This is a genomic window from Apibacter adventoris (assembly GCF_002964965.1).
In the GTDB taxonomy this organism is placed as follows: Bacteria; Bacteroidota; Bacteroidia; order Flavobacteriales; family Weeksellaceae; genus Apibacter; species Apibacter adventoris.
Genome location: NZ_PSZN01000002.1, coordinates 1 through 115343, shown reverse-complemented (window position 1 = coordinate 115343; position 115343 = coordinate 1). Strand labels below are relative to the sequence as shown.

Below are 115343 nucleotides of genomic sequence, written 5' to 3'. Positions count from 1 at the left end.
AAACTTTAAAAAAAACTAATCTTTTAGATCTTAAAGAAGGAGATCGTATTAACTTAGAAAGGTGCGTTAAGGTATCAGACCGTTTAGATGGACATATTGTGCAAGGACATGTGGATCAAACGGGAATGCTTAAATCTATAGAAAATCAAAACGGTAGTTTTTTATTGACCTTCACATATGAAGGAGATCATATTACAGTAGAAAAAGGTTCAATTAGTGTAAATGGCATTAGCTTGACTGTAGTAGAAAGCATAGCCAATCAATTTTCAGTCGCTATAATTCCTTACACATGGGAAAATACAAACTTAATTGATTTAAAATTAGGAGGGAAAGTTAATTTGGAATTTGATATTATAGGGAAATACATTCAAAAATTGTATTTATCTGAACGACAATAATTTAGCTATTCATTATATTCTTTTTGCAATTTTAATTGCTTTATTTGAATTAATTTTTCCCTATCAGCAGCATTATAATTGATGCTTCCTTTGCTAAGAAGTAATCTTCTTTGCTCTATTAATTCTTCTCTTTTACTTAAGTTCCTAGATGATGGCTTTGATTCTTTAGATGAAGATATTTCAGCATCATTTATTGTAGATGGTATTTCAGATTCTGTTTTCGTAGATTCTACATTAATAAAATCCGTAGCTATTTCATTATCCTTTTTTTCTGAATTTATCATAAAATTAGGATTAATATTTGGATTTTTTTCTATTGTTTTTACTGTTGCTTTTTGTTGTATTGTTGAATTATTATTTAGATTTGATTTTTCTTTAAATATAGTAGGATTATCATTAGCAACTACTTCGGAGGTTTTTGATAGCATATTAGTTTTTTGATTTGTATTTTGAACTAGATCTGCATTTTTATAAGTAGAAAATTGAGCTTGAGAGTTTGTAATTTCAGCAGAAGAAAGCTCTAAGGGTTTACCTATGTAAAAATCCAATATTTTTTGTCTGAATAAAAATGAATATTTTGCTTGAAGCATATTAGATAAAGCATCGAAATAATTATTTCGGCTAATATTTAGATCATAAACATTTATCTTGCCTGCAGCAAAACTTTTTTGTGCAAAATTATAAGATATTTGAGTAGATTTTACAGATTCTTTGGCTGCTAAATAAGTTTGATAAGAAGAACTAACATCAAAATACGCTGTTTGTATAGTTTGTTTTAAAGTAAGTTTTTGTTGGTCCAGATCATTTTCCTGAATAAGCTGTTGAACTTTAGCTTCTTCTATTTTTAATTTGTTTATCCCTTTATTAAATATTGGGATAGAAACTCCTACAGTAAAAGTATGGGAATAATTATCATACCATTGATCTGTTAAGGCACGGTCTTTTTTATCAAAAATATCGGAATAGGAAGTATTTAATTTATAATTACCTGTAATTTGAGGATACAAAGCAGTTTTAGCAATATCTATATCTTTTTTTGCAGCATCAATTCCGATTTCAGAAGATTTTATTTCAGGTTGGTGTGTATAGGCATATTCAATGATCTCATTTACATTAATCAAAGGCATTGTTATATCTTCAGGAACTATTACATTTTCTATTTCAAAACCTTCATAATCTTTCTGTAAAAGCAGAGCTAAATTTAACTTAGACCTATCAACGGTTATAAGTGAGGTTTCATACTTTTGTTTTGCATTGGCAAAATTTGCTTTAGATTCATACAGCGTACTCAAAGGTATACTTCCGGCATTATATAATTTTTGATTACGGTCTAGTTGTTGTTGATTGTTGTCTAAAGAATTTTTATCTACAATCAGTAATTCTTTATTAAGTAATACGGTAAGATAATATTCCATTAATTGTAAAGAAATATCGTTTTTAATTTTTTCTGTAAGTAACTTATTCTGTTCATATAAGAGATTATTTTTCTCTTCAGTTCTTTTTAATTGACCTTGATTATACAGTATTATTTCAGATGATATACCTAAAGAATTGTTATATATGGTTCTGTATTGATAATCATTTTTTTTATTGATGGAACGATTTAAAATTAACGAATTGTCTATTCCTCCGATAACATTAGGTAATTTATTTTTTTTTGCTATTTTATATTCAGTTTCTTGTACTTTTTCTTTTAATTCATAAGCAATAACCTGCAAATTGTTTTCTTTAGCATAAGAAAGACAATCATTAAAAGACCATATTTTTTGTGCGGATATAGTGCTCCATAAAAATAAAACAACAATACTGGTATAAACTTTCATATTTTAAAATGTATTACCTAAGTTATAAGTAACTCAATATTATAATTTGTTACAAATATGTATATATAATTGTTATTAAGATATGAGGGTGTTTTCACTAAAAATATTTTAAACCAAATAAATAAGGTAATAAAGAAAGATTACAAAATATTAATAAATAGTTTATAAATTATATAAAAAACAATATTTAACAAATCCGGTAAAAATTTTTACCGGATTTGTTAGGCATAAATTAATTCTTATGATTCTATTTCATCTTTATTTTCTTTTCTAAAAACTAAACCTGTTTCAGGAAAATAATCAGCAACAATATTCTCATTTTCATTAACTTTTCCACCTAATATTTCTTTAGATAATTGGTTTAATATTTCGTGTTGAATCAATCTTTTTAAAGGTCTTGCTCCAAAAGAAGGGTCGTAACCTTTTCCCATAACATAATCTTTAGCTTCATCGGACATACTCATATGAATGCCTTTTTTTGATAGTATTTTGTTAAGAGAGTCCAATTGTATGTCAATAATACTTCTTATTTCGCTCTTATTTAGAGGTTTAAATACGATGGTTTCATCAATACGGTTTAAGAATTCAGGACGCAAAGTTTTTCTTAACAATTCCATTACCTGTTCTTTGGTCAATTCTAAAATCTCTTTATAATTATCTCCATTTAGTTTTTCGAAATTTTCCTGAATGAGATTAGAGCCCATATTAGAGGTCATTACAATAATGGTATTTTTAAAGTTTACGGTACGTCCTTTATTATCGGTTAACCTACCATCATCTAAAACTTGTAAAAGAATATTAAATACATCAGGGTGTGCTTTCTCTATTTCATCCAATAAAATTACAGAATATGGTCTTCTACGTACGGCTTCTGTTAACTGTCCTCCTTCATCATATCCTACATAGCCCGGAGGAGCCCCTACCAATCTGCTTACAGAGTGTTTTTCCTGATATTCACTCATATCTATACGGGTCATAGAGTTTTCATCATCAAATAAAAATTCTGCTAATGCTTTAGCTAATTCGGTTTTACCTACTCCGGTAGTACCTAAGAATAAGAAAGATCCAATAGGTTTTCTTTCATCATTTAATCCGGCTCTATTTCTACGAATTGCATCGGCTACTGCTTCAATTGCTTCTTCCTGTCCTACAACTCTTTTGTGAAGAACAGATTCCAAATTTAATAACTTTTCTCTTTCACTTTGTACGAGTTTAGTTACAGGAATTCCCGTCCATTTTGCAACTACATCAGCAATATCTTCCGAATCAACATCTTCTTTAATTAATCTTGGACGATCTTCAGATAAATCAGCTTCAGCTTTAGCTAACATTTCTTCCTGTTCTTTTATTTTTCCGTAGCGTAGTTCCGCTACCTTACCATAATCTCCGGCCCTTTCAGCTCTTTCAGCTTCCAGTTTGAATTCTTCAATATTTTTACGTATTTCCTGAACCTTTTCTGCTCTTTCTTTTTCTGCTTTCCAAGATGCACTTAATTCATCTCTTTTTTCATTGAGCTGAGCTAGTTCTTCTTTTACATTTTGTAAACGTTTTTCATTGGCTTGTTTGATAGATTCATTTGAAGTAGGACTTTCAGCTTCTCTTTTAACAGCTTCTAATTCTATTTCCAATTGCATTTTTTTACGATCCAAAGCATCCAGTTCTTCAGGTTTTGAGTTCATTTCCATTCTAAGTTTAGCAGAAGCTTCATCCATTAAATCTATGGCTTTATCTGGTAAAAAACGATCTGAAATATAACGATTAGATAATTCTACTGCTGCAATTACTGCTTCATCTTTAATGCGAACTTTGTGATGTGCTTCATATTTTTCTTTAATACCTCTTAATATAGCAATAGCATCTTCTACATCAGGTTCTTCTACCATTACTTTTTGGAAACGCCTTTCTAATGCTTTATCTTTTTCAAAATACTTTTGATATTCATTTAATGTAGTAGCACCTATAGACCTAAGTTCTCCTCGAGCTAATGCAGGTTTTAGTATGTTCGCGGCATCCATAGCTCCGTCGCCACCACCTGCACCTACTAATGTGTGTATTTCATCAATAAATAAGATAATTTCTCCATTAGAAGCAGTGACTTCTTTTACCACAGCTTTTAAACGTTCTTCAAATTCTCCTTTATATTTAGCACCTGCAATTAGTGCTCCCATATCTAAAGAAAATATGGTTTTATTTTTTAAGTTTTCAGGAACATCCCCATTAATAATTCTGTGAGCAATACCTTCTGCAATAGCTGTTTTACCTACTCCGGGTTCTCCAATTAGTATAGGATTATTTTTGGTTCTTCGCGAGAGTATTTGTAATACCCTTCGTATTTCTTCATCACGACCAATAACCGGATCCAATTTTCCTTCTTGAGCTAGTTCGTTCAGGTTTTTTGCATATTTATTTAAAGAGTTGTAAGTGTCTTCTGCCGATTGAGAAGTTACCCTTTCTCCTTTTCTTATTTCTTCGATAGCTTTCATTACCCCGTTTTTGGTAACTCCTTGATTTTTTAGTAATTGTGAGGTGCTATCATTTACAGAAAGAATTCCTAAAAAAATATGTTCCAGACTCACAAACTCATCTTTCATCTTATTTGCTTCCAATTGAGCCTCATTTAAAACTTTGTTTGCATTTTGTGAAAGGTATAACTGCCCTCCTGATACTTTCGGCAAAGAAGAAAGTATAGTTTGTAGTTCAGAGTTAATGTATGCTAAATTTGAATTTTGTTTTTTTAATATAAAGGTAATAACGCTTGCTTCACTTTCTAATAAAGATTTAAGTAAGTGAGCTGGCTCTATTGCCTGGTTCTCTAATCCTTGAGCAGTCACTTGTGCTTGCTGTAAGGCTTCTTGTGATTTGATGGTTAATTTATTAAAATCCATAATTTTTTATAATCTCTTGCTTTTTGTATTATCAAAATGTAAACCAAAGTTGTTATAGAAAATAAATAAATGTTTAAAAATCAAAAGTTTAGATAATAAAAACAAGTGATAAAAATACCCGAAATTGACAAATTGTCTTAAATATGATTTAAAAATAGTCAAACATAGACTTTTTGTCACTACATTGATTGATAAGTTAGGAGTTATAGGAGGGAAAGTTAAAATCCGGCTTATGTAATTAATTACATAAGCCGGATTTTAATATTAGTTTGAATATGCTATTTTTTTGTTGTAGTTATTTTAGCATTACCCATTGCGGGAATTATAAGTTCTATTTTCTCGGCAGATTTTGTTTTTGGGTTAATCCATAATGTAGCTTTATCAGAAGCATTTTCTGCATTGATTATCTCTACTTTTGTACAATTTGTGTTATTGATTTTTTCAGTTGCTGTTACAGTAAGTATTACTGTCTTAGCTTTTTCGGTTAGTATATCTGGTATTTGAAAAGTTAGAGTATATCCTTTTTCTAAAGGCAAACCGGAAATAATCAGGTCATATCCTGCACCATCCGAAATATAAGCTCCACTCATAGGGATTTCCATACTTTTCCCCTGTATTTCTAAAGATACTTTATTTTTTGAAAATTGAACAGGAATATTCATTCCCATTTGAGTAATTGTTCTTTTTATTGGGGTCCAGTTCGATGTATATAGAGTCTCATCAGTAGATTCTCCCATCATACCTTTCGAATCTTCTTTAATCCTCCATCCGTTTTCTGAATGAGAAATTGTTCTTTTCATCTCCATAGGAATGGTTTGTCCCTGTACTTCAATCACAGTTGTATAATTAGTTATATCGTCTTTTAGTGGATTGTTTATCCCAGGTAATTGAGATGATAAAGTTGTTTTTATGGGAGCTTCATACGTTACTTTAGAAATATCGACTTTTAATTCGTTTAACCTTTTTGCAACATCTTCAGGCATATCTATCTGGTATTTTCCTCCTAATATTTCAGCTAGGAATTTTTCGGTTTCTGCATACATAGCCATTTGGTTGACTGGTTTTGCAAATCCATGTCCTTCATCATCTGCAAGTAGATAATTTACTTTTTTACCTTTATCTCTAAGAGCTATTACAATCTGGTTAGATTCTGCTTTTTTTACTCTCGGGTCATTTGCTCCCTGAATTATAAGTAAAGGTTTTTTTATTTTGTCTACACTAAATAAAGGACTGGCTTCTTTTATTCGTTTTTTTCCTTCTTTCGTGTTGGGATCTCCAGTCATTCCATATAAAAAAGCTCTGGCAGCTTCCCAATAGGCGGGAACAGATTCTAATAAAGTAAAGATATTGCTTGGTCCTACAATATCTACTCCACAAGCATAAACGTCTGGGGTGAAGGCTAATCCGGCTAGAGTAGCGTAACCACCATAACTTCCTCCCATAATTGCAATTTTATTTTTATCTGCTATTCCCTGTTCTATAAGATATCTTACTCCCCAGGTTATGTCGTCTTGCATGAGTTTTCCCCATTGAAGATCTCCAGCGTTCATGAATTTTTTTCCATATCCTCCGCTGGCTCTGAAATTAGGTTGTAAAACAGCATATCCTCTGTTGGCTAAAAATTGTACACTTGAATTATATCCCCAATGAACACGAGGTCCTTTAGGTCCTCCATGTACAAAAATAACGACCGGAAGATTCTTTGCTACTTTGCCAGTAGGGACAGTAAGATATGCAGGAATTTCCAATCCGTCACTACTTTTATAAATAACGGGTTTCATTTCTGCCAGATGTTGTTCAACTTTTTTTAGCTCCGGCCTTGGGGTATACTGTAAAATTAAATTTTTAGTTTTAGTATCATAAAAGTAAGATTCGGCAGCATATTTATCACCACCCACAGCTATTAAAAATTGAGAATAATCTGATGTGCTGCTCTGAAAATCAATTTCCCTTCCGGGGAATTTACTTACCAGAAATTTATAGTTTTGTTCCCAGACTTTATCTTTCCAGTAATATTCTGTTTTATCTAAAATATAAGATGTTGAGATTAGTTTATGAGTGTTTCTATCTAAACGGATGCCGTCAATATCTACTTTTCCTTTTGGATCGCTTTCAATTTTGGTGGTTTTCTTAGTTTGTGGGTCCATTAAAAATAAGGTCATCAAATCTAAATCTCCTTTATTGGAGATTAGGTAAAACTGTGAATTGTTTTCATTCCATCCGGCAGCATAAGCCTTTTCCGTTACTAAGGTTTCATAAATAGGGGTTAATTTATTATTTTCATCTTTTCGTAAAATAGTGGTGGACCCATTTTCATCTGTACGATAGAGTAATCGTAGTTTTTCATCCCAGTCAAAATCATAATTGGTAATTCGATCATTGTTTTCGTATATTTTTTTTAATTCACCGGAAGATATTTTTAAACTATATAAATCGTGCCATGCTTTATCTCTGTCGTTTAATCCAATCATTAATAAATCAGGATTTTTTTTGCTTGCCATAAATATTTTGGCATTGACTTCATTTTGTGGGGTAAGATTTTTGGATTCGGGGACTTTTGCTTGGGTGGTTGTTGCTGTTGGAGCTACAGCAAAAACATTAATGTTTTCATCACCGTCTTTATCTTTTACATATAGAATATATTTTGAGTCATAAGTCCAAAAATATCCATACAAAGGACGTTTGCTGTCGGTTAACGGTCTGGCTTTTTCAAAAGGTTCATCAAATTTCTTTATCCAGATGTTCATAATTCCTTCATATTCTTTGGTGAAAGATATCCATTTACCATCCGGGCTAAGTTGTCCGTTGGAAATCTCAGGGTTTCCGAAAAATAATTTTCTGTCTAATAAAGGAGTTTCTTGAGCCTTTATAAGAGGGTAACTGATTAATAGTATTAATAATAATATTCTTTTCATGCAATTTATTTAATTTATTATTATAGGTCTTCGGTTTTTATATTATGTAACATGTAGTAATTAAAAAACATGAATTTTTATATAGGGTTGTAAATTATTTCAATTCATCCTGCTTAAATTACAATTGAGTAAGATATTTTTTATAAAGTGATTATTAACATAGACTTTTGAAGTGAAATTAAATATACATGAAAATTTTACTTTATATAATAGGAATTTTAACAGGATATTTTATGTCAGCACAAACTATTTCAGGTATTGTTACAGATGGAAAAGGAAACCCTGTTTCCGGAGCAAATGTATATATTAAAAATACTTTGTTAGGGGCTACCACATCTAATAAAGGAGAGTTTTCTTTTAATGTTGAAAAAGAAAAAATACCTTTTTATTTATTAGTTGAAAGTAAGGGAAATGGGATGGAAAGTGTGAGAGTTGAAAATATTAATGAATATATAAAAATAATTGTAATAAAAGGAGGAAAAGAAAAGAAGATTGAAGAAGTCATAGTTACGGGTTCTTTATTTAAATCTGGAGATTTGTCAAATGCTACGGCTTTTTCTTCTTCAGATATTTACACCAATCCGAATGCTTTGGGTGATATTATACGGGCAATGGAAAATGTTCCAGGGGTGCAATTTGTACCGGGAGACGGACGTCTTTATATACGCGGAGGAACCTCTGAAGAATCTAAGATATTCATTGATGGCTTATTAGTTCTTTCTCCTTATACAGCTACAAGGCCAAATAATGCGGTAAGAGGAAGGTTTTCTCCGGATCTTTTTCAAGGTATTAATTTAAGTACCGGAGGTTTTTCTTCAGAGTATGGACAGGCTATGTCGGGAGCTTTAATGTTAGATTCTAAAAAACAGAATCAATATGAAGATAAATCTGATATAAGTTTCACAACAGTAGGAGCATGGGGTGGATTTACAAAAAAGAGAGAGTCAGATGTTTTTCATATTACAGGGAACTATACTAACCTTACCTTATATAATGCGCTCTTTCCTGATAGAAATGACTGGAATCGTCCCTATCAACAAATTAGTTCAGAGATTTATTATCAGAGGCTAATAAAGAATGGAGTTTGGAAGTTTTTTGGAAGTTATGCAAACTATAATTTTTCTTTAAATGAAAAAACTCCAGATTATGCTAAAATAAGAAGGGATTTTTCTGTAGAAGATATTTATACATATATCACATTAAATTATGATTTAGGAAATCGTTACAAGTTATATGCTGGAGTTAATTTTGGATATTCGGCTCAACGAATTGAAGGAGCTTTAATACCTTGGGATGTTATGAAACAGGAAGAAAATTTGTCTCATTCTAAAATATTAATTAAAAAGAAGATGGGGGGGAGTTTTGAATTTAAGGTTGGAGGAGAATTACTTTATAAAACATACAATCAGAATTATAAAACCGAAAAATCAGTATTCCATCCCTATTTTACACATGTCCTTAGTACAGGTTTCTCGGAATTTAATTGGGCGATCACACATAAATTAGGAACAAACATGGGTTTGCGAATAGATAATTCTTCTTTATTAAAAGAAAGTGCTTGGTCTCCTCGTTTTTCATTGAATTATAATCCTAATAAAAAGAACCAGATTTCAGCTTTTTTAGGGACTTATTTTCAATCTCCGGATAATGATATGTTGAAATATAATAGAAATCTGGATTTTTCTTATGCAGATAATTATATACTAAGTTATACTTATACAGCTTACAACTTATTTTTTAAAGCAGAAACCTATTATAAAAAATATCACGACTTAGTAACCTACTCTGTTAATTCTTTGAATAATAGATTTTATGAGAGTATATCCAATTCCGGATTCGGGGATGCTAAAGGGATTGATCTTTTTTTGAAATCTGGATTTACGAATTTTAAATATTGGATTTCCTATTCTTATATTGACACGGAACGTAAGTTTCTCAATTATCCTATAAAAACACAACCATCTTTTATAGCTAAACATACCGCTTCTTTTATAGGGAAATATTGGATTCAGTCTTGTAAAACACAGGTGGCTATAAGTACTAATTATTCATCCGGTCGACCTTATAACAACCCCAATAGTCCCGGATTTAATCAAAATAAAATCCGGGACTATTGGAATACCAGTTTAGGTATAGCTTATCTTCCTAAAGAAAATATAGTGGTATATGCCAATTTGAGTAACCTGTTAGGTATAAAACAGGTTTTGGGGTATGAGTATTCATCTCAGTCTGATGATCAGGGAGTGTATACTAAACAAAAAATTCTACCCAGTGCAGACCGGGTGTTTTTTCTCGGAGTATTTATAACTATAAGTAAAAACAAAAAATTAAATCAATTAGATAAATTATAAAAAAATCAGAATTATGAAAAAAATAGTGGTAATAGTTAGTCTTTGTCTTAGTGTAATCTTAGCAGCACAGACGAAAGAAATGTATCAGAAAGAAATGGAGAAAATAGTAGTTTCTTTAGATTCTGCAACGTCATTAGAACAAATAACGGATTTAAATAACCAGTTAGTAAGGGTGAACAGACTATTTCCTGATCAATGGCAGCCATTATATTATGAAGCTTATATTGATTTATGTAGTTTCTTTATAAAACCGGATTTAGGAATTGCTGTTTTGAATGATGCCGAAGATAGAATAAGAGAAGCATTGACCATAGAAGGGGCAGATAAATCAGAACTATGGGCTTTGCAGGGATATATTATGATGATGAAAATTAGTACAGATCCTATGAATTTAGGGGTTTCTTTAACAGGGAGTGTTTATAATATATTGGAAAAATCCATAAAGGAAAATCCTGAAAACCCACGCCCCAGATTGGTATTGATTAATTTCAGTATGGGTAAAAAAATGTTTTTTATAGAAGATGTTTCTGCTGAATGTGAGCAATTGCCCAGAATAGAAAATCTTATGAAATCTGAACACAAAACTCCTCTTACTCCAAAATGGGAGCGATTACTTTTTGAGCGGGTTGCAAATAAATGTTTAAAATAGATCTGTCGTATATAAATACAAATAATAGAATAACATTTTATTCATAAAAAGTACAATTTAAATTTACCTTTACTATATTTTATAAAAAGTACAAATTATCAAAAAAATAAGTAAAATGAAGAATATTCCCAAGTTTATATTAGTTATTTTATTAATTACAGGACTAATTTTATTCATCAATTACCGATTAGAAGCAAAAATTGAATTTAAAGATCTTCTAACTATTATATTTTTCACAATGGCTTATGCGTGTGCAAATTATTTGGGGATAACACTAGTTATCTCTATAATTAAGAAAATATTTAGAAAAGAAGGGCAAGAAAAATTAGGATTAATAACTGGGCTTATATCTTCAGTTTTAGTATCTTTTCTTGCTACTTTTTTAGTTAATCTTTTAATTGTAAGTGTTGAAGGGAAAACAATTGAGGAAACCTGGAATGGTATCAGATTTGTTTTTTATTATTTAATACCGATTTTAATATCCGTAATTATTACATTAATTAATTATATTTCATGGTTTTATGAGAAAATATATCATGATAAAAATCAAAAGCAAGAATTAGTAATACAAAAAATATCATCTCAATATGAAGGTTTACAAAAACAGTTAAGTTCTCATTTTCTCTTTAACAGTTTAAATGTATTAGATTCTTTAATTGATGAAAATAGATACGCAGCACATGAATTTACCCAAGAATTATCTAGTATATATCGTTATGTATTGGAACAACAAACAAATGACTTTGTTACTGTCAATGAAGAATTGAAATTTGTAAAAAGTTATATAAATCTTATGAATAAAAGGTTTGAGGGGATGGTTGAGTTTTCAGTTTCTGATGATATAAATAAAGAAGGTCAAGTATTTCCCTTAAGTATTCAACTTTTAATAGAAAATGCTTTTAAACATAATAGGTTAAGTGAAAGTAATCCTTTGAAGATAGAAATTATACAAATTGGGGATGTACTCAGTGTGAAAAATAATCTTTCTCCCAAAAAGAATATACAATCTACTAGTAAAAAAGGTTTGGTTAACATACAGGCAAGATATCAGAAATTAGGGTTGTCTATGGAAATTGAAAAAACGGAAAAGGAATTTACAGTATATCTGCCTATAATAAATAAAAACTATGTAACAATGGAATATACTGTAAAACAAAGGGAAGTTGCAGAAAAGAGGGTTGGAGAACTTAAAAAATTCTATAAAACGTTGATGTCCAATATTATGGCAATATTAATTTGTACATCTATAAATTTAATTACAGCTTGGGACCATATATTTACGGCCAATGGAATTAATTTATATTTTTTTTGGGCTATCTGGGTGATTGTTCCTTGCGGAATAGTAGTTTTAGGAAAAGCCATAACTCTGTTTTGTCTCCCAGATTCTAAATATGATTGGGAAGAAAGGAAAATTAAAGAAATATTAGAAAAAAAGAGATTTAATTCATAAATATTATAATAATTTCCACAATTTAATGAAAACAATTATTATAGAAGATGAAAAACCAGCAGCAAGAAGACTGGAACGAATGCTTATCGCTCAGGGACTTGAAGTAGAAACCATTTTATATTCTGTAGAATCTTCCATAAAATGGTTTAAGTCTAATTCTTGTCCAGCCTTATTATTTTCTGATATACAATTGGGAGATGGTTTGTCTTTTGAGATTTTTGAATCTGTAAATTTATTTGATAGTTTTATTATTTTTACTACAGCCTTTGATCAATATACTCTAAAAGCCTTTAAGCTAAATAGCATAGATTATTTGTTAAAACCTATACAAACAGAGGAATTAAGAGCTGCAATACATAAGTTTTCCCAGATTAATTATAAGAAAGAAGATTTCTATCCGGAATTATTAAAAAATATGTTTGCTAAAAATTTTATATATAAAGAACGTTTTTTAATAAAAGCAGGAAATTTGTTGAAACCAGTGTATGCAAAAGATATATCTTGTTTTTTTAGTGAGAATAAAATAACGTATTTACAAATTTCAGACAGAGGTTACCCTTTAGATATTACATTGGACGAATTGGAAGAAGAATTGAATCCTAAAAATTTCTTTAGAATAAGCCGACAGTGTATAATTCATATTTCTTATATTAAAGATATATTGCCTTATTCCAATTCTCGATTACAAATAAATGTAGAAGATAAAAAAGAATCATTTATTGTGAGCAGGGAAAGGGTTTCCGTATTTAAAAGCTGGTTAGGGGAATAGGTTAATACAGACGAATACTTGCACGAATAAGAGCAAGAGTCTTAACCTTTTCCAGTGGTATATCCTGAGGCTCATACTGAGGATTTTCACAGGTCAATTTAATAGAATCTTTTCCTAATTCTGATTTTTGCAAATAACGAATGGTGAGAAAACTGTTATTTTCATCAATAACTATTTCTATTAGATACATTTCTCCCCAAAACATATTATCTTTAGAAACAATTTTAAAAGCAATAATATCTCCACTTTTAAAAAGAGGATACATTGAATCATTTCTTACATAAATAGCTCCATCGCAATTTGAAAGATTAGGAATTTTTATATAATTTGTGATAACATTTTTTGAATTGAATATAGCGTCCTTAAGGCCAAGTCCTGTATCTAGATTATATAATGGAATGTTATGTAAATTTTCATTTGAAGAATCACGATTATATATAGGTTCGTTAACCTTTTGTTTTTTTATATCAAAATAAGAATTTTTATAATTTAACATGGGACCATTCCCTGTTAATAACCATTCAATATTTATTTCAGGACATTTTTTGTGTATCAATTGAGGTTTATAAGTATTTCGAGATTTCCAGTTTGAAAGAGTTTGAGATGAGATTCCTAAAAAGCGAGCTAACTCAACATCTTTTTTAAAACCTAAATAAATCATGAGCTTATTGAAAATTTCCCTTTTATCCATATAAATACACACGAATTAAGTTCTTGAAAAGCAAATTCTGTTATTAAATTTATTTAAACAAATATAATAAAATTGTTTTGTTGTTACAACAATAAAACAGTTTTAAACTAGAGATGAAATATGGTGTGTTATATATAAGTAGCAGAATTTGAAAATATTACATAGATTTAATTAAAACATATACTTGCCTGAATATGGGCAATAGAAATAATTTCATTAGAATTTAGTTCAGTTGTTTTATTAAAAGTATTTTTAGTTTGAAAAACAAAAACTTGTCTTTCTGGAATAAATTTTTCTAAAATTCTAATTTCAAACAATTTGTGTACTTTGTTGTTTATTATTTTTTCAGTTTCAATTAAGTACATTTTACCTGAAAGAGTTTCTTTTAGGGTAATATTTTTAAAAATAATAATATCACCTGCTTTAACAGTCGGGAACATTGAATTATCTAAAACGTAACAAGCTGCATCAAAATCTGAAATACCCGGAATTCTTACAAATTTTAAAATCTTTGTCCATTGGGTTTTATTATTACATAAATCATGAAGACTGATACCGGAATCCAAATTATAAATAGGAATTTCAGTCTTATCCAAAGCATAAGAAGTAGAAGGCTCAGAAGCAATTATATTATCAACTAAATATTTAGGATAAACCTTGCATATATTTCCAGTTCCCGTAAGTAGCCAATCAGGATTAATATCTTTACATTTACTATATATCAGTACAGGATCATACGTATTCCTAGCCTTCCAATTAGATAAAGTTTGCGGAGAAATTCCTAAGAAATTAGCAAATTCTTTGTTTTTCCGAAATCCATAATGTTTTTTAATATCATTTAAAATACTGATTTTATCCATGTATAGTATAAAAATAAACATTTCGTGTAAAATTATTTGCACAAGTAAACAAAATGTTTATATATTTGTTGAATGTTAAACAAATATATTAAAAATAATATAATATTGTTATGACAACCGAACAAATTAAAAAAAAATTACAGGTTGGAGATTATATATTAGCATCTAAAATGCTTAAAACCACTCCTGAAAATGTAAGAACTCGTTTTAATAGGAATAAACCAGATGTTTTAGATGCTTTAAGTATAATTATAATTAATAGGGAAAATTTAATAAAAGAATATAGATTTAGGAAAATATCTTCAGTAAAAGATGAATAAAATAATTATCAAATGTATGGCTAAAAAGAGATAATTGTATATTTAGTTTGAATTTTTAATGTTTGAACACAAAAAGAAGAGGTGCGTTAAGCATCTCTTCTTATCTTCATATAGAAGAACAATCAAATTTAACTTAAAAATAATAGATAAAACCTTAATTATGAGTAATAAAAAAAATTCTTAAAATGATCAAAGATTAAAAGTCTAGAAACAATCTTTACAGCAAAGGAATAATTTTGGTAGGTTTTTTGAAATGCACATATATTAGCAAATTTTTCTTAAAAAATTATTTTTATAAATATGTCAGATTGAAATGAAATACATAATATCAGCCATAATACTATTTACTATCGGGTTTTTTATGAATGCACAAGAGTTTTTTTTTGAAAACAAAAAAATTCCTTTAAATACACGTTTTGATACTCTAATAACAATAGGAGATAAAGTTAAGACAGAAATTCCTGTAACAGTAATAAATGGAAAACAAAAAGGTCCCGTTTTAGGTATTATTACATGGAATCATGGGTATGATTATTCTCAAATTATAGCCATACAAAAATTAATACAAAAAGCGAATCCTCATGAGATAAAAGGAACCTTACTTATAGTTAACATCCCGAATGTTCCTTCTTTAATGAGCCGAGTTAGTTATGTTGATCTGATGAAAAGTAAAAATCTGAATAAAAGTTCTTCCAAGAATGAAAAAGAAACAGAACAAATAAGAGAATTTATAACAAAAAAAATTATAAATCGATGTAATTATTTGGTACATATGTGCACAGGCGATGCTTATGATGATATAATACCATATGCCGGGTTTTATAATTATTATTCAGATGTTCAATTATCAGAAATAACTAAGGCAATGGCTCAAAACATGGGATTTAATTATGTAGTAGCTTTGGGAAATAATGAAAAATTTGTTAATGATTCTAAATATACCTCAAGAAAAGGTAAATATCAACATATCCCAACAGTATTTATAGAATGTGGCAGTATGAGGCAGGAAGAGGGAAAAGAGGTATATGATCTTAACAAAGCTCTAAACAATTTAATGATATATTTGCAAATGCAACAAGGCGTAAAGTCTAATATTCCATCAATACTTATAGAAGAAAAAGAAAATATAATTAGTAATTCTGATGGAATTTTTTATTCAGATGTAAAAGCAGGAGATCATGTAAAAAAAGGACAAAAAATAGGATATATTACTGATTTTTTTGGAAATAAGCTAGAAGAAATAAAAGCGGTTGTTTCAGGAGTTGTACTATATAAAATAGGCACTCTGCCAGTAAAAAAAGGAGATCAGTTGTTTGATATAGGAATCATTTATATGTAATGAATATAATGATTATATATCAGACTGTTATATAATTTAAAATTTTATAGTCCTGTGATTCCCATTTGTTTCATTAAAAAGGTAGCATTCATATTTTGTGCAATTCCTTCTCTGATTTTATAGGTAAAAGTTAATCGATTTTCAGTTATATCTGCTTCAAAACAATAATTTTTCACATTTTCAGGATATTCATTCTCCAAAGAACCCAATACAAGATCATGAGTAGCAATAATTCCATTTCCTTGTAAAGAGATCAGCTGTTTCATGAGAGCTAGAGATCCCTTTTGTTTATCTTCCGAATTAGTTCCTTTTAAAATTTCATCTAAGATAATGAATAAACGTTCTCCAGATTGCAATCGGTCTATAATCATTTTTAATCTTTTTAATTCAGAGAAAAAATATGACTCATTATCTGCCAAAGAATCTGTAGTTCGTAAATTAGTAACCAGATTCCCGGGATAGAATTCTAAAGAGGAAGCACAAACCGGAGCACCCATGCAGGCTAATACATGATTGATACCGATTGTTCTCAGATACGTACTTTTTCCAGCCATATTAGCTCCTGTTATAACTAGAAAATAAGAATCTTTATCAATAGAAACATTGTTTTTTACACAAGTATTTTCCGGAATAAGTGGGTGACCCAAATTTTTTCCTGTAAAACTAAAATGTTCTGTAATAATTGTGGGATAAATATATTCGGGATGATTGTAGGCAAACATAGAAAGAGAACAAAGAGCATCCATATGCGCGATAGATTCCATCCATTTAGGTATTTCATTTTGATATTTTTCCAACCATTTTTCCACTTTTATAGCATAGTTTACATTCCAGAACAAAACCGGATTAAAAAATAATATTACAGGATAAGAGAGACCCATATTTAAATTAGAGCAATACCTTTCTAATTTTTTAATAGCTAAAGATGCTTTTATTTGAGAATGTGTAAGATCTTGATTGGCTGTAAGTAAAGTTGAATGGAATTTTTCATCTTCTATGATTTGTAAAAGTTGAGAATAAGTGGTAAGAATATCTGTTTTCTTATCAAAAATATCCAGAATAGAATTTATAGGTTTGATAGAGAAAGAGCTTATGGTAAATGTAACCAGCCATAAAGGAATAAAATAAATGGCAGAGATAAGTCCAGATAGAAATAATATTAATAATACAATATAACTTAATGGAACTATATAGGTAAGAATTGCCCAAAATTTATTTTTATATAATAAGTTTTTATGAGAATATATTTCAGTTAATTTGGATGAATTATGGATTTCTTTTTGTGTAATTTTTCCCATAATTCTAAAATGTGTAATATATTTTAATTTTTTTGCCAGTTCCTGAATAGCCTTTTGATAACCTAATATAACCTCCCGATCTTTTTGCGGGAATAAAATACATCGGGCTAAATAATCTTTACCTGAAGAAGTTACCGTACGGTTTATAGATTGGAAGAAAGAACGATCTCCAAATAAATCTAAATCAAAACTATAACTATGTTCAGCCTGTATTTTTTCAGGGGCTCCATCAAAGGCTGAAAAATCATAATTTAGTCCTTTTAATTCATCTTCTGAAATCTCAATTAATGTTAAACTATATTTTTTTTTTAAAATTAGTTTTCCATAATAATTTAAAAGTAAAATAAATATAAAAAAGAAAAAAAGGGCTATAGCAATTGTTAATAAAGTATTGTTCCATGTTAAATAACATATTACGATACCTAAGGTAAGTGTAAGTAAACGGAGAGTTGCAATGATAAAAATTTGCTTTTTTAAAGGAATAAGTTTAGCTTTTTCTTCATCTATTGAATTTAAATAAAATTGTTTTATGTTAGCACCATTCATAGATCAAAGGTAAATAAAATAAAAATGATTTCTATTATATCATAAATAAAAGAGAAGTATCCAAAATAAGCATCTTTTATAGATAGAAAGTAAAGAAAATCACTTTATCTCATAATTCTGCTCCCAAGTTTATATTAAAAAATTATATATTAACTATATTTCAATTTTTGTGATTAAAACCAAATAGGATTAGGATAGGTTTGTTTTTTATCAGAATTTTTAAAGTACATATTCTGGTAAAATATAATTAAATTATATACACTGATGGAAAATTAAAGAATATGGGATGTCAACAAATATATCAACTATAAACATAATCATATATTTGAAATAAAAAAACACAAAAAAGGCATAATTACTATTATGCCTTTTCATATTATATTGCCAGATTTATTACTTCAGACATTTGAGTTACATAATGTATGTTTAGTCCTTTTATATAATCGGGCTTTATTTTTTCAATATCTTTTTTATTTTCTTCACAAAGAATAACATCTGTAATTCCGGCTCTTTTTGCTGCTAATATTTTTTCTTTAATCCCTCCTACAGGAAGAACTTTTCCACGTAGAGTAATTTCACCTGTCATCGCCCACTTGGATTTTACTTTTTTTCCAGTGAAAGAAGAAACTAAAGAAGTAAGCATCGCAATACCTGCAGAAGGGCCATCTTTAGGAGTAGCACCTTCGGGAACATGAATATGTATATTGCTTTCTTCAATTATTTTTGGGTCAATAGAAAATTTTTTGTAATTAGCTTTAATATATTCCAATGCAATAGTTGCAGATTCTTTCATCACGTTACCTAAATTCCCTGTCATAGATAATTTTCCGGATCCTTTAGAAAGAATGCTTTCAATAAATAATATATCACCACCTACTTGTGTCCAAGCTAAACCGGTAACTACACCAGGAACTTTATTATTTTCAGATTCTTCAGGCATCATAGGGGGGCCTAATATTTCTTCAATTTTAGCCCGATTTACTTTTTTGTTATATTTTTGTTCTCTACTTATGGATAATGCAGTATTACGAATGATTTTAGCTATTTTTCTTTCTAAATTTCTTACACCGGATTCTCGAGTGTAGGCTTGTACTATAAATTCTATTTCTTTTTTGCCAATAGAAACATCTTTTTTATTTAGACCATGTTCTAATATCTGTTTAGGAAGAAGATACTTTGTGGCAATTTCTACTTTTTCTTCGATTGTGTAGCCTGAAATATCTATAATTTCCATTCTATCTAATAATGCTGGTTGAATTGTAGATAAATTATTAGCAGTAGCTATGAATAATACTTTTGATAAATCATAGTCTACATCTAAAAAATTATCATGAAAAGCGCTATTTTGTTCAGGGTCAAGCACTTCTAGCAATGCGGAAGAAGGATCTCCATGACCGCTATTACTAACTTTATCAATCTCATCTAAAACAATAACGGGATTTGAAGTTCCTGCTTTTTTAATAGATTGTATAATTCTACCAGGCATGGCACCTATATATGTTTTTCTGTGTCCCCGAATTTCTGATTCATCATGCAAACCTCCTAAAGCCATCCTAATATATTTTCTACCTAACGCAGATGCTATAGATTTACCTAAAGATGTTTTTCCTACGCCCGGAGGGCCATAAAGACAAATTATAGGAGATTTCATATCTCCTTTAAGTCTAAGTACAGCCAAATACTCCAAAATACGTTCTTTTACATCTTCTAACCCAAAATGATCTTTATTTAAAATCTTTTCTGCATGATTAATATCGAAATTATCCTTACTGTACTTTTCCCATGGAAGATCTAGCATTAACTCTAAATAATTCCTTTGTACTCCATAATCCGGACTTTGGGAATTCATTCTAGCTAATCGATTTAATTCTTTTTCGAAATGTTCTTTTACAGATTTTGACCATTTTTTTTTAGCACATTTTGCTCTCATTTCTTCCAACTCAGCTTCATAAGAAACCCCTCCAAGTTCTTCTTGTATGGTTTTCATTTGCTGTTGTAAAAAATATTCTCTTTGTTGTTTATTAAGGTCAGTATTAACTTTATCTTGAATAGAATTTTTAAGAGTAATTTTTTGAAGTTCTAAATTTAAATGTTTTAAAGTCTGGGAAGCTCTTTCAATTAAATTTTGAATTTCTAATAAATGTTGTTTTTCATTGAGAGGAATATCCAGATTAGAGGCTACAAAATTAACCAACAAAGTATTGCCTTCAATATTCTTTAATGCAAAAGAAGCTTCAGAAGGTATGGCTGGATTTTCATGAATGGTTTTAATTGCTGTTTCCCTAAGACTTTCTAAAAGAGCATCAAAATGTTCTTTATCTTTGGGTGCTGTTTTATTCTTATCGTCCAGTAGGGTAACTTCCGCTTTAAGGTAAGGAGTGTCTTCTATAATACTATTAAGAGCAAATTTTCGGATTCCCTGTATAATAACCATAGAACTTCCGTCTGGCATTTTAAGTAATTTTAATATTTTACCTATAGTACCTACACTATGAAGATCTTCAAATTTAGGCTCATCCGTTTTATTGTCTTTTTGGGTAATTACGGCTATAATTTTATCAGACTTTTGCGCTTCTTGTAACAATTTTATAGATTTATCCCTTCCCGCAGTAACAGGTACAATAACTCCTGGAAATAGTACAACATTTCTTACAGGAAGTAAAGGAAGTACAGATGGAAATGATTCATTCATCATTTTATCTTCCTCGTCTTGACTCATTAAAGGAATAAATTCACTATCGTTTTGAATAACCTGATCTAATGACAAAGTGTCAAATTTCATTTCTTTTCTTTTAATTAATATGACAAAAATTAATAGATTAATAAGTACAATAATAAAATTTACCTATTAATAAATTTATTATATAGCTGATTATGTGTGTATTAATGTATATTGTCTAATTATTTGTGGTAGTAGAAAGTCAATTAATATGCCAAATAAATAAACGGGGTAAGGGAGAATTAGATTTTTATTAAAGTTAAAATTTCCATATATCCATCTAAATAAGAAACTTTAACAAAATATTTTCCAGTAGGTAGTTTACTGACATTTATTTCCGGATTGTTGTTGTTATCTGTTATTTCTTTAGAAAGAACAGAACTTCCTACCATAGACAAAATAGAAATATTTTTTAATTTACTTGAAGAGTAATTTTTTATATATACAAAATCTTTCGCAGGATTTGGATATAATTTTGATTTTGTTATAGTTTTTTGATCCAACCAGTCTATACCCTTATTATTAGGAAGCTCACTATTAGCTACAATAAGGTTTAAACAAAATAATATAAGTATAGAAGATAGAGTTTTTTTCATATACTACTAACGAAATATATTGCAAATGTAAGAAAAAATGTTATAAAATAGAAAAATATTTTTTTTAAAAATTAGGGGATTTTAATAGAAATCTCATTTAATTACTAAAAAAAATATGCTTTAATTTTTAAAATTTATAAAAAGCATAAAGATAAGATTTAAATGATAAATAATGTGAAGGTAAAAAATAATATTATTTGATAATATGGTAGTTATTAGAAAAATAATATTAAAAAATTAATTCATCAAACTTCAATAATTAGTTAGCTACAGCTAAAGTAAAAATACTTACTTGTGAAGTTTTAATTTTTAAAAGTTCTTCTGTGCAATATATTAACGTTGAACCGGTTGTAAAAACATCATCCACTAATAAAAAATGCGATTTTTTAGAATTTGTTCTTTGAAACGTATTTTTCATTCTTTCCAAACGTTCATATTTACCAGATTGAGTTTGAGATTTTAAATGGTAAATGCGTTTAAGAGTATATTCATCATATTCACAATTTAACAAATCAGCTAATCTTTTTCCACATAAAGTTAATTGGTTATAATTTCGATTTTTTAATCTTTTAGGATGTATAGGAACAGGAATTACGGTTTCTATTTTTTTTAAGAAAGGATTATCTTTATTATTTTGAAACCATATTTCAGCTAACCATTCACCAAGTTCAGGCATGTTTTTATACTTAAGGTGATGAATTAGTTTCTGTGTAATATTATTTTTAGTAAAATTTAATAAAGCAGAGGCAGATTCAATTTTTGTTATTAAATTTAATTTTTCATATAGATAGTTTTCATTATTTAAAATTATCCCTGTAAAAGGGAGTTTTGTTTTACAAACTTCACATAAATACAATTGTGATGAGGGAATAATAATTTCACAGTTAATACATTTTTTAGGGAATAACATATTAAGAACTTCTTGCCACATAATTTTTTTGATTTACCTTTGCTTAAATATAGTGAAATTATTGAGTAGTGATTCGACTAACAAAAATATTTACTTTTGAAACTGCTCATGCTTTATGGGGGTATGATGGTAAATGTAAAAATATTCATGGACATTCTTATAAATTGTATGTGACAATAAAAGGGATTCCTGTAGATGATCTAGATGACAAAAAAAACGGGATGGTGATGGATTTCAGTGATCTGAAATTAATAGTTAATTCTTTAATAATAGGTCCTTTAGATCATGGAGTAGTGTTAAATGCCCAATCGAAACACAAGGATTTAGGAGAAAGATTAATTGCTGAAGGACACAAAGTAATTTTTACCGATTATCAGCCTACTTGTGAGAATATGTTGATAGATTTTGCAAAAAAAATACAAGCAAAGCTTCCCCAAAATATATTGTTAGTCAAGTTAAAATTATATGAAACAGAAACTTCTTATGGAGAATGGAGACTGGAAGATCAAATGAAATAAATTTAGTAAAAGGAAAAAAAGTTTACTTTGCCTCTGACCAACATTTTGGAGCTCCTAATGAAAAAGATTCAAAAATTAGGGAAAAAAAGTTTATTAACTTTTTAGATTGTATAAAAGGAGATTGTCAGGTCTTATTTTTATTAGGAGACTTATTTGATTTTTGGCATGAATACAAAACGGTTGTACCTAAAGGATTTGTTAGAATTTTAGGTAAATTAGCAGAACTCTCAGATATGGGAATAGTTCTATATTTTTTTACAGGGAATCATGATTTATGGATGAGAGATTATTTGCAAAAAGAATTGAGTATTATACTTTATACAAACGAACAGGAATTTGATATCAATCATAAAAAATTTTTTATAGCACACGGAGATGGACTAGGTCCCGGAGATAAAAGCTATAAAACAATGAAAAAAATATTTACTAACCCATTGGCAAGATGGTTATTTCAATGGCTCCATCCTGATATAGGAGTAACTTTAGGGAATTATTTTTCCAGGAAAAATAAATTAATTAGTGGAGAAGAAGATATTAAATTTTTAGGGGAAGATAACGAATGGCTAATTGTATTTTCTAAAGAGAAATTAAAAGACAAAAAGATTGATTATTTTATTTATGGTCATCGTCATCTGCCTATGGATTTACCAATAGGAGAACAAAAACAAAGCCATTATGTTAACCTTGGAGATTGGATTTCTTATTTTACTTATGCGGTTTTTGATGGAGAAAGCTTAAAATTGTTAACATACAATGATAATTAAATTTATGATTAAAACTTTTTTAAAAGCTTTTTAAGTTCATAAGCCTCTGAAGGTTTAAGTCTTCCTGACAATAGCAAAGAAAGTTCTCTCCTTTGTTTTGCTCCTTTATATCTAAAAATTTCTTCCTCTGTTTCCGGTATCAATTCAGGAACTTTTTGTGGTTTCATATTTTCATCTAAAGCCACAAAAGTATAAATACCCTCGTTAGATTTTATTTTAGTTTGATTTAAAGGGTTTTCAACCCATATATCTGCAAAAATCTCCATAGAGCTGCCAAAAGCACGTGAAACTTTTGCTATTACTTCTACAGTGCTACCTAAAGGTATGGGCAAGGAAAAAGAAACATGATTTACGGAAGCTGTTACTACTCTAGCTTCAGCATGCCTTTGAGCTGCAATAGCACATGCTCTATCCATAAGGGCTAATAAATCTCCACCAAACATATTATTACAAGTATTAGTTTCATTAGTAAGCACTATTGTTGTCATAATAGTTCGCGAATCAGAAGGAGATTTAGATTTCATAAAAGAGAAAATAAATAATAAATTCTTAAATGACAGGTAACCCAAAATTTTTAAAATTAACAATACAATTTTCGAACATTTTAAAAGATATTTTTTCCTTATCAGAAGTAAAAACTCCAAAACATTCTAAAAATAATTGTTTTTTATCTTTTAAAATATCTTTCCATTGGGATAAAATCAAACCATATTCTTCCCGCACTTGGTTTTCTTCAATAGATTCTAAGCTAGAGATTTTTTTGAAAATAGTTTCATTTTTAATATCATATTGTTGAGAAAAGACAATTGAATAATAGGGAGGGAATATTTTTTTTGTAGTACCATCTATTGTTACAGAATTAAATGTGAGTTGAAATTTACCTAATGAAGGAAGTGTAATTACATGTTCATTTTCTAATATTTGAATTATATGGTATATTAGATTCATAAATTTAATTAATAGTTAAATTTTATTTTGATTTTCTGTTTTTAATTTTTTTTTCATAAAACTAAAAAATTCCGGAGTTACTCCAATATATGAAGCAATATATTTTTGCGAAATTCGATCCTTAAGGTCGGGAAATTTTTCACAAAAATCTAAATATCTTTCTTCTGCAGATAAACTTAAAATTTCATTTAAACGGTTACGTAAAAAAATTATAGATTTTTCTAATCCTTCATTATAATATTTTTCCAATTTAGAGTATTTTTTTATAGATTCCTCTTTTGCTTCTTTTGTCAAAATTAATATTTCTGAATCCATTGCTGCTGAAATATTAAATTTTGTCGGTTTATTATATAATAAACTTTCATTGTCTGTTATCCACCAACCTTTAGATGAAAATTGTATTACATGTTCTATACCTTTCTTGTCGATAATATAACTTCGTAAACATCCGGAAATTATAAAATAATAATTATTTTCAATTACATCTTGTTTTAATACATATTCTTTTTTATTTACTTTTTTGAATTTTAATATTGACTTCAAATAATCTTTTTCCTCTTTGTTTAAAGAAACGGTTTCGTTTACTTTTTCTAATATCTTGTCAAACATCATAATAAAAATCTTAGAAAGCCTAATTTAAAACTTTTTTTTAATATATGTTTTTTTATATCATAATATTTAATAAAAAAATAATCAGCAAATTAATCCATATTAACTTTTAATTTTTTATCAAATATTATGATAGATTAATTTTTTTTAAAAGACTTAAATAAGGAAACGAAAGTAATTGCATGGAAATTAACAATTACTTCCAAAATATGTGGATAGACAATATATAGTAAGATTATTAGAATAGCTTTTAAATAGCCTTAAAAAGCTTATTTTTTTACTCTAATTTAATTTTAATACAGCCAAAAAAGCAGATTGAGGAACTTCTACCCGCCCTATTTGACGCATACGTTTTTTCCCTTCTTTTTGTTTTTCCAACAATTTTCTTTTTCGTGAAATATCTCCACCATAACATTTAGCTGTAACATCTTTTCTTAATGCTTTAATAGTTTCACGAGCTATTATTTTTGCTCCTATTGCAGCCTGAATTGGAATATCAAACTGTTGTCTGGGAATAAGTTCTTTTAACTTTTCACACATTTTTTTCCCGATGGAATAAGCGTTGTCTTGATGGATAAGTGCAGATAAAGCATCTACAGGCTCTCCATTAATTAGTATATCTACTTTTACTAATTTAGAAGCTTGCATTTTCGAAGGGGCATAATCAAAAGAAGCATATCCTTTTGATATTGTTTTTAATCGATCATAAAAATCAAAAACAACCTCTGCTAAAGGCATTTCAAACCACAATTCTACCCTGTCGGTTGTTAGATAGGACTGATTGGTGAGTTCTCCTCTTTTTTCAATACAAAGGGTCATAACAGCACCTATAAAATCTGCTTTAGTAATGATAGATGCTTTAATATACGGCTCTTCTACACGGTTGAGCAAAGTGGGTTCTGGTAATTCTGAAGGGTTATGTACAGCAATTGCTTTTTCTGGAGCTTTATTTAAGTAAGCATTATAAGATACATTAGGTACAGTGGTAATTACTGTCATTTTAAATTCTCTTTCTAAACGTTCCTGAATGATTTCCATATGTAACATTCCTAAAAAACCACATCGAAAACCAAAACCTAAAGCCGCAGAGGATTCTGGTTCAAAAACAAGAGAAGCATCATTGAGCTGTAATTTTTCTAAAGCACTTCTTAATAATTCGTATTCTTCAGTGTCTACGGGATAAATACCTGCAAAAACCATGGGTTTTACTTCTTCAAATCCTGAAATTGCTTCAGAGGCTGGATTTTCTACAGATGTAATAGTATCTCCCACTTTAACTTCGCGGGCTTCTTTAATTCCACTCACTATATATCCGACATCTCCGCATTGAATGATTTTTTTAGGAATTTGGTTTAATTTGAGTGTGCCTATTTCATCAGCATCATAGTGTTTTCCTGTTGCCATAAATTTTACTTTTTGGCCTTTTTTTATGTTTCCGTTTATAATTTTAAAGTAGGCTTCAATTCCCCTAAAGGGATTGAATACAGAATCAAAAATCAAGGCTTGTAATGGAGCTTCAGGATTGCCTGAGGGAGAAGGAATTCTTTCTACAATTTGCTCAAGCAATTCAGATACTCCTTCACCAGTCTTTCCGCTTGCACGGAGAACCTCTTCTGGTTTACACCCTAAAAGATTAACGATTTCATCAGTAACCTCTTCAGGATTAGCAGAAGGTAAATCTATTTTATTTAATACCGGTATAATTTCCAAATCATGTTCTAAAGCTAAATATAGATTAGAAATGGTTTGAGCCTGAATGCTTTGCGCGGCATCTACAATTAATAAAGCACCTTCACACGCAGCGATAGAGCGCGAAACTTCATATGAGAAATCTACATGCCCAGGAGTATCAATCAAATTCAGAATATATTTTTCACCTTTATGCTCATATTCCATTTGTATGGCATGACTTTTAATTGTAATTCCTCGCTCACGTTCTAAATCCATATCATCCAGCGTTTGTTCTAGAAGTTCTCTGTCTGAAATAGTTTTAGTTTGTTGTAAGAGACGATCTGCTAATGTGCTTTTTCCATGATCTATATGTGCAATAATGCAAAAATTTCGGATATTCTTCATATTGAGTGTACAATAATGCAAAAATACATTTTTTTATATATATAATTTTTAAGGTTTTTTAGGGTAGTAAATTCTTTAAGAATTATTATTTATAGGGATTTATATAATTAAATGTGACACTAAACGTGTAATTCATGACCTTTAGTAATGATTTTATATATCATAAAAATAAAAAGGATAACACTTCATTATGGATAATAAAAAACAAGTTTTTATTTTTTACATTCATAATTTAAATATTTTATGAGGAATAAATATTTCTTTTGTTTAAATCTTTTAATGATTATTTGGCCAATTTCCTATATTTATACAGTATTATATTACATTAATATTACTTTATTCCCTTTATATAAGCTATATTTCCCGGATCCTAAGAAAAATATGGATAAAGAAGCAAGAAGGTAGAATATATTGAGTTCTCCTGCTAATCCTCCATTTTCAGAAATGTTAAATATATTCATTTCATGAACTAAATAAATTGTCATAAACATGGTAAAGGCAACTAATAAGGAAGATATACGAGTAAATATTCCCAATATAATAAAAATGGGAGCTATAATTTCTCCTATTGGAACTCCGAGCCATAAGATGGAAGGAAGTCCTTTTTTTTCTAACATAATTTTAATAAAATCATGCCCATGAATTAGTTTATAAATTCCGTGAAAAATCATTAATCCTCCTACGGAAATTCTTATAAGTAATTTTCCAAAATCCTGATTTATTCCTTTTGTCATTATTTTTTAAGTTTAAAGATTAATACTATCCAAAAATAAAAATTTTTATTGTATAGTTTTCTTATCTTTTGTTAATAAATTGAGATTTTTTTAATGTATAGATAAGGCTTAATAAATATATTAAATTTTGTTTTGTGGTATGCTAAATAATTTATGAAAAAAAGAGATAGTAGTATATAAAGTATACAAGCTGAATTATTTATATTATTCAGCTTGTGAGGAATTTAATTTTCTACAATGGTTTTATAGGTATACATATGTCTAGTATAAATTTTTTTTCAGGATGTTCATCATGATTGTTATGATAGAGTTCATAACTACAAGATCCTGCTGGTTGGTAACCACTTTCGGTTAGCCAAAGACACATGGTATTCCATGACTTTTCAAATTCGTTATCTTTAATTTCAAAATGTCCTACTGCATAGTTCCCTCCAGGAATTATAGATTTACCTATTTCTCCTTCTACTTTTACGTCATTTTCAACAGTAATGCAAGCATCTTGACGTACTTTTTCTATATCAGTAACTGAAGGATCGTCTTGATATACCGTTACAGTTTTAGTAGTGGGAGTGATAAGATTTTTAGGAGTTGCCCATTTGAAAAGTTTGTCATAAGCCTGACCTATTTTATTGAATGCACCCACATGTCGACAATAAATAAGATGTAATTCAGGCATTTGTTTGATTTCGATTTTTGTGTTCATTATTACTAATTCATTTTGTTTTATGTAGCAAATATGATCACTTTTTTCTTCTATATTTTTGCTTATCTTGCTAACAAGTTTGCCATTCTTGCTATATCGAATTCCATTTTTAATAAATATAGCTTTATCTAATTTTCTAAATTCTTTGGCGTTTATTTTAAAATAGGATTTAAAAGCTCTGCTAAATGAAGATATATTTGTAAATCCGTATTGGAATGCAATTTCTTGTATTGAGTCTTTCGTGTTATTTTGTAGATGAGAAGCGACCTTTTCTAATCGTATCCGCAAAAGGAAATGTTTGGGCGTTTCTCCGGTAATAAATGTAAATATTCTATGAAAATGATATGGTGAGAATAATGCTATATTTGCCATTACTGAAAGATCAATAGTAGAATCTATATTATTATTAATGTAATCCATTACCCAATTTATACGGGCAATATATACTTGTTTGCTCTCTTCCTTAGAAACCATAATACTATAATATAAATTTAGTGTTTATACGTATATAATTATTTACAAATCTTGCTAAATTAATTTATAGGGTAAAGTAAATGAATATTATAGTTCAATAAATTTTTTTAATAAAAAAAGCCCTATATATAGGGCTTTTTCTTAAATTGAATTTTAATATCTTTTTAAAAAGGTTTAATGTCACAACTAATAGATTCTAGTACCTGAATAACAGCAGCTGTAGTATCTAATGAAGTGAAACAAGCCACACTATTTTCCACCGCATTTCTTCGGATTAAGAATCCGTCTTCCTGAGCAGTTCCATCATTGGAAAGTGTATTAATTACAAATTGAGCTTTTCCTTGTTGCATAATTTTTACAATATTATTTTCTTCACTTTCCAATTTATTTATTTCAACTACAGGGATATTATAATTACGAAAATATTTAGCGGTTCCTTGTGTTGCCATAATGGTATATCCTATATTATAAAATCTTTTAGCCAAAGGAAGAGCTTCTGCCTTATCTTTATCTGCTACTGTAAATATGGCATTCCCTAATATAGGGATATTGATATGGCTGGCTCGCAATGCTTTGTATAGGGCTCTTTCATAAGTAATATCTCTTCCAATTACTTCTCCGGTAGATTTCATTTCAGGACCTAAAGTGATATCAACTGCACGTAATTTAGCAAAAGAAAATACAGGGGCTTTGACATAAATATTATTGGTTTCCGGATAACAATCCATAGCTAGTCCTTGATCTTTCAAAGATTTTCCTAAAACTGCTTGAGTTGCTACTTTTGCTAATGGAATTCCTGTTACTTTACTCATGAAAGGAATCGTTCGACTAGAGCGCGGGTTTACTTCCAGAACATAAATTTTTCCTTTCATTAAAACAAATTGAATATTCATTAATCCCACAATTTTAAAACCTTTGGCAAGCGCCTGAGTTTGTCTTATAATTTCTTTTTTTTCATCTTTAGATAAAGTTTGTGTAGGATATACGGCAATTGAGTCGCCTGAATGTACACCGGCTTTTTCAATATGTTCCATAATGCCCGGAATAAAAACATCTAAACCATCACATACAGCATCTACTTCTATTTCTTTACCTACTAAATATTTATCTATTAATATGGGTTGTTTTTCATGTACATTGATTGCTTCCTTCATGTATCTTTCCAATTCGGAATTTTCATATACAATTTGCATAGCTCTTCCACCTAAGACATAGGATGGACGTATTACAACCGGATAACCTATTGTATTTGCAACTTTTAAAGCTTCTTCTAAATTAAAAACAGTATCTCCTTTAGGCCGGGCAATATTTAATTCATTTAATTGTTCTTCAAATTTTTTCCTATCTTCAGCTCTGTCAATATCTTCTATTGTAGTTCCCAGAATTTTCGCTCCGGCATCTACGGCTGCTTGTGCCAGATTAATCGCAGTTTGTCCCCCAAATTGAACAAAAACTCCATCAGGTTTTTCTAAATCTATTATAGAAGTAATAGATTCTCTGGTTAGAGGTTCAAAATAAAGTTTGTCTGAAATACTGAAATCTGTAGATACTGTTTCAGGATTACTATTAATAATTATAGCTTCATATCCTGCTTCTTTAAGAGCTAAGACACTATGTACGGTAGCATAATCAAATTCTACACCTTGTCCTATCCGTATCGGACCGGAACCTAAAACAATTACTTTTTTCCGATTTGTACGTATGGATTCATTTTCTGATCCATATGTACTGTAAAAGTAAGGGGTTTCAGAAATAAATTCAGCAGCACAGGTATCGACCATTTTATATACAGGGACTATATGCTTTTCTTTTCTTATTTCATATACTTCTTTCTCTTTTATGTTCCATAATTGAGCAATTTCCCAATCTGAAAAGCCATACTTTTTAGCCTTAGCCAGTATTTCTATATTTTGAGGATTATTTTTTAATTCTTTTTCTAGATCTATAATATGTTGAAGTTTGGCAAGGAAGAAGATATCAATTTTTGTAACTTCATATATTTTTTGAATACTAATTCCATTTCTCAGCGCTTCAGCTATTAAGAACAAGCGTTCGTCATCTGCTTTTTTCAATCTTTCATCAAGTGTAACGATATTAAAAGGTTCCATATCTTTTTTGTGCAGATGTAAACAACCAATTTCTAATGACTGTACAGCTTTTAATAAAGATTCTTCCAAGGTAGTACCGATAGCCATAACCTCTCCTGTGGCTTTCATTTGAGTACCTAAATGTCTGTTTGCACTTTGAAATTTATCAAATGGCCATCTGGGAATTTTGGCTACAACATAATCTAATGAAGGTTCAAAACAAGCATAAGTAGTGTTGGTTACCGGATTTTTCATTTCATCTAATGTAAGGCCTACTGCAATTTTAGCAGCTAGTTTTGCAATCGGGTATCCGGTGGCTTTGGAGGCTAATGCGGAGGATCGGCTAACCCTTGGATTCACTTCAATTACAATGTATTCTCGGCTAAAAGGATCTAAAGCGAATTGAACATTGCACCCTCCTTCTATTTTTAAAGCTCGTATTATTTTTAACGCTGAATTTCTTAATAACTGGTATTCTTGGTCTGCTAAAGTCTGGCTGGGAGCAAAAACGATGGAGTCTCCGGTATGGATGCCGACAGGATCAAAGTTTTCCATATTACATACCACAATTGCATTATCATTAGCATCACGCATTACTTCATATTCAATTTCTTTATATCCGGCGATGCTTTTTTCAATCAAACATTGGTGAACCGGGCTGTATTTTAATCCGGATTCTGTTATTTCTATTAATTCCGTTTCATTTTCAGCAATTCCTCCTCCTGTTCCTCCTAAAGTAAAAGCAGGTCTTACAATAATGGGGTAGCCAATCTGATTAGCAAAGTCTATGGAAGCTTTTACTTCATTGACAATTACACTTTCGGCAATAGGTTCATTAATTTTTTCCATTAATTGTTTAAATAAGTCCCTGTCCTCTGCTTGTTCAATGGAAGAGAGTTTGGTCCCTAATATTTCCACATCATATTGATTTAAAGTTCCTGCTTTTGCTAATTCAACCGCAAGATTTAAACCGGTTTGCCCACCTAAAGAAGGAAGTAATGCATCGGGTCGCTCAAGGGCAATAATCTGTTGAAGGAAATCCAGAGTAAGGGGCTCCATATATACTGTATCTGCAATTTCTCTGTCAGTCATAATAGTAGCAGGATTGGAATTTACCAGGACTACTTTATAACCTTCTTCCTTTAAAGCTAAACAAGCTTGTGTTCCTGCATAGTCAAATTCAGCAGCTTGACCTATAATAATAGGGCCTGATCCGATTACCAATATTTTATTTATATCTGTGCGTTTTGGCATTTTTAATTTTTATTTGGAATTGAAATTTCTAATTTTTTTTCAGGTAAGGTTATTATTTTTTCTTTATTTATTAATTGAGGTTTAATTCTTTTGTTAACCGTATCAAATATTTCAGTTTTTCTAATATAACTAAATTGTATCTTTTTTACATCTGAAGGTAATTTTTCCTTAGATGTCTGTATAAGTAAAATTTGTTTATACATGCCCATAACATCAGAGCCTACTTTACCTACACTTCTGGTAGAGGGAGAAATATTTATATTCATTATATCTCCATGAATTTCTTTATTTATGGTAAGGGCACATAAATCATATTCAGTAGTTCCTTTGTTTAGCAAAAAGAATAATAAATTGTAGTTAATCAGGTATTTATCTGGTTTTATTTTTTCTATGGAAATAATCAAAGAATCTGAATATTTTCGATTTGCCTCAGGTTTTAAATAAGAAATATTCTTTTTTATATTTTTTGTTTTAGGACAGTTCATAAAACCATTTAGACAGTTCATAAACAATAATGCACTTATAACCAAGCAAGTAATAAAAAACAGGATTTTTTTCATTTTAGTTATTCTTAAACTCTTCGATCATAGACATGAATCTGTTAAATAAGTATTCATTATCATGAGGTCCCGGACTGGATTCCGGGTGATATTGCACGGTAAAAGCCCAGTTCTCTTTATCTTGTAGCCCTTCAATAGTTCCGTCATTCAAAGCCCGATGCGTTACTTCAAGTGAGGTGTTTTTCAAAGAATCTTCATCTACTACATATCCATGGTTTTGAGAGGTAATATGAACTCGATTCGTAGCTAGTTCTTTTACCGGATGGTTAGCTCCTCTATGCCCGAATAACATTTTGTAAGTTTTAGCCCCATGGGCAAGTGCATATAGTTGATGTCCAAGACATATTCCAAACATAGGGACTTTTCCACTCAGTTCTTTTATTATATTAATAGAATCTAATAATTCTTCCGGGTTTCCCGGTCCGTTAGATAACATGATTCCATCGGGATTCAGTTCTAATATAGATTGAGCATCTGTATTATAAGGAACAACCACAATATCACAATGGCGTCGATATAGTTCTTTCAAAATACTCTTTTTCATGCCATAATCTATTAAAACAACTCTGTATCCTTCAGCAGGAGCACTATAGGGTCTTGGGGTAGATACTTCGGGTACATGATGTTCCAGCGTAGTATTTTGTAATTTTTTTACTACTTCTTCAGTACGTTCATTATCATTACAAAACTTTCCTTTCATACTTCCTTTAGATCTTATGGTTTTTACTAAGGCACGAGTATCTATTCCACATAATCCAGGGATATTTTGTTTTTTTAAGAAAGCATCAATGTTCATCTGGCTTTGCCAGTGTGATTCTGTTTGTGCATATTCATGCACAACAATTCCACCAACAAAAGGGTTCAGCGATTCAAAATCACTCGGATTAATTCCGTAATTACCTATTAAAGGATAGGTGAAAACAATAATTTGTTTGTGAAATGATGGGTCGGACATGGTTTCCTGATAGCCGGTCATTCCTGTAGTGAAAACAACTTCTCCAACAGTAAACTGGTCGCTACCAAAACCATTGCCGCTAAATTCCATTCCATTTTCTAATACTAATTTTCGTTTCAAGATACTTTTCTATTATTTATTGTTATATTTTTTATTAAAAAAAAACTAAAAAAAAACACCTTGTTTTCCAAGATGTTTTTTAAAATTATTTATATAAACTCCTCCTAGAGGAGTGTCTCCTTTTCGTTTGTGTATTTCTGAATAAATGTATATTGTTGAAATTATTATTTCTTTTTTAAGAATAGGTGTTATTATATTACACTGATAAAACATTTATTTTTTTTATTTACTAAATTTGTAGTTATCTGTACTGAATAAAATCTCGCAAAGATAATATTTATTGTGTTATTTTCAAAAAAAAAATTAAAAATTATAATAATTTGCTCCTGATGCAGGAGCTTTTATAACTGATCCATAGGTTCCTCCTGATTTTAGTTGTCCGGAAGAACCGGTGTTTAAATTTATAGGGGTATCTTGCATACTAATAGTGCTAGATACTCCTTTTTCTCCTATTTTGATTATGGAATTAAAATATAAATTAATATCCCCCCCCCCAGTTATTGCAGTTTTTCCAGTAGAAGAGATTCCGATGTAGCTATTGGAAATTGATTCAATGCATTCAGCTGGAGAGGGGGAATAAATGACTATATTATTACCACCAGAAATATTTATTTTAGAATTATCTGCTTTTATGATTTTCCCTCTAAGATCTACTTCCATATTTTTAATATTTACCGATGAATAATTTATGTCAAAAACACTATTTGGAGGAATATTAGTATTTTTTAGAGTTGAACCTTTAGTCCCTTTTTCAATATTTAAATAACTATTTCCATTTAAATTAAAACTACCTTTATTATTTAAATCAATAGTATTCACATTTATAATATTCATATTGGAATTATTCGATATAGAAAATAGATCGTCTATTAAGAGATCTCCGCCAAATCCGTCTATAGCTAAATTACTATTATTAGTTAGATTCGTAGTTGTCTTAAAGTTTGTTTTTATTGTGTATCCCTTTATTCCACTGATATTGAATGAACTTTTGTCATTTATATTAAATATTCCATTTATGGTTAGTTCTTTGGCTTGTATGTAGAAACTGGAATAAGAAACATTATGATTATCGTTTGAAAGAATGATACGTCCTGTGCCCTGAGTATTAAAAATTTTAATATTAGAGTTGTAAATATTTAATGAGCCAAGTTCTATATCTCCATTAAATGGATGAGTTATGGTAAAATTGGAATTAGTTAGATTTAAAGAACCAATAGTGAGTGGGCCGTTAGATTCAGCGGTAATTTTAAACTTGGGTATTTCACCATTTGCAGAAAGACTTCCTAAGTCTGTTGATATGCTGCAAGTGAAGGTTAATTCATCTCCTCCGTTTTGGTTGGGTATTTTTTTGGCTTCCCCATTATAGGCCGCCTGTAAAGAAGGGTAATCATAAGGTTTTCCTGAATTACTGGAAACTCCAGTTCCTACAGTTACATTTCTTCTTCGTAGTTCTCTCAGGGTAAATGGGGTCCATTTGTTGGCAGTAGCATCCCAGTAATGGTATCCGATAGCATTAACAGATGACATTCTTGGATCTGTGGATAAAGTATCAGATAAATTGATCACGTATATTATTGCTCCATTTTGGTTGGTTTTATATAGCTGTTTATCTATTGTTTGCTTTTTTAGTTGGGAATAGGTTAAACGTGGGGGAATAAGACCGCTTGGAGCATTATCAATATTTATTGCTGTTACATCTAAGGTTGCTTGTGGGGATGTGTTATTGACCCCTACCTGAGCATTTATGAATGTAAATAAAAAAGAAATTAATAAACAAATAATTTTTTTCATGAGTATAAATTTTATAATTATTTTCGCCAATAGCAAATATATAATTTATTTTTATAATAAACTGGTATAAAAATACTTTTTTTATGTAATAAAAGGCATAATAACTTGTAAAAAGTATATTTATTATTAAATTGATTAGGTAGAGCAATATGCTTTTAAAAGGAGATATGTAGTTTTTTTGATATTTTAAATAAAATAAAATCCGGGAATTATTGTTAATTTCCGGATTTGTGGATTTGAGAGAGTATGTAAGGAGTTTACATCTTTAATAATTGAATACATAATTTAGTACAGCTATCCTGGCAAAAACTCCATTGGTCATTTGCGTGAATATTCTGGATTGCCGAGATTCAATCAGGTCTTCATCTATTTCTATATTTCTATTAATAGGTGCAGGATGCATAATTATGGCAGATGGTTTCATTTTATTAGCTCTCTCTTTGGTCAGTCCATATTGTTCCAGGAAATGGCTTTCATCATAGGTTTGAGTATGCCTTTCATTTTGATTCCTTAATAGCATAACAACATCTGTTTCTTTAATTACCGAATCTAGTGACGTATAGGAGCCCATAGTCATTCTGGAGTCTCTCCAAAATTCAGGAGTAGCAAAATTAATTTTAGCGCCTAAACGTTGTAAAATTTTGGCATCGGAGTGAGCAACTCGACTATGTACCACATCTCCAACAATTGTTATGTTTAAATCTTTAAAAGATCCAAATTCTTCTTGGATGGTAACGAGATCTAGTAAGGATTGAGTAGGGTGGTCTCCGCAACCATCGCCTGCATTTATTATTGGTATATGAAGACGGTGTATTAAGTCTTCGTAAAAACGGTCTTGTATATGTCTTATTACAAAACATTCTACACCAATTGAATTTAATGTTTTTACCGTATCATATAAAGTTTCTCCTTTTTTTATGCTTGAACTTTCTGCATCAAAATAAATAATTTCCATGCCGGTTTTTTTTTCAGCCATTTCAAAACTTAATTTTGTACGAGTACTGTTTTCAAAAAATAAGTTTGATATATAGTGGTTAGAAAGATTTGGATAGGCTTTTTTCTTTTTATAACAAATAGCATCATCTATAAGTTCTAATACAAGTTCGGGATTTAAATTTTCTAATGAAATAAAGTTATTCATGTTTAAAGAAATTTAATTTAATGTTTTTTTTAAGAGTAAAGTTAATAGAAAAAAAATATATATCTATGTTTCTGTGGGTAAATGATAATTTTAAAAAAAATTAAAATTTTAATATCTCTTCATTTGATAATTTTTAGGAGATACTACAGATTTAAATGTTAAAATTTCATTTTTAGAGTTGATTTGTTATTATATAACAAGGTAATGTATAGTATAGTTTGATGTGTTGTAATCTAAATATTAGAAATAGAGATAAAAATAATAATATAAATATAAATATTTAAGTCTTTAAAATTATTTAATAGATTATTTTTTTAATAAATAAGATATTTTTTTTATTATTTGATAATAATAAATAGATATATTACGTTTACAATTAAAATTAACATTATATTAACAATAAATAAATGTTGTTTTATTTCAAATTTAAAGAAATCATAAACTAAAAATAATGAGCTAATATACTGATGGCTAAATTATTAAATTCTTTTTTGAAAATTTCTGGATTCTATATATTAGTAGGAGCCATAGTAAGGATTATTTTACTTTTTTTACCTATAACTAATAATAGTTTTCCGGAAATAAGTGATTATTTTAAAATTTTTTTATTAGGGATTGTAAATGATTTATGTGTTTCCATAATTTTTTTTGTATTCTTTTGGCTTTACTTAATATTTTTATCTGATAGGAAATTCAAATCTCCCTGGGGAAGTATAATACTAATTATAATGTTATGCTTATTGGGATATTTGATGTTTTTTCATACAATTTTTGATGATTACGGAAAATTGGTATCTAAACTTTTAATAGCTTTTTTAATTATTAAAGTTATTTCGTTTGCTTTACTTCTTTTTTTTCCAGTTATAAGGAAAAGCTGGAGATACTCCATGTATTGCATTATATTTTTTCTCTATGTTTATTTTATAATTTTTATAGCAGTTAGTGAATTTTTATTTTGGAATGAGTTTGGAGTAAGGTATAATTTTATTGCAGTAGATTATCTAATATATACTAATGAAGTAATAGGAAATATTTTGGAATCATACCCTGTAATTCCCATGTTTTCTGTTTTAGTATTAATATCTATTATAATAACCATATTTTATGTAAAAAAATCTAAAAAATATTTTAATGAATTTTCCGGTTTTAAAACAAAACTAATAAGTTCATTAATTTATTTAGGATTAATTATTGGGAGTATATATTTATTAAAATATAATCAAGAACAGGAAAATTCAGAGAATGAATTCGTAAATGAGTTGCAGTCCAATGGATTATTTAGATTTTATAATGCATTTATGGATAGTTCTTTAAATTATGATAAGTTTTATGCAAAAATTCCTGAAAAAAAAGCAATTCAAATTATTGAACATGAATATGGAATGTTTAAGAATGGGGAAATTATAAAAGATACTCTCCCAGAAATAAAAAAAAATGTAGTATTAGTTACTATTGAAAGTATGAGCAGTAGTTTCCTAAATCATTTTGGCAATAAAAAAAAACTAACACCTAATTTAGATAAATTAGCAAATGATGGAATATTTTTTTCCAATTTATATGCTACGGGAAATCGTACAGTCAGAGGTTTGGAAGCATTAACACTTTGTATTCCTCCTTCTCCCGGAGAAAGTTTAGTTAAAAGAAAAAACACAAATAATTTGTTCTCTACAGGATATTTATTTAACAAAAAGGGGTATACTGTACAGTTTTTTTATGGAGGATATAGTTATTTTGATAATATGAAAACCTTTTTTAAAGGAAATGGATATCAGGTGATTGACAGAAATTCTTTAACACCAAATGAAATAACATTTGCTAATATATGGGGAGTTTGCGATGAAGATATATTTAATAAGGTAATAAAGGTATTTGATGAAAATCAGAAGAAAAGAAAACCTTTTTTTGGACATATAATGACTGTAAGTAATCATAGGCCATTTACTTACCCGGAGGGAAAGATCGGTAATCCTGAAAATGAAAAAACCAGAGAAGGGGGGGTAAAATACACAGATTATGCCATTGGTAGATTTATTAATGAGGCAAGGAAACACTCATGGTTTTCAAATACAGTTTTTATTTTTGTGGCAGATCATTGTGCTTCTAGTGCAGGGAAAGAAGATATTCCTTTAGAAGGATATCGAATTCCTGCAATAATTTATTCCCCAGGATTTATTCAACCGGAAAAAATAACAAAATTAGTATCACAAATTGACTTAATGCCTACCGTATTAGGAAAGTTACATTTTTCTTATACTTCTTTTTTTTACGGACAAGATATTTTTAGTTCAAAATATATACCCAGAGCACCAATAGCAACTTATCAAAAATTAGGGTATTTAAAAAAAGATATTGTTATTGTTTTATCTCCCAAACAAAAAATAGAACAATATAGTTTTAATCAAAATAAACTTGAAAAAAATAAGCATATAGATAAAAATATATTGGAAGAAGCTATAGCAAATTACCAAACAATTTCTCACTTAATAGAAAATAATAGTTTGAAAATTAAAAAATAAAAATTTTATTCCCTTTCTAAAGGTTCTTCGTAACGCATTTTTCTAAATACATTTATAAGAGTAATAATATCTTTTTCACAATAAGATCGTATTTTTTCAATGTTCTTATCTTTATAATAAACATGAGCAACATTTCCGCCGTCCATTTCATCCTTAGGAGTAGGTAAATTAAAAATATTAGCTAGCAAATCAAGAGAGGTGTAATGTTTATGATCTCCAAATTTCCATAAATCCATTGTGTCTAAATGCGGAATTTCCCAAGGTTTTTTGCCCTGTATTTGTAATATAGGAGGAAGTTTAACCTGGTTTATAATCATTCTTCTAGCCAAGTATGGGAAGTCAAACTCTTTACCGTTATGTGCACATAATAATAAATTAGTTGTAAAGTAATTTGAATTTAGCAGAGTATTAAAATCATTTAATATTTGAAGTTCATCACTTCCATAAAAGCTCTTAATGTGTATTTTGTTATCAATGATTAAGCCACAAGATAAACAAATTATTTTACCAAATTCAGATAAAATACCGGCTTTATCGTAATAATATTCTTCAGGGGAAATATCTTCTTTTCGTTGAAACTGAGTTTTCTTTTCCCAAAGTATTTGAGTTCTTTCCGGTAAATCTTCCCAACTTTCAAATTCAGGAACTGTTTCCAAATCTATAAATAATATCTGCTTAGAAGGAATATTAAATATCATTTTATTAAGATAAAATAAATTTGATTTTCAACAAATTTAAAAATAACACGTTTAAAAACAGAAATATAATTGTATAGTTTTATATAAAATTGTAGATAATTTTTTTAATATATAACAATAAGGTGATAATAAAATTAGTTTTATATTTAATTACCACTTCAAAAAAAATAATAAGATTTTCATTGAAAAACGAATTAGGTATTTTGAGGAATTTTTTACTTGTTATTGGAAGAAGGGGTGTAATAATTTGGTTTTTAAGTGTTTATATGGTTGATTATTTCTTTTTTTGTTAATATTGACATATCAAAAATTACGAAAAAATATTATTCTAGCAAAAAAATTTATATATTTGCCGACTGAACTATAATAAAAAATAAAAGGTTATGTCTGACATTACATCAAGAGTAAAAGCTATCATTGTTGATAAATTAGGAGTTGATGAAAGCGAAGTTACCCCAGAAGCAAGTTTTACAAATGACTTGGGAGCTGATTCATTAGACACAGTAGAGCTAATTATGGAATTTGAGAAAGAATTTGATATTCAAATTCCCGATGATCAAGCAGAAAAAATTTCAACAGTAGGCCAAGCCATTTCTTATATTGAAGAAGTAAATAAACAATAATTATAAGACATTAGAGTATGGCTTTAAAACGAGTAGTAGTAACTGGACTTGGTGCAATAACTCCTATAGGTAATAATCTCAAAGAATATTGGGATGCATTATTAGGAGGAAAAAGTGGAGCGGGTCCAATTACTCTATTTGATGCAACTAATTTTAAAACAAGGTTTGCTTGTGAATTAAAAAATTATAATCCTGAAGATTATTTTGAAAAAAAGGATATTCGAAAATACGATAGATGTGCTCAATTGGGGATTATATCATCTAGAGAAGCTGTAGAAGACAGTAAATTATTAGAATATTCTGAATTAAATAAAGAAAGGGTTGGAGTTATTTGGGGGTCAGGAATTGGAGGATTAAATACTTTTGAGCAAGAAGTTACAACTTTTGCTCAAGGAAATGGTGTGCCCAGATTTAATCCCTTTTTTATTCCTAAAATGATTGCCGATATGACTCCGGGTCTTATATCTATGGAATATGGATTTATGGGACCGAATTATGCGGCAGTATCCGCTTGTGCTTCTTCATCCAATGCTATTATTGATTCTTTAATGCTAATTAAATTAGGTAAAGCAGATGCTATTGTAACAGGTGGTTCAGAAGCAGCAATTTGTGCAAGTGGAGTAGGAGGGTTTAATGCTTTACATGCTATGTCTACCAGAAACGATGATCCTTCTACAGCCTCTCGTCCTTTTGATAAAGATAGAGATGGTTTTGTTTTAGGAGAAGGTTCTGCTACTCTTATTTTAGAAGAATATGAACATGCAATAAAGAGAGGAGCGACCATTTATGCAGAAGTTGTTGGTGGAGGGTTAAGTGCTGACGCATATCATATGACAGCGCCTCACCCGGAAGGGTTAGGAGCTTATAATGTTATGAAAAATGCAATAGAAGACGCTGGAATTAAATATAGTGATATTGATCATATTAATGTACATGGAACTTCTACTCCGTTGGGAGATCTAGCAGAGTCTAAGGCTATTTTAAAATTATTTGGAGAACATGCATATAATATTCAAATAAATTCAACAAAATCCATGACAGGTCACTTATTAGGCGCTGCAGGTGCATTAGAAGCCTTAGCTTGTATTGTGGCTATTAAAGAAAACAAAGTTCCTCCAACTATTAATCACTTTACAGATGATGAGGAATTTGATCCTAAATTAGATTTTACTTTTAATAAAGCTAAAGAAAAAGAAGTAATTTATGCAATGAGTAATACTTTTGGTTTCGGTGGTCATAATGCATGTGTTATTTTAAAGAAAATTTAAAATATGAATATCGAATCCTATGGCTATTTGGAAAAAAATATTTTTCCCTTCAAATTTATTAAAACAAAATCCGAATACTAAAGAAGAAAAAATTTTTAAAAAACAGATTGAAGATCTTATAGGGTATAAACCCTCAAATTTAAATGTTTTTTATGAGTGTTTTACCCATTCTTCAATCAATAATAATAGCAGAGATTTTGAAAGACTTGAGTTTTTAGGTGACTCAGTATTATCAAGTATCATTTCTGATTATCTATATCATCAAGCGCCTGATAAAAAAGAAGGGTATTTAACTCAAATGCGTTCTAAAATGGTTAATAGAAAAACATTGAATGCATTAGGAACTGAATTAAATTTGAGTGATTATCTTCAAAAAAGACAAAATACAAGTTTAGGAGAAAATATAAACGGAAATCTTTATGAAGCTTTAGTAGGAGCAATCTATATTGATGGGGGATTCGAAAACTGTAGAGATTTTATAAGTGAAACGCTAATTAAGCAAGAAGATTTTGAACAGTTAGAAAAAAGAGTTACCAGTTATAAAGGTCTCATTATTGAATGGGCTCAGAAAAATAAAATAGAGATTAATTTTGATACATTTCAGGAAGAAAATGCAGAAGAAATTAATATTTTTAATTCCATCATTTATTTAGATAATAAAATAATTACCAAAGGGAGAGCTACATCAAAGAAAAAAGCAGAGGAAATAGCATCCAAAAGGGCATTTTATAGATTAAATAAATATATAAATACTTCTAATAAAAAATAATGAAGATATATTCATTTGATTGGGAAGAAGATGACCCTATATTTAATTTTAAATTGTTAGGCTTATCTTCAAATCTTACAAAAGATTATGAATTTGCTTTTTATTTAAATAAATACTGTTTATTCAATCTAAAAAGAGTAGATGATCAGGTAATTATGGATCAAAAAATCCCATATAAGTTTTCAGTATTTAAATTTTATCATTTAAAAACCAAACAAAAAATAGAATTAATCAGTAATTATTCATTTCCTGAAATTTTAAAGAAAGATGATTTTAGTTTATTTGAAGAAGTTGAAAACACTAAAATATTAATGCCTGAATATAAGGCATTTAATTATTTCTTAAAATTTGATTTTTTCTTAGATGAAGAGTTTTATGTAACTTTGCAAAACCTGAAAATGATAAAAGAATATCAGTATATTGATTTAGAAAATATAAAAATAAATAATTTAGAAAATTTGATATTACCTACATAATGAACGAATTTAGAAAAAAAACAAAAATTGTTGCAACAATCGGTCCAGCCTCTGAAAGCAAGGAAGTTTTGATTAATATGTTTAAGGCTGGTGTTAATGTAATTAGAGTTAATTTTTCACATGCAGAAGAAGAAGTTGTGGAAAGATGGGTACATTTAGTTAGAGAAATTAATAAAGAATATAATTTAAATGTAGCTTTACTAGCAGATTTACAAGGTCCAAAATTAAGGGTAGGAATAGTTAAGGAAGGAACAATAGTTAGCCCGGGAGATATTATTACTTTTACTAATGAACAAATTGAAGGAGATTCTCGTAGAGTTTATATGAGTTATCCTCAGTTTGCAAAAGACGTAAAAGTAGGAGAAAAAATATTATTAGATGACGGAAAATTAATATTTGAAGTATTAGAGACAAATTTAATTAATGAAGTTACCGCAAGGGTAATTCAAGGAGGGCCACTTAAATCAAAAAAAGGTGTGAATCTTCCTAACACTAAAATTTCCTTACCAGCATTAACAGAAAAAGATATAAAAGATGCTTTAACTGCTATTAAATATGATTTTGATTGGCTAGCTCTTTCTTTTGTAAGAAATGTACAAGATGTACAAGATCTTAAAGAATTAATTCAAAAAAATAGTAATCATAAAATTCCGATTATTGCTAAAATAGAAAAACCAGAAGCAATACAGAATATTCAGGATATTGTAAATATAGTAGACGGAATTATGGTAGCTAGAGGAGATTTAGGAATTGAAATTCCTATGGAAAAGGTTCCATTAATACAAAAAAAGTTGGTAGCGATGTGTAAAATTGCATGTAAACCGGTTATTATTGCAACACAAATGATGGAGAGTATGATTGATGGGCTAACACCAACTCGTGCTGAAGTTAATGATGTAGCGAATTCAGTATTAGATGGTGCTGATGCCGTAATGTTGAGTGGTGAAACTTCAATAGGAAAATATCCGGTAGAAGTCATTAAAAATATGTCTAAGATTATTAATAATGTTGAAGATGACCATCATATTAAAGTGCCGGCACATGACCCTAAGCCTTTAAGTGACAGATATGTGACAGATATGATTTGTTTTAATGCAGCTAAGATGGTAGAACAGGTAAATGCTAAAGCTATAGTAACTCTAACTCAATCAGGATATACAGCTTTTCAAATCTCTTCTTACAGACCTTTGGCTGATATTATAGTATATACCTCTAATAAAAGAGTAATTAATATGTTAAGCCTTTTATGGGGAGTTAAAGCTTTTCATTATGAAGGATTAAAAAGTACAGATGAGACAGTTGTAGAAGTTAATAAAGACATCGTTGATAAAAAATATGCAAATCCAGGAGATTTTGTAATAAATCTCAATGCTATGCCATCCTTTGGTAATGGACTAACTAATACATTGCGTTTAACGAAAATAAGTCAATAAAAATAATAAAAAAAAATAAACCCCTTAATCTTTAAGGGGTTTTTATTTTATATAAATAATATATTTCAAGATTATTTTCATCAATTCTATTTTTTATGGTGTCAATCATTATTAAATTATAATTTTCTTTAAGTGTTGGTAAATTATAATAATAATCAAATTCATCAGTTTTTTCAACATGAATATAGCTATTTCTAATACCATCTTTATAAACCCGACGAGGTAAAATAATAAATTGAGTTTTTTTGTCCTTAATATAAGAACTTTGTTCATCTCTCAATTGAGGATATATTCTATAAGATAAATTAGGTTTAATAAAATATTTTACATTTGGAACAATATTGCAAGTTGTAAATAAGCTGTTGCCTAATCCAAAACCTAAATTAAGAAGGGTAGGATCCTTTTCTTTAATTAATACATCTCTTAAATTTTCTGTAAGATATTTATCATGTTTAAGAATTGTAGCTTCTACCCAGGTATTGGTTAATAATCTCAAACTTAATCCTAAAAAAACGGAGATTATAGCTATAACAATTAGTGGACAAACAGAATAATGATAAGAAATATATTTTTGTAAATATAAAAATAAACCTATTAATCCCAACACATCATAGACTAAAAAAGGTATAGGATAGTAGTATTGAAACATAGGAGCCATAAATATAGTAATGTAAAAAGATATTCCTGATAGTATAATAGATAAACTGGCTATTTTAGATTTAATATATTTAATGGAAAAATAAAATAATCCAATAGTAGGAAAAACAAGTAATGAACAAGAATCTATAAATAAGAAGGTTATTCTTTTCAACAATAGTAAAAAAGTACTTTGAACAGAAGATATTTGAGAATATTTACTATTTAGTGCAATATATATATTATAAGCTTCTTTTAATGCATTATGACTATATAAATAAAATATAACGGGGGAAAATATTATTAAACATCCTACAAAAAAATAAGTTACATTTAGAAAAAAATTTTTAAAATTTTTATTCCATAAAATAGAGATAAATATGAATAATAAAGGAAAAAACCAGAACATAACTAAGTTAATTTTTGTTAATAAAGTCATGCTGCATAAACATCCATGGATTAGCATATAAATTGGAGGATGTACTGATAAATTATCTTTTTTAAAAAATTTTATAAAATAATATAAGCTTATACATTCCCAAGTCAGAATGAATTCTTCTGCTGATCCACCAGCTTTAATTAGTTTCATTAAAAACAATGAAAAAATGATGCTGATAATAAAAGAAAAAGCTTGATTTAGATAGAGTTTAGCAGTTAAGTAGACAAATATTAAAAGAATTGTCCAGTTTATAATTTGTATAAGGAACATACCAAAAAAAGAAGTATTTGAAATAAAGTATCCTATTCCATAAATGAAAAATATGAAAGGTCCTTTATGATCAAAAATTTCTGTATATAATGTTTTTCCATTTAGCATCCCTTTCGCAACATTAAAATATATATTAGGGTCAGCCCACTCATTTGAGGCATAAAATGGAGACATTTTTGAACCAAAAAAAAGTAAAAAAACTACATATAAAAATAGTATGAAAATTAATATTATATTATTATTACTTGTTATTTTTGTGGTTGTACGGATCATTTCTATAAATTTTTGTTAGAATTAACTAAGTTTTCTAATAATTCAACAGCTTTATGATTTCCTCCAGCATTCATAAATGTTTGTTTTATATATTTAGCAGCTTTTTTGTAAATTGTGTTATTTAACAATTCATAAATTGCATTCTCAATTTCAGAATCTTTCATTCTCTTATAACGTAGTCTTATACCACAACCAGATTTTTCTATTAATGAGGCATTATAAAACTGATCATAGGCAATAGGTATTACTAGGATGGGTAATTCATTAATTAATGATTCATTAATGGTATTAAATCCGCCATGTGAAATTACTACGTCTACCTTTTGTAATAATTCAATTTGAGGTAGTTTTTTTTGTACAATAAAATTATTGGGCCATTCATTTAATAAAGATGGTTCTGCTGAGGCTATTACGGTAACAGGTTTTTCTCTAAAAATATTAACAATCCGTTTAAAAAAATCTTGTCGAATATCTTCTACAACTGTACCTAAAGAAACATAAATTTTAGGATTTTTATATGTTTCAAATTTATCCCAGTCAAATGTTACAGGAGAAGGTCGCCCGAAAACAGGTCCTATAAATGTTAAATTAGTAGGAGGTATTTTATAGCCGGCAAACTCATAAGAAGTAAATACCATATTTAGTTCTTTAGAATTAATGAGCTCTTCTTTTCCATATATTCCTAGGTCATTTTGTAATTTAATAATTAAATTGTGGCACCATTCTTCGACTTTAGGAGCTATTTTAGGGTCACCCATGGCCTCAGGCGGAGATGTTGTTGTTGTGGCATAAGGAATTCCTTTTTTGTAGGCAGCTAAGGATCCGGCAAAAGTAATACAGTCATTAATAATAACATCAGGATTAAATTTTTCAATTATTGAAATAACTCCATCTATCATTATTTTAGCAAAAGGTATATAAGTTTGCTCTAAAGCTAACTTTAAAGTTTCTAAACCGGAAAGATTAGAACCATTTCCTTGTAATGAAAGTATATATTCAATTTCTTTTTTATGTGGAGCTAGTAATTCTTCAGGATAAAAATAAATTCCTTTCATAGGTATATATTCCTTTTCTAAGGGAATTAGTCCTGTCCAAACTACAGAGTGACCTTTTTCAATAAGACTGGCTCCTATACTGAGAGTAGGATTAATATGTCCAAAAAAAGGGGGAACTACGAATAAAAATTTTGCCATATTATTTTTTATATATAAGTTTTTCTAAATAATCTGCTCCTTTTTGTAATCCTCCTGCATTTATAAAAGACTTCTGTATTCTTTTTGCTCCGTTCTTATATTTTGTTTCATTAATAATAAGATGTATAGCTTCTTTTAATTGTTGAGATTTAAATCTGTTAAATTTTAACCTTATACCAGCAAAGTTTTCCGTTACACAACCTGAAACATAAGATTGATCATAAGCAATGGGAATTACAACCAAAGGGATACCGTAAGAAAGCGATTCACAAACAGTATTATTACCTCCATGACATACAACTGCCTGCATATGAGGAATAATTTCTAATTGAGGTACTTTTTGCTGTATAATAAAATTATCTGGAATATGAGTAAATAATTTAGGATCTGAAACTAAGACCACAGTTATTTTTTCATTTCTAAAAGCATCTATAACTTTATTAAAAAAAACTAATTTTTTTTCATGATCAAAAGTAGTTCCGATACTAACTAAAATTTTAGGGTTTTTACTATCTAAATTTAATTTATCCCAATTGAAAGAAATATTTTCTTTACGGGAATTAATAATTGGTCCAATAAATTTATAATATGAAGGGAGTTGAGATTCTCCAAAAAATTCTTTAGAGGTATATACTAATGTAAGTAAATTTGAGCAATCAATTCTTTGATTTACCATAATTCCGTGTGTTTTTTGGAAAGCAATTACTTGTTTACTTTCCCATTGGTGAACCATAGGTAAATTTTTGTTGATTTTTATAGAAGCAGGAGCTGTTACAGACGTTACATAGGGAATTTTTTGCTTTAAACAGCTTATTGCTCCAGCAAATATCTGATGATCCGTAATCACAATATCAGGGGAATTATCAGTAAGTAGCTCAGAAATACCATCAATTATGTAATTATTCATAGGAATTAAAACGTCTTCGTATAAAAATTTTAAACTATCAATTCCATAAACAACTTTTTTTTTGAGATGTTCTATGTATGTTAGTAAATTACTTTTTTCTTCTTCACTCAAAGAAAAAGGAATAAGTAATAACTTTCCTTTTTCTGGAAGTTGTTTTTCTAATTCAGGATCAAAACTAATCCAGAAAACTTCATGGTTTCTTTCAATAAGTTCTTTTCCCAAACCTAATGTAGGATTTATATGCCCCGTTAAGGGAGGTACTATAAAAAAAAATTTAGCCATTATAGTGGTTTAAACTAATTAATTGAAAAATTCCATTAATTTTTTACTTATCCATTCAGGGTTTTGAACCGGGAGATTATGGTCTCCATTTCCTTCATATAATTTAGAATTAGGAATAAGTTTATTCAATAACTTTCCATCTTTTAAACAATCGGATCGATTTCCATATAAGAGCAATATCTCTTGATAAATTGATTTCATATTTTCAGCAGAAGAAAAATCTTTATCTTTGATAAGGTCCTTAGGCATAGTAGTTTCATGAAGTAGAAAATCAAAAAGTTTTTTACTTTTATTTAACTGTCTTTTATTGGGCGTTAATTGAGTAGATATAGAATAATTTTGCATATAATGTTCTAAAAACTCATTTCCATATTTCTCTATGGTGTCATCTGTTCCGCTATCTGTAATTGGAGAATCAATAATTGCAATTTTTTGAGTTAATTCAGGATGATGAATAGCTGTAAATAATGAAATTAATCCTCCGAAACTATATCCTACTAAGTTTGCCTTTTGAATTTTAAAAAAATTCATTAATGATATTAAATCATTAGACATGGTTTTCAAATCATACCCATATTTTACCTTTTCACTTAACCCGTGGCTTCTTAAATCATACATGATAATATGGTGGGTTTTAGCCAGGTGTGTTGCTATATTGAAGTAAAACACAGATAGGTTCGTAAACATTCCGTGTATCATTATAATAGGATCCGGAGCTGTTTCATTAAGTTCTAAAACATGAAATTTCTGATTATTTATCTTTATTAGTGGCATCAATTATAAAGTTAATAATATCAATAATACGTAAGTTAATTAACTGATCCATATCTAATGTAGCAACCCAACCATTAAAATCCATATCATCATTGTAGTAATTTTTAACTTTTTCAGCTAAAGCTACAATTTCAATACTATCCATTTCAAGATCTTTAGTAAAAGTGCTGTATTCAGTTATCTCCAATTCATCTACGATATCTTCTCCTAAAACCTCAGTAATAAATTTTTTCAATAATTCAAATACTTCCTTTTTTTGCTTTTGTAATTCTATAGAGTCCATCCTATTATGTAATTATTATATTTAATTGTTTTAATCGTTGTATTACAAATTATTAAATCTTCTCCTTCAATTTTTTGTATTTCATACTGTTTTGGTTTTCCCTTTAATCCAACGCCTAACATTTTTCCATAAGCTTCTTTTGCAACCCAAAAGCGGGTACTCCACTCATTAATATTTTTATCTTTTAGTAATTTTTTTTCATGGTTCGTTAGTGTATAGTCCAAAAAATTGGTTTCTCTTTCTTCAATTATTTCTATATCAATACCCACAGTTTTTTCAGAAACTATACTAACAGAATTTGTACCTTTATGAGCCAATGATATTTCAATTTCAGAAGCTTCTTTTACTCCATATATGGAGGGTTTATTGTTAGCATCATACTGAATATTTATTTCTATAGGGAAATATTTTTTTCCATATTTAGTTTCAATATATTTTCTTACATTATCTTTTAAAGCTATTCTACTTATTAAATAATCCTTTTTTTTATTTAATAGAAGAGAGTCATAATGTTTTTTTTCTTCCTCATTGAGATATATGTTCATTAAAAAATTCCAGTTCACCGCATAGTTATATACGTTATTAAAAAAATATACATTAGGACTTATTTCTTTTGCTAAAATATTTTTATCAGGATTTAAAGTCATATTCCAAAGATTTTTATCAAATCCTTCAAATATTTGGTTTTTCCATCCTTTAATGATACACCAAATTTTGTTTTCTCTTTTTATAATTATATCAGCCGTAGAAATTTTATTATTAAAAGAAGTAGGGAGGCAAATACATTCAAAAACCCCTTGTTGATCTTGAACATCCTGAAAGAAATTAATTTCTTCTATTTTAACGGGAAAACTAACTTTGGAATTCTCACCTAAAGTTAATTGTAAGTATAAGCCATAAAGTTGTCCTATATTATCTAGTAAAGAACCTTTTCCTGTAGATTTTTTTATAAGAGCTCGAAGTCCTTTTCGGGTTATATTCTTTACTTCAAGAATTCCTTGGTAGCTAGGACCATGAAACATATGTTTTTTATAAATTATTTCAGGGCTTGGTATAGTAGATACTATATTTTCCCCTAAATCTATTTCCTGTAAGTATTTTGATTCAGGAACAGGATAATTATTTCCCAATTGCACTTCGCCACTAACAAAATTTTTAATTTTTAAGGAAATTTTATCTTTTGATTTCCAAATTCCTTCAATTTTTTGATCAAATGGAGTGTTCACTTTCATCCATTGAAAAACGCTTACAGGCCCTAATTTGAGTACTTTTTGGCTGGGATTTTGTTTCTGCGCAGCTTCCATTAATAATTCTAATGTCATAGTCATAGGAATTACTGGATTTATATCACTTAAAATTTTCCAGTTTTTAGGTTGTTTAAATAGAGAGTGATCTATCAAATAAGGATATTCTTCCAAAGAGACATATAAGTTTTCGGTAAATGTATTACCAGTTCTGTCATATGATTTTTTATTTATGATAGATTCTTTTTCCGTAATAAAAGAATGTGTTTTTTTAATATCAATATTTGTTTTTCTTTTATTAAATAAACGAACGATTTGGTCCTGAGTTAACATCATTTCTTTTAAGTTCTCATTCCACGCTTTTTCAATAGGATCCTCAATATTTACAGAAAGATTATTAATTGCATATAATTGAGATAAATTCTCTTTAGTCTTTTCAGCAGTAATTGATTCAGAAGTACCTTTTATCGAAACAGAATCTTCAGTATCTGTAGAGGTTTTATTATTAATGCCTAAAAAAGAAAAATTTATTTCTTTTCCTTCTACATATAAAAGAGCAAGTACTCGTTTAAGTTGTTCAAGTGTAGATCTGCCGGAAATACAAGTAGATATGGCACTATAGTTTTTTGTTTTTAAAATATCATCTACAAATCCAACTATATTTCCTATACCAATTTGTATAAATACTTTGGCTTTTTCTTGATAGTATAATTTTTCGATTAGCTCTCGAAAACGAACTGTTTCTGTAAGATGTTTAATTGTAAGTTCCTTAAATTCTTCAAAATTTTCTGGATAAAGATCTAATGTGGTAGCAGACCATAAAGGGATTTTACTTTTTTGTATTTGTATATTCTCTAATGCTTCATCAAGTATATGTAGGTGTTTTTTAATAAAAGGGGTATGAAATCCTGACTCGAAAGGTAATACCTGATAAAAAATTTTTTCTTTTCTAAGAATATCGAGTAAAAGATCTCTTGCTTTTTCTGTGCCACATAGTAGAATTTGACTAGGACAATTATCCATAGACAAATAAAGATCGGGAATATTTTTTAACCAAGAATCCAATTTTTCTTTTCCAGAAGCAACAGCTATAAAATAAATTCCTTCAATTTTGAATTTATCAGGAATCATAGATTGTAATAAATATTTTATAGAAGATTCAGAAACTAAATCTGAAGCTTTTATTGCAAACCATTCTCCAAGGCTATGCCCTGCATTCATATCTGGATGTATCCCTAACTTTTTTAAAGAATTGTCAATAATTTTACTAGCATTAAATAATTCTAGTGATTGATTTAATAGCTTGTTATTATCACCAATATTATTTTCTGAGATGGAATAGTTAAAAAATTCAGAAATACTTTTAATTTCCGGATTAATTACAGAATCAAATCCAGGAAATAAAAATGCAATTTTTCCTTCTTTTTTTAATACAGGGTCATTAGAAAACCAAATATCTTGGCGTCCTTTCCAAGGTTTATCTTTGTCTATAAGTTTTTTTGCTTTTTCAACTCGTTCAAAAGTTGGATCAAAAATTATCAGTCGATAGTTTCCATCATTATTTATTGTATTGGATGGTGGAAAGTCAGAAAGTATTTTTAATAAATCTTCTTTGGAATTAGCAGATACAGCAAGTATGTTAGCAATTTTTTCCATGTTTTTTTAATCAAATTCCGAAAAATTGTTTTACTCCATCTCCTTCACCCATGATCATAATCTGTTTTTCAGTTCCATATTTTAATTCATCTATAAAGGATTTTGCACCTTCTTTAAGAGGAATTAAAGAAATTCCTCTTTTATTAAATTCACTTTCTAATGCGCTTGATACCATTCCGGCACCCTTCCATGGTCCCCAATTAATAGTTAAGATTCTTGAATTATTTTTATGGGTATAAATTTGTGCGATAAGATCAAAAACGCTATTTGCAGCAGCATAATCACACTGGCCTCTATTACCATATACAGAGGCAATACTACTAAAAAATGTTATAAATTTTACATCTGGCTTAAGTTCTTCAAATAGTATATGTAAAGGAGTTATTTTTGTAGAATATACTTGTTTAAAAGAGTCTAAGGTCTTGTGTGTAAATAATTTATCGATTAATAAGCCCGCAGCATGGATCACTCCATCTATTTTTCCATCTTTTTTATAAATGTTTTGAATGAGTTTTCTGAAATTTTTTTCATTTGTAATATCAACAGATTTATAAGTCACTTTTGACCCGCTTTCTTTAATCTTAGTTAATGTTTTAATAATTTGGTTTTCTTTATAGATATTATTTACTTTTTTTTCAATTTCAGCAGGAATTTTCATCTGTTCTTCAGAAATTAAAAATTCTCGAATTTCATTCTTTGAAGAAAAATGAACATACTTTTTATTTTCTGGTTTAGGTATAGGTGATCTTCCTATTAAAATATAATGGCATGGATATTCTTTGGATAAATGGATAATAAGTTCTGAAGTAATTCCTTGTGCACCTCCTAGTACTAATACTACCGAGTTTATGTCTAATTGGAGCTTTGAATCTTTAGTCTTCGATAAAGGTTCAGAAATAATATTATAACGGAATCGTTCTTTTTCTTTATATATTATTTCAGAAGAAATATCGCTTATACTTAATTCGTTATATACTATTTCGGAAATAGATTTTGTATTAAAAGGAGAATAAGAATTTATACATCTACAGTTAATGAGAGAATATTCTCGAGCTATACTTTTGATAAATCCAGGGAATCCTTCTATTTGATTTAGTTTTTTGATATCTTTTTCTTTTTTCAATTCTACAGGAGCATCGCTAAAAATAAAAATCCATTCTACATTTTCCAGATTTAACTGTTTTACCATTTGGAAAACATCATCTATTTTATAATGAATGGATGATTTAATAGTATCTAAGAGAATTAAACCATTGTAATCGGATAAATCTTCATTTCCATTAATTATATCAACTTTAGCTCCTTTAGATTCTAGTTTATTTTTAACGTTTTTAGAAAAACTACTTCCATCATCTACAATAGCCAATTTTTTATTATTTATATCTAAAATTTTAGCATCTTGATTATTCCATTTTTCTAAACTTAGTTTGGCTCTTAGAAGAGTAGTTTCTGTATTATTTTTGTTTATTAAGGTTGATTCTAATTCTGATATAGATTTATTATCAAAAGAAATAGTATGATTTATATGTTGTTTAGTCTGATTTATTAAAGAAAGGTTTTCAGGATTAGATAATTCTTCTATCCAGTTTATCATTCCATTTAAAGTTTTAATAGAAGCCATTCTTTCTATGGCATCTTCAGATTCTTCCAGATCATCAGTAAAACCTAGTTTTTCTCTTAGTGCTCCAATAATTTCCATTCTTTTTATAGAGTCTATACTTAGGTCTGCTTCTAAATCTAGATCTAGTCCTAACATATCTATAGGATATCCTGTTTTCTCACTTACAGTTTCCAGTAATAAAGCTTTTATTTCTTGGGCAGAAGGTATGGAAAATGGTTTATCAGTTGAAGTTACGAGATTAGTGGTTATTGTATTATCTAACTTCTGAGAAATTTCTAAACTTGATTGGTTATTGATATTTTTTTTATTTTCTTTAGCTAATTCCTCAATCCATTCTATCAAACCATTTAAAGTTTTAATAGAAGCCATTCTTTCAATCGCGTCTTCAGATTCTTCCAGATCATCAGTAATGCCGAGTTTTTCTCTTAATGCTCCAATAATTTCCATTCTTTTAATAGAATCAATACTTAAATCAGCTTCCAAATCCAGATCTAATCCTAACATATCAATAGGATATCCTGTTTTTTCGCTTACAGTTTCCAATAAAAGTTTTTTTATTTCTTCTACAGAAAAGTTTGAATTTGCAGATGTAACAATGGTATCTACATTCATTGAGGACTGTATAGATACTGATTGAGGTAAAGATTCTGTATTTGCAGTTTGAATAGGTACCTCTATAGAAGGAGGTTGCCCTAAATATCCGAGCATAACATCTCTTTGATTCTGAATTATGGATTTCATATTGTTCAAATATTCCAGAATTACCTGCTCTGAATTAGAAAGAGAAGAAATATTATCAATTGAATTACCGGACATACCATTAATTTTAACTGGTTTAGTGATTGGTAAAGCTCCATTAGAAGGCAATTTGCCAACAGATGGAATAGCATTATGTCCATTTATCAACCATAATGTTGAATTTTTTTTGTATTGTTCCGGATTATCAATATCTAAAATGTGTACATTTCTACCATCAAATAATTTTTCAACTTGTATTGAATTTCCTGTGGATATATATTGAGCTAGTGCTTTTAGTATAAATTCTACTCCTTCTTCATTTTTGTCTTCTGTCTGAATTGTAGTTATTTCATCTTTTCCTAAAATGGTTTGAGCTAAATTGATTAAAACTCTTCCCGGACCAGTTTCAATAAAAATTCGTGCGCCATGGTCATATAAAGCTTTAATCTCTTTGCTAAATAATACTGGTTGAATGAGATGTTCGGATAATCGTTCTTTAATCTTAATAACTTCTGACGGATAGGCATCTGCTGTTGTATTAGACCATACAGGAATAGTAGGTTTACTAAAGCTAATTTTCTTTAAAGATTTTGCATATATATTTTTTGCTTCTTTTAGTAAAGGGCTATGAAAAGCACAATCTACAGCTAGTTCTTTGGAAGAAATATTTTTGTTATTTAATTTTTCTACAAAAGAATTCATCGCATTAGTTGTTCCTGCTAGTATAATTTGTTTTTGGGAATTAAAATTAACCGGCCATATTTCCTTTTCTCCTTGTAATAATTCTTTAAGGGATCGTTCATCAATACTAACAGCAATCATTTTTCCTTTATCATCTTTTACTGCTTCTAATATAGCATTAGCCCTTTCCCGACTTAAAAAAACTAAATGTTCAGGAGCAAAGACTCCAGAAAAGCATAAAGCAGGTAATTCTCCATAACTGTGTCCTGCAAGAATATCAGGTTTTATTCCTAAAGAATGTAGAAATTTTGCTATAGCTAAATCTACAATACCTAATAAAGGCTGAGTATTTTGGGTCTCTGTTATAGACTTTTTTTGTTTAAGTAAGCTTTCATCATCAAAGACTGCATGTGGGAATATTACTTTTTCATATTCTTTATTTTGTTGTAATAAATCTCTCATAGCAGGAAAGGCAACAAATAAGTCTCTGGCCATATTGACCCTTTGACTTCCTTGTCCAGAAAATAAGAAAACTATTTTCCCTTCTTTAAGGTTTCTTAGGTAAATTCCTTTTTCATTTTTTTGATTAGAAAGTATAACATCAATCTTTGATAATAAATCTTCATGATTGGTAGCTACAATACAAATCTGTATATCTTTTTTATTATATAAGGATAAACTATAAGCTATATCCTTTAAAGGGAGTTTATCATTGAAATGTAATAATTGTTTGATTTTTTGTAATAGGCTTTGAGCTTCTTCTAAAGTATCTCCACGAAATACAAATAGCTCAGAGGGCCAAGACGGAAGCGTACTTTGAGTAGAAATAGTAGGCTGATAATTCTCCATTACTACATGGAAATTTGTTCCTCCAAAACCAAAAGCACTAACTCCAGAAATTCTTTTGTCATTATTCCAAATTCCTGCTTTTGTATTGAAAACAAAAGGGCTGATTTCTTTATTATAAAAAGGATTAGGTTTATTTAAGTGTAAAGTTGGAGGTTGTATTCCATAATAGGTAGAAAGAGCCGCCTTAATTACTCCAGCAATACCTGCTGCACATTTGGTGTGGCCAATTTGTGTTTTTACTGATCCTAAATGTGTTTGACCTTTTACAGCCCCCGATTCTAAAAACATGTCTGTTAGAGCACTAAGTTCAGTGCGGTCTCCTACAACAGTTCCGGTACCGTGAGCTTCAATTAATTCTACTTCTGAAGGTAATATACCCGCATTTTTATAAGCTCTTTGTAAAGCTTTAATTTGACCTTTTTTATTAGGAGCAGTCATGCCTAAGTTTCTACCGTCACTGCTTCCTCCTGTACCTCTTATAACTGCATATATTCTATCATTATCCCTTTCGGCATCTTCAAGTCTCTTAAGTATTATCATGCCAATTCCTTCTCCTAGTGCAATACCATCAGATTCAGAATCAAAAGAAGCGCAATATCCTTTTTTAGACAAAGCATAAGTTGCAGAGAACATAAGGAAGTCGTTTAAACCATTATGTAAATCAGCCCCCCCTAAAATCACAATATCAGATTTATTATTTTGTAATTCCTGATATGCAATATCCAAAGCAGCAAGAGAAGAAGCACATGCGGCATCTACTGTAAAATTACTACCACCTAAATTAAGGCGATTTGCTATCCTCCCTGCCACAACATTGGATAAAACTCCAGGAAAAGAGTCTTCATTTAATTTAGGAAGCATTTGTTTAAATTCTTCTGGTAATTCACCAAATACTTGTTTTGCATATCCACGAAATCCATATGCTGCTGCTAAATCTGTGGCTCCTTCAGCTCCAATTATTACGGAGGTATTTTCTCCATCAAACGTAGCAAGATCATAGCCGGCATCTTCTAGTGCTCTTTTAGCTACCAAAAGGCTAAGTAGCTGAACTGGTTCTATGGAGGCTAAAGATTGTGGGGGGATGCCAAATTCTAATGGATCAAAGTCTATAGTTGGAATAAATCCACCCCATTTGGAAGATACATAATCTGTATCTCGCGTTTCAGGATTATAAAAAAGATCTTTATTCCAACGAGAATCGGGAACCTCAGTTATATTATCTTTCCCTAAAATAATATTTTTCCAATATTCATCTAAATTTTGGGCCCCCGGAAAAATTCCTGCCATTCCTACAATAGCAAGTTTTACAGGCTCATGTGGGGGAGTAGGTTCTTGAATTTTGTCTAATTTTAAAATTAATGCTTGACTATTTATAGCAACACGTGTATGCAATTCTTTGATGGATATAGCTTTATCTTGCAATGCGGCTATTTGTCCGATCATATAGATACCTTTTTCTACTTGTTCTTTATTATTTAGATAAATGAGTTTATCTCCTTTTCTTTCGATTCCTTTAGAAGCAATGCGTAAACGTCCGATATTCAATTCTTCTAATTTGATCCAAACTTCTTTAGAATCTAAACCTTGAGATTGAAGTTGTTGTTTTTCATGATTAAAATAATCAATAAATGGAGAATCTAAAACACGCGTTTCCTGTCCTGGAGCAGCTTCTAATAAAACGGTTTTATCTTGATTTATAGCTTGTGTTTGATATTCTGAAACTATGGCTCCTGTGTCTACAGCTTCATTTGTATAGAGATATGAAGACCCCATTAATACTCCTATTTTAGCTCCTCTTGCGGCTAAAGTAGCAGTCATGATAGAAATGAAGGCAGAGGAAAAATCGTTGTGTATACCTCCTGCAAAAAAAAGATTAAGCGAAGGAATGTCTTCTTGTTTTAATAATCTGAGAATTTGTTTTTCCCAGAGAACTAAGCTGGATAAAGGGCCTACATGCCCTCCACTTTCTCTACCTTCAAAAATAAAGTTTCGTGCACCTTCTTTTAGAAACATATCAAGTAAAGCTGAAGAAGGTACATGTAAAAATACTTTAATTCCTTCTTTTTCATATGGTTTAGCTAAAGAAGGTCTTCCTCCTGCAATAAGAACTATGGGGGGCTTAGCTTCTAAAATATACTTCATTTGTTCATCTCTCAGCTGAACAGGTGCAAAACCTAAAATTCCTACTCCCCACGTTTGATCTTTGAGAAGTTTTGCAGTTTTTAATACTGTATTTTTTGCCGTATTTCCCTGCATAAGACTCATAGCTATAAAAGGTAAGGCTCCTTCCTGAGATATTTTTTTAGCAAATTCAGGAACATCGCTTACTCTTGCCATAGGTCCTTGCGCTATAGGATATTTTATGTTCAGATCTTTACATAAATTATTTTCAGAACTTAATATGTTTAAAGATTGAGCTTGTAACAAATGTCCATATGATGCTTCATGAATAGCAAAAATAAAATGAGATAAGTTTTTATATTGATCCACAAAGTTGACGGACAATGTAATATCTTGCCCCATGGGAAGAATGTTTTGAGATAAATCTGCTCCTCCTAAAAAAGGAATTATATCATTATATGTAGGATTCTTAGGTAAAGAAGGGGAATTTTTTCTTAAAAGAACCCTAAAATTATCTATTAAAATAGTTTCGCTACCACTTAATTTACTTAATATATTTTTAGTTTCTTTGTTTAAAGTACTGCATTCCGGAAATAAGGCGACTTGACTATCCAAAATAATTCCTTTTGCTCCAAGGGCTAAAGCAGCTGCTGAGGTATGAATTCCCATCCCTCCTTGTAAATAAATATTTATAGGAAGTTGTGAGTAATTTTTCATTATTCCTTGAAATAATACAAAAGTAGATTCATAGGCTACTTTACCTGCTCCTTCATTTCCTTTTAATATAATATTTTTTGCTCCGTTTTTAATGGCTGTAATTGCTTCTTCCAGAGAGTATACTTGATAGTATAATTCAATATTTTTTTTAGGAGAGAACTTTATGTTTAAAGGAAGAATTACTTTGGAAACATTTTTTGGTAATTCTATTGAAGATATAGCTTGGGATGAATAACAAACCCCAAAATGATTTTTTGTTTTTTCTGACAGGTCTTTTAAACATTGTTCAGCTAATTTTTTATTGTGTCCAAGATGTAAAATCGGGAATGCCCCTAACTTAAAAGTGTTTAATGCTAAATTAACATCCGGAATTTCAAAAGGAGAAAGAACGAATAACTCTTTTTTTTCTTGCATGGCTTACTTATTCAATATGGTATTTAAACAATATTATTTTATAATTTGTGTAATGATCAGTTATTTTGTTTAAATAGTAATAATAGTATTACTTTATATAAAAGTTATCACCTCAATTTAGCGTGATAATTAGTTTTTAAACTACATAAAACAATTTGTATGCAAATATAGTAATTAATATTATATGTTTTTAGCTATATAGCATATAAACTTTTCAATTTATATGTTTGGTATATTAAAAAAAATACAGCTAAGATTGTAGAAATTATGTCGGATAGAGGGATGGAAAGCCAAATTCCATTGAGGTTGAAAAAATTTGGGAGTATGAAAAGAGAAGGTATAAGTACTAAAAATTGTCGTGTCATACTCAAAAAAAATGATAAAATAGCCTTTCCAATACATTGAAAAAAATTAGAAACTACCATTTGAAATCCACTTAAAGGTAGAGTTAGGGTCATTATTTGTAATGCTATAGATGCCTCTTTCGCTAAATTTGGTGAAGGGTTAAAGGGTTGTACAACCCAATTTGGAAGAAAGAAACCAAATAATAAACCTAAGAATCCTATAAAAACTCCTACTTTTATTGTGTAAATTAAAGTTTCTTTTACTCGCTTCATTTTTTTTGCTCCATAATTATATCCTATTATAGGTTGCATTCCTTGAGTAAGTCCAACCAATATCATGATAAAAACCATGATTAAACGGTTAGCAATAGTATAAGCCTCAATAGCTGTACTTCCTCCAAACTTTTTTAATTGATTATTAATGAAAAAGATGACAAGAGATGCGGCTATTTGCATAAAAAAGGGAGCAAAGCCTATGTTAATGATCGACCAGGTAATATTTGTATTTATTCGTACTCTTTTCCAATGAAATAATAAAGTATGTTTTTTTTGGAAAAAATGTATCATCACTACAGTTACACCTATAAGCATGGATATTGTAGTAGCTATGGCAGCCCCTTTCATTCCCCAATTGAAAATAAAGATAAATATAGGAGCTATGATAATATTGGCTATAACTCCTATGAGCATGGTATACATAGATTTTTTAGGATATCCGGATGCTCTCATTATACTATTGAAAGCAATATTTAAAGTTAAAAATATATTTCCGGGAAGATAATATTGTAAAAATTCTTTGGCATATGGAAAAGTATCTTCCGTTGCTCCAATAGAAATTAATATAGAATCATTATATATGTATATCCCGAAGACGGTTATACTTGTTAAAATTATAGTAAGCAAAAAGGAATTGCCTACCACTTTTTCAGCAGATTCTTGGTCTTTTTTACCTAAATATAATGAAACTCTTGTGGCAGCTCCTGCTCCGATTAATAAACCTATTCCTGAAATTAGATTCATAATAGGAAGTACTACGCCTAGTCCCCCTATAGCATGATCTCCTAAATTTGGGCCATGACCAATATAAATACTATCAATTATATTATATAAAGCAATTACAGTAATACCGATAATTGAAGGAATAGCATATTGCCAAAGAAGATTACTGATTTTTTTATTTTCTAAATCTTCTATATTTTTACTTTTGTAAATTTCCATATATACTTAGATGAAAACATAGGCAGTGTTTTTTTAAGAAATAGATATTCATAGAAATATAGTTAAATACAATTTTGATTATTCTTTTACTAATAATCGAAATCCCTCGCCATGAATGTTTACGATTTCTACGTTTTCATCTTCTTTAAATAATTTTCTAATTTTTGCAATATATACATCCATGCTTCTTGATGTAAAGTAGTTGTCATTATGCCATATTTTAATTAGAGCTTCTTCTCTAGGCATAAGGTCATTTTTATACTTACACAGAAGTTTTAATAATTCATTTTCTTTAGGTGAAAGCTTGTACATTTTATCTTTTACCTCTAATTGCCTAAGTTTAGTGTTAAATTTGAAACTTGAAATTTCATAAACTTCTTTGTCTTCATTTTCTTCATTAGTTGCATTATTGTTATTTCTTTGCAATACCGCATTAATTTTATATAACAATACTTCAGAGTCAAAAGGTTTAGTTATATAATCATTAGCCCCTAATTTATATCCTGTTAATATATCTTCTCTCATATTTTTAGCTGTTAAAAATATGATGGGAATATCCGGATTTATGTCTATTATTTCCTTTGCTAATGTAAATCCATCTTTTTTAGGCATCATAACATCTGAAAGGCATAGATCAAAAGTATCGGATTTAAATTTTTCCAATCCATCCTCACCATCTACGGCAAGGGTGACATCATAATCATTCAAGGTTAAATAATCCTTTAGTACGGCTCCAAAACTTGGATCATCCTCTATTAATAATAATTTTACTTTTTTATCCATAGTTTGATTGATTTAAAGGTATTTTTATAATAAATGTTGTTCCTTTGTGTAGTTTACTTACAACTTTAATACCACCTTTGTGTAATTTAATTATATTTTTAACGTAGGCTAAACCTAAGCCATGTCCTTTAACATTGTGAATATTCCCTGTTTCTTCCCTATAAAATTTTTCAAAAATCTTTTTTATTACATTTTCCTGCATTCCTTTGCCTTTATCAGAAATTTCAACAACATAATCATTTTTATTATTATATGTTTTTACTGTAATTTCTGGCTTTTCCGGGGAATATTTATTAGCATTATCTAATATATTTACAAAAGCATTTGTTAAATGAAAACCATCTACAGAAGCTATATGTTTTTCGGCTGTATAATTTTCAATTATTTTGCCTCCTCTTTGTTCAACTTGTACTCGAACCGTTTTTACACTGTTTTTCAGAACATCTCTTATATCGGTTTCTTTACGTACAAGTTCTAAAGCATTTCTCTCAAGTTTAGACATTCTTAAAACCATTTCTACCTGTTTTTTCATTCTTTCATTTTCCTGTTTAATTAATGAGATATAAAATTTCATTTTTTCAGGATTTTCTTGTATTTTTTCTGATTTTAATGTGTCTGTTGCTATATTTATAGTAGCTATAGGAGTTTTAAATTCATGAGACATGTTATTTATGAAATCAGTTTTTATTTCCGAGATCTTTTTTTGTCTAGACATATAATAAATAGAGGCAATATAGATAGCTATAATTATAAGGGTAGAAGCTATAGTAACTGCGATTGCACCAAAAATAGGATTTAATACTGAATATTGTTTAGAAGGAAAATAAACTGAAAGATAATATTGAGTATTATCTTTTCCATCTGAAAATAAAATAACATTATAATTTTGTTTAGGGTGCTTACTTAAAACAAAATCTTTGCTATGCACAGAGGTAGGTTTTAAATTATTATTTAATATGCCACATTTAAAATCTGTATCTATATTTTGTTTTTTAAGTTCTTGGTTTACTATAGAATCAATTTGTTTAATGGATACTCTAGATTCCAAGCTCATTTGATTTACACTTAAACGGGCAAACTCATCTAAGGTAAATTTTGGGCTAGTAAAGCTATTTTCAATATTTTCTTCAATAGGTCTTAATTTTTGATCATTTGAATCCTTTTTAATCTTGAGTACACCTTCATCAGTTAAAAGATTCGTAATTTTTAAAGTATCTTTTTTGGAAAAAGGAATAGCGAGTGGTTTTTTATGAACAATGGTTTTTTTATAGATAATGTATTTAACAGATTGAGAATCTATTACACTCATTGCAGTTTGAATTGTACTGGAATCTTTTTGAGCATTAATATTTTGATAAAAATTGGTAAAAGGCTTATAAAATTTATTGATTTCAAGAGTGTTAAGTTTTTGGGAAGAGCTATTTAATGCTTTATAAACTCTTGAAGAAAAATCTTGTTCTCCTGCATCTACAGATTGTTTAAGCCAGAAAATTTGCAACCCAATAAAGACAATGAGTGAAATTGTCATAAGTCCTGATAAAATGGGAATAAAACGTTCCTTCATGTTACAAAAATAATCAATTAAATATTAAGTAAATGATTAGGATTTATTTACTAATAAAAATAAGAATAAAAAATAAAATGACAGTAATATTACGTTCTATATTAATGTTTTAAATTTATGAAATTCTTTGAAAATAACGTAAATTTGCTTGTTAATATTATTATATACCATGCAAGAAGAAGAAAAAAAATCACTTAATTTTTTAGAACAAATAATAGAAGAAGACTTAAGTGAGGGTTTTCCACAAGATAAATTAAGATTTAGATTTCCTCCAGAACCTAATGGGTATTTACATATTGGTCATACCAAAGCTATATGGATAAATTTTGGATTAGGAGAAAAATATAAAGCACCGGTTAATTTGCGTTTTGATGATACAAACCCCGAAAAAGAGGAACAGGAGTATGTAGATGCTATAAAAAGAGATGTAGAATGGTTGGGATATAAGTGGGATAAGATATGTTATGCTTCAGATTATTTTCAAAAGTTATATGATTGGGCAGAAAAATTAATTTCAGAAGGAAAAGCATATGTAGATGATCAAACTTCTGAAGAAATTAATGCTCAAAGAAAATCACCTTTTGAAAATGGTATTGAAAGTCCTTTCAGAAATAGAAGTGTAGAAGAAAATCTTCTTTTGTTTAGGCGAATGAAAGCCGGTGATTTTGAAGAAGGGACTCATGTTTTACGGGCAAAAATAGATATGAAGTCTGCAAATATGAATATGAGGGACCCAGTTATGTATAGAATATTAAAAAAGCCACACCATAGGACCGGAGAAGAATGGTCTATTTATCCTATGTATGATTGGACACATGGAGAATCCGATTATATTGAGCAAGTATCACATTCTTTATGTTCTTTAGAGTTTGAAAATCACAGACCACTTTATGAATGGTATCTAAATCAGGTATATAAAAAAAATACAACCAAAAGTAAACAAAGAGAATTTGCTCGATTAAATGTTAGTTATACAATTACAAGTAAAAGGAAGCTATTAAAATTAGTAGAAGGGAAATATGTCACAGGGTGGGATGATCCGCGAATGCCTACCGTTTCCGGTATGAGAAGAAGAGGATATACCCCGGAAGCAATTAAAAACTTTTTAGAAAGGGTAGGAGTTGCTAAAAGAGAGAATCTAATAGATGTTTCCCTTTTAGAATTTACGGTAAGAGATCATTTAAATAAAATTGCACCAAGAGTAATGGCGGTTCTTAATCCAGTTAAATTGGTTATTATCAATTTAAATGAAGACAATGAAGAATGGGTTTCGTTAGAAAATAATCCTGAAGATCCAAATTCAGGAGAAAGAAATGTACCCTTTTCTAAAGAAATATATATTGAAAGAGAAGATTTTATGGAAGAAGCTCCTAAAAAATTTTTCCGTTTAACTTTAGGGGGAGAAGTAAGATTAAAAGGGGCCTATATAATCAAAGCAGAATCTGTGCAAAAAGATGAGCATGGGAATATCCAAACCATCTATTGTACCTATGATAAAGAAAGCAAAAGTGGAAGTGGATCAGAAGCAAGTATGAGGAAAGTAAAAGGTACTTTACATTGGGTGTCTGTAAGACATGCCTTGCCTATAGAAGTAAGGATATATGATCGATTATTTATTGATGAGTCTCCAGATAGTCATGAAGATGATTTTTTGGAATATTTAAATCCTGAATCCTTAAATATTATTAAGGGTTTTGCAGAACCAAGTTTAAGCGAATCAAAAGTTGGAGATAAGTTTCAGTTTCAAAGGATAGGTTACTTTGCTGTTGATAAAGATTCTAAAGAAAATAAGTTAATTTTTAACAGAACTGTAACTTTAAAAGATACATGGGCAAAAATTAATAATAAATAAAAACCTATAACAAGATGAAAAAATTACTTTTAACAGGAGTCATGATGGTCTTTCTATCAATAGGGAAAGCCCAAGAAGTAAAGATTCCGGCAGCTAGTTTGAAATCTAAGATTGAACAGATGGTCGGACTTACGGATATAGAGTTAGAATATTCTAGACCCAATAAAAAGGGAAGAGTAATTTTTGGAGGTTTGGTTCCTTACAATGAGCTATGGAGAACCGGAGCAAATGAAAATACTACAATTAAGTTAGGGGATGATGTCGAGATTAATGGAAAAACTCTTCCCAAAGGGAAATATGCTATATATACCATTCCTAATATTGATAAGTGGGAAATAATTTTTTATTCGGATTCAGATAATTGGGGTACACCTAAGGAATGGAATGAGTCGAAAGTAGCGCTTAGAACTTTAGTCCCTGTTCAAAATTTACCCGCATCGATAGAAACATTTATTATAGGTATCAATAATCTTTCAGATAATTCAGGACATTTACAGCTAGCTTGGGATCAAACCTTAATAGATTTAAAATTTAACGTACCCACACAAAAAATTGCTAATGCAAGTATAGAAGGGATTTTGGCTAATCCCAAAGCAGATGCTAATGCATATTATGCTTCTGCAAACTATTATCTTCAATCTGGAGGAGATATGAAAAAAGCATTAAATTGGATCAACAGAGCGATAGATTTAAAACAAGGAGATTCTCCCTATTGGTTTTACAGAACCAAATCTTTAATTCAAGCAAAATTAGGGAATATTAAAGAAGCAATAGAATCTGCAGAAAAATCTTTAGATGGGGCTATAAAAGTAGGTAATAAAGAATATATAAAAATAAATACAGATGCGATTAAAGAATGGAAAAAAGTATTGTAATTAAATTCTTCACGTAGTGAAATATAATGTATGAAATATTTTAAGAGCTGTTATAGTACCTAATATAACAGCTCTTAATTTTATTTAATGATAAAATAATCGTGTAGTTTTTATATAAAATAAGAAAATATTTCTACAAAAATATAAGGGAAATTAATAAAAAAGAATATTTCAAATTTTTTAAGATGAAATAAATAAATTGAAATTTTAAACCATTTATAAGTCAAAAACAGATGGTCGTTTAGTTATAAAACTATCTTTAATCCATAAAAAAAATGCCCCTATGAGATAAAAGGCAAAAATTCCACCTAATGTTATAAATGAAAGATAAATAAATAACAGCCTCAATTTAGAAGCTCTTACTCCAAATTTTTCAGAAACTCTGGAGATTACTTCGAAGCCATTAGCTTCAAGCACTGTGCGTAAACGTTCAATCATTTTGAAAAAAAATAATTAAAACAAATTTAATGATAATTTATTAATTTATTGAAAAATTAATATTAAATAAAACAAGCCATATAATTTTATAAAAATTGATTTATATGGCTTGTTTTAAATAAAGATTATTTATCTGTAACTTTCATCATAATTTCTAAGTAAAATCCAACCGGTAAACTTTCTTCCATCAGCAATTGTAATAATATACCAATAGGAGGTGGTAGGCAGGTTACGTCCTAAATATTTTCCATCCCATAAGAAACAATTATCAGATTGTTGTTCAAAAACCTTTTTACCATATCGGTCAAAGATCTTAATTTGAGAAGGGGAGTTAAAAAGATTTAATCCACAAAGTTTCCAGGAATCATTATACCCATCCCCATTAGGGGTAATCGCATTAGGAACTTTAAAAATTATTCCTTTAGAGGTAATAGCTTCGCATCCGTTAGCTTTAGAACGTACATAAAAAGTATATATACCCGGTTCTAAATTATTAAAAGTATTACTAGTCTGCCAGTTGATATTGTCTATGGAATATTCTAAAGGCTGAGGTCCTTTAGCTATAACTGTAATATAATTATCACCAGCTTTAAGCTCTAAGATAACCGGGTCTTCCAAATGTTTTGCTTCAACCTTAAAAACGACAGAACAAGTTAAGTTATAATTTAAGTATTTAGTAACTTTTAATGAATATACTCCTATATCTTTAACTGAGAAATATCTATCCGTACTTATAACTCTACCGTTTAAAGACCATTCCCATTCATCAAAATTTCCTCCGTTAAGTTTTAAACTGTCAATTCTAGGACAGAGATAAATGAATTTTGGTAAAGGATTATCAGGGTAGTAGGTTTTTAATTTAATTTTAGCTAAGGAAGGACATTTTTTTCCTACAGGATTTAATTCGTCTAATCTTACATAGACATAATCAACTTTAGGATTTAAATTTTGATAGGAACTAAAATTAGTTTGTTCATTTTGTTGTTTCTGGGCATCTTCTAAAGAAGAAAAGTAAGAAAACTTAACATTTGTTTCAGAAAGAGAATTAATTATATCAGCATTTACCAGCGATAAATCAAAAGAAGTGTATCCGTCATTATCTCCATCACAAGCTTCTAATTCTACTTCTTTGTTAATTAAAGAAATTTTAGGATTTGTAGTAATTATAATAGTATTTACATTTATACATCCGGTTATTTTATCTACAACTCTTACAAAAATATTGGTATCAAAGGAATTAATAATATATTTTTGATTTTTAGGCAATTCAGCATTATTTTTCCAAGCATCTTCTTTTGTAAGAAAATATGAGAGGTTATAATTAGTAGGAGTATCTATAAAACCTATATGATCTAACTGATCAGGAATAATATAGAAAATATCGTCCAAATCATCATCACAAATAGGCATAGTAAACGGTCTAGGTTCGGGTGCTTTAAGTTTATTCATAGTGATCTTATTAATCCTAAAGCAACCTTTAGTTCTGCTTTCAAACCGTACATAAATAGTTGTGTTACCCAATACAGGCAAATAGTTTGTAATAGCTGCAGTAGGAGTATCTAAATCGCCTAAAGGAGCTACTCCTGTTTCTGCATCTGTAAGATTTGTATAGAAAGTAACATGCAGGTCATTAAGTTGGTTTGGATACAGATTTGTTTGCATAGAGCTGATTTTTGAAGTCAGGTCTATACGGGTATCATTGCCTGTACCATTTTCAAATTGACAAATATTGCCTATGTCATAATCCTTTGTACGAATGCTTGGATATACGTTAAGGTTTATTACAGCAATACTATCACAATATCTATCTGCCGAAATTCTTACATATACTTTATCATTATATTTTACAGTATTTTCATAATTGGTAAGTTCTTGTTCATCAATAGGATTTTTGTTATTTTGGGCGTCATCTTCTGTTTTAAAATATTTAAATTTTGTATTATTATCCGGGAGATATTTCGCCCAAATATCTTCCACCGATTTTAGATTAAATAAACTCTTTCCGTCATCATATCCCGGTTCGGTATTTTCATCACATTTATCTAGATTTATTCCAGTTTTATTGATAGGATCTTTTTTATCGATAGGAACTTTTTTATTGACTAGAAAGGATATTCCTACGATAGAATAACATCCGGTGTTATCATTTTTATCGATTCTTGCATATATAATATAGAAGTTAGGGTCAGATCCATTTCCGTGGGTAAGATTGTTTTCAGAAAAGGTAAAATTTGTTTTATTTAATAAATCATTGGGATCTTGGTTTTTGGCTCCTGTAATAGTTGAGTAATATGTAAAAGGATACAGGCTGTTTATAGTAGTAAGTGTTTCCCCAGGAATTATTCTTTCTCTATATTCATCCAGATCAGGAATAACAAATTTACCATCTATATGCCCATCACTTTCATCACAGATTTCCGGGAATATATCTTGAGCTTTAGGAGAACTATAAAGGGTAACATTTAATTTTTTAATAATGTAACACTTGTTGATTGAATCACTTCTAAGTATAAATTTTACCCAAATCTGACTGGCAGGGGTTATTATATAATTATTAATCTCAGTATCAGGAATTTCATTAATGCCATCTACTGCATTTTTTCTTGAAGTATAATAAGTAATTTTAAAATCCTTTGCATTAGATTTATTATTATCAATCATTTTTGGAGGATATTCTTCAAGGTTAATTTCTTTAGACATTTCCCCCGCAACACAAGATATAATTTCACCATCTTTTATTTCCCCTTTATCTTTAAAAGGATTTAAGGCATCTATTGTAAAGGATTTGATTGAAAAACAGCCAAAATTTTTGTCTTTAACTCTTGCCCATATAGTTTTCGGAAAAGAATTGATAATATAAGCAGATGATTTAGCATCTATATCATTTTTAGCATCTTCTTCAGTATCATAATAACTAAAGTTATAGCCGGAGATGTTATAAGATAAATCCAATATTTTAGTTCTATAATCATCAAGATTTACAATTTCTTTGGTCTCTCCATTTTCATTTCCAGTATTATTATTACAAATAAAGAAGGAAAGAGGAGAGCTATTTAATTTAGGAGATTCTTTTAAATCAAATTCTATTTTGGTAATAATAGGGCAATCTCCTGTATTTTTTAATATTCTTACCCAAATGAAATTGGTAGGCGTGACAGTAAATGTTGTAAGGGAAGCAGTAGTATTATTTGTTGCCTCTTCCTCTGTGGCAAAAAACTTATATGTGGTTGTTGGAGGACCTGTTAATCCCGGATTTACAGAAATAAACTGATCCTGTATAAACTGAGTAGTTACAGTTTCTTTTTTATCGTTTTCACTATCACAAATATTAATAGTTTGGTTAATAATGTCAAGAGGAAATATAAATGTAATTTTTAAAGGTATAACTTTTACACATTGGGTTTTTTTATCATATACCCGCATATAAATAATGTGCTCATTATTAACACTATTATAGATTAGAGGATTTCCATCATAAACTCTTCCTCCTAAAAGGGTTCCATTATCGCCATTCAAGGCTCCTTTTTCAGTACTATAAAAAGAAATAACAGAATTAGAGTCCTTACTAATGATGAATTGATTTAAATCAATTTTTCTATTTTTATCATTTTTATTAGCACAAGGAAAAAGCTCTGCATTATACTCTGGTAATGATATAGAAGTTTTTGAAAATTCAAATTTTATTTCTACAAATATAGGGCATTCATCTTGTATTTCTAAACGGGCCCAAACAGACATTGGAGAAGTGTTTACTTCAAAATTTTCAATATTTGTGATATATTGATATGGGTAATTGACGCTGGCACTTTCTATAGTATTATAGTAACGAATGGGGGTTTTTAATTTTGCTAATTGTGCGGGACTAAGTAAAGCTTTTAAATCTTCTTCATAGTTAGTTTTGTTTAGAATATTTATTATTTCTTTATTATTATTATCAAAATCACAAACCTCATAGGGACCTATAATTTTTTGATTTATAGGGGAGAGAATAAAATGGATTTCATGTTCATAAATACAACCAAAAAATTTTAGATAGACATAAATAGTTTTTTTTTCAAATTGTACAACTTCAGTTTCATTAATATAATTTTCTAGAGTGTTGTCTAATTTATAGTCAAGAAGGTCTTGTTTACTTTTAAAAAATAAAATATTTGTGGCCCTATTTGAATAGTATGAATTAATAATATTTTTGTATTTATTATAAAATGAAACTTTTTCCTTTCCTAGCCCATCAATATAAGTATCACAAATGAAAAATACGTCCGGATCTATTTCTGATTTTGCAGAGGCAAAAACCGGAAATTTGACAGATGTTTCTACTCCGTTGGATTTTATTTTATAAACAGCCTTTATGTTTCTGGCACTAGGAACAGATACAACATAGGTATAAGGAGGAGTTTTAGTTATTAATTCATTTGTTTTAAGATCATAAAAACCAACAATATCTATTTTATCCAGAATTAGTCCGGGAGGCAAATAATATCTTAGATAATTTTTATCTAATCTAACAGTATAGGAGGTTTTGTCAGCATTACATAAATTAAGTCCACCGCCACCGCCACCGCCAGCACCACCATCATCTATATCATCGCTGCATTTTACAGGTTTAAATTTTATTTGACTATAACTTTCGCAATAATCTTTTGAAGTGGCTTTCACGTATATAGTGGCACTTAATGTTATGGTAGCAGATTTAGGATCACTAATCTTATACCAGTAAGAATAGCTAGGATCCGTAAAATATTCAAAAGTAAGTCCATTGGTAGGAAAATTAATTAATTGAGATTCATGTTGGGTCAAATCATATTTAATGGTTTGGCCTTCAATTACATCGCATATCTCGAATTCCTCTTTAGGTATATTTAATCTTATAGTCTTCTTTAATTTTATTTTAAAGGGGACGATAGTGAAACATGACGGATCATTATAATTGCTATTCCAAACTCTTAAATAAAAAGTTTTTGTGGCATCAGGTTCACCATTTACATCTAAATTAAAAGAATTTTCATTAATTTCTCCTATTCCGTTTTGGGCATCGCTCAAAGAAGTAAACACTTTGTGATAAGTACCCGATAAACCTTTGAAATTATAATTTTTTATTTTAATTATTTTTTTACCACCATTATCCGGATCACATTCTTCGAAATATTGATTTTCCGGGACAACAGGTTTCTTATTTAATTTTAAATTAATTTTACCTATTGTATAACAAACTCCCTTTTTCAATACCTTTACATATATAGTCTTATCATTAGAGTAAACATAGTTCTTCGGGTTGTTAATCGGGTTAATAGGAACAGAATTTGCATCTAAATTTTCGAAATAAGTAAATATTAATGATTGGTCTGGATTTATTTCTGATTGATAACCAGTCAAATCTATAGTATAATTTTTACCGCTATCTAAACAGAAAGCTTGCGTAGTAATTTCTTTGACCTTAGGAAAGTTATTTGAAAATTTAACGTCTATATCTTCTTTTATCGTAAAGGGAGAACATAAATTGTAAGTTACTTCAACAGAATATTTACCATCTTCTGCAGGTTGTACAATAATTGTTTTTTTATTTCGGGTTCCTGAAATTTCAAATCCATTATATTTCCATACTATGGTTATATCTGTATTACCATTAGGAGTAAACCTCCAGCCCTCATTATGAGCTTCCCAGTTTCCGCTATTTCTGCCGGGAGCAATAATACCATTACTGGAATCATAATTGGTTAGCCCTACAATTGCATTTTTTCTGTAAGCATTGTCCTCATTAAAAATAGGATTAGTGCTTTCATTTTTATATCGGTCTTTTATATAAACATCAATGATATTAGTTGTTTCATAGAGTATGATTTGAGAGGTAGAATTTTTGTTAGGCATAGGATAGCCATATTGGGGGATATTGTTATAATTAATGATTACTTTTCGGTTAGGATATGTGCCTTCTACCCGATATCTAACCTCATTTATATTTAACATATCATGAAAGACGCCAAAAATTGAATTTTTAGGAAGTCCACTGATTAAGGTATTAACTGGAGCATAGGGACATTCATCTTTTGCCAATTTTGTGTTAAAACTAACGACCCCGTTATCACTAATGATAATTGAATTATATTTATTACCATAAAAACAGAAGTCAAAAGGAAGTGAAATAATATTGCTGAATGTATCATCTTGTTTTCCATTATCTCTTTTTATAGTTACTAAATTTCCATCTTTAAAATCTCCTATTGGCTTATATGGAACAGACTCAACATTATAAGTGTTAGGTTGTTTTATTTCAGGAAATTCTGTTATTAATTGGATTTTTTTTCCGGGTAAAAAATTATAATCACAATTAATGTTTATAATCTTAGTATTATTATTATGATCTTTTAATTTTACTTCAGGGATTAAGGCAGATTGAGAGAATAAATAATTAAAGCCTAATAGTATGAGAGTGAAATAAAGAAAAAATAATTTAAATTTTTGTAATTTCATTTCTATTATAATATTATACGAGATTTTTATTTGTGTAAAAAGGCTAAAAATGGTAAAACTATAAGCAAATATAGGATAAAAAATTATATTTTGCTACTAATAATTTCAATTAAAAAGGTTTGTTGTTTTTTCATTTTTTGTCAAAATTAATAATTTTTGTTTCATTAGTTGATTATAATAGTTTCGATATTAGATATAAATTCGTTATGAATAGGCTAAATATGCAAATTTTTCTTCATTATTAATTAAAAAAATAAATTATAAATTTTATATTGTTACTGAAAAGTCAATTCCTGTGTTTCAGATTTCTGAAAAGATAAAAATGAAGATTTTTTTTGTATAGAGCATTATCATAAATAATAAAAAATAAGTCTGTTTAGATTATTCTATCATGGAAAGTTGTATTCTTTTTCTTTCTTTTTCAATATTAATGATTTTAGCTTCAATTATTTGATGAAGCGTTACTACAGAATTAATATCAGAAATGAATTCTTTATGGATTTGTGAAATATGTATGAACCCATTTTCTTTAATCCCAATATCCACAAAACAGCCAAAATTAGTTATATTATTGATGATTCCTCGAACCTTCATTCCTATTTTAAGGTCGCTTATAGATTTCAAAGAAGGATCAAAACTAAAGAACTGAGTTTGTTTACGTGGGTCTAATCCGGGTTTTTCAAGTTCTTGTAAAATATCTTCTAAGGTAGGAAGTCCCACTTCTGAATTTAAATATGTATGAATATTAATTTTTTGTATATTTTCTTTATTCTGTATAAGATCTTTTATGGTAATTCCCAAATCATGAGCCATTCTATTAACCAATTTATAATTTTCAGGATGAACAGCTGAGTTATCCAAAGGGTTTTCCGCAAATGGGATTCTCAAAAAAGCAGAGGCTTGCTGAAAAATTTTTTCTCCTAGTCTGGGAACTTTTTTAAGATCTTCTCTTGAAGAGAACAATCCATGTTCTGCGCGGTAATTTATAATATTTTCCGCCATTTTTTCTCCTATTCCCGATACATATGAAAGTAGTGATTTACTTGCAGTATTTAAGTTTACGCCTACATTATTTACACAAGAGGAAACTACAAGATCCAGTTCTTTTTTTAGTAGGGTTTGATCTACGTCATGTTGATATTGTCCTACTCCTATAGATTTTGGATCAATTTTAACAAGTTCTGCTAACGGATCAGAAAGTCTTCTTCCAATAGATACCGCACCTCTAACCGTAACATCGTACGCAGAAAATTCTTCTCTGGCAATTTTTGAGGCAGAATATACAGATGCTCCTGCTTCATTAACTACAAAAACCTTAATGGGGCGTTCAAAGGCAATAGATTGGATTAAATGCTCTGTTTCTCTAGATGCAGTACCATTTCCTATAGAAATTGCTTCTATTTTATAGGCATTAATTAAAGATTTTATTTTTCTAACGGCTTCTTTAGTTTCTCTTTGTGGGGAATGGGGATATAAGGTGTCATTATGTAATAATTTACCTTGTTCATCTAAACAAACTATTTTGCATCCTGATTTATAGCCCGGGTCTATAGCAAGTATTCTTTTTTCTCCTAAAGGCGGTTGTAACAATAATTGTTTTAAATTGGAAGAAAATACATTAATGGCTGTAAGGTCGGCATTTAATTTGGCTTTTTGGAAAATCTCGTTACTTAGTGCAGGTTCTAATAAACGTGTAAATGAATCTTTAATTGCAATTTTAATTTGCTCTATAATTTTTTCCTGATTTGTTTTTAAAACAATTTCTTCCATAATTTTCAATGCATCATTGGTATTAACTTTTATTTTTAATCTTAAAAATCCGTCTTTTTCCCCACGTGTCATTGCTAATATTCGATGAGAAGGAGAGTTTTTTAATATTTCAGAAAAACTAAAATAATTAGAAAATTTTTGTGCATCGGCTTCATTTTCTTTTGAAATTATAATTTTAGATTCAATATGAGCAGTCTTATGGAAAAAATTACGAAGCTTATTCCGAATCCATTCATTTTCATTCAACCATTCTGCAATTATATAACGGGCTCCTTGTAATGCTTCATTACCGGTAGAAACATTCTTTGATACATATCTTTTCGCTAAAGCCTCCAAATCTGGAATGCTGTGCTGTTTCATAAGAATTTTAGCTAATGGTAATAGCCCGTTTTCCTTGGCTGTATCGGCTTTGGTTTTTCTTTTCTTTTTAAAAGGCAGGTAAAAATCTTCCAATAAGGTAAGATTATAACATGTTTCAATTTTAGTTTTTAGTTCATATGTAAGTTTTCCTTGTTCTTCAATACTTTTTAGAATATAGTCTTTCCTTTTTAAAATATCCTCATAATCTGATTTTAATTGAGCAATTTGAGCAATTTGTACTTCATTCATATTACCGGTTGTCTCTTTCCTATATCTAGCAATAAAAGGAATAGTACAGTCATCTTGTAACAATTTTATGGTATTTTCGATTTCTTTTTCTGGTAAATGGGTTTGTTTTTGAATAAAAGTAACTATATTCATCTAATAAAAATTTATTAAAGCAAAGTTAAAATTAATAATAACATTCTTTTATTATCATCCTCAATACTAATAAAATTCATAATTTTACATATGTATAATCGATAAATATGGAGATACTTAAGAAATATTTTCCAGAACTTACTCAAGATCAGGAAATGAAATTCAGTAAACTTCCGGAGGTTTACATGCAATGGAATGAAAAAATTAATGTTATATCCAGAAAAGATATAGACTCGTTATTAGAAAAACATGTCTTACATTCATTAGGAATTGCAAAGGTATTTTTATTTCCTCCTCATTCAAAAGTCATGGATGTAGGTACAGGTGGGGGCTTTCCTGGAATTCCCTTGGCTATACTTTATCCTGAAGTTGATTTTTTGTTGGTAGATTCCATTGGGAAGAAAATTAAAGTGGTAGAAGAAGTAGTAAAACTTTTGGGTCTTACTAATGTTCGAACTCTTCATAAAAGAGCAGAAGAAGTTCCGGAAAAATTTAATTATATAGTTAGCCGTGCTGTAACTCAAATGCCTGTATTTATGAGTTGGATAAAAGATAAATTTTTGACGTCTCATAATGAAATAAAAAATAACGGAGTTTTATATTTAAAAGGAGGAGATTTATCTGAAGAACTTAAAAAATTTCCTTCTGCAAAGCTCTATTCTTTAAAAGATTTTTTTGAAGAAGATTTTTTTAAAACCAAAAGTGTTGTATATATAGAAAAAACCTAAATGTAAATTTTTAAGCAATTAAATGTATAAAAATATTAAATGGACTATAATTCCAGTATTAGGAGTTAATTTATTAGTAAATGCTCAACTATCAGAAATATATTATGATAAAAATTATCAGATTAATACTGCAAAAGATCTGTATAATCAGGAAGCATATAGAGGAACCCAATATATAGTAAATGATTTGATTAATTTTAACCATTTAGAGTCGTATCAACAGGAAATTGCCAGCTTTTATGATGCGTTAATAGGGCTTATATTGCAAGATGAAGGTGCAGAAAATAATTATAATGCTTTTGTTGTAAAGTATCCGCAGAGTGCTATGGTCGAAAGTTCACATTTACAATTAGGGAATTATTATTTATCCCGTCAAAATTATGATCTAGCAGAAGAAGAACTTTCACAAGTAAATATTGAAAAATTACCTAGTGGCAAAAGAGCAGATCAATATATAAAGTTAGGATATGCTCAATTTATGATGCAGGATTTTGAAAATGCTGAAAAAAGTTTACAAAAGGGTAGAACAACGGGGAAATATAAAAAACAGATTACTTATTTATTAGGACATATAGCTTATGCAAATGGAGAGTATGCAGAAGCTAAAGAAAAGTTTTCATCATTGGTAGAGGATCCTGAATTTACAGAAAAAGTAAGGCCCTATTTAGTACAAATTTATTTTAATGATGGAGAATATGATTTAGCTATTAGTAATGGAAAATCTTTGTTAAAGCAAAATAAACATCCAGAAATAGCATTGGAAATCTCGAAAATTATAGGGGAAAGTGAATTTAGAAAACAAAATTATACAGAAGCAGAACCTTATCTTAAAACTTATATTCAAAAAGCACAAAATCCGACATTAGCAGATTATTATCAAATGGGTTATGTACTGTATCAAGAAAATAAGTATGAAGAAGCAGTAAACTATTTTAATAAAATAATTGTCGGAGATATTTCTCCTATTTCTCAAAATGCCTATTATCAATTAGGAAATTCGTATTTAAAAATCGGAAAGAAAAAAGAAGCTCTAACAGCTTTTAAAGCTGCTTCTGAAATGGATTTTGATAAAACCATTCAGGAGAATGCGTATTTGAATTATGCAAAACTAAGTTATGAGGTAGGAAATCCTTATACTTCCGTATCTCGTGTATTAAATGAATATTTGAAGACATATCCACGTTCTGAATATAAACAAGAAATAAGGGAATTATTAATAAAGTCCTATATTAATTCAGGGAATTTTGCAGAAGCCTCTCAATTATTAGATCAAATACCCGATAAATCTCCTCAGTTACTTATTAAAGAACAAGAGGTTTCTTATGCCTATGGAGTTCAGTTATATAATCAGGGAGAAATAGAAGCTGCTTCCCATCAGTTTGAAAAAGCAAAAAAACTTAAAAATAATTCACAATATTATCTTCGTTCTCTTTATTGGAATGCAGATTGTCAATATCTATTAGGAAATTATCTGGTAGCAATAGAGAATCTGAATTCTTTACAGAAGTCGGGAGTCAATATTCCCGAGTCACAGCAAATACCTTATCAAAAAGGATATGCATATTTAAAATTGAAAAAATTTACAGATGCCGGACAGTCTTTTGAAGAATATCTAAAAAATCCTAAATCAGGGTATAAATCAGATGCGGAATTGCGTTTGGCCGATGCCTATTTAGGAAGTAATAATTTAGATCGTGCTGTGGATTTTTATGATAAAGTAGCTTCCTTACAAGATCAGGATGGAGAATATTCGCAATATCAAAAAGCTTTAGTTTATGGCCTTAAAAATGATCAAAAAAATAAAATTATAGAATTAGAAAAATTTGTAAAAAAATATCCCCAAAGCGAAAATATTGTAAATGCTTACTTTGAATTAGGATTAGCTTATGCCGAAACGGAAAATTACACTAAGTCTGATTTAAATTTTCAGAAAGTAATAGATACATCTAAAAATAATGATATGGTTGCAAGATCATATCTTAGTAAAGCAGATAATTCTTACAGTCAAAAAGAATATCAGCGGGCAATCAATGAGTATGGGTACATAGCTGACCAATACCCTCAAACTGACTACGCTTTACAGGCGGTGAATGGAGCCAAATCTGCTTTTATAGAAGGCGGGAGAGTTAAAGAATATGAAATATGGGCAAAAAAGAAAGGATATAGCATTAATAGTTCAGATGCAGAGGAATTAGCGTTTTTAGCTGCAGAAAAAGATTATTTAGAAAAAAAATATACATCAGCAGCACAGGAATTTAAATTGTTTTTGAGTAACTATGCTCACACAAACAGACAAACAACAGCAAAGTATTATTTAGGAGATAGTTATTTCCAGCTTAAACAATATGATCAGGCGATAGAAGTTTTAAAACCTGTAGCCAGTTCACCCAACGAATATCAAGAAGATGCCTTATATCGTTTATCAAAAATTTACTTAAAACAAGAAAAAGAAAATGATGCACGTTTGGCTTTAGAAGCTTTATATAAAATAACTTCCAACGAAGGATATAAATCTTTTGTAGAATTAGAGCTTATGTATATCTATTCTGAGGAAAAAGAGTATTCTAAAGCAAATGATATGGCTATAAAGGTTCTTGCAAATTCAAAAAATCCCGAAAACGTAAAAGAGCAAGCATCTTTAATAAAAGCTCGGGGATTATATTTCTCTGGCAAATTAAAAGAAGCCAGAAATATGTTTGCAAATTTGGAAAAGTCAACCCACAACTCCGTAAAGGCTGAAGCACTTTATTATAATGCTCTCTTTAAAAGTAAAGATAAAAAATATGATGCAAGTAATACCGTAATATATACTTTGACTTCCCAATATTCTGACCAGCAGTACTGGGGAGCCAAAGCCTTACTTATTATGAGTGATAATTATTATAATTTAAAAGATAATTATCAGGCAAGCTATATCTTAGAACAGATAATAGCCAATTATAAAGAATATCCAGATTTAGTTTCAGAAGCACAAAATTCATTAAGTAAAATAAAAAAATAAATGAATTTAATATAGATTTTAATCCTATGAATACTCAAAATAAAATATATTTTTTAACTTTTCTTTTAATTATTTCTACACAAGGATATGCTCAATTACATGAAGAAGTACTAAATGTTGGGAAAAAGAAAAATCCTGAAGTCAATGTGAAAAATATTCAGAAAATAAAAAATAATCCGGAAAGATACCCTCCTATTTCAGAACAACCATCTTTAGATAAAAAAGAGGATACCTTAACTTATTCTATTATTAATATTCCTGCAGTTTCAGATTTTCAAACCACTCAACTTCCTCCACAGCCTTTGAATTCAGATTTTAATGAATCCTATAAAGATAATTATTTAAAAATGGGTTATGGAAACCGAAATACACTATTAGCAGATGCCTATTATAATTATCCTATAGAAAATAATAGAGTGGGAATTAAGTTTTCTGCACTCTCCACAGACGGACCTAAAAATCAATATGATTGGAAAACAGCTTCTTCCCATATTAACACAGAAGCATTTTATTTATTAAAATTAAAAACAGGGAAGTTACATTTAGCAGGAAATTATACTTATAACGGATCTAATTATTATGGAATTAATGCTCCGGAAATATTTGCTACACCAGGAATGAAACTTAAACAAAATACAAATCAATTGTCTTTTAAATCAGATTATGATTTGTATTCTAATAATTATTTGGACAAGGCTTCCTTACAGGCAGGATATTGGTGGGATAAGTTTGATTCTAAGGAATCCTTTGTTGATATAAAAGCTCAATTAGCAAAAAGTAATGAAAATGCTTCTTTGTTAATTGGTGGATTAAATTTTGCAGTCGAAGCAGATGTTTTATTTAATTACACAGATACTCAATTTGGATTAGCCACAAAAAATAAATACTCATACATTACAGCAGGATTTTCTCCGGTTTTAAAAATATCAAGTCAGGGGTCTTACTTCCAAATTGGAGCTAATATGATTTATAATGGAGAACTAAAAAATAATAATAGCAAATTCTTTTTTCACCCCAAAGCAGAATTTTTATTTCATGCAGCAAAAGAAATTAGTGTATTTGCCGGTTTAAATGGTGGATTAAAACTTCATAATATGGCAGAGTTATCAGTGGAAAATCCTTATTTATTATCAAATCAGGTTTTAAAGCCAACTAATACTTTATATAAAATTTATGCAGGAATGAAAGGCGATGTAGGCGAAGGTTTTAAATATGAAGCAGAAGCTTCTTTCACCAAAGTTGAAGATTTTTGGGTTTATATGAAAAATTCAGTTGATTTAGTACAATCTTCGGAGTCTCTTACTTCTTATAACCGATCAAATACTTTTAATGTAGCATATGATGACGGTAATATTTTTACTATAAAAGGTTCCTTACAATATTTTTATAATGGAGATCTTAATTTAGGCATAGAAGGGGAATATAATCATTATGATTTAGATAAACTAAAAGAAGCTTATCATTTACCAAATTTTAAAATAGGTTTAGACGGAAATTATAAAGCAATAGATGATAAACTTAGATTAAGTGCTAAACTATTTTTTACAGGAGAAAGAAAAAGTAATTATTTATATTATGATCCGCAAACACTATCAGTTAATGAAGGAATTGCAAAATTAGATAGCTATTTTGATTTAAATCTTTCAGCATCTTATCAATTATTAAATAATCTCTCCCTATATGTAAACGGGAACAACTTATTTGGTAAACACTATGAAAGATTTCAAGGATATAAAGTTTTAGGAACTCAGATTTTGGGTGGCTTTATATTTAAGTTTTAGATATTTCCTATTATTTCCCTAATTAAACAATTTCAGAAATCATCTCAATTAATATTTTAATAAAAAAAATAAAAAAGTAAAAAAAGACTATTGATATTCAATAGTCTTTTTTAGTAAAATGTTTTTATTTAAAAGGTAAATTTAAGAAAGTAATTTTTTAACATTTTCAGATATAACTTTACCCTCTGCCTTACCTTGTAATTTTTTAGTAGCAATTCCCATTACTTTTCCGAGGTCTTTAATGTCTTTAGCTCCAGTTTCTTCTATAATTTTTTTAAGTTCAGATATTAATTCATCAGTGGTAAGTTGTTGTGGGAGGAATTGTTCTATAACTTTTGATTGGGCTAATTCATTTTGAGCAAGTTCTTCCCGGTTGTTAGCTTTAAATTGTTCATAGGCTTCCTTTCTTTGTTTAACAAGCCTCTGTAATAAAGCTATTTCTTGCTCTTCAGCTATTTGATCAGTTTTACCATCTGTTTTAAGTAATAGTAATTGTGATTTTATAGCCCTGAGAGATTCCAAAGCTACTTTATCTTTATTTTTCATGGCAACCTTTATGGCGTCCATTATTTTATTTTCTAAGTTCATATTTATTTTTTGTTTTTCCTAATCTACATTATCATGAAAAAAATTATTGGGACGAATTTGAATTTCGTTTGATTTTTTATTGAAATATACATTAGATTCATTATCTGCATTTTTTTTCTCATCCAAATCTACTCCTTGTCTTAAATAAGCAGGTATTTTTTCTACTTCGTCAACATTTTGTTTAGAGAGGTTCTGGAATTTACTATTCAATTTTTTAAGTCTTTCCCGCCTTTCTTTTATTTTCTTTTCCATTAAATCATTCAATGCTTCTATATTCTCTTCATTTATTTCAGAAGTAGTAATATTAATATCCGGAGGAATTGTATTTTTTTCATATTTAAAAATATCTTCCTCTGAGGAAACGGGATTTTTTTCTGTAGAAGAGTTTTCATCTGTAACCGTTACTTTTTGAGTAAAATTATCTATTTCATCTAAATTAAAAATAGAGGTTTGGTTTACTGCAATTTCTTTTTCTGATTTTATTTCCTCTTGTAAAGGATCTTCCTTAGAAACAAATGATTTTGCGTGATTTTCTGTTTCTTGATTAATTCTATCTTTTTTAATTAAAGTAATTTCTTCATCCAATTCTATTTTAGACGTGATTTGTTCCGGTTTATTGGATATTCCATAAGATATAATTTCTTCCTCCTCTTCTAAAGTTATTATTTTTTGAGGTGTTATGGGTTGGGAATGAAATTCTTTTTTATCTTCCGCTTCGGGTTGTAAGGTAAAAGAAGTTATTTGTGGTTCTTCATTATCTTTTTCCCTAGTAATAGTAGAAGCAGTTTTTCCTCCTATATTCATTGTATTAGGAAAAACAGGTTCATCACTTAAGGTATGGATAATTTTTTCTTTCTCTTTACCACTATTTCTTTCATCATCTATAGGAAATCCTGTGGCAATAACCGTTACACTTATATTTTCTCCTAAATTTTCATCTTCTCCAATTCCCATAATAATATTAGTATTATTACCAGATTCGGATTGAATATGATCATTGATTATACCTATTTCATCCACTGTAATTTCATCATCACCGGATACAATTAATAAGAGTACGTTTTTAGCTCCGGAAATTTTATTGTCATTAAGCAATGGAGAATCTAAAGCAGCCATAATAGCATCTTGAGCTTTGTTAGGTCCTGAAGCTATGGAAGAGCCCATTATTGCTGTTCCACTATCTGCAAGAACTGTCCGTGCGTCTCTTAGGTCAATGTTAATGGAATAATTTTTTGTAATTACTTCTGCTATTCCTTTAGCAGCGGTACTTAGCACTTCATTAGATTTTGAAAATCCAGATTTATATCCTAAATTTCCATATAGTTCCCTTAATTTATCATTTTTTACAACGATCAGAGAATCAACATTTCTTCGAATTTTTTCTAATCCCTTTTCAGCTTGTTCAAGGCGAGATTTACCTTCAAAAGAAAAAGGAATAGTTACAATACCTACGGTTAATATACCCATTTCTTTAGCTATTCCGGCTATTATTGGAGCTGCTCCTGTACCAGTTCCACCTCCCATTCCGGCGGTTATAAATACCATTTTGGTATCTTCTCCTAATGCACTTTTTATATCGTCTATACTTTCAAGGGCGGCTTGTTCTCCTATTTCCGGATTTGCCCCTGCTCCTAATCCCTCTGTAATCGTGGTTCCTAGTTGTATTTTGTTAGGGATTGGATTATTTACTAAGGCTTGAGCATCCGTATTACAAATAATAAAATCAACTCCGGTAATTCCTTGATCATACATATAGCCCACAGCATTATTACCTCCTCCACCTACGCCAATGACTTTTATGGCAGAGGGTCTGTTTTTAGGTAATTCAAAAAATAATTTATTGTTAGTATTATCCATCGTTTTTAGATTTTATTCAGTATCGTTAATGTATTTTATAAATTTTTCTTGAAAGGTTGAAAAAATTGACTTTTTCTTTTCTTTATTAGGTTTTGATACAACCTTTTCTTCTTTTTTTATCTTTGTCACTTTTTTGTTAGATTCTTGAATTACAGATTGTTGAGGGGTTTCCTCATCAGAATGAATAACTTTTTCCTTTTTTTCTGGTTCTATTTGGAGATTGTCGAGACCGGTCATTAATAGTCCAATTGCAGTAGCATATTCAGGACTCGCCAATTCTCCAGGCTGACCACTGGCTAGGTGTTCATTGCAATAGCCAATGCGTACATCCATACCTGTAGTATATTCTGTAAGTTGTCTAAGATGTTTTAGTTTTGCGCCACCACCAGTCATTACAATTCCAGCAATAAGTTTCTTTTTTTGTTCTTCACAACCATAGTTTCGTAATTCTAGATAAGCTAAAGAAATAATTTCTTCAATTCTGGCATGAATAATTTGAGAAAGCTTTTTTACTGTAATTTCTTTAGGATCTCTTCCATGTAATCCGGGAATGCTTATAACTTCAATTTCTTTGTTTTCAGAAGGCCATGCAGAACCATATTTTACTTTTAGAATTTCTGCTTGTCTTTCAATAATAGAACATCCGGTTTTAATGTCATCTGTAATTACGTTTCCTCCAAATGGAATTACAGCAGTATGGCGAATGATGTTGTCTTTAAATATTGCTATATCTGTAGTACCCCCTCCTATATCAATAAGGGCTACACCAGCTTCTTTTTCTTCTTGGCTCAGAACGGCATCAGAGGAAGCTAGGGGCTCTAAAGTAATTCCAATTAAGTTAAGACCAGCTTCTTTTACACACCTTGCAATATTTCTAATAAGAGATATTTGACCTACCACCACATGGAAGTTTGCTTCCAGTCTGCTTCCATGAAACCCTCTGGGTTCAATAATTTCTGTTTGAGAGTCCACTTTATATTCTTGAGGAAGAACATGAATAATCTCTTCACCAGGAAGCATAACCAGTTTATGTACTTGTTCTTTTAAACGCTCTAAATCGGTATCATCAATGACATCTTCAAAATTAGGACGAGAAATATAATCACTATGTTGTAGGCTACGTATATGTTGTCCGGCAATTCCTACGGTTACATCTTTTATTTTATAATTGGCCGCTTTTTCAGCTTCAGCAACAGCTTTTTTTATAGAGTCTATGGTTTGGGTTATATTATTTACCACACCTCGGTGAACGCCTAAACTTTTCGCTCTCCCCATACCCAATATCTCCAATTTCCCGTGTTCGTTTCGTTGACCAACAATAGCTACAATTTTAGTTGTACCTATATCGAGACCTACTGCGATTTTATTATTGTTCATAATTATCTTTTTGTTGCAACTATTTGATTTTCATACTTTAAACTTATTTTTTTATAAGCATCAAAACCTATGAAATCTAAATATTGTTTATAAAATTCTTTAAGATTGGTAAGTTTCTGACGATTATTTTCAATTTCTCCATATTCAATATAGGTACCTTCTATATTAAGAAGGAAGTTATAAGAATTTCCTTTATCTTTTTCTATGCCTATAATGTGATTTTTTAACAAATTATCAACAGAAATTAATTTACATAATTTTGCTATATCCTTGTATTCATTTTTCTGTATATCCCCTCCAACTAACATGCAGGGGAAAGAAAAATCTAAAGACAAAGGAAATTTATTTCCTTCGTTGTCCAGATAAAATTCTTCTTTTGGAGTTTTTACTCTTGCTATGGGAATTCTTTGTGATATAGTTACATTTATTTCCCCGTTTAAATTTATATAGACGTTGCTTTTAGATATAAAAGGATTGGAATGTAATATTTCTTCTGTTTTTATAATATTTATATCCTCTATTTTTTCTGCTTTTATTCCATTTTTAGATGATTGATTTATTACATTAATTACTTTTTTATCTGTAATAAAATGAATTTTATCTGAATTTTCTATATATATATCCATTTTATCAATAGGTCTGTTATTATGTCTTTTAATGGCAAAATTCATTAAAAACCCTAATAAAAAAATTAATAATGATATTTTTAAAAATCTATATTTCAGCTTCATGTAACCACTCTATTAAAGGTTCGTATAATGTATCTATATTTCCTGCACCTACAGTTAGTAGAATGTCAAATTCTTTTGATTTTATTAATTTCAATGCTTTACCCAGTGAAGTAATATTCTTGTTAGGATTAGGTATTTTTTGAGCTAACCATTCGGAAGTGATACCCTCTATTGGTAATTCACGAGCTGGATAGATATCCAATAAAATCAGTTCATCGGTTTTGTTTAAACTCCGGGCAAAATCCTCTGCAAAATCCCGAGTTCTTGTATATAAATGTGGTTGAAACACAGTTAATAATTTTTTTTCGGGATAAAGATCTCTTACTGCATTAATAGCAGCGTTGAGTTCAGTAGGATGATGTGCATAATCATCTATATATACTTTTCCATTTGTAAAGGTTTGCTTAGTAAATCTTCTTTTTACACCTTTAAAAGAAGCAAGAGCCCGACGTAAAATTTCTGGATCAATTCCTATTTTCAGCCCTATACTTAATGCAGCTACTGCATTTTCTACATTATGTTTTCCTGGTAGATGCAGGGTTAAATGTTTTATAGATATTTCTGGTGTAATCAAATCAAATTCGACTGTATCTTTTACGACTTGTATATTTTTTGCATAATAATCTGCTTTTTCATAAGCGGAATATGTATAATGTTTGGCTTTTATCGTTACTCCTTTCTTTACCAATAGAAATCCTGTTTCAGGAACTAAATTTGCAAATTCATTAAAGGAATTTAATACATGTTTAGTATCTCCGTAAATATCTAAATGGTCAGCATCTGTAGAGGTAATTACAGCCATGTCCGGATATAAAGATAAGAAAGAACGGTCGAATTCATCTGCTTCAACTACTGATATTTGATTTCCATTATAGATAAAATTGGTATTATAATTTACGGAAATTCCACCTAAGAAAGCAGTTGCCGGTAAATTTGCATATTTGCATAAATATCCAAGTAGTGTGCTTGTGGTAGTTTTTCCATGAGTTCCAGCAATTGCAAGACATTGTGTGGTTTGGGTAATTAATCCTAAAACCTTTGATCTTTTTAAAAGCTGATATCCTGATTTTTGAAAATATTTTTTTATATTGGAGTCTTTAGGTATAGCCGGCGTATAAATTACTAAAGTATTATCAGGATTTAGATTTGTTGGAATCTCAGATATTTCATCTTTATAGGTAATTACTATTTTTTCTTCAGTTAATTTTTGGGTAAGTTGAGTAGAGGTTTTGTCGTAACCATATATTTGAGCTCCTGAAAATTTAAAATAACGGGCTAGGGCACTCATACCGATTCCACCGATTCCTATAAAATAATAATATGTATAAGAATGAATATCTTTCATTTATTACTTAATTTAATTTTAGTTTTTTTATAATATGATTTACTATATTCTGTGTAGCATTAGGTTTAGCTAATTTTATAATGTTTTGTTTCAATGTTTTACGTAATTCTTCGTCCTGAATCAGTTTTGAGAGTTCAGGAAGTAACTTGTTGGAAACCTCAGTATCTTTTACCATTAAAGCAGACTTGTGATTTACCAATTGCTGTGCATTTTTGGTTTGATGATCCTCAGCAGCATAAGGAAATGGAATGAGCACAGTAGGTTTACCTGCTACACATAGTTCCGATATAGCTATTGCTCCGGCCCTTGATATAATAATATCTGAAGCTGTATAGGCTGTAGCCATGTCTTTTATAAATTCTGAAATGTATATGTCAGGATTTTTACTAATATCGTTATTTATAAGTTCTTGATAATCTAATTTTCCTGTTTGCCAAATTAATTGAATGTTTTGTGAATTTATAATGTTTTGAGCGTTTTGTTTCCAAAAATTGTTTATAGTTCGAGAGCCTAAAGATCCTCCGACGGAAAGAATAATAAGTTTTGAGGGATCTAATCCTAATTCTTTTTTTGCCTCTTCTTGAGAAATGATTTTTTCAAATAATGATTTCCTTACAGGATTTCCGGTATTATAAATTTTTTCTTTAGGAAAAAATTTTTCCATTCCTTCATAAGCAACATAAATTTCTTCGGCTTTATGACAAAGTTTTTTGTTTGTAATTCCGGGAAATGAATTTTGTTCTTGTATAAAGGTTGGTATGCCCATTTTAGAAGCAGCATAGAGAGCTGGTCCAGAGGCAAATCCACCAGTACCTATAACTGCATCAGGCCTAAATTTTGAAATTATTTTTTTGGATTTTTTTAAACTGGAAATTAATTTAAATGGAAATTTCAGATTGGATAAGATGGATGATCTTGAAATTCCTGATATCCAAAGACCTTCAATTTTATAACCGGATTGGGGAACTTTTTCCATTTCCATTTTATCTTTTGCACCGATAAATAAAAATTCAGCATTAGGAAAACGAGATTTTAATTCATCTGCAATAGCTATAGCCGGAAAAATGTGACCCCCTGTGCCACCACCACTAATTATAAATTTAGGCGATTTCATAATTTGTTTTATCTTTTATATTGTTTTCATTATGAGGTACATCTTTGGGTTTTATATCTCTGCTTACACTAATGATGATTCCTAATGCCATATAAGTTACCCACATAGAAGTACCTCCATAGCTAAGTATGGGTAATGGTTGACCTGTTACCGGAATTAAGTTTACAGCTACAGCCATATTGGAAAATGCCTGAAATATTATCGGTAATCCTACTCCTACTACTAAAAGAGTACCAAATATACTTTCTATTCTTGTGGCTATTACTATAATTCTCCACAATATGAGTAAATATAAGAAAAAGCAAATAGCTACTCCTGCATATCCGTATTCTTCTACAATTATTGCAAATATAAAGTCAGAGGAAGATTGAGGTAAAGATTGTTTAAAGGCACTTTTACCGGGACCTCTCGGAATAATTCCTCCTTGTATGATGGCTGCTTTAGCTTGCTGTACCTGATAGCTTTCATTTTTATCATTTCCAAAAAAATTTTCTATCCTGCTTTTCCAGGTATATACACGGTTGCTAGGGAATAATTCAGGATATTTAAGGATTATTGTAATAAAGATTGCAACTATTAAAATTCCCGTACCAACTATACCTAAAATTATTTTTATGGGATATCCGCCAATAAATAATAAAGCTAAAACCATTAAAAATATTATGATTGCCGTAGAACCGTTTGCAGGAAAAATAAGTCCGACGACAAGAAAAATTGGTAATAAAACGGGTAAAAAACTATTATTGAGTGTTATAATTTTATTTTTGTTTCTGTCTAAATAACGGGCAACATAGATCATTAAGATTAAAGAAGCAAATACTGAGGTCTGGAATGCAAAGGGAACACCAGGTAATTTTAACCATCTTGCAGCATTCGCTCCATCTATATTTTGACCTTGTATAAGAGTAAGAATTAAAAGAAATATAACTAATGGGAGTAAAAGCTTTGAGAATCCACCAATATATTTATAATCTATTTTTTGAAATATAAATACAATGCCTAATCCTATGATAATAAAACCGGCATGTTTAGCGAAATGACCTAATACAGACCCTTGTCCCACTACATACTGCAGGTTGGAGCTTGCAGAATATACTGGTAGGAAAGAGGCTAATGAAATTAGGAATATAGAGGCCCAAAGTGTAGCATCTCCTTTAAAGTATTCTTTTAATTTTCGCATTTACCGTTATGTAATTTATAATTTTCTTACTTCTTCTTTAAATTGTATTCCACGATCTTCATAATTTTTAAATAGGTCAAAGCTTGCGCATGCAGGAGATAGAAGTACAGTATCTCCTTTTTTTCCATAAAGGTATGACGCATTTACAGCATCTTTCATAGAATGGGTTTCTGCAATGTTAGGGATTATATCTTGAAAAGTGTTTATAATTTTTTCATTGTCCAAGCCTAAACATACAATGGCTTTTACTTTTTGTTTTACAAAGGGTATTAACTCCGAGTAATCATTGCCTTTGTCTGTACCTCCTACAATCCAAATTACTGGTGACTTCATACTCTCTAAAGCATAGTAAACTGAATTTACATTTGTCGCTTTACTGTCATTTATAAAGTTGATTCCATTTATTTTTAATACGAATTCTAAACGATGTTCTACAGCTTCAAAATCTGCAAGGCTTTGTTTAATAAATTCATTTTTTATTTTAGATATTTTTCCTGCAATTCCGGCAGCCATTGAATTGGCTACATTATGTTTACCTATTAAAGCTAAATCTTCAATTTTCATTTTTAAAGCGTCTTCTGTGTTTGTTGTTATGTATATGTTTTTTTGGTCACTATAGGCACCTTCTTCTACTTTTTCTTTAAGGGAAAAGGGTAATAAGTGTGCTTTTGTATGGTTGTTTTGTAGCCATTTTTGAGTTATTTCATCGTCTAAGTTGTATATGAAGTAGTCTTTTTCATTCTGATTCTGGGTGATTTTGAATTTTGAATTTATATAATTTTGATAATTATAATCATATTGATCCAAATGATCAGGGCTTAAATTAAGAACCATCGCGATATGAGGTTTAAAATTCTGTATGTTGTCTAGCTGAAAACTACTTATTTCGAGTATGTAATATTCATAGTTTTCTTCAGCAACCTGCCAGGCAAAACTTTTTCCTATATTCCCAGCCAGTCCTACATTAAATCCTGCTTTTTTAAAAATTTCATAAGTAAGTGAAGTTGTAGTGGTTTTTCCATTAGACCCTGTAATTGCTATTAAAATAGATGAAGTATATCGTGAAGCAAATTCTATTTCTGAGGATATGGTTATTCCTTTTTCCTGAATTTTTTTTATGATTGAAGCTTTTTTGGGTATTCCCGGACTTTTGATTATCCAATCTGCATTCAAGATTTTTTCATCCGTATGTTGTTGCTCTTCAAATAGAATTTTTTTATCGAGTAATATATCTTTATATTCTTTTTTTATGATTCCTTTGTCTGAAAGAAAGACATCAAAATTTTGTTTTTTTCCTAATATGGCAGCTCCTATTCCACTCTCTCCGCCTCCTAATATGACTAATCTTTTCATGTGCTTATCTTATTTTAAGGGTGATTATACAAAATAGGGCTAACATAATTCCAATAATCCAGAAACGTGTAACAATTTTGCTTTCATGATAACCTAATTTTTGAAAATGATGGTGTAGGGGAGACATTAAGAATATTCTTCGTCCTTCTCCGTATTTTTTCTTTGTATATTTAAAGTAAGAAACTTGTACAATTACAGAAAGGTTTTCAACTAAGAATATACCGCAAAGAACCGGTATTAATAGTTCTTTTCTTAAAACAATTGCAAGTACGGCTATAACACCTCCTATAGTCAAACTTCCTGTATCCCCCATAAATACTTGTGCAGGATATGTATTATACCATAAAAAACCTATTAAAGCTCCGGCAAAGGCTGCTGAGAATATAACTATTTCTCCGGAATTAGGTATGTACATTAAATTCAGATAATCTGCCATCATAATATTTCCCGATACGTAAGCAAAAAGAGCCAGGGTGGCCACTATAATTACTGAACTTCCAGCTGCAAGGCCATCTATGCCGTCTGTGAGATTTGCACCGTTTGATACGGCTGTAACTATGGTAATTACGATAGGAATTAAGACAATCCATACCAAGTCTTGAGATTTTTTTTCATCTACCCCGAACCATTCAAGTATTTTACCATAATCAAATTGGTTGTTTTTGAAGAAAGGAATAGTAGTTTTAAAAGATTTTTCATTGGGATAAAAATCTTTGCTATATTCTATATTATGGACTCCTTCAATTTTTTCTTTGATGACAATATCTTTATTCAGATATAGGGTAACTCCAACAAATATTCCTAGTCCTATTTGCCCTAATACTTTAAATTTACCTTTTAATCCATCTTTATTGTTTTTGTGTATTTTTAAATAATCATCTAAAAAACCTATTATTCCCATCCAAAGGGTGGATATTATTAGGATGATGATATATATATTATCTAACTTGCAGAATAGAAATATGGGAACTAATGTTGCTAAAATGATGATAACCCCTCCCATGGTTGGGGTGCCTTCTTTTTCCTTTTGTCCGGAAAGACCTAATTCTCTTACAGTTTCTCCGAGTTGTTTTTTTCTCAAAATATTTATTATCATTTTCCCTATAATGAGAGAAATAAATAATGAGGTGAATATAGCGGCTAATGCTCTAAAAGTTATATATTTATATAGTCCACTTCCAGGTATGTAAAAATGTTCATTTAAATATTCAAATAAGTAATACAGCATATTAATTTATATTTTTTAATAATTCTTGGGCTATAGTCATATCATCAAATGGAAATTTTTCACCATTAATTTCCTGATAGTTTTCATGACCTTTTCCTGCAATTAGGATTATATCTTTGGTTTTTGCTATTTTAATAGCGGTTTTAATTGCTTGTTTTCTGTCAGTTATTGAAATATATTTATTAGTATTTTGAGCTTGTACTCCTGCTTCTATTTCTTTAATTATTTCATCTGGAACTTCATCTCTAGGGTTGTCAGAAGTAATAATTGTAAAATCAGACAGTTGGGTAGCAATATTTCCCATTTCAGGTCTCTTACTTTTGTCTCTATGGCCACCACATCCAAATATTGTAATAAGTTGCTCGTTACGTGTTCTGGTTTGATTGATAGCTTCTATAATATTTTTTAAGGCATCTGGTGTATGGGCATAATCAACTATTATATAAATATTTTGCTTTGAAATATAAGTTTCAAATCTTCCTTTTACTCTTTGGAGTTTGCTTATTGCTGTAAGGGCTTCTATTGAAGAAAAGCCTAATTCTATAGCAATAGTATATGCTAATAGTTCATTATATGCATTAAATTTCCCGGATAAAGATGTCCAAAACTCATTTCCGTTAAATTGTAAAAGCATTCCATCTAATCTGTTTTCAATTATTTTTCCTTTGAAATCAGAATTAGATTTTAGTGAATAGGTAATTTTTTTTGCTTTTGTATTTTGTAACATTACCCATCCATTTTTATCATCTATATTTGTAATTGCTATTGCATTTTTTGGCAATTCATCAAAAAACTTTTTTTTAGCAGCTATATAATTTGCAAAGGTTTTATGGTAATCTAAATGATCATGTGTAATGTTGGTAAAAGCTCCTATTTTAAAATTTAGTCCAGCAAGTCTGTTTTGGTGAATGCCATGAGAACTTACTTCCATAAATGCGTATTTACAATTATTTTCTACAGCTAAGGCTAATATTTTATTAATAGTAATAGGGTCTGGAGTGGTATGATTACTGTTTAATATTTGGTTCGCAATTTTGTTTTCTATGGTTGAGAGTAATGCACATTTAAAACCCAATTGTGTAAAAAGATTGTATAACAGGGTAGTAGTTGTGGTTTTTCCATTGGTGCCCGTTATTCCAATTAATTCTATTTTTTCAGATGGATTTTCATAAAAATTTGAAGCAGTAATACCTAGTGCTATAGAAGTATTAGTAACTTTTATATACGTAATATTTTCTTTAATTTCTGAAGGAATATCTTCACAAATTATTACAGTTGCTCCATTTTCTATAGCTGTAGATATATACTTATGTCCATCTAAATCATAGCCTTTAATAGCAAAAAAGATATCTTTGTGCTCTATTTTTCGTGAATCAAAAGAAATGTTATTAACTGAGGTTTTTACATTCCCGATCACTTTTTCAATAGCTACTTTATATAATAAATCTGAAAGTATTTTCATGCTCTGAGTTTTAAATATATTGTCATACCTTTTTTTATAGGATGCCCGATAATTGATTGTTGTATCACTTTTCCTTCTCCTGTATATACTACTTTGAGCCCTAGATTTTCCAGAGCTGGGATTGCATCTCTTCCATAATAACCTACTACATTAGGAACAAAATGAGTTGATGTGTCAAAATTGGGTTTTAGACTTGAAGTAATTAATTTTTTTATATTATATGATTCTTTATTTTCTTCTTCTTTAGGTAAGTTTAGTGGCTTTTTGAGGTAAACTTTTCCAGCAATTTCTTTGAAAACAGGAGCGGCTACTTGAGATCCGTAATAACCATTTCGGGGTTTGTTTATTACTACAATACATGAATACTCCGGATTATTTACAGGGAAAAATCCACAAAAAGAAGCTTGATATAATCTACCTTTACCTTTATTCCAATATTCTACCTGTGCAGTGCCCGTTTTTCCTGCCATAGATAAATTAGGTGTATAAATACTTCGGGAAGTACCCATCTCAACTGCATAGGCAAGCATTTGTTTTAAGTTTGTGATAGCTTTATCTGAAGCCATTTTTTTGTTTAAAATAATAGGTGTAAATTTTTGGGTTATGACTCCTTTTCTCTCAATTTTTTCTAATAATTGAGGCTTCATAAGTTTGCCCCCATTAGCTACCCCATTATAAAAAGTTAATATTTGTAGTGGAGTTAATTTTACTCCATAACCAAAAGACATCCATGGTAAAGATATTGGGCTCCAGGTTTTATCATATTTTGGTATGTAAGGAGAGCTTTCTCCAGGAATATCTATTCCTGTTTTTTTATTAATGCCCCAATTATTTATTTTATTAATAAAATCAGAAGGGTTTTTAGAATAATATTTTTCTACAACTTTGGAAATACCTACATTACTAGACTGAGATAATACTTGAGATAAAGTAATTACTCCATGTCCGTGGTCATCCTTAACAGTGAAATTTCTATAATTCCATGAACCGTTTCCTATATTAACTGTAGTTTCTGGTTCTACATATCCATCATCTAAAAGGGCTAACATTGAAATAGATTTGAAAGTGGAACCAGGCTCTGAAGCTTCCCATACAGCAAAATTTCTCAGATCATCATAAGTACCGTTTTTAGTTCTTTGAAGATTGGTTAAAGCAACAATTTTTCCTGATTTTACATCCATCACAATTGCACATCCATGATCAGCTTCTGATTTTTCTAATTGATCTTGTAATGCAGAATAGGCTATATCCTGAATTCGCATATCAATTGTAGTGTATACATTATCACCGTCTTGGGGTTCAATTTCTATATTTATAGGCTTCCATTGTTTTTGATTAATTCGTTGTTGAATTTCTTTACCGTTTTTTCCTTTTAAATAAGCAGAAAAAGCTCCTTCAAGACCAGATTTGCCTCTGGAATCATCAAACCCTAAGGTTCTGCTTCCAAATCCTGAAATAGTTTTTATCCTCTCTGTTCTTCTTTCAACAATAAAACCTCCTTTATTCTGACCTTTATTAAGTATAGGAAATTTTTTAAGCCTTGCAAATTGTTCGTAATCAAGCCCTTTAGCTAAAACCATATACTGATTTTTTTTTGCTCTTTCATGATTTAATTTTTCATAAAAGTATTTACTTGGTTTACCAAACATTCTCTCTAAAGAATCACATAATGATATAATTGAGTCTAGATACAATTCTTTACGAATTGTTTTCATATCCATATATATATCATATTTTGTAATAGTAGTAGCCAATAAAATTCCATCAGAAGCATATAAGTTTCCTCTGGCTGCTGGAACTTCAATATTTCTAAAATTTGTTGTTTGGGCTAAATTTTTATATTTTTCAGTATCATGCGTTTGTATATATATTAAACGTCCAAAGACGGAAACGGCAAATAAGAGGATAAATGCAGAAACCAGATAGGTGCGGGCTAATATATTTTTACGCTCGTTATTCATCTTTTACTTTGGGAACAAGTATTTTATAAGGTTGCTTTTCTAATGCTAAAAGAGAATCTGAAATTACCATGTTTTCTAATTCAGATTCAACTTTTAATTTCATGAGTTTACTGTGTACTAGAGCAAAGCGAGCTTTATATTCTTCTGCTTTTTCTTTTAGTTCTGAAATTTTTACTACTTTTTCATCTACTTTATGTGAAGAAGAAATAGATATAAGGGCAAGAACCACAATAAATAGTATAAATTTCCAACTGGAGAAGGCACCACCTTCTATCAGAAATTTACCTTTGAGTATGTCCGATATACTTCTAGTTTTTGATTTAATTCTTTTTGCCATCTCTTTTTATTGCAATTCTCATTTTTGCACTACGCGCCCTCGGGTTTTCTCTAATCTCATCATCATCTGGTATAATAGGTTTAGAGGAAACTAAATCAAAAGGTTTATTCCAATTTCCATATAAATCTCTTTCTGGCTCACCATTGAAAAGTCCGGTTTTTATAAATTTTTTAACTATTCGGTCTTCCAAAGAATGATAAGCTATAAATACTAAAACCCCTCTAGGTTTTAAGATTTCATAGCTTTGTAAAAGTAAATCTTTCAAAGCTTTTATTTCATCGTTAACTTCTATTCTTAGCGCTTGAAATAATTGTGCATAAAATTTATTTTGTTTATGTTCTGGAATATTTTTTTTAAATATTTCTTTTAATTGATTTGTAGTGGAAATGATACTTTTTTTTCTTTCAGTAATAATTTCTTTTGCTATTTTTCTAGCTTGTGGAAGTTCTCCATACAAATAAAATAATTCTGATAATTGTTCTTCGGAATATTCATTAACAATTTCTTTAGCTGAAAGATACTGTTGTGTATTCATTCTCATATCTAAAGGTCCCTCAAAACGAGTAGAAAAACCTCTTTCTGCCTTATCAAATTGATGAGATGATACCCCTAAATCAGCTAATACTCCATCTATAGAAGTGATGTTATGAAAACGTAAGGAATTTTTTAAATATCTGAAATTTTGATTTATAAAAGTAAATCTAGGATCATTAATTAAATTATCTTGAGAATCTGCGTCTTGGTCAAAAGCATATAGGCTTCCTTTTGCCTCTAATTTTTTTAAAATCAGATTAGAATGGCCACCCCCACCAAAAGTGCAATCCACATATATGCCTTTGGGATTTAAGACTAAATGGTCAATGCTTTTTTGTAATAAAACAGAATTATGGTAGCTCATCTTCAGACATATTACCCATTACATCCTCTGCTAAATTTGCAAAGTCTTCATCATTAACATCTACAGCTTTTTCATAAAGCTCTTTGTCCCAAATTTCTATTATATTTACAGATGCTACAACTACCATGTTTTTATTTAGTTTAGCAAATTGAATCAAGTCTTTACTAATTTGTAATCTTCCGCTATTGTCTATGTCTACATTTTTTAATCCTGCAGTGAATTGTCTTATAAAATCATTATTTTTCTTTACAAAACGATTCAGTGAATTAATTTTTTTCATTATTTGGTTCCACTCACACATGGGGTGTAATTCCAAACAAGGTTGAAAAACGGATCTTTTAAGAACAAAACCATCTTGCAATAGGCTATCTAGTTGTTTTTTAATACCTGAAGGTAACAACATTCTCCCTTTTGCATCCAGGGTACACTCATATGTTCCTATTAAATTCACTTTTAAATTAGTTTTCAAAAGTAAAAAATAATTTCCACTTTTATCCACTTTTTCCCACTTTTGTTAATAAGTTATTGGGGTTTTTAAATATTTATGTGGTTATGATTATTTCTGTTAAGAAATAGAGAAAATTAATTGTGAAATATTATTTTTATTTAGTAATAATATAATGTATTTTTGCATTTAGATTAGTTTTATGATTTAAGGGGGATGATATTTAATTTTCGTAAGGAAAAAAAGCATATTTACACTGAAGCAGGAGAGGGTAAGCCTATAGTTTTATTACATGGATTAATGGGAGGTTTGAGTAATTTTGAACATCAAATAGAGTTTTTTTCTAATCATGGATATAAAGTTTATTTTTTGGAGTTACCATTGTATTCCTTATCGCCGCTAAAAACCAATATATTAGGTTTGACCGGTCATGTTGCTAGTTTTTTAAAAAGTATTGTTAAAAAACCTGCCATATTGATTGGGAATTCTTTAGGTGGACATTTAGCTTTAATGTTAACACTCAAAAAGCCTGAATGTGTTGATGCATTGGTATTGACAGGGAGTTCCGGTTTATATGAAAGAAGTTTTGGTGATACTTATCCAAAAAGGGGAAGTTATGAATATATTAAAAATAAATCTGAAGAGGTTTTTTATGACCCTAAGGTAGCAACCAAGGAATTAGTGGATCAGGTTTATGAAACGGTATCAGATAGATCTAAAGCGATAAAAACTATTCAGATAGCCAGAAGTGCTATGAAACATAATTTATCATCAGAGTTAAAAAATATTCAAAAGGATACGTGTTTAATATGGGGTAAACAAGATAATGTTACACCTCCAGAAGTAGCTGTTGAATTTAATGAATGTATATCAAAATCACAATTGTTTTGGATTGATAAATGTGGACATTCAGCTATGATGGAAAAACCTGATGAATTTAATAAGATTCTTTTAAAATGGCTGAAAGATGTGAATAAGTAGATTTAGTAAGCATAAATTGTGAAATTATGAATATACTTTCAGCAGAATTTATAAAAAGTAGTAAGTATTTAGAAGAGTGTCCGGAAGCAAATAAGCCTGAATACGCATTTATTGGAAGATCTAACGTAGGAAAATCTTCTTTAATAAATATGTTAGCTAATAAAAAGGGTTTAGCTAAAACATCTTCTACTCCGGGTAAAACTCAACTTATCAATCATTTTGTAATTAATAATAGTTGGTATTTAACCGATCTTCCCGGATATGGCTATGCAAAAGTATCCAAATCAGAGCGAGCATCTTTTTCAAAAATGATAGAGAAATATGTATTAAGAAGAAGTAACTTGGTAAATCTATTTGTTTTAATAGATTCTCGGCATTTACCTATGAAACTAGACGTAGATTTTATAAATTGGCTAGGGCAAAATGGTATACCGTTTAATTTAGTTTTTACAAAAATTGATAAAATTTCTCAGCGAGAATTTTTATATAATTTTAAAAAGTATTCTCAAGAATTAAGGAATACTTGGGAGGAGCTTCCTGAAATGTTTAAAACTTCTTCTGAAAAAAAAATAGGTAAGGAAGAAATATTATCTTTTATAGAAGACACGAATAAATATTTGATTAGGAATAAAATTTTCTTTAACTAATAAACTAGATAATTTTACTTTATTATATATACATAGATTTTTTAATTAATGGAAAAAAATTTTATATTCGGTATACATCCAATAATTGAGGCTATAGATTCCGGAAAAACCATTGATAAAGTATTTATTCAAAATGGTTTGTTAGGAGATAATATTAAAAAATTAAAAATAAAATTATCTCAGGCGGGCATTTATATAAAATATGTACCTATAGAAAAACTAAATCGTTTAACTAAGAAAAATCATCAAGGCGCCTGTGCTTTTCTTTCTCCCGTTCAGTTTTTTAGTATAGAAGATGTAATTCCTCAACTTTTTGAAGAAGGAAAAATGCCTTTTGTACTAATTTTGGATCATCTAACTGATGTTAGAAATTTTGGAGCTATTTGTAGAACGGCAGAAATTACCGGAGTTGATGTTATTGTTATTCCGGAAGAGGGATCTTCACCTATAAATTCTGATTCTGTTAAAACCTCAGCAGGAGCAATTTTTAATTTGAAAATTTGTAAAGAAAAAAATTTATTAAAAGTTCTGGATTATTTAAAATTGAGTGGAATAAAAGTTGTATGTGCTACAGAGAAAACAGATAAACTAATTTATGAAGAAAATCTCAATCCTCCTATAGCAATTATTGTCGGAAACGAAGAAAGAGGTATTTCTAAAGAATTGCTAAAAAATGCAGATGCGAATTTAAAACTTCCTATTTTAGGGAAAATTGAATCATTAAATGTTTCTGTGGCCTGTGGTGTTTTTTTATATGAAGTAGTTAGACAAAATTTAAAATTATCTTAATAAATTTATTAATTTTATCGTAATAAAAAAATAAAAAATGAAAAGCTCGCTAATTTTAGGATTTATATTTTTAATAATAGGAGGAATTCTTGGTTATATAAGATATAGTGATTCTACAGAACCTTTTTTAACTTATACTCTCATTATAGGAATACTTATAGGGGCAGGATTAGGGTTACTTTTTGGAGCTATTATAGGATATAGTAGTAAAGCGCAAAGTGTAAAAAGGCAACAAAGAATTAAAAATAATGATAATATTACAGTTGAAAAAACACCTACGGATGTTTAATTTTTAGAAAACTTAAGGGTATAAATAAATATTGGTATAAGTAATAGCAATAATAAAGGATGAATTAGTATTCTTCTTATATAATAGGTTGGCATATATCCTAATAAAAAATTATTGCTTATGGATATTAAGTATAATATCGTAAATAGTATAAAAACTATAATAAATATAAAGCAGGAAAATTTAGTGATTTTTTTATTTTTGAACCATAAGTAAATTATCATAATGGATATTATACTATTAAGAAAATATCTGAATATTAAAGAATATAATAATTTTATGGAATCAAAGGGAGGAGGGTTGTAGTGATTAAAATCTGATTGTTTAAAGAAAGATAATAAAGGATCGTAAAATAAAACAGTTTCATATTTTCTTATAAAAATTAATAACAAAAAACATATAACAATTCCAACAATTTTAATTATTTGTCTCATTTTTTGCAGATTTTAAAACAAAAAAATTAATCCAAATAATCCATAATAATATTACTAATCCATAAATGATGGCGGGGAATATATAATCATGAAGTTCATTTCTATACATAGGATAAAAGTATGCGGAGTAATTTATAAAAGCAATTCTGATAATATTGGAAATATGCAGTATAATTAGCGTAACCAAGATATAGATTACTGTTTTTTTCCATGTTGAAGCAAACGAAATAATAAAAGCAAGATAAAGAATCATTATAGAAAGAGCATTGCATCCTTCATTAACAATGCTAACTAATTTTTTATTAATAAAAAAGAGCATATAATTATCTTGGTTAATATGTAAAGTAGAACTGTTAATTTTTATTATTTTTAATAAATATGAAGATTGTTGTGCTACTATTTTGGTGAAAGGATCACAGGTATGTAATTGAATTTGATAATGATTTAAATATAAATTATATAAGCTTATCAGAATAAAATAAACAGAAAAAAATTTAAGTAGACATATTAAAATCGGTTTATATTCTTTCATAAATTATACTTTATAAAATGATATATAAATATTATAGTAATTTTAAATAACAAATATAATTCTAAGTATTTTATATATAAACAAATTTTAACACCAGATTATAAATTTTATAATCTGGTGTTTTTTTATATGTTTTTTGATAACTAATTTTTATTTTCTTCTTTTTTTTCGGGTTTCGGAAGTAAAACTTTTCTGGAAAGCTTCATTTTCTTTTTGTCATCCATACCTAAATATTTTACTTCAATAAAATCACCTAACCTAACAGAATCTTCAACCTTTTCTATTCTTCTCCATTCTAATTCTGAAATATGAACTAGCCCTTCAACACCTTTAGATATTTCAACAAAAGCACCAAAAGGTTTTATTGATACTACTTTAGCTTTGTAGGTAGAACCTACTTCCGGAACAAAAGCAATTTGTTTAATTTTGGCTACGGCATCATCAATCATTGCTTGGTCTACTCCTGAAATTTCTACTTTGCCTATTTCATCGCTTTCTTCAATGGTAATAGTTGTTCCGGTATCTTTTTGAAGTTGTTGAATAATTTTCCCACCAGGACCAATAACAGCACCAATAAATTCTTTAGGGATTTCTAACGAAATTAATTTAGGCGCATTAGGCTTCAATTGTTTATTAGGCTCAGGTATAGTATCTAATATTTTCCCTAGTATGTGAAGTCTTCCTTCTTTAGCCTGATTAAGAGCCTGCTCCATAACCTCAAATGATAAACCTTTAATTTTAATATCCATTTGACAAGCGGTAATACCATCGGCAGTTCCGGTTACTTTAAAATCCATATCTCCTAAATGATCTTCATCACCTAAAATATCTGATAAAACACTCCATTTTCCTGATTCTTTATCTGTTATTAATCCCATAGCAATTCCAGACACGGGTTTTTTTATTTGTATACCTGCATCCATAAGTGCAAGAGTTCCTGCACATACAGTAGCCATTGAAGAGGAACCATTAGATTCAAGTATGTCTGAAACTACACGGATAGTGTAAGGTGTATCATCAGGGATAACATGTTTTAATGCTCTTTGAGCAAGGTTACCATGCCCAATTTCTCTTCGAGAAACTCCTCTTACAGGTCTAACTTCTCCGGTTGAAAATGGAGGAAAATTATAATGTAAGTAAAATTTTTCCTCATGTTGAGAAATAACGTTATCCACCCTATTTGCATCTAAATTAGAACCTAAAGTAACAGTAGTTAATGATTGAGTTTCTCCTCTGGTAAAAATTGCAGATCCATGAGCTCCAGGTAAATAATCTACTTCACACCATATTGGACGAATAGTTTTATTGTCTCTACCATCTAACCTGATGTTTTCATTTAAAATCAATTGTCGTACAGCTTCTTTTTGAATGTCATGAAAATATATAGCCGCTAGAGGTTGCTTTTCTTCCATTTCCTCTTCAGAATATTTTGAAAGAAAATCATCTAATATAGCTTGAAATTTATCACTTCTTTCGTGTTTTTCAGAAGGTGTTTTAGCAATGTCATATACTTTTTGATAAGCAAAATCAGTAATTTCCTTTCTTAGATCCTCATCATGTACTTCATGGCAATATTCTCTTTTTGTTAAAGATTTAGGAACCTTATTAGCTAATCTTTCAATGGCATCTATTTGTTTTTTAATTGCTTCATGAGCGATAGCTATAGCTTCTATCATTTCTTTTTCAGATATTTCACTCATTTCTCCTTCAATCATGACAATTGAATCTTTAGAGGCTCCAACCATTATATCCAATTCAAAACTTTCATTCATTTGTTTTAAGTTTGGATTAATGGTATATTTACCTTGTTGGCGTATAACTCTAACTTCCGAAATTGGTCCATTAAATGGTATATCTGTAACTGCTATGGCTGTAGATGCTGCTAAACCGGCAAGTGAATCAGGTAAAATGGTACCATCATAAGAAATAAGTTGAATCATTAATTGAACTTCTGCATGAAAGTCATCTGGAAATAAAGGCCTTAAAACTCTGTCAACAAGCCTCATAGTTAAAATTTCTTCATCTGTGGGTCTTCCTTCTCTTTTCATAAACCCACCAGGAATACGGCCTCCTGCAGAAAATTTATCCCGATAATCAACAGTTAAAGGTAAAAAATCTACTCCGGGGTTTGCTTCTTTAGCTGATACAACTGTGGCTAACAACATTGTTCCGCCACATTTTACAACAACAGAACCATCCGCTTGTTTTGCTAATTTACCGGTTTCAAGAATAATTTCTCTTCCATCATCTAAGATAATTTTTTCTGTAATTGCTTTTGGAATTTCCATAAAAAATTTAAAATTAAATTAATATTATATTAAATATATAAAGCAATAAAAAAGTTATCTTACATTTATTTATAGTATCATTCTTGTTGATAAACTTTCAGAGAACACTCAAGTCCATTAAAATTATAATGAGATTAATGGATTTCAGTGCTCTATGGTTACATCTAAAAAGATAGACATATAATTTAAACAAATTCTCTTCTTTATTAGCTTTTTTATTTTTTAAAATAAATAAAGAGGTAATTATAATTACCTCTTTTGCAAGATATTACTTACGAATACCTAATTCAGCGATTATTGCTCGATATCTGTTGATTTCTTTTTTCTTCAGATAATCTAATAATCTTTTTCGTTTACCTACTAAAGCAACCAAAGACCTTTCTGTATTATAATCTTTGTGATTTTTTTTTAAATGTTGAGTTAGATGGTTAATTCTAAAGGTAAATAAAGCTATTTGCCCTTCTGCACTTCCGGTATTCTTTTCATCTTTACCGTGTTTTGCGAAAATTTCTTTTTTTACTTCTGGTGTTAGATACATTCCAATATTATTTTAATGATTTTTATGTATAGAACTGCAAATATATGATTTTTTTATAAATAACTGGAAATTAAGGAAAAATAAAAGGTGTTATCTGCCAAGATAGCACCTTTTATTTTTCTTTGATTCATTTTAGTTTGCCGAAGGGGTAAAAACTAAAACTGTTTTTCCATTTTGAACAAATTGTAAATTGTTATTTTTTAAAACTAAAGTACTTTTTTTACTTATTAACTCTATATATTTATTTTCTTGATTTACTTCAGGACAAGACATAAAAGTAGACATCATAGGAGTAGGAGTAAATATATTTCCAATAAGAGAAAATCCTCCATTGTATTGGTTACAACCACTGTTACCATTTACTTTATGGGAATTGAAATCAAAGGTAATACTTGGTATTTCTCCTTTAAATGCATTAGTAGCTGTAATTCCGTCTATAGAACTAAGAGTCCATGTACCTTTTAATTTATTCGATATTTCTTTACTTTGACTTTTAGATGAATTATTGTTTTTTGTTGAGTTACAACTTTGCGTAGCAAAAGATAAGGCTAAAATTAATAGAGCACTTGAAATTATTTTTTTCATGTTTAAATATATAAATTGATTAAATTATTAAATATGTTAATATTGTTTTTATTTTGGTATAAATTCTAATACTACTTTCCCGTTTTGAACAAATTGAAGTGTATAGTTATTAAATATTAAGGTACTTTTTTTAGCTAATAAATCCAATAATTTAGATTCTTGATTTTTAGAAGGACATATCATTCGAGTTGTTATTAAAGGAGTAGGAGCATATAAATTACCTAATAAAGCAAATCCACCATTAAATTGGTTACATCCACTATTACCTGATACGGTATGATTAGTAAAATCAAACATCAAAGAGGGTATATCTTCCTTAAAAGCATCAGAAACATTTGTTTGTTCTATAGATTTTAATACCCAAGTTTTATTTAATTTAGATTCTAAGTCTTTATTTTCTATTTTATCTGTAATGGTATTGGTTGTATTACAGCTTTTAATAGTGAAACAGATTATTGTCATTATGAAAACAATCAGATTAATTTTTGCAAACTTTTTCATTTTATATTAATATTATAAATAATATGTTTCTATTTCAAATATTCTGCCAAAAGTAAGCTTAATAATAATTATTCATTCATTATATAAATTTTACTTTCATTATATATTAGAAAATTTCTTGCTTTAAATAGCATTAATTGTTTTTTTTTACATTGTAACCAGATTTAAAGTAAACAAAATTAAGAAAGGATCTATTCTTCTTTTTATGTTTATATAAATTGTTGTTTAGAATAATGTAATAAAAGTTATATCATGCTATAAGAAAATTCATAATTAATTGTATATATCTAATTAGATACTAATTTAAATTTTTTACTTTATCTGTGTCCATTAGTGCTAGAATAACCGAAGTAAGAAATAAAGGAATATATAAACGCATTTCAAATATTAAACCGGTAAAGAAGCAACTGAATATATAAGGAATACTTAGAATATGAAAATAAATTATCAATAATTTATTTTTTTTATGATTAGCTAAAGATATAGATAAAATAAATAATAATATCCAAGCCAGCAGCCCAATTAAGTTTTTAGGGAGAAGAATACTTAAAAAAGTTATATGCATAAAAATTGTGTTGTTTTGAAAATAAAGTCTAAGTCCAATATATGCAATTAAATATGCTAAAATCATTAGTAAAACAGGATAGAAAATTTTTTTAGAAATTCCATATTTAAAGAATAAAATGGAAATAAGGTACGAAATTGAAAGAGCTGAAGTTTCTCTATTCAGTGCTGATATAAAAATTATGAAAAACATACCAATTAAGTATATTATACGACTTTTTATTAAATACTCTAATGACATTAATATAAATACAAGAAGGAAAAAATAAGCTGAAACATCATAAGGAACAACTACAAATTGCGTGAGGCATATAGCAGAAATGATAGAATAAATTAATAGCAATTTATAGTTTTTTGCTATTTTTATTAATGGATTATTCAGTATTAATACCAATATAATTGAGACAAGAGAAGTAAAAAAGGTATTTAAAATAAAGTAAGAATTATAGAAACTATTTGAAGCATGGCTATCTAAAATTAGTAATCTTGAATCAGGAATATTAGGGGATTTAATAGCTTCATAAATGAAATATAGAATATATTTACTTAATATACGAAATTTATATACAGAATTGTTATATTGATTTTTGAAACCTTCTTCTGAAAATACATCACCTGTATAATTTGTAGTAAATCCATAATAAACAATATAGTTTAATAATAAAGATAACAGTATTGCATAAACTATAATTTTGAAAGAAGATCTCATATTTATTATATTAAATAATAATTTACAAAGTTAATAAATTATATAAAATATCCCTGTAGATTTTAATTTATACAGGGATAAAATAAAATATATTTTTTTATAATTACCAGATAGTTACTCTTTTATCTTTCTCTCTATACATATTATCACCAGGTTTTACATCAAAAGCATTATAAAAATTATCTACATTTTTAATAGGAACGGTGGCTCTGTAATACCCCGGAGCATGTGGGTCTGTTTTTAATTGGTTGCTTAAAGCCTGATCGGTAATTTTAGTTCTCCAAATAGTAACCCAAGACATAAAATATCTTTGATTAGGAGTATATCCTTCTATTTTTTCTGGAGAGCCCTTATCTTTTAAATACATTTGTAAAGCATCAAAAGAAATGGCTAAACCACCTAAATCTGCAATATTTTCTCCTAATGTTAATTGTCCATTAATATGTTGGCCAGGTAGAGGTTCACAAGCATTAAACTGGACAGCCAAAGCTTGAGTTGCTTTTTCAAATTTAATTTTATCTACCGGAGACCACCAGTCTTTTAGATTTCCATCTCCATCAAATTGGGAACCGCTGTCATCAAATCCATGAGTCATTTCATGTCCAATTACAGCGCCTATTCCTCCAAAATTTACTGCCGCATCGGCTTTATAATCATAAAAAGGTGGCTGCAAAATAGCTGCAGGAAAAACAATTTCATTATAAGCGGGGTTATAATATGCATTTACGGTTTGAGGAGACATAAACCATTCTGATTTATCTACCGGTTTACCAATTTTATCTTTGTTTTTATTATACTTAAATATTTTTGCATTTAAACTATTTTGGAAATAAGATCCCCCATCATTTATAGAAATAATTTCTAATTTGGAATAATCTTTCCATTGATCAGGATATCCGATTTTTACAGTAAATTTATTAAGTTTATCTATTGCTTTTTCTTTTGTAGAAGCAGACATCCAAGTTAAGTTATGAATGTGAGTAACAAAAGATTTTTTAAGGTAATCTATGAGTTCTTTAGCATTTACTTTAGCTTCTTCAGGGAAAACTTCAGCTACATATAGTTTTCCAAATGCCTCGCCAATTAAACTGTTAATGCAAGTAAGGGCTCTTTTGTCCAAAGCTCTCTGTTCTTTTTGTCCATGAAGAATTTTCCCATTAAAATTAAAATTTACATTATCTAATTCTTCTGTTAAACTACCGGCAGCTTTTCTTATAATTTCTAATTTTATAAAATCTTTAAGTAATGAAATTTTTTGAGAACTAATATTTTTATCAAAATTTTCATAATATTTTTTTTCAGGGATAATTACAGTGTCAGCTTTTATTTCCAAATCAGTAAAATACTTTGCAAAATCAGTATTTTTAGATAATTTAGATAAATCTTTTATAGAATAAGGATTGTTTTGTAGCTTAGCATCTCTTATTTGTTCAATGGTTAGCAGGCTAAGGGCTAATTGTTTTTCAAAATTTACCAATTTGGAGGCAGTAACATCAGGGGTTTTATTACCAATAATTTTTAGTAATTGTGCTAGGTAATGCGTATATTCTTTTAATATTTGCTCAGATTTTTCATCATTTTTTTGATAATAATCTCTACCCAAACCCAATTTCACACAATCTAAATATACCATGTTTTTATTACTGTCATTAGGAGATGGATCTACATAAAATTCATAGAAAGGATTCATACCTATAGGGGTAAATTCTACTAATAAATTTTGCAATTCGTTATAATTGTTTATTTTATCAACTTTATCTAAATATGGTTTAATAGGAGCAATTCCTTGTTTGTTTCGTACTTCCATATTCATAAACGAAGCATAAATATCAGCAATTTTTTGACCTTCACTTCCTTTAAGAAACTTTTGATTTAATGATTTTTTCAAAATTTGTAAAGAAATAGAATCGGTAGTTTCTCTTAATTGGTTAAAACTTCCCCATTGGGAATGATCCGCAGGGATTTTTGTTGTTTTCATCCAGTTCCCGTTTACATAATTATAAAAATCATCTTGAGGTCTTACTGATTTGTCCATGTACTGGAGGTTGATTGCATTATTTTGAGCAAATAGTCCTAAGGTAGGAATAGTAATTGCTGTAATAATAAGAATTACTTTTTTCATGCGTTATTTTAGAATTAAATATATACCAAAAGTACTAAAAATACTGCATATGAGTTTTTTTTAACAAAAGTTTAAAAATAAGGTATATATTTAATTACTACATTTGTAGAAATATAATAAGAACCTAAAGATAGAATAATTAAAAATGCGTGATACCATTTTATATTTAAAAAATGCAAATATTTACCAGAAAAATCTTTTAATACTAAGTAATGTAAATCTGAAGCTGGAAAGAGGGGCTTTTTCTTATCTTATAGGAAAAACAGGAAGTGGTAAAAGTTCGCTATTAAAAGTTTTATATGGGGATCTTCCTTTGTTAGAGGGAGAAGGAGGAGTAGTAGATATAGATTTGGTTTCTCTAAAAAATAGTGAAATACCTATTTTAAGAAGGAAATTAGGGATAGTTTTTCAAGATTTTCAGTTATTAACAGACAGAACTGTAGAAAAAAATTTAATTTTTGTACTTAAAGCCACAGGTTGGAAAGATAAATTTGCCATTGGTGAAAGGGTAGAAGAAGTTTTAGACAGTGTAGGAATGGGTACCAAAAAACATAAAATGCCTCATGAGCTTTCAGGCGGCGAGCAACAAAGGGTAGCAATAGCCAGGGCATTATTAAATCATCCGGCTTTAATATTGGCTGATGAGCCTACAGGAAATTTGGATCCGGAAACTTCTAATGAAATAATGATCTTATTAAAAAATATTTCCAAAAAGAACCATTGTGCTATTCTTATGGCTACACATGATTATTCAATGATTAAAAATTTTCCGGCTAAGACAATTAAATGCGAGGATGGAAAAATTTTTCATGGAGACTCTGAAGAACTTTTCGTTATAAATGAATAATCTATTTTTATGTGAATAGATTAATTTGTAAATTCTCAGTTGTGTCCTGATTAGCATCTACTTTTACTATTTCAATTTTGTCAAATATGTAAACTAATATTTTATCTTTTATTTTTTTCCCTAAAGATTCTAAAACTTTAGCATACTCTTTAATTTGTTTTTTATGTTTTGGTAATTTTTTTCCTGTTTTAAAATCTAGTATTGATATAAATCCGTTAATTTCTACTAAACGATCAGGGCGATAAAATCTTCCTTCAAATAAGATTTCTCTCTCCGGATATATAAAATACTGACCGGAAAAATAATTTTTTAATTGTTTATGTTTGATTACTAAATTAATAGTTTGAGTGATTAATTTTTCTTCTTCCCTATCAATTATTCCTTCAAAAATGAGTTTTTGTATAATAGGGTAAACTTTGTTTTCAGTTGTTATTTCGGATAAAACCTGATGGATAATATTTCCATATCTGATTTTTTTATTTTCTTTTGTATATTTTTTTCCAATTTCTGTACTTACCTTTATTTTTTGCGACCAGCTTTCTGAAATCCAATCAATATTTTTTTCTTCAAGAGAATTTTTATTATCCAAATTTATTTTTTGAGTTTCGATGTCCGGATATAGTTCTATTATACCTTCTGTAGGGAAATGATTTTTTTTTAGGAATTTTTCTATTCTACCTATATCTGAATTTTTTTGTTCTTTTAATATAAAAAGTTGTTGAGAAGCTCTTGTGGTAGCTACATACTGAACACATAAATCATCTATAAAATTTTCACTTTTTTTAATTTCTATAACTTCGTCAATAGCTTCGTTAGTTTGGTCTACACCTGATTTTCCATAGGTGTAGTATTGGTTAAAGCCATTATACAAATCTTCCTCCAAAGGAAACCAATATTCGTCTTGATAAACTCGGTTTTCTGCCAAGGGATAAATAACTATTGGAAATTCTAAACCTTTAGATTTATGAATGGTCATTACTTGTATAGCATTCATATTTTCTGGAAATTGAACAGAAAGATTTGAACTTTTTAATTCCCAATTTTCTAAAAAATCATTTATACTTATTGTTCCGTTTTTTTCTAAATGTAAAATTACATCCAATAAAGCAGAAAGATACATTTCATCTCCTTTTCCAAATTTTAAAGATCTTATCAAATTTTCAACAAAATCATAGAAACTTAAATTGTTATTCAGCGTATCGCATATATTTATTTCAAAAGTGTTTTTTAGGTAAAGAAGCGTATCCGTAAAAGATAAATCTTTTATTTTAAGCATTTCTGAAGTAAAATCTACTAATTTTATTTTTCGTAGTATATGTAACTGGTATAGAGTATAAATTAAAGCTTCTTTGTTTTGAGGAGTATTTAACCATTTTAATGCGGAAATAATAGTTAAGATGACTGGAGAAGAAGATAATAATAATGCTTCTTCTGTTAATACTGGATACCCTTTTTCGGTTAACGCTTCAATAATAGGGAAACTATGTTTCTTGTTCCGGGTTAAAATAGCTATGTCTTTAAAATTGAAACTGTTTGAAATTGATTCTTCAATAATTTCTAAAATTCTATTGACCAATGGGCTGTTTTCTTCTATATCAGGAGAAACAAATGAAATTTGAACCCTTCCTCCATTTTTTAGATATGGAATTTGGTAAGAATGGCTACCAAATAATTTTTTGTTTTCTTCATTTGTGAGTTCAGTTTCTGCAATAAATTGGTAAAAATCATTATTAAAATTGACAATGTTGGGCAGACTTCTGTAATTATTTGGTAAGGTTATGATAGAAATATTTTCCTTTTCAGAATTAGAAATCAGGTTCATCAAAATTTCAGGTTTTCCTGATCGAAACCGGTAGATAGATTGTTTAGGATCTCCTACTAATGTAATTGAAGAACCATAAGTTACTTTTGCATTTTCTACTAATGGTAAAAAATTATTCCATTGTAATTGTGAGGTATCCTGAAATTCATCAATAAAATAATGATTATATTTTCCTCCTAATTTTTCATATATAAAGGCAACAGGCTCATTTTTTAAATGATTATTTATTATTGGATTTACATCTGAAAGAAAAAGAATATCATTTTCTGATTTTTTTTGATTTAAAAATCTAGATATTTCTGATTGTAACTCAATAGTGATTAAATTTTGTCTTACCGATTCATCTATTTTAATCCGGTTGATTAACTCTTTAGTCTGGTAAAAATATTTTATAAGTTGTGGTGCGATAGATTCAATTTCATTTATTTTGGTAGATTTTAATTTTGCATATTTTTCATTTTCACAAAAATCTTTATAAAAATTAGATTTTAGATTAATAGCTGCATAATTTTGTTTAATAAGAGTTTCATCAGTTAATTTATAAAAAAATCCTCCCATTCCTCTGCCTCCTTGGTAAAAATCATTAGCTTGTAATCCCAAATTTTCTATCAAATTTATGGCGCATTTAGCAATTTCTTTAATTTTTTTAAGATTGGAAGAAGTTCTTTTTAAAAGAAGAACATTCAATTTTTTAAAATCTTCAAAATCTTTAGAAGATAAAGAATGGATTTTTTCTAAATGCATTTCTTTAAGGAAATTTTGTGAAGATATAAGCAATTCCTTTCTTATGTCTGTAGAAGATTCGCTATCAAATTTCCAAAAAATATAATTCAGAATAACTTCTGCAAATGGATTGTCTGTACCTAATTCATCAATTAATTCATCTATAGATTGTTTTAAATATTCTGTTGTATCTAGTTCCACAGCAAAAGAATAAGAAAGTCCTAGTTCTTTAGTAAAAGCTCTCATTAATCTTAAATTGAATTTATCTATTGTGCTTATACTTAATAAAGAATAGTGATGTAATAGATATGATAAAGACTTTTTTGATCTTTGATGTAAAATTTCTATATTAATCCCTGTTTCATATGCTATTTGTTGTAATATAGAATTTGATAAGTAAGTAGCCTCCTCAGTAAAATCTTTAAGCCATTTAAGTATTCTGGCTTTCATTTCATTTGCGGCCTTATTGGTAAATGTTACCGCTAAAATAGAACGTATACTTTCAGGCTGTTTATTTTTTAATAAAATAGATAAAAAATTTTTAACCAAAGTATAGGTTTTTCCAGCCCCGGCAGAGGCGTTATAAATGGTATAGCTAGATCTCATAAATTAAAAAAAGGATTTAACAAAGTTAGTTAAATCCTTTTGAAATTATTTTAATCTTTTTTTCCCAGTTTGGAAACGTTTAATTTAACTTTATAATAGTTATATTAGATAAAGATTCTTTATCATAAGAAACTCTTCCATTTGCCCTTGTTGTAGTATTTGTCTGAAGAGATCTTAGCCTTAATATATCTCCTTCTTTTGCTTGTAAATAAGAGTATTGGGTAAAAGTAAACTTTCCTCTTGTATAATATGTTTTATTTGAACTGGCAGTATTAATAGTACTAGGGGTAGTATCACTGATAAGTTCGGAACCAGTGTCATGTAGTTGAGGTACCATTGTTAGAGTTCCTTCGGCAGGCTGGGTTTCTGTACCATTATGTTCAATAGTAAAACTCATAAAAATTTCAACGTTAGAGTTTACCCCATATATTTTATTATTTGAAGTTTCGTCTTCTAAAGCTAAATTTAAATTAATAAAATATAATCCGTCTTTTAAAAATTGAATGGAATTATCAGATAATTTTTTATATAAATTAGGATCATCATTAAAAATTTCTACTCCAAAAATATCCGTCTCCTTACCAAAACCTATAGTAGAACCATTAAAATTAAAATTAGAATCGGGATTGTTGGAAAATTGTACAACTTTATAATCGGTATCATCGTTTTTGCTCATTAAAGTATTCCATTTTGAATCTTTCCAGTAATAGAACCCTGAAAATATTTTATCATCTCCGATTCCGGCAATACCTTCATTAAAAACTAATGTGCCTTCAGTTATATCTTTTGGTAGAGGGCTATGGCTATTTATACTTTTTAGTTGTATTCTAGGTACTAAAACACCTTTCGTACTACTGTTTATATGAAACATTGACGCACTATTTATTTGAGCAGTATTAATTCCTATTTGACTTTTTATTACCGGGCATATTAAAAGACTGCATAACAATGGTATAATTTTTTTCATGGTTTAAATTTATCTGATTCTGGATATGGTTATAGAAGAACTACCTAGCTGATCAAAGTTTACTTTATAAGTTTTTGGGTCTTGTAAAGTGGCTCTAACAGATTTTAGGGTCAAAATATCTCCCTCTTTTACTTCTATATATTCTGTAAAGCAATTAGAAAAAAATCTTCCGGATTTAGAAGTTACAGCTGCAGAGGATCTTACGTAATGAGAAATTCCCACTGGTTTATCATTTAAAGCTAAATTGACTTTTAGTGCAATTGCAGGATTCTTATTAAATTTATTTAATGAAAGTACTACGCTTATGGCATATAATCCGGAGTAATTAAATTTTAAAAAATCATCTTTATCTCTATATTTTTGTAAGGCTTCATAATTTTCATTAAAAACAATATTTCCAAATATTTTCATGTTTTTTGATTTGCCATCATAGTAATCATTATTTGCACCATCAATAGGTTCCCCAAAATCAACATTTGTAAATTTAGCTGTAAAATTTTCTCTGCTCGAAGCTAAAGGATTCCATTGTGAATTTTCATTGTCCCACCAAAAGAATCCGGGAGTTACTTCATAAGGAAAATTACCAAAAGTATTAGTATTGAAAATAAAAGTACCTGTAGGAACAGTACCTGTAAGAGGTGTTTGTAAATTTCTGTTTGTTAAAGCAACAATTGGGAATAATACTCCTTTGGTTTCACTATCTATTTGAAGGATAAGACCATTTTGTTCACCCATTTTTACCTGGCTGAATAATGTGAAAGAAAATACTGTTATAAGTATTATTGTAAAAATTATTTTTTTCATGTTTTAAATTGAAAATTAAGTTATCGTACTTTTTCAATGGTTACTGAGGATGTCTTAGGTTTTCTAAATGTAACTTTAGCTGCTCCGTCTACCTCTTTACCTTTAAAGTATATATAAGATCCAGAGCTATTACGTGGAATATTGATGTATACTGTAAATACGTATCCAATATCTTGGCTTGATCCAGCAGCATTATCTACAGTACAGACATAAAATGTTTCGGGTATTTTGTAGTCATCTACAAATATGTCAATTTCAAAAATATCCCTATCACTGGTACCGTCCATATCTAAATTTAAAGTGAATTTATAAAGACCGGTTTCATAAATTTTAATCCCGTCTAAATATTTTTTATATAAAGAAGGATCTTCATTAAATAACTCCACGTCAAATATATTAAGTGGATTAACTTTAGTGTTAAAATCCACATTTGTTCCATAGTTTGCAAATTTTGCAATGGAATGACTAATAGGAATGTATGCCGACGTCCAACTAGACGTTTTTTCATCCCAATAATAAAATCCGCGAGAAACATAGTTAGGGGGTGTTCCGCTTCTTTGCGTATTATAAACAATTAATCCTGTTTTAGGTTCTCCTTCTAAAGGCGCTTGGATGTTTTTTCCTTGTAATGCTAATCGAGGAATTAAAATACCAGAATTTTTACTATCCATTTTTAGCACTAGTCCGGTCTCTATATCCTGAGTGCCTATTCCAATTTGACCCAATAATATGTTTACATTGAAAGTGATTAATGTAAAAAATAAATTTTTCATTGAAATTAATTTTGAATGAACTTTAATTTAAAAATTATAAACTATAAACTATTAAAGATAAATTTTATCTGCGCACAAATTTAAATAAAATAATATATTTTAATGTAATTTTTATTAAATATAAAATATATATAACAATTTAATGTTATATTATTATTTATTGTTTGTTTATGTTAATTATTATTTAATTTTTGTTATTGTAAAGAGGCTTTTTAATGTATATAATAATTATATAAGTGTTTTTTT

The 115343-nt window shown here is 29.1% G+C and carries 85 protein-coding genes (1 of these 85 running past the window's edge); 25 read left to right on the top strand and 60 right to left on the bottom strand.

The window, feature by feature from the left end:
• Positions 1 to 398 carry the 3' portion of a riboflavin synthase gene (locus C4S76_RS01280; protein WP_105191909.1) on the top strand. It extends 190 nt beyond the left edge of the window, so 398 of the gene's 588 nt are visible here — the last part of the coding sequence; the start codon falls outside the window, past its left edge; it ends in the stop codon at positions 396 to 398.
• A gap of 5 nt (positions 399 to 403) precedes the next feature.
• Here C4S76_RS01280 and C4S76_RS01275 read toward each other — a convergent pair whose 3' ends face one another.
• The 3 genes from C4S76_RS01275 to C4S76_RS01265 all read right to left on the bottom strand — a co-directional run bounded on the left by C4S76_RS01275 (position 404) and on the right by C4S76_RS01265 (position 8021).
• The gene (locus C4S76_RS01275; protein ID WP_105191907.1) at positions 404 to 2221 is read right to left on the bottom strand and encodes a TolC family protein; all 1818 of its coding nucleotides are present in this window, start codon (positions 2219 to 2221) and stop codon (positions 404 to 406) included.
• Between the two features lie 239 nt (positions 2222 to 2460).
• Entirely contained in the window at positions 2461 to 5106 is a 2646-nt protein-coding gene (gene clpB / locus C4S76_RS01270) for an ATP-dependent chaperone ClpB (protein ID WP_105191905.1), read from the bottom strand.
• A 278-nt stretch (positions 5107 to 5384) separates the two neighbouring features.
• Entirely contained in the window at positions 5385 to 8021 is a 2637-nt protein-coding gene (locus C4S76_RS01265) for a S9 family peptidase (protein ID WP_105191903.1), read from the bottom strand.
• A 188-nt stretch (positions 8022 to 8209) separates the two neighbouring features.
• On the opposite strand from C4S76_RS01265, the gene C4S76_RS01260 reads away from it, so the two are divergent.
• The 4 genes from C4S76_RS01260 to C4S76_RS01245 all read left to right on the top strand — a co-directional run bounded on the left by C4S76_RS01260 (position 8210) and on the right by C4S76_RS01245 (position 13240).
• Positions 8210 to 10372, top strand: a complete 2163-nt coding sequence (locus tag C4S76_RS01260; protein ID WP_105191901.1) for a TonB-dependent receptor — start codon at positions 8210 to 8212, stop codon at positions 10370 to 10372.
• 13 nt (positions 10373 to 10385) lie between these two features.
• On the top strand, positions 10386 to 11021 hold the full coding sequence (locus tag C4S76_RS01255) for a hypothetical protein (protein WP_146105655.1): 636 nt from the start codon (positions 10386 to 10388) through the stop codon (positions 11019 to 11021).
• A 115-nt stretch (positions 11022 to 11136) separates the two neighbouring features.
• Positions 11137 to 12471 (top strand): histidine kinase, encoded by a 1335-nt coding sequence (locus tag C4S76_RS01250; RefSeq protein WP_105191897.1) that lies wholly within the window; start codon positions 11137 to 11139, stop codon positions 12469 to 12471.
• A 25-nt stretch (positions 12472 to 12496) separates the two neighbouring features.
• On the top strand, positions 12497 to 13240 hold the full coding sequence (locus C4S76_RS01245; RefSeq protein WP_105191895.1) for a LytR/AlgR family response regulator transcription factor: 744 nt from the start codon (positions 12497 to 12499) through the stop codon (positions 13238 to 13240).
• A gap of 1 nt (position 13241) precedes the next feature.
• On the opposite strand, the gene C4S76_RS01240 is transcribed toward C4S76_RS01245, so the two are convergent.
• The gene (locus C4S76_RS01240; protein ID WP_105191893.1) at positions 13242 to 13931 is read right to left on the bottom strand and encodes a LexA family transcriptional regulator; all 690 of its coding nucleotides are present in this window, start codon (positions 13929 to 13931) and stop codon (positions 13242 to 13244) included.
• 167 nt (positions 13932 to 14098) lie between these two features.
• Positions 14099 to 14791, bottom strand: a complete 693-nt coding sequence (locus C4S76_RS01235) for a helix-turn-helix domain-containing protein (protein WP_181044015.1) — start codon at positions 14789 to 14791, stop codon at positions 14099 to 14101.
• 110 nt (positions 14792 to 14901) lie between these two features.
• Between C4S76_RS01235 and C4S76_RS01230 the strand changes: the two genes are divergently transcribed.
• Complete coding sequence (locus tag C4S76_RS01230; protein WP_105191889.1) at positions 14902 to 15111, top strand: hypothetical protein; 210 nt, start codon at positions 14902 to 14904, stop codon at positions 15109 to 15111.
• Positions 15112 to 15424: 313 nt separating this feature from the next.
• A complete protein-coding gene (locus tag C4S76_RS01225; RefSeq protein WP_105191887.1) occupies positions 15425 to 16450 on the top strand; it encodes a succinylglutamate desuccinylase/aspartoacylase family protein in 1026 nt (341 codons plus the stop codon).
• Between the two features lie 44 nt (positions 16451 to 16494).
• On the opposite strand, the gene C4S76_RS01220 is transcribed toward C4S76_RS01225, so the two are convergent.
• From C4S76_RS01220 to C4S76_RS01205, 4 genes are all read right to left on the bottom strand, one after another.
• The gene (locus C4S76_RS01220) at positions 16495 to 18294 is read right to left on the bottom strand and encodes a MutS-related protein (protein WP_105191885.1); all 1800 of its coding nucleotides are present in this window, start codon (positions 18292 to 18294) and stop codon (positions 16495 to 16497) included.
• A 376-nt stretch (positions 18295 to 18670) separates the two neighbouring features.
• On the bottom strand, positions 18671 to 21076 hold the full coding sequence (lon, locus tag C4S76_RS01215) for an endopeptidase La (protein ID WP_105191883.1): 2406 nt from the start codon (positions 21074 to 21076) through the stop codon (positions 18671 to 18673).
• 179 nt (positions 21077 to 21255) lie between these two features.
• Entirely contained in the window at positions 21256 to 21609 is a 354-nt protein-coding gene (locus C4S76_RS01210) for a T9SS type A sorting domain-containing protein (RefSeq protein WP_105191881.1), read from the bottom strand.
• Between the two features lie 259 nt (positions 21610 to 21868).
• Positions 21869 to 22540: a ComF family protein gene (locus tag C4S76_RS01205; protein WP_105191879.1), complete on the bottom strand. Its 672-nt coding sequence runs from the start codon at positions 22538 to 22540 to the stop codon at positions 21869 to 21871.
• Between the two features lie 47 nt (positions 22541 to 22587).
• Between C4S76_RS01205 and C4S76_RS01200 the strand changes: the two genes are divergently transcribed.
• Both C4S76_RS01200 and C4S76_RS01195 read left to right on the top strand, forming a co-directional pair.
• Positions 22588 to 23037: a 6-pyruvoyl trahydropterin synthase family protein gene (locus C4S76_RS01200; protein WP_105191877.1), complete on the top strand. Its 450-nt coding sequence runs from the start codon at positions 22588 to 22590 to the stop codon at positions 23035 to 23037.
• A complete protein-coding gene (locus C4S76_RS01195; protein ID WP_105191875.1) occupies positions 23010 to 23801 on the top strand; it encodes a UDP-2,3-diacylglucosamine diphosphatase in 792 nt (263 codons plus the stop codon). Before C4S76_RS01200 ends, C4S76_RS01195 begins: the two co-directional genes overlap by 28 nt.
• Before the next feature lie 8 nt (positions 23802 to 23809).
• On the opposite strand, the gene C4S76_RS01190 is transcribed toward C4S76_RS01195, so the two are convergent.
• The 11 genes from C4S76_RS01190 to C4S76_RS01140 form a co-directional block, all read right to left on the bottom strand.
• Complete coding sequence (locus C4S76_RS01190) at positions 23810 to 24325, bottom strand: acyl-CoA thioesterase (RefSeq protein ID WP_105191873.1); 516 nt, start codon at positions 24323 to 24325, stop codon at positions 23810 to 23812.
• A 25-nt stretch (positions 24326 to 24350) separates the two neighbouring features.
• Complete coding sequence (locus tag C4S76_RS01185) at positions 24351 to 24749, bottom strand: hypothetical protein (protein WP_105191871.1); 399 nt, start codon at positions 24747 to 24749, stop codon at positions 24351 to 24353.
• A 15-nt stretch (positions 24750 to 24764) separates the two neighbouring features.
• The gene (locus tag C4S76_RS01180; RefSeq protein ID WP_105191869.1) at positions 24765 to 25361 is read right to left on the bottom strand and encodes a Crp/Fnr family transcriptional regulator; all 597 of its coding nucleotides are present in this window, start codon (positions 25359 to 25361) and stop codon (positions 24765 to 24767) included.
• 279 nt (positions 25362 to 25640) lie between these two features.
• Positions 25641 to 27434 (bottom strand): translation elongation factor 4, encoded by a 1794-nt coding sequence (lepA, locus tag C4S76_RS01175; protein ID WP_105191867.1) that lies wholly within the window; start codon positions 27432 to 27434, stop codon positions 25641 to 25643.
• 320 nt (positions 27435 to 27754) lie between these two features.
• Complete coding sequence (locus C4S76_RS01170; RefSeq protein WP_245915766.1) at positions 27755 to 28168, bottom strand: DoxX family protein; 414 nt, start codon at positions 28166 to 28168, stop codon at positions 27755 to 27757.
• A 232-nt stretch (positions 28169 to 28400) separates the two neighbouring features.
• On the bottom strand, positions 28401 to 29345 hold the full coding sequence (locus C4S76_RS01165; RefSeq protein WP_105191865.1) for an AraC family transcriptional regulator: 945 nt from the start codon (positions 29343 to 29345) through the stop codon (positions 28401 to 28403).
• A gap of 164 nt (positions 29346 to 29509) precedes the next feature.
• On the bottom strand, positions 29510 to 32686 hold the full coding sequence (gene carB, locus C4S76_RS01160) for a carbamoyl-phosphate synthase large subunit (protein ID WP_105191863.1): 3177 nt from the start codon (positions 32684 to 32686) through the stop codon (positions 29510 to 29512).
• A gap of 2 nt (positions 32687 to 32688) precedes the next feature.
• The gene (locus C4S76_RS01155; RefSeq protein ID WP_146105654.1) at positions 32689 to 33246 is read right to left on the bottom strand and encodes a hypothetical protein; all 558 of its coding nucleotides are present in this window, start codon (positions 33244 to 33246) and stop codon (positions 32689 to 32691) included.
• A 1-nt stretch (position 33247) separates the two neighbouring features.
• Positions 33248 to 34321 (bottom strand): carbamoyl phosphate synthase small subunit, encoded by a 1074-nt coding sequence (locus C4S76_RS01150; RefSeq protein ID WP_105191859.1) that lies wholly within the window; start codon positions 34319 to 34321, stop codon positions 33248 to 33250.
• Positions 34322 to 34624: 303 nt separating this feature from the next.
• Positions 34625 to 36112 (bottom strand): hypothetical protein, encoded by a 1488-nt coding sequence (locus C4S76_RS01145; protein ID WP_105191857.1) that lies wholly within the window; start codon positions 36110 to 36112, stop codon positions 34625 to 34627.
• Between the two features lie 265 nt (positions 36113 to 36377).
• A complete protein-coding gene (locus C4S76_RS01140; protein WP_105191855.1) occupies positions 36378 to 37253 on the bottom strand; it encodes an aspartate carbamoyltransferase catalytic subunit in 876 nt (291 codons plus the stop codon).
• 467 nt (positions 37254 to 37720) lie between these two features.
• Between C4S76_RS01140 and C4S76_RS01135 the strand changes: the two genes are divergently transcribed.
• Entirely contained in the window at positions 37721 to 39769 is a 2049-nt protein-coding gene (locus C4S76_RS01135; protein WP_105191853.1) for an LTA synthase family protein, read from the top strand.
• A gap of 5 nt (positions 39770 to 39774) precedes the next feature.
• Here the strand turns inward: C4S76_RS01135 and C4S76_RS01130 are convergent, their stop codons facing one another.
• Positions 39775 to 40467: a ribonuclease H-like domain-containing protein gene (locus C4S76_RS01130; RefSeq protein WP_105191851.1), complete on the bottom strand. Its 693-nt coding sequence runs from the start codon at positions 40465 to 40467 to the stop codon at positions 39775 to 39777.
• Positions 40468 to 40850: 383 nt separating this feature from the next.
• Here C4S76_RS01130 and C4S76_RS01125 point away from each other — a divergent pair, with 383 nt between their 5' ends.
• The 5 genes from C4S76_RS01125 to pyk are packed head-to-tail and all read left to right on the top strand — an operon-like array spanning position 40851 to position 45036.
• Positions 40851 to 41090 carry an acyl carrier protein gene (locus C4S76_RS01125; protein WP_055424989.1) on the top strand — a complete coding sequence of 80 codons (240 nt, stop codon included), beginning with the start codon at positions 40851 to 40853 and terminating at the stop codon, positions 41088 to 41090.
• Positions 41091 to 41107: 17 nt separating this feature from the next.
• Positions 41108 to 42358, top strand: coding sequence for a beta-ketoacyl-ACP synthase II (fabF, locus tag C4S76_RS01120; protein WP_105191849.1), 1251 nt, complete (start codon positions 41108 to 41110; stop codon positions 42356 to 42358).
• Between the two features lie 19 nt (positions 42359 to 42377).
• Positions 42378 to 43127, top strand: a complete 750-nt coding sequence (gene rnc / locus C4S76_RS01115) for a ribonuclease III (RefSeq protein ID WP_105191846.1) — start codon at positions 42378 to 42380, stop codon at positions 43125 to 43127.
• On the top strand, positions 43127 to 43603 hold the full coding sequence (locus C4S76_RS01110) for an IPExxxVDY family protein (RefSeq protein ID WP_105191844.1): 477 nt from the start codon (positions 43127 to 43129) through the stop codon (positions 43601 to 43603). The genes rnc and C4S76_RS01110 overlap by 1 nt, the downstream gene beginning before the upstream one ends.
• Entirely contained in the window at positions 43603 to 45036 is a 1434-nt protein-coding gene (gene pyk / locus C4S76_RS01105; protein ID WP_105191842.1) for a pyruvate kinase, read from the top strand. Before C4S76_RS01110 ends, pyk begins: the two co-directional genes overlap by 1 nt.
• A gap of 31 nt (positions 45037 to 45067) precedes the next feature.
• Here pyk and C4S76_RS01100 read toward each other — a convergent pair whose 3' ends face one another.
• The 10 genes from C4S76_RS01100 to C4S76_RS01055 all read right to left on the bottom strand — a co-directional run bounded on the left by C4S76_RS01100 (position 45068) and on the right by C4S76_RS01055 (position 64043).
• Positions 45068 to 46555, bottom strand: coding sequence for a glycosyltransferase family 39 protein (locus C4S76_RS01100; RefSeq protein ID WP_105192100.1), 1488 nt, complete (start codon positions 46553 to 46555; stop codon positions 45068 to 45070).
• A gap of 101 nt (positions 46556 to 46656) precedes the next feature.
• Positions 46657 to 47847 carry a glycosyltransferase gene (locus C4S76_RS11945; protein ID WP_105191840.1) on the bottom strand — a complete coding sequence of 397 codons (1191 nt, stop codon included), beginning with the start codon at positions 47845 to 47847 and terminating at the stop codon, positions 46657 to 46659.
• Position 47848: 1 nt separating this feature from the next.
• Positions 47849 to 49036, bottom strand: a complete 1188-nt coding sequence (locus tag C4S76_RS11940; protein ID WP_181044013.1) for a glycosyltransferase — start codon at positions 49034 to 49036, stop codon at positions 47849 to 47851.
• Positions 49037 to 49054: 18 nt separating this feature from the next.
• Entirely contained in the window at positions 49055 to 49810 is a 756-nt protein-coding gene (locus tag C4S76_RS01085; protein WP_105191836.1) for an alpha/beta fold hydrolase, read from the bottom strand.
• On the bottom strand, positions 49788 to 50093 hold the full coding sequence (locus tag C4S76_RS01080) for an acyl carrier protein (RefSeq protein ID WP_105191835.1): 306 nt from the start codon (positions 50091 to 50093) through the stop codon (positions 49788 to 49790). The genes C4S76_RS01085 and C4S76_RS01080 overlap by 23 nt, the downstream gene beginning before the upstream one ends.
• Positions 50081 to 52993, bottom strand: coding sequence for a 4'-phosphopantetheinyl transferase family protein (locus tag C4S76_RS01075; RefSeq protein ID WP_105191833.1), 2913 nt, complete (start codon positions 52991 to 52993; stop codon positions 50081 to 50083). The genes C4S76_RS01080 and C4S76_RS01075 overlap by 13 nt, the downstream gene beginning before the upstream one ends.
• A gap of 10 nt (positions 52994 to 53003) precedes the next feature.
• Positions 53004 to 60134: a type I polyketide synthase gene (locus C4S76_RS01070; RefSeq protein ID WP_105191831.1), complete on the bottom strand. Its 7131-nt coding sequence runs from the start codon at positions 60132 to 60134 to the stop codon at positions 53004 to 53006.
• Positions 60135 to 60328: 194 nt separating this feature from the next.
• On the bottom strand, positions 60329 to 61696 hold the full coding sequence (locus tag C4S76_RS01065) for an MATE family efflux transporter (protein WP_221404964.1): 1368 nt from the start codon (positions 61694 to 61696) through the stop codon (positions 60329 to 60331).
• A 78-nt stretch (positions 61697 to 61774) separates the two neighbouring features.
• Positions 61775 to 62479 carry a response regulator transcription factor gene (locus C4S76_RS01060; RefSeq protein WP_105191829.1) on the bottom strand — a complete coding sequence of 235 codons (705 nt, stop codon included), beginning with the start codon at positions 62477 to 62479 and terminating at the stop codon, positions 61775 to 61777.
• The gene (locus C4S76_RS01055) at positions 62472 to 64043 is read right to left on the bottom strand and encodes a sensor histidine kinase (protein ID WP_105191827.1); all 1572 of its coding nucleotides are present in this window, start codon (positions 64041 to 64043) and stop codon (positions 62472 to 62474) included. The genes C4S76_RS01060 and C4S76_RS01055 overlap by 8 nt, the downstream gene beginning before the upstream one ends.
• A 169-nt stretch (positions 64044 to 64212) precedes the next feature.
• On the opposite strand from C4S76_RS01055, the gene C4S76_RS01050 reads away from it, so the two are divergent.
• Both C4S76_RS01050 and C4S76_RS01045 read left to right on the top strand, forming a co-directional pair.
• The gene (locus C4S76_RS01050) at positions 64213 to 65895 is read left to right on the top strand and encodes a glutamine--tRNA ligase/YqeY domain fusion protein (protein ID WP_105191825.1); all 1683 of its coding nucleotides are present in this window, start codon (positions 64213 to 64215) and stop codon (positions 65893 to 65895) included.
• A gap of 14 nt (positions 65896 to 65909) precedes the next feature.
• Entirely contained in the window at positions 65910 to 66770 is an 861-nt protein-coding gene (locus tag C4S76_RS01045) for a DUF2911 domain-containing protein (protein ID WP_105191823.1), read from the top strand.
• Positions 66771 to 66986: 216 nt separating this feature from the next.
• Here the strand turns inward: C4S76_RS01045 and C4S76_RS01040 are convergent, their stop codons facing one another.
• The 3 genes from C4S76_RS01040 to C4S76_RS01030 all read right to left on the bottom strand — a co-directional run bounded on the left by C4S76_RS01040 (position 66987) and on the right by C4S76_RS01030 (position 76190).
• The gene (locus C4S76_RS01040; RefSeq protein ID WP_105191821.1) at positions 66987 to 67208 is read right to left on the bottom strand and encodes a PspC family transcriptional regulator; all 222 of its coding nucleotides are present in this window, start codon (positions 67206 to 67208) and stop codon (positions 66987 to 66989) included.
• 129 nt (positions 67209 to 67337) lie between these two features.
• Positions 67338 to 73679: a T9SS type B sorting domain-containing protein gene (locus C4S76_RS01035; RefSeq protein WP_105191819.1), complete on the bottom strand. Its 6342-nt coding sequence runs from the start codon at positions 73677 to 73679 to the stop codon at positions 67338 to 67340.
• Positions 73680 to 74060: 381 nt separating this feature from the next.
• Complete coding sequence (locus C4S76_RS01030; RefSeq protein WP_105191817.1) at positions 74061 to 76190, bottom strand: Tex family protein; 2130 nt, start codon at positions 76188 to 76190, stop codon at positions 74061 to 74063.
• A gap of 101 nt (positions 76191 to 76291) precedes the next feature.
• Between C4S76_RS01030 and rsmG the strand changes: the two genes are divergently transcribed.
• Genes rsmG through C4S76_RS01015 form a run of 3 tightly spaced genes read left to right on the top strand, consistent with a single transcriptional unit; the run spans position 76292 to position 81700 of the window.
• Positions 76292 to 76918, top strand: coding sequence for a 16S rRNA (guanine(527)-N(7))-methyltransferase RsmG (gene rsmG, locus C4S76_RS01025; RefSeq protein ID WP_105191812.1), 627 nt, complete (start codon positions 76292 to 76294; stop codon positions 76916 to 76918).
• A gap of 22 nt (positions 76919 to 76940) precedes the next feature.
• Positions 76941 to 79919: a tetratricopeptide repeat protein gene (locus C4S76_RS01020; protein ID WP_105191810.1), complete on the top strand. Its 2979-nt coding sequence runs from the start codon at positions 76941 to 76943 to the stop codon at positions 79917 to 79919.
• 26 nt (positions 79920 to 79945) lie between these two features.
• Positions 79946 to 81700 (top strand): TonB-dependent receptor, encoded by a 1755-nt coding sequence (locus tag C4S76_RS01015; protein WP_105191808.1) that lies wholly within the window; start codon positions 79946 to 79948, stop codon positions 81698 to 81700.
• A gap of 141 nt (positions 81701 to 81841) precedes the next feature.
• Here the strand turns inward: C4S76_RS01015 and C4S76_RS01010 are convergent, their stop codons facing one another.
• From C4S76_RS01010 to mraZ, 14 genes are read right to left on the bottom strand one after another with little or no spacing between them, the layout of a single operon-like run.
• Entirely contained in the window at positions 81842 to 82288 is a 447-nt protein-coding gene (locus C4S76_RS01010) for a GatB/YqeY domain-containing protein (RefSeq protein WP_105191806.1), read from the bottom strand.
• A gap of 18 nt (positions 82289 to 82306) precedes the next feature.
• Positions 82307 to 84145, bottom strand: coding sequence for a cell division protein FtsZ (gene ftsZ / locus C4S76_RS01005; protein WP_105191804.1), 1839 nt, complete (start codon positions 84143 to 84145; stop codon positions 82307 to 82309).
• Positions 84146 to 84157: 12 nt separating this feature from the next.
• Positions 84158 to 85522, bottom strand: a complete 1365-nt coding sequence (ftsA, locus tag C4S76_RS01000; RefSeq protein WP_105191802.1) for a cell division protein FtsA — start codon at positions 85520 to 85522, stop codon at positions 84158 to 84160.
• A 2-nt stretch (positions 85523 to 85524) separates the two neighbouring features.
• Positions 85525 to 86193 (bottom strand): cell division protein FtsQ/DivIB, encoded by a 669-nt coding sequence (locus tag C4S76_RS00995; protein ID WP_146105653.1) that lies wholly within the window; start codon positions 86191 to 86193, stop codon positions 85525 to 85527.
• A 43-nt stretch (positions 86194 to 86236) separates the two neighbouring features.
• Positions 86237 to 87598, bottom strand: a complete 1362-nt coding sequence (gene murC, locus C4S76_RS00990) for a UDP-N-acetylmuramate--L-alanine ligase (RefSeq protein ID WP_105191798.1) — start codon at positions 87596 to 87598, stop codon at positions 86237 to 86239.
• A gap of 7 nt (positions 87599 to 87605) precedes the next feature.
• On the bottom strand, positions 87606 to 88712 hold the full coding sequence (murG, locus tag C4S76_RS00985; protein WP_105191796.1) for an undecaprenyldiphospho-muramoylpentapeptide beta-N-acetylglucosaminyltransferase: 1107 nt from the start codon (positions 88710 to 88712) through the stop codon (positions 87606 to 87608).
• Positions 88699 to 89892, bottom strand: a complete 1194-nt coding sequence (locus C4S76_RS00980) for an FtsW/RodA/SpoVE family cell cycle protein (RefSeq protein WP_105191794.1) — start codon at positions 89890 to 89892, stop codon at positions 88699 to 88701. Before C4S76_RS00980 ends, murG begins: the two co-directional genes overlap by 14 nt.
• 15 nt (positions 89893 to 89907) lie before the next feature.
• Positions 89908 to 91245 carry a UDP-N-acetylmuramoyl-L-alanine--D-glutamate ligase gene (gene murD / locus C4S76_RS00975; RefSeq protein WP_105191792.1) on the bottom strand — a complete coding sequence of 446 codons (1338 nt, stop codon included), beginning with the start codon at positions 91243 to 91245 and terminating at the stop codon, positions 89908 to 89910.
• Between the two features lie 4 nt (positions 91246 to 91249).
• Positions 91250 to 92473, bottom strand: a complete 1224-nt coding sequence (gene mraY / locus C4S76_RS00970; RefSeq protein WP_105191790.1) for a phospho-N-acetylmuramoyl-pentapeptide-transferase — start codon at positions 92471 to 92473, stop codon at positions 91250 to 91252.
• Between the two features lies 1 nt (position 92474).
• A complete protein-coding gene (locus C4S76_RS00965) occupies positions 92475 to 93935 on the bottom strand; it encodes a UDP-N-acetylmuramoyl-L-alanyl-D-glutamate--2,6-diaminopimelate ligase (RefSeq protein ID WP_105191788.1) in 1461 nt (486 codons plus the stop codon).
• Positions 93932 to 95896: a penicillin-binding protein gene (locus tag C4S76_RS00960; RefSeq protein WP_105191786.1), complete on the bottom strand. Its 1965-nt coding sequence runs from the start codon at positions 95894 to 95896 to the stop codon at positions 93932 to 93934. Before C4S76_RS00960 ends, C4S76_RS00965 begins: the two co-directional genes overlap by 4 nt.
• Complete coding sequence (locus C4S76_RS00955; protein ID WP_105191784.1) at positions 95889 to 96233, bottom strand: FtsL-like putative cell division protein; 345 nt, start codon at positions 96231 to 96233, stop codon at positions 95889 to 95891. Before C4S76_RS00955 ends, C4S76_RS00960 begins: the two co-directional genes overlap by 8 nt.
• Entirely contained in the window at positions 96217 to 97131 is a 915-nt protein-coding gene (gene rsmH / locus C4S76_RS00950) for a 16S rRNA (cytosine(1402)-N(4))-methyltransferase RsmH (RefSeq protein WP_105191782.1), read from the bottom strand. The genes C4S76_RS00955 and rsmH overlap by 17 nt, the downstream gene beginning before the upstream one ends.
• On the bottom strand, positions 97118 to 97630 hold the full coding sequence (gene mraZ, locus C4S76_RS00945) for a division/cell wall cluster transcriptional repressor MraZ (RefSeq protein ID WP_260209895.1): 513 nt from the start codon (positions 97628 to 97630) through the stop codon (positions 97118 to 97120). Before mraZ ends, rsmH begins: the two co-directional genes overlap by 14 nt.
• Positions 97631 to 97792: 162 nt before the next feature.
• On the opposite strand from mraZ, the gene C4S76_RS00940 reads away from it, so the two are divergent.
• The 4 genes from C4S76_RS00940 to C4S76_RS00925 are packed head-to-tail and all read left to right on the top strand — an operon-like array spanning position 97793 to position 100282.
• Positions 97793 to 98557, top strand: coding sequence for an alpha/beta fold hydrolase (locus C4S76_RS00940; RefSeq protein ID WP_105191780.1), 765 nt, complete (start codon positions 97793 to 97795; stop codon positions 98555 to 98557).
• A 26-nt stretch (positions 98558 to 98583) separates the two neighbouring features.
• Positions 98584 to 99204, top strand: a complete 621-nt coding sequence (gene yihA, locus C4S76_RS00935; RefSeq protein WP_105191778.1) for a ribosome biogenesis GTP-binding protein YihA/YsxC — start codon at positions 98584 to 98586, stop codon at positions 99202 to 99204.
• Positions 99205 to 99252: 48 nt separating this feature from the next.
• Positions 99253 to 99993 carry a 23S rRNA (guanosine(2251)-2'-O)-methyltransferase RlmB gene (gene rlmB, locus C4S76_RS00930; protein WP_105191776.1) on the top strand — a complete coding sequence of 247 codons (741 nt, stop codon included), beginning with the start codon at positions 99253 to 99255 and terminating at the stop codon, positions 99991 to 99993.
• A gap of 37 nt (positions 99994 to 100030) precedes the next feature.
• Positions 100031 to 100282 carry a hypothetical protein gene (locus C4S76_RS00925; protein ID WP_105191774.1) on the top strand — a complete coding sequence of 84 codons (252 nt, stop codon included), beginning with the start codon at positions 100031 to 100033 and terminating at the stop codon, positions 100280 to 100282.
• Here C4S76_RS00925 and C4S76_RS12165 read toward each other — a convergent pair.
• The 8 genes from C4S76_RS12165 to C4S76_RS00885 form a co-directional block, all read right to left on the bottom strand.
• Positions 100279 to 100716 (bottom strand): exosortase F system-associated membrane protein, encoded by a 438-nt coding sequence (locus C4S76_RS12165; protein WP_105191772.1) that lies wholly within the window; start codon positions 100714 to 100716, stop codon positions 100279 to 100281. The genes C4S76_RS00925 and C4S76_RS12165 overlap by 4 nt on opposite strands.
• A complete protein-coding gene (gene xrtF, locus C4S76_RS00915) occupies positions 100700 to 101248 on the bottom strand; it encodes an exosortase family protein XrtF (protein WP_105191770.1) in 549 nt (182 codons plus the stop codon). The genes C4S76_RS12165 and xrtF overlap by 17 nt, the downstream gene beginning before the upstream one ends.
• A gap of 143 nt (positions 101249 to 101391) precedes the next feature.
• On the bottom strand, positions 101392 to 103536 hold the full coding sequence (gene pnp / locus C4S76_RS00910) for a polyribonucleotide nucleotidyltransferase (protein ID WP_105191768.1): 2145 nt from the start codon (positions 103534 to 103536) through the stop codon (positions 101392 to 101394).
• 268 nt (positions 103537 to 103804) lie between these two features.
• On the bottom strand, positions 103805 to 104074 hold the full coding sequence (rpsO, locus tag C4S76_RS00905; RefSeq protein WP_105191766.1) for a 30S ribosomal protein S15: 270 nt from the start codon (positions 104072 to 104074) through the stop codon (positions 103805 to 103807).
• A 132-nt stretch (positions 104075 to 104206) separates the two neighbouring features.
• Positions 104207 to 104659, bottom strand: coding sequence for an META domain-containing protein (locus C4S76_RS00900; protein WP_105191764.1), 453 nt, complete (start codon positions 104657 to 104659; stop codon positions 104207 to 104209).
• Positions 104660 to 104707: 48 nt separating this feature from the next.
• Positions 104708 to 105160, bottom strand: a complete 453-nt coding sequence (locus tag C4S76_RS00895; RefSeq protein ID WP_105191762.1) for an META domain-containing protein — start codon at positions 105158 to 105160, stop codon at positions 104708 to 104710.
• A gap of 298 nt (positions 105161 to 105458) precedes the next feature.
• Positions 105459 to 106433: a hypothetical protein gene (locus tag C4S76_RS00890; RefSeq protein ID WP_105191760.1), complete on the bottom strand. Its 975-nt coding sequence runs from the start codon at positions 106431 to 106433 to the stop codon at positions 105459 to 105461.
• 103 nt (positions 106434 to 106536) lie between these two features.
• Positions 106537 to 108555, bottom strand: coding sequence for a M13 family metallopeptidase (locus C4S76_RS00885; protein ID WP_105191758.1), 2019 nt, complete (start codon positions 108553 to 108555; stop codon positions 106537 to 106539).
• 145 nt (positions 108556 to 108700) lie between these two features.
• Between C4S76_RS00885 and C4S76_RS00880 the strand changes: the two genes are divergently transcribed.
• Entirely contained in the window at positions 108701 to 109402 is a 702-nt protein-coding gene (locus C4S76_RS00880) for a cell division ATP-binding protein FtsE (protein ID WP_105191756.1), read from the top strand.
• A 7-nt stretch (positions 109403 to 109409) separates the two neighbouring features.
• Here the strand turns inward: C4S76_RS00880 and C4S76_RS00875 are convergent, their stop codons facing one another.
• The 4 genes from C4S76_RS00875 to C4S76_RS00860 form a co-directional block, all read right to left on the bottom strand.
• Positions 109410 to 112553 carry a UvrD-helicase domain-containing protein gene (locus C4S76_RS00875; protein WP_105191754.1) on the bottom strand — a complete coding sequence of 1048 codons (3144 nt, stop codon included), beginning with the start codon at positions 112551 to 112553 and terminating at the stop codon, positions 109410 to 109412.
• Between the two features lie 79 nt (positions 112554 to 112632).
• Entirely contained in the window at positions 112633 to 113520 is an 888-nt protein-coding gene (locus C4S76_RS00870) for a hypothetical protein (RefSeq protein ID WP_105191752.1), read from the bottom strand.
• A gap of 9 nt (positions 113521 to 113529) precedes the next feature.
• Positions 113530 to 114324, bottom strand: a complete 795-nt coding sequence (locus C4S76_RS00865) for a hypothetical protein (protein WP_105191750.1) — start codon at positions 114322 to 114324, stop codon at positions 113530 to 113532.
• A 20-nt stretch (positions 114325 to 114344) separates the two neighbouring features.
• Entirely contained in the window at positions 114345 to 115097 is a 753-nt protein-coding gene (locus tag C4S76_RS00860) for a hypothetical protein (protein WP_105191748.1), read from the bottom strand.
• Between the last annotated feature and the right edge of the window lie 246 nt (positions 115098 to 115343).

Coding starts and splice junctions, on each gene's coding strand:
- C4S76_RS01275 (WP_105191907.1), bottom strand. CDS start 2,221: ATGAAAGTTTATACCAGTATTGTTGTTTTATTTTTATGGAGCACTATA.
- clpB (WP_105191905.1), bottom strand. CDS start 5,106: ATGGATTTTAATAAATTAACCATCAAATCACAAGAAGCCTTACAGCAA.
- C4S76_RS01265 (WP_105191903.1), bottom strand. CDS start 8,021: ATGAAAAGAATATTATTATTAATACTATTAATCAGTTACCCTCTTATA.
- C4S76_RS01260 (WP_105191901.1), top strand. CDS start 8,210: ATGAAAATTTTACTTTATATAATAGGAATTTTAACAGGATATTTTATG.
- C4S76_RS01255 (WP_146105655.1), top strand. CDS start 10,386: ATGAAAAAAATAGTGGTAATAGTTAGTCTTTGTCTTAGTGTAATCTTA.
- C4S76_RS01250 (WP_105191897.1), top strand. CDS start 11,137: ATGAAGAATATTCCCAAGTTTATATTAGTTATTTTATTAATTACAGGA.
- C4S76_RS01245 (WP_105191895.1), top strand. CDS start 12,497: ATGAAAACAATTATTATAGAAGATGAAAAACCAGCAGCAAGAAGACTG.
- C4S76_RS01240 (WP_105191893.1), bottom strand. CDS start 13,931: ATGGATAAAAGGGAAATTTTCAATAAGCTCATGATTTATTTAGGTTTT.
- C4S76_RS01235 (WP_181044015.1), bottom strand. CDS start 14,791: ATGGATAAAATCAGTATTTTAAATGATATTAAAAAACATTATGGATTT.
- C4S76_RS01230 (WP_105191889.1), top strand. CDS start 14,902: ATGACAACCGAACAAATTAAAAAAAAATTACAGGTTGGAGATTATATA.
- C4S76_RS01225 (WP_105191887.1), top strand. CDS start 15,425: ATGAAATACATAATATCAGCCATAATACTATTTACTATCGGGTTTTTT.
- C4S76_RS01220 (WP_105191885.1), bottom strand. CDS start 18,294: ATGAATGGTGCTAACATAAAACAATTTTATTTAAATTCAATAGATGAA.
- lon (WP_105191883.1), bottom strand. CDS start 21,076: ATGAAATTTGACACTTTGTCATTAGATCAGGTTATTCAAAACGATAGT.
- C4S76_RS01210 (WP_105191881.1), bottom strand. CDS start 21,609: ATGAAAAAAACTCTATCTTCTATACTTATATTATTTTGTTTAAACCTT.
- C4S76_RS01205 (WP_105191879.1), bottom strand. CDS start 22,540: ATGTGGCAAGAAGTTCTTAATATGTTATTCCCTAAAAAATGTATTAAC.
- C4S76_RS01195 (WP_105191875.1), top strand. CDS start 23,010: ATGGAGACTGGAAGATCAAATGAAATAAATTTAGTAAAAGGAAAAAAA.
- C4S76_RS01190 (WP_105191873.1), bottom strand. CDS start 24,325: ATGAAATCTAAATCTCCTTCTGATTCGCGAACTATTATGACAACAATA.
- C4S76_RS01185 (WP_105191871.1), bottom strand. CDS start 24,749: ATGAATCTAATATACCATATAATTCAAATATTAGAAAATGAACATGTA.
- C4S76_RS01180 (WP_105191869.1), bottom strand. CDS start 25,361: ATGATGTTTGACAAGATATTAGAAAAAGTAAACGAAACCGTTTCTTTA.
- lepA (WP_105191867.1), bottom strand. CDS start 27,434: ATGAAGAATATCCGAAATTTTTGCATTATTGCACATATAGATCATGGA.
- C4S76_RS01170 (WP_245915766.1), bottom strand. CDS start 28,168: ATGACAAAAGGAATAAATCAGGATTTTGGAAAATTACTTATAAGAATT.
- C4S76_RS01165 (WP_105191865.1), bottom strand. CDS start 29,345: ATGGTTTCTAAGGAAGAGAGCAAACAAGTATATATTGCCCGTATAAAT.
- carB (WP_105191863.1), bottom strand. CDS start 32,686: ATGCCAAAACGCACAGATATAAATAAAATATTGGTAATCGGATCAGGC.
- C4S76_RS01155 (WP_146105654.1), bottom strand. CDS start 33,246: ATGAAAAAAATCCTGTTTTTTATTACTTGCTTGGTTATAAGTGCATTA.
- C4S76_RS01145 (WP_105191857.1), bottom strand. CDS start 36,112: ATGAAAAAAATTATTTGTTTATTAATTTCTTTTTTATTTACATTCATA.
- C4S76_RS01140 (WP_105191855.1), bottom strand. CDS start 37,253: ATGAATAACTTTATTTCATTAGAAAATTTAAATCCCGAACTTGTATTA.
- C4S76_RS01135 (WP_105191853.1), top strand. CDS start 37,721: ATGGCTAAATTATTAAATTCTTTTTTGAAAATTTCTGGATTCTATATA.
- C4S76_RS01130 (WP_105191851.1), bottom strand. CDS start 40,467: ATGATATTTAATATTCCTTCTAAGCAGATATTATTTATAGATTTGGAA.
- C4S76_RS01125 (WP_055424989.1), top strand. CDS start 40,851: ATGTCTGACATTACATCAAGAGTAAAAGCTATCATTGTTGATAAATTA.
- fabF (WP_105191849.1), top strand. CDS start 41,108: ATGGCTTTAAAACGAGTAGTAGTAACTGGACTTGGTGCAATAACTCCT.
- rnc (WP_105191846.1), top strand. CDS start 42,378: ATGGCTATTTGGAAAAAAATATTTTTCCCTTCAAATTTATTAAAACAA.
- C4S76_RS01110 (WP_105191844.1), top strand. CDS start 43,127: ATGAAGATATATTCATTTGATTGGGAAGAAGATGACCCTATATTTAAT.
- pyk (WP_105191842.1), top strand. CDS start 43,603: ATGAACGAATTTAGAAAAAAAACAAAAATTGTTGCAACAATCGGTCCA.
- C4S76_RS01100 (WP_105192100.1), bottom strand. CDS start 46,555: ATGTCTCCATTTTATGCCTCAAATGAGTGGGCTGACCCTAATATATAT.
- C4S76_RS11945 (WP_105191840.1), bottom strand. CDS start 47,847: ATGGCAAAATTTTTATTCGTAGTTCCCCCTTTTTTTGGACATATTAAT.
- C4S76_RS11940 (WP_181044013.1), bottom strand. CDS start 49,036: ATGGCTAAATTTTTTTTTATAGTACCTCCCTTAACGGGGCATATAAAT.
- C4S76_RS01085 (WP_105191836.1), bottom strand. CDS start 49,810: ATGCCACTAATAAAGATAAATAATCAGAAATTTCATGTTTTAGAACTT.
- C4S76_RS01080 (WP_105191835.1), bottom strand. CDS start 50,093: ATGGACTCTATAGAATTACAAAAGCAAAAAAAGGAAGTATTTGAATTA.
- C4S76_RS01075 (WP_105191833.1), bottom strand. CDS start 52,993: ATGGAAAAAATTGCTAACATACTTGCTGTATCTGCTAATTCCAAAGAA.
- C4S76_RS01070 (WP_105191831.1), bottom strand. CDS start 60,134: ATGCAAGAAAAAAAAGAGTTATTCGTTCTTTCTCCTTTTGAAATTCCG.
- C4S76_RS01065 (WP_221404964.1), bottom strand. CDS start 61,696: ATGGAAATTTACAAAAGTAAAAATATAGAAGATTTAGAAAATAAAAAA.
- C4S76_RS01060 (WP_105191829.1), bottom strand. CDS start 62,479: ATGGATAAAAAAGTAAAATTATTATTAATAGAGGATGATCCAAGTTTT.
- C4S76_RS01055 (WP_105191827.1), bottom strand. CDS start 64,043: ATGAAGGAACGTTTTATTCCCATTTTATCAGGACTTATGACAATTTCA.
- C4S76_RS01050 (WP_105191825.1), top strand. CDS start 64,213: ATGCAAGAAGAAGAAAAAAAATCACTTAATTTTTTAGAACAAATAATA.
- C4S76_RS01045 (WP_105191823.1), top strand. CDS start 65,910: ATGAAAAAATTACTTTTAACAGGAGTCATGATGGTCTTTCTATCAATA.
- C4S76_RS01040 (WP_105191821.1), bottom strand. CDS start 67,208: ATGATTGAACGTTTACGCACAGTGCTTGAAGCTAATGGCTTCGAAGTA.
- C4S76_RS01035 (WP_105191819.1), bottom strand. CDS start 73,679: ATGAAATTACAAAAATTTAAATTATTTTTTCTTTATTTCACTCTCATA.
- C4S76_RS01030 (WP_105191817.1), bottom strand. CDS start 76,190: ATGAATATAGTTACTTTTATTCAAAAACAAACCCATTTACCAGAAAAA.
- C4S76_RS01020 (WP_105191810.1), top strand. CDS start 76,941: ATGTATAAAAATATTAAATGGACTATAATTCCAGTATTAGGAGTTAAT.
- C4S76_RS01015 (WP_105191808.1), top strand. CDS start 79,946: ATGAATACTCAAAATAAAATATATTTTTTAACTTTTCTTTTAATTATT.
- C4S76_RS01010 (WP_105191806.1), bottom strand. CDS start 82,288: ATGAACTTAGAAAATAAAATAATGGACGCCATAAAGGTTGCCATGAAA.
- ftsZ (WP_105191804.1), bottom strand. CDS start 84,145: ATGGATAATACTAACAATAAATTATTTTTTGAATTACCTAAAAACAGA.
- ftsA (WP_105191802.1), bottom strand. CDS start 85,522: ATGAACAATAATAAAATCGCAGTAGGTCTCGATATAGGTACAACTAAA.
- C4S76_RS00995 (WP_146105653.1), bottom strand. CDS start 86,193: ATGAATTTTGCCATTAAAAGACATAATAACAGACCTATTGATAAAATG.
- murC (WP_105191798.1), bottom strand. CDS start 87,598: ATGAAAGATATTCATTCTTATACATATTATTATTTTATAGGAATCGGT.
- murG (WP_105191796.1), bottom strand. CDS start 88,712: ATGAAATCGCCTAAATTTATAATTAGTGGTGGTGGCACAGGGGGTCAC.
- C4S76_RS00980 (WP_105191794.1), bottom strand. CDS start 89,892: ATGCGAAAATTAAAAGAATACTTTAAAGGAGATGCTACACTTTGGGCC.
- murD (WP_105191792.1), bottom strand. CDS start 91,245: ATGAAAAGATTAGTCATATTAGGAGGCGGAGAGAGTGGAATAGGAGCT.
- mraY (WP_105191790.1), bottom strand. CDS start 92,473: ATGCTGTATTACTTATTTGAATATTTAAATGAACATTTTTACATACCT.
- C4S76_RS00965 (WP_105191788.1), bottom strand. CDS start 93,935: ATGAAAATACTTTCAGATTTATTATATAAAGTAGCTATTGAAAAAGTG.
- C4S76_RS00960 (WP_105191786.1), bottom strand. CDS start 95,896: ATGAATAACGAGCGTAAAAATATATTAGCCCGCACCTATCTGGTTTCT.
- C4S76_RS00955 (WP_105191784.1), bottom strand. CDS start 96,233: ATGGCAAAAAGAATTAAATCAAAAACTAGAAGTATATCGGACATACTC.
- rsmH (WP_105191782.1), bottom strand. CDS start 97,131: ATGAGCTACCATAATTCTGTTTTATTACAAAAAAGCATTGACCATTTA.
- C4S76_RS00940 (WP_105191780.1), top strand. CDS start 97,793: ATGATATTTAATTTTCGTAAGGAAAAAAAGCATATTTACACTGAAGCA.
- yihA (WP_105191778.1), top strand. CDS start 98,584: ATGAATATACTTTCAGCAGAATTTATAAAAAGTAGTAAGTATTTAGAA.
- rlmB (WP_105191776.1), top strand. CDS start 99,253: ATGGAAAAAAATTTTATATTCGGTATACATCCAATAATTGAGGCTATA.
- C4S76_RS00925 (WP_105191774.1), top strand. CDS start 100,031: ATGAAAAGCTCGCTAATTTTAGGATTTATATTTTTAATAATAGGAGGA.
- C4S76_RS12165 (WP_105191772.1), bottom strand. CDS start 100,716: ATGAGACAAATAATTAAAATTGTTGGAATTGTTATATGTTTTTTGTTA.
- xrtF (WP_105191770.1), bottom strand. CDS start 101,248: ATGAAAGAATATAAACCGATTTTAATATGTCTACTTAAATTTTTTTCT.
- pnp (WP_105191768.1), bottom strand. CDS start 103,536: ATGGAAATTCCAAAAGCAATTACAGAAAAAATTATCTTAGATGATGGA.
- rpsO (WP_105191766.1), bottom strand. CDS start 104,074: ATGTATCTAACACCAGAAGTAAAAAAAGAAATTTTCGCAAAACACGGT.
- C4S76_RS00900 (WP_105191764.1), bottom strand. CDS start 104,659: ATGAAAAAAATAATTTCAAGTGCTCTATTAATTTTAGCCTTATCTTTT.
- C4S76_RS00895 (WP_105191762.1), bottom strand. CDS start 105,160: ATGAAAAAGTTTGCAAAAATTAATCTGATTGTTTTCATAATGACAATA.
- C4S76_RS00890 (WP_105191760.1), bottom strand. CDS start 106,433: ATGAGATCTTCTTTCAAAATTATAGTTTATGCAATACTGTTATCTTTA.
- C4S76_RS00885 (WP_105191758.1), bottom strand. CDS start 108,555: ATGAAAAAAGTAATTCTTATTATTACAGCAATTACTATTCCTACCTTA.
- C4S76_RS00880 (WP_105191756.1), top strand. CDS start 108,701: ATGCGTGATACCATTTTATATTTAAAAAATGCAAATATTTACCAGAAA.
- C4S76_RS00875 (WP_105191754.1), bottom strand. CDS start 112,553: ATGAGATCTAGCTATACCATTTATAACGCCTCTGCCGGGGCTGGAAAA.
- C4S76_RS00870 (WP_105191752.1), bottom strand. CDS start 113,520: ATGAAAAAAATTATACCATTGTTATGCAGTCTTTTAATATGCCCGGTA.
- C4S76_RS00865 (WP_105191750.1), bottom strand. CDS start 114,324: ATGAAAAAAATAATTTTTACAATAATACTTATAACAGTATTTTCTTTC.
- C4S76_RS00860 (WP_105191748.1), bottom strand. CDS start 115,097: ATGAAAAATTTATTTTTTACATTAATCACTTTCAATGTAAACATATTA.